Origin of the sequence: Vibrio sp. 2092 (assembly GCF_033339635.1) — a bacterium.
Taxonomy (GTDB): domain Bacteria; phylum Pseudomonadota; class Gammaproteobacteria; order Enterobacterales; family Vibrionaceae; genus Vibrio; species Vibrio alginolyticus.
Genome location: NZ_JAWOUY010000013.1, coordinates 57,672 through 160,627, shown reverse-complemented (window position 1 = coordinate 160,627; position 102,956 = coordinate 57,672). Strand labels below are relative to the sequence as shown.

At 44.1% G+C, this 102,956-nt stretch carries 88 protein-coding genes, 4 tRNA genes, 3 pseudogenes and 1 other annotated feature (1 of these 96 only partly in view); of the genes and pseudogenes, 45 read left to right on the top strand and 50 right to left on the bottom strand.

Annotated features, from left to right (window positions below; genetic code table 11):
* Window positions 1–484 precede the first annotated feature (484 nt).
* Both R7P80_RS20360 and R7P80_RS20355 read left to right on the top strand, forming a co-directional pair.
* The gene (locus R7P80_RS20360) at window positions 485–1,627 is read left to right on the top strand and encodes an SIR2 family protein (protein WP_047725741.1); all 1,143 of its coding nucleotides are present in this window, start codon (window positions 485–487) and stop codon (window positions 1,625–1,627) included.
* A gap of 9 nt (window positions 1,628–1,636) precedes the next feature.
* Window positions 1,637–3,391, top strand: a complete 1,755-nt coding sequence (locus tag R7P80_RS20355; RefSeq protein WP_225491876.1) for an ATP-binding protein — start codon at window positions 1,637–1,639, stop codon at window positions 3,389–3,391.
* A gap of 58 nt (window positions 3,392–3,449) precedes the next feature.
* Here R7P80_RS20355 and R7P80_RS20350 read toward each other — a convergent pair whose 3' ends face one another.
* The 4 genes from R7P80_RS20350 to R7P80_RS20335 form a co-directional block, all read right to left on the bottom strand.
* Window positions 3,450–3,689 carry a hypothetical protein gene (locus R7P80_RS20350; protein ID WP_054868463.1) on the bottom strand — a complete coding sequence of 80 codons (240 nt, stop codon included), beginning with the start codon at window positions 3,687–3,689 and terminating at the stop codon, window positions 3,450–3,452.
* 510 nt (window positions 3,690–4,199) lie between these two features.
* On the bottom strand, window positions 4,200–4,895 hold the full coding sequence (locus tag R7P80_RS20345; RefSeq protein ID WP_024701201.1) for a hypothetical protein: 696 nt from the start codon (window positions 4,893–4,895) through the stop codon (window positions 4,200–4,202).
* On the bottom strand, window positions 4,885–5,577 hold the full coding sequence (locus tag R7P80_RS20340) for a hypothetical protein (RefSeq protein ID WP_225491875.1): 693 nt from the start codon (window positions 5,575–5,577) through the stop codon (window positions 4,885–4,887). Before R7P80_RS20340 ends, R7P80_RS20345 begins: the two co-directional genes overlap by 11 nt.
* A 257-nt stretch (window positions 5,578–5,834) precedes the next feature.
* Window positions 5,835–6,188 carry a hypothetical protein gene (locus R7P80_RS20335; RefSeq protein WP_024701203.1) on the bottom strand — a complete coding sequence of 118 codons (354 nt, stop codon included), beginning with the start codon at window positions 6,186–6,188 and terminating at the stop codon, window positions 5,835–5,837.
* Between the two features lie 266 nt (window positions 6,189–6,454).
* On the opposite strand from R7P80_RS20335, the gene R7P80_RS20330 reads away from it, so the two are divergent.
* Both R7P80_RS20330 and R7P80_RS20325 read left to right on the top strand, forming a co-directional pair.
* Complete coding sequence (locus R7P80_RS20330) at window positions 6,455–7,129, top strand: cold-shock protein (RefSeq protein WP_054868465.1); 675 nt, start codon at window positions 6,455–6,457, stop codon at window positions 7,127–7,129.
* A gap of 309 nt (window positions 7,130–7,438) precedes the next feature.
* Window positions 7,439–9,175, top strand: a complete 1,737-nt coding sequence (locus R7P80_RS20325; protein ID WP_225491874.1) for an LA2681 family HEPN domain-containing protein — start codon at window positions 7,439–7,441, stop codon at window positions 9,173–9,175.
* 119 nt (window positions 9,176–9,294) lie between these two features.
* Here the strand turns inward: R7P80_RS20325 and R7P80_RS20320 are convergent, their stop codons facing one another.
* Genes R7P80_RS20320 through R7P80_RS20300 form a run of 5 tightly spaced genes read right to left on the bottom strand, consistent with a single transcriptional unit; the run spans window position 9,295 to window position 11,982 of the window.
* Window positions 9,295–9,657, bottom strand: a complete 363-nt coding sequence (locus tag R7P80_RS20320; RefSeq protein WP_054867705.1) for a transcriptional regulator — start codon at window positions 9,655–9,657, stop codon at window positions 9,295–9,297.
* Window positions 9,658–9,670: 13 nt separating this feature from the next.
* Complete coding sequence (locus tag R7P80_RS20315) at window positions 9,671–9,868, bottom strand: hypothetical protein (protein WP_054867704.1); 198 nt, start codon at window positions 9,866–9,868, stop codon at window positions 9,671–9,673.
* The gene (locus R7P80_RS20310) at window positions 9,858–10,067 is read right to left on the bottom strand and encodes a hypothetical protein (RefSeq protein WP_047725754.1); all 210 of its coding nucleotides are present in this window, start codon (window positions 10,065–10,067) and stop codon (window positions 9,858–9,860) included. The genes R7P80_RS20315 and R7P80_RS20310 overlap by 11 nt, the downstream gene beginning before the upstream one ends.
* A gap of 60 nt (window positions 10,068–10,127) precedes the next feature.
* Window positions 10,128–11,435, bottom strand: a complete 1,308-nt coding sequence (locus tag R7P80_RS20305; protein ID WP_223976035.1) for a HipA domain-containing protein — start codon at window positions 11,433–11,435, stop codon at window positions 10,128–10,130.
* A gap of 1 nt (window position 11,436) precedes the next feature.
* On the bottom strand, window positions 11,437–11,982 hold the full coding sequence (locus R7P80_RS20300) for a hypothetical protein (protein ID WP_039453146.1): 546 nt from the start codon (window positions 11,980–11,982) through the stop codon (window positions 11,437–11,439).
* Window positions 11,983–12,081: 99 nt separating this feature from the next.
* On the opposite strand from R7P80_RS20300, the gene R7P80_RS20295 reads away from it, so the two are divergent.
* The 7 genes and pseudogenes from R7P80_RS20295 to yfaE all read left to right on the top strand — a co-directional run bounded on the left by R7P80_RS20295 (window position 12,082) and on the right by yfaE (window position 17,813).
* Entirely contained in the window at window positions 12,082–12,291 is a 210-nt protein-coding gene (locus tag R7P80_RS20295; RefSeq protein WP_039453138.1) for a helix-turn-helix domain-containing protein, read from the top strand.
* A 686-nt stretch (window positions 12,292–12,977) separates the two neighbouring features.
* Entirely contained in the window at window positions 12,978–13,820 is an 843-nt protein-coding gene (locus tag R7P80_RS20290) for a hypothetical protein (protein WP_039453133.1), read from the top strand.
* The gene (locus R7P80_RS20285) at window positions 13,798–14,202 is read left to right on the top strand and encodes a hypothetical protein (RefSeq protein WP_039453131.1); all 405 of its coding nucleotides are present in this window, start codon (window positions 13,798–13,800) and stop codon (window positions 14,200–14,202) included. Before R7P80_RS20290 ends, R7P80_RS20285 begins: the two co-directional genes overlap by 23 nt.
* Window positions 14,203–14,726: 524 nt before the next feature.
* Window positions 14,727–15,427: pseudogene (locus R7P80_RS20280) on the top strand (IS3 family transposase); the annotation flags it as partial.
* Between the two features lie 47 nt (window positions 15,428–15,474).
* A pseudogene (locus R7P80_RS20275) lies at window positions 15,475–15,843 on the top strand (transposase); the annotation flags it as partial.
* 555 nt (window positions 15,844–16,398) lie between these two features.
* Window positions 16,399–17,532: a class Ia ribonucleoside-diphosphate reductase subunit beta gene (gene nrdB / locus R7P80_RS20270; RefSeq protein WP_005376818.1), complete on the top strand. Its 1,134-nt coding sequence runs from the start codon at window positions 16,399–16,401 to the stop codon at window positions 17,530–17,532.
* Complete coding sequence (gene yfaE, locus R7P80_RS20265; RefSeq protein WP_005376817.1) at window positions 17,532–17,813, top strand: class I ribonucleotide reductase maintenance protein YfaE; 282 nt, start codon at window positions 17,532–17,534, stop codon at window positions 17,811–17,813. The genes nrdB and yfaE overlap by 1 nt, the downstream gene beginning before the upstream one ends.
* A gap of 96 nt (window positions 17,814–17,909) precedes the next feature.
* Here the strand turns inward: yfaE and R7P80_RS20260 are convergent, their stop codons facing one another.
* Window positions 17,910–19,142 carry a CinA family nicotinamide mononucleotide deamidase-related protein gene (locus R7P80_RS20260; protein WP_005376816.1) on the bottom strand — a complete coding sequence of 411 codons (1,233 nt, stop codon included), beginning with the start codon at window positions 19,140–19,142 and terminating at the stop codon, window positions 17,910–17,912.
* A 191-nt stretch (window positions 19,143–19,333) separates the two neighbouring features.
* On the opposite strand from R7P80_RS20260, the gene R7P80_RS20255 reads away from it, so the two are divergent.
* Both R7P80_RS20255 and R7P80_RS20250 read left to right on the top strand, forming a co-directional pair.
* Window positions 19,334–20,236 carry a DUF3943 domain-containing protein gene (locus R7P80_RS20255; protein WP_225491878.1) on the top strand — a complete coding sequence of 301 codons (903 nt, stop codon included), beginning with the start codon at window positions 19,334–19,336 and terminating at the stop codon, window positions 20,234–20,236.
* 221 nt (window positions 20,237–20,457) lie between these two features.
* Window positions 20,458–20,970 (top strand): glycine cleavage system protein R, encoded by a 513-nt coding sequence (locus tag R7P80_RS20250; protein ID WP_005376814.1) that lies wholly within the window; start codon window positions 20,458–20,460, stop codon window positions 20,968–20,970.
* Between the two features lie 78 nt (window positions 20,971–21,048).
* Here the strand turns inward: R7P80_RS20250 and nspC are convergent, their stop codons facing one another.
* The 10 genes from nspC to uvrY form a co-directional block, all read right to left on the bottom strand.
* Window positions 21,049–22,182 carry a carboxynorspermidine decarboxylase gene (gene nspC, locus R7P80_RS20245; protein WP_017636132.1) on the bottom strand — a complete coding sequence of 378 codons (1,134 nt, stop codon included), beginning with the start codon at window positions 22,180–22,182 and terminating at the stop codon, window positions 21,049–21,051.
* Window positions 22,183–22,285: 103 nt separating this feature from the next.
* A complete protein-coding gene (locus tag R7P80_RS20240; protein ID WP_012841628.1) occupies window positions 22,286–23,530 on the bottom strand; it encodes a carboxynorspermidine synthase in 1,245 nt (414 codons plus the stop codon).
* 18 nt (window positions 23,531–23,548) lie between these two features.
* On the bottom strand, window positions 23,549–26,425 hold the full coding sequence (locus tag R7P80_RS20235) for a pyridoxal phosphate-dependent class III aminotransferase (RefSeq protein WP_225491872.1): 2,877 nt from the start codon (window positions 26,423–26,425) through the stop codon (window positions 23,549–23,551).
* An 896-nt stretch (window positions 26,426–27,321) separates the two neighbouring features.
* Window positions 27,322–27,397, bottom strand: a tRNA-Gly gene (locus tag R7P80_RS20230).
* 13 nt (window positions 27,398–27,410) lie between these two features.
* Window positions 27,411–27,497: transfer RNA gene (locus tag R7P80_RS20225), tRNA-Leu, on the bottom strand.
* A gap of 78 nt (window positions 27,498–27,575) precedes the next feature.
* Window positions 27,576–27,651: transfer RNA gene (locus tag R7P80_RS20220), tRNA-Gly, on the bottom strand.
* Window positions 27,652–27,688: 37 nt separating this feature from the next.
* Window positions 27,689–27,762: transfer RNA gene (locus R7P80_RS20215), tRNA-Cys, on the bottom strand.
* Between the two features lie 462 nt (window positions 27,763–28,224).
* Window positions 28,225–28,782 carry a CDP-diacylglycerol--glycerol-3-phosphate 3-phosphatidyltransferase gene (pgsA, locus tag R7P80_RS20210; protein WP_005394805.1) on the bottom strand — a complete coding sequence of 186 codons (558 nt, stop codon included), beginning with the start codon at window positions 28,780–28,782 and terminating at the stop codon, window positions 28,225–28,227.
* 46 nt (window positions 28,783–28,828) lie between these two features.
* On the bottom strand, window positions 28,829–30,661 hold the full coding sequence (uvrC, locus tag R7P80_RS20205) for an excinuclease ABC subunit UvrC (RefSeq protein ID WP_025767270.1): 1,833 nt from the start codon (window positions 30,659–30,661) through the stop codon (window positions 28,829–28,831).
* Window position 30,662: 1 nt separating this feature from the next.
* Complete coding sequence (gene uvrY, locus R7P80_RS20200) at window positions 30,663–31,307, bottom strand: UvrY/SirA/GacA family response regulator transcription factor (RefSeq protein WP_005386783.1); 645 nt, start codon at window positions 31,305–31,307, stop codon at window positions 30,663–30,665.
* A 427-nt stretch (window positions 31,308–31,734) separates the two neighbouring features.
* Here uvrY and R7P80_RS20195 point away from each other — a divergent pair, with 427 nt between their 5' ends.
* Window positions 31,735–34,098 (top strand): DNA polymerase II, encoded by a 2,364-nt coding sequence (locus R7P80_RS20195; RefSeq protein WP_025767269.1) that lies wholly within the window; start codon window positions 31,735–31,737, stop codon window positions 34,096–34,098.
* Here R7P80_RS20195 and R7P80_RS20190 read toward each other — a convergent pair.
* Window positions 34,095–34,862, bottom strand: coding sequence for a nucleotidyltransferase (locus R7P80_RS20190; RefSeq protein ID WP_025767268.1), 768 nt, complete (start codon window positions 34,860–34,862; stop codon window positions 34,095–34,097). The two genes, R7P80_RS20195 and R7P80_RS20190, sit on opposite strands and share 4 nt — an antisense overlap.
* A 194-nt stretch (window positions 34,863–35,056) precedes the next feature.
* Here R7P80_RS20190 and yeiP point away from each other — a divergent pair, with 194 nt between their 5' ends.
* On the top strand, window positions 35,057–35,623 hold the full coding sequence (yeiP, locus tag R7P80_RS20185; RefSeq protein ID WP_005376801.1) for an elongation factor P-like protein YeiP: 567 nt from the start codon (window positions 35,057–35,059) through the stop codon (window positions 35,621–35,623).
* A 2-nt stretch (window positions 35,624–35,625) separates the two neighbouring features.
* A complete protein-coding gene (locus R7P80_RS20180; RefSeq protein ID WP_005376800.1) occupies window positions 35,626–35,946 on the top strand; it encodes an HI1450 family dsDNA-mimic protein in 321 nt (106 codons plus the stop codon).
* Window positions 35,947–36,134: 188 nt separating this feature from the next.
* Here R7P80_RS20180 and rluB read toward each other — a convergent pair whose 3' ends face one another.
* Window positions 36,135–37,073: a 23S rRNA pseudouridine(2605) synthase RluB gene (gene rluB, locus R7P80_RS20175; protein WP_005376798.1), complete on the bottom strand. Its 939-nt coding sequence runs from the start codon at window positions 37,071–37,073 to the stop codon at window positions 36,135–36,137.
* A gap of 565 nt (window positions 37,074–37,638) precedes the next feature.
* On the opposite strand from rluB, the gene R7P80_RS20170 reads away from it, so the two are divergent.
* Window positions 37,639–38,349, top strand: coding sequence for a calcium-binding protein (locus R7P80_RS20170; protein WP_025767266.1), 711 nt, complete (start codon window positions 37,639–37,641; stop codon window positions 38,347–38,349).
* Window positions 38,350–38,442: 93 nt separating this feature from the next.
* On the opposite strand, the gene R7P80_RS20165 is transcribed toward R7P80_RS20170, so the two are convergent.
* The gene (locus R7P80_RS20165; RefSeq protein WP_005376791.1) at window positions 38,443–39,063 is read right to left on the bottom strand and encodes an L-threonylcarbamoyladenylate synthase; all 621 of its coding nucleotides are present in this window, start codon (window positions 39,061–39,063) and stop codon (window positions 38,443–38,445) included.
* A 59-nt stretch (window positions 39,064–39,122) separates the two neighbouring features.
* Entirely contained in the window at window positions 39,123–39,980 is an 858-nt protein-coding gene (rnm, locus tag R7P80_RS20160; protein ID WP_005386777.1) for an RNase RNM, read from the bottom strand.
* Between the two features lie 95 nt (window positions 39,981–40,075).
* On the opposite strand from rnm, the gene R7P80_RS20155 reads away from it, so the two are divergent.
* The 8 genes from R7P80_RS20155 (at window position 40,076) to R7P80_RS20120 (ending at window position 48,022) form a co-directional block, all read left to right on the top strand.
* Window positions 40,076–40,201: a trp operon leader peptide gene (locus R7P80_RS20155; protein ID WP_005376787.1), complete on the top strand. Its 126-nt coding sequence runs from the start codon at window positions 40,076–40,078 to the stop codon at window positions 40,199–40,201.
* Window positions 40,148–40,251, top strand: a sequence feature (Trp leader region). (Overlaps the previous gene by 54 nt.)
* A 126-nt stretch (window positions 40,252–40,377) precedes the next feature.
* Window positions 40,378–41,943, top strand: a complete 1,566-nt coding sequence (locus R7P80_RS20150; protein WP_025767265.1) for an anthranilate synthase component 1 — start codon at window positions 40,378–40,380, stop codon at window positions 41,941–41,943.
* A 16-nt stretch (window positions 41,944–41,959) separates the two neighbouring features.
* A complete protein-coding gene (locus tag R7P80_RS20145; protein WP_005434961.1) occupies window positions 41,960–42,568 on the top strand; it encodes an aminodeoxychorismate/anthranilate synthase component II in 609 nt (202 codons plus the stop codon).
* Between the two features lie 37 nt (window positions 42,569–42,605).
* Window positions 42,606–43,616, top strand: a complete 1,011-nt coding sequence (trpD, locus tag R7P80_RS20140) for an anthranilate phosphoribosyltransferase (RefSeq protein WP_017635721.1) — start codon at window positions 42,606–42,608, stop codon at window positions 43,614–43,616.
* 13 nt (window positions 43,617–43,629) lie between these two features.
* Window positions 43,630–45,069, top strand: a complete 1,440-nt coding sequence (gene trpCF, locus R7P80_RS20135; protein ID WP_017635720.1) for a bifunctional indole-3-glycerol-phosphate synthase TrpC/phosphoribosylanthranilate isomerase TrpF — start codon at window positions 43,630–43,632, stop codon at window positions 45,067–45,069.
* Window positions 45,070–45,133: 64 nt separating this feature from the next.
* Complete coding sequence (gene trpB / locus R7P80_RS20130; protein WP_005445041.1) at window positions 45,134–46,324, top strand: tryptophan synthase subunit beta; 1,191 nt, start codon at window positions 45,134–45,136, stop codon at window positions 46,322–46,324.
* Complete coding sequence (gene trpA / locus R7P80_RS20125; protein ID WP_225491871.1) at window positions 46,324–47,130, top strand: tryptophan synthase subunit alpha; 807 nt, start codon at window positions 46,324–46,326, stop codon at window positions 47,128–47,130. Before trpB ends, trpA begins: the two co-directional genes overlap by 1 nt.
* Before the next feature lie 196 nt (window positions 47,131–47,326).
* The gene (locus tag R7P80_RS20120; RefSeq protein ID WP_005376777.1) at window positions 47,327–48,022 is read left to right on the top strand and encodes a Crp/Fnr family transcriptional regulator; all 696 of its coding nucleotides are present in this window, start codon (window positions 47,327–47,329) and stop codon (window positions 48,020–48,022) included.
* Window positions 48,023–48,148: 126 nt separating this feature from the next.
* On the opposite strand, the gene R7P80_RS20115 is transcribed toward R7P80_RS20120, so the two are convergent.
* Window positions 48,149–49,690 (bottom strand): long-chain-fatty-acid--CoA ligase, encoded by a 1,542-nt coding sequence (locus R7P80_RS20115; protein WP_054577046.1) that lies wholly within the window; start codon window positions 49,688–49,690, stop codon window positions 48,149–48,151.
* A gap of 543 nt (window positions 49,691–50,233) precedes the next feature.
* Here R7P80_RS20115 and R7P80_RS20110 point away from each other — a divergent pair.
* The 8 genes from R7P80_RS20110 (at window position 50,234) to R7P80_RS20075 (ending at window position 57,912) form a co-directional block, all read left to right on the top strand.
* On the top strand, window positions 50,234–51,493 hold the full coding sequence (locus R7P80_RS20110; RefSeq protein ID WP_005376774.1) for a dicarboxylate/amino acid:cation symporter: 1,260 nt from the start codon (window positions 50,234–50,236) through the stop codon (window positions 51,491–51,493).
* Between the two features lie 156 nt (window positions 51,494–51,649).
* Window positions 51,650–52,834 (top strand): acyl-homoserine-lactone synthase, encoded by a 1,185-nt coding sequence (locus tag R7P80_RS20105; RefSeq protein WP_213915212.1) that lies wholly within the window; start codon window positions 51,650–51,652, stop codon window positions 52,832–52,834.
* Complete coding sequence (locus R7P80_RS20100) at window positions 52,827–55,367, top strand: hybrid sensor histidine kinase/response regulator (protein ID WP_206957904.1); 2,541 nt, start codon at window positions 52,827–52,829, stop codon at window positions 55,365–55,367. Before R7P80_RS20105 ends, R7P80_RS20100 begins: the two co-directional genes overlap by 8 nt.
* A gap of 111 nt (window positions 55,368–55,478) precedes the next feature.
* Complete coding sequence (locus tag R7P80_RS20095) at window positions 55,479–55,721, top strand: hypothetical protein (protein WP_017634694.1); 243 nt, start codon at window positions 55,479–55,481, stop codon at window positions 55,719–55,721.
* A gap of 198 nt (window positions 55,722–55,919) precedes the next feature.
* Complete coding sequence (locus R7P80_RS20090) at window positions 55,920–56,483, top strand: septation protein A (RefSeq protein ID WP_005376769.1); 564 nt, start codon at window positions 55,920–55,922, stop codon at window positions 56,481–56,483.
* A 225-nt stretch (window positions 56,484–56,708) separates the two neighbouring features.
* Complete coding sequence (gene yciA, locus R7P80_RS20085) at window positions 56,709–57,104, top strand: acyl-CoA thioester hydrolase YciA (protein WP_005376768.1); 396 nt, start codon at window positions 56,709–56,711, stop codon at window positions 57,102–57,104.
* A gap of 115 nt (window positions 57,105–57,219) precedes the next feature.
* Window positions 57,220–57,516 (top strand): YciI family protein, encoded by a 297-nt coding sequence (locus R7P80_RS20080; protein WP_017634695.1) that lies wholly within the window; start codon window positions 57,220–57,222, stop codon window positions 57,514–57,516.
* Window positions 57,517–57,519: 3 nt separating this feature from the next.
* Window positions 57,520–57,912, top strand: a complete 393-nt coding sequence (locus R7P80_RS20075; RefSeq protein ID WP_054574761.1) for a GspS/AspS pilotin family protein — start codon at window positions 57,520–57,522, stop codon at window positions 57,910–57,912.
* A 133-nt stretch (window positions 57,913–58,045) separates the two neighbouring features.
* Here the strand turns inward: R7P80_RS20075 and metE are convergent, their stop codons facing one another.
* Window positions 58,046–60,328, bottom strand: coding sequence for a 5-methyltetrahydropteroyltriglutamate--homocysteine S-methyltransferase (gene metE, locus R7P80_RS20070; RefSeq protein ID WP_225491870.1), 2,283 nt, complete (start codon window positions 60,326–60,328; stop codon window positions 58,046–58,048).
* 281 nt (window positions 60,329–60,609) lie between these two features.
* Between metE and metR the strand changes: the two genes are divergently transcribed.
* Window positions 60,610–61,521 (top strand): HTH-type transcriptional regulator MetR, encoded by a 912-nt coding sequence (gene metR, locus R7P80_RS20065; protein ID WP_065274681.1) that lies wholly within the window; start codon window positions 60,610–60,612, stop codon window positions 61,519–61,521.
* Between the two features lie 21 nt (window positions 61,522–61,542).
* Here metR and R7P80_RS20060 read toward each other — a convergent pair whose 3' ends face one another.
* The 3 genes from R7P80_RS20060 to R7P80_RS20050 all read right to left on the bottom strand — a co-directional run bounded on the left by R7P80_RS20060 (window position 61,543) and on the right by R7P80_RS20050 (window position 65,149).
* Window positions 61,543–61,743, bottom strand: coding sequence for a DUF4250 domain-containing protein (locus tag R7P80_RS20060; RefSeq protein WP_005376762.1), 201 nt, complete (start codon window positions 61,741–61,743; stop codon window positions 61,543–61,545).
* Window positions 61,744–61,895: 152 nt separating this feature from the next.
* Window positions 61,896–62,606 (bottom strand): hypothetical protein, encoded by a 711-nt coding sequence (locus R7P80_RS20055; RefSeq protein WP_064354144.1) that lies wholly within the window; start codon window positions 62,604–62,606, stop codon window positions 61,896–61,898.
* Between the two features lie 86 nt (window positions 62,607–62,692).
* The gene (locus R7P80_RS20050; RefSeq protein WP_225491869.1) at window positions 62,693–65,149 is read right to left on the bottom strand and encodes an EAL domain-containing protein; all 2,457 of its coding nucleotides are present in this window, start codon (window positions 65,147–65,149) and stop codon (window positions 62,693–62,695) included.
* 425 nt (window positions 65,150–65,574) lie between these two features.
* Here R7P80_RS20050 and R7P80_RS20045 point away from each other — a divergent pair, with 425 nt between their 5' ends.
* The 4 genes from R7P80_RS20045 to R7P80_RS20030 all read left to right on the top strand — a co-directional run bounded on the left by R7P80_RS20045 (window position 65,575) and on the right by R7P80_RS20030 (window position 73,576).
* A complete protein-coding gene (locus tag R7P80_RS20045; protein ID WP_064368606.1) occupies window positions 65,575–67,908 on the top strand; it encodes a YgiQ family radical SAM protein in 2,334 nt (777 codons plus the stop codon).
* A gap of 262 nt (window positions 67,909–68,170) precedes the next feature.
* Window positions 68,171–71,677: a T6SS effector BTH_I2691 family protein gene (locus R7P80_RS20040; protein WP_206970719.1), complete on the top strand. Its 3,507-nt coding sequence runs from the start codon at window positions 68,171–68,173 to the stop codon at window positions 71,675–71,677.
* Between the two features lie 3 nt (window positions 71,678–71,680).
* A complete protein-coding gene (locus tag R7P80_RS20035) occupies window positions 71,681–72,628 on the top strand; it encodes a hypothetical protein (RefSeq protein WP_138940436.1) in 948 nt (315 codons plus the stop codon).
* Window positions 72,629–72,631: 3 nt separating this feature from the next.
* On the top strand, window positions 72,632–73,576 hold the full coding sequence (locus R7P80_RS20030) for a hypothetical protein (protein WP_206953372.1): 945 nt from the start codon (window positions 72,632–72,634) through the stop codon (window positions 73,574–73,576).
* Between the two features lie 127 nt (window positions 73,577–73,703).
* Here R7P80_RS20030 and R7P80_RS20025 read toward each other — a convergent pair whose 3' ends face one another.
* Genes R7P80_RS20025 through R7P80_RS20015 form a run of 3 tightly spaced genes read right to left on the bottom strand, consistent with a single transcriptional unit; the run spans window position 73,704 to window position 76,580 of the window.
* On the bottom strand, window positions 73,704–74,126 hold the full coding sequence (locus R7P80_RS20025; RefSeq protein WP_132936817.1) for a GtrA family protein: 423 nt from the start codon (window positions 74,124–74,126) through the stop codon (window positions 73,704–73,706).
* A gap of 4 nt (window positions 74,127–74,130) precedes the next feature.
* Window positions 74,131–75,537 carry an ArnT family glycosyltransferase gene (locus R7P80_RS20020; RefSeq protein WP_225491868.1) on the bottom strand — a complete coding sequence of 469 codons (1,407 nt, stop codon included), beginning with the start codon at window positions 75,535–75,537 and terminating at the stop codon, window positions 74,131–74,133.
* A gap of 2 nt (window positions 75,538–75,539) precedes the next feature.
* On the bottom strand, window positions 75,540–76,580 hold the full coding sequence (locus R7P80_RS20015) for a glycosyltransferase family 2 protein (RefSeq protein WP_225491867.1): 1,041 nt from the start codon (window positions 76,578–76,580) through the stop codon (window positions 75,540–75,542).
* Between the two features lie 152 nt (window positions 76,581–76,732).
* Here R7P80_RS20015 and R7P80_RS20010 point away from each other — a divergent pair, with 152 nt between their 5' ends.
* The 3 genes from R7P80_RS20010 (at window position 76,733) to R7P80_RS20000 (ending at window position 79,699) form a co-directional block, all read left to right on the top strand.
* Window positions 76,733–77,410 (top strand): response regulator transcription factor, encoded by a 678-nt coding sequence (locus R7P80_RS20010; protein WP_005389368.1) that lies wholly within the window; start codon window positions 76,733–76,735, stop codon window positions 77,408–77,410.
* Entirely contained in the window at window positions 77,407–78,693 is a 1,287-nt protein-coding gene (locus R7P80_RS20005; RefSeq protein WP_225491866.1) for a sensor histidine kinase, read from the top strand. The genes R7P80_RS20010 and R7P80_RS20005 overlap by 4 nt, the downstream gene beginning before the upstream one ends.
* Before the next feature lie 109 nt (window positions 78,694–78,802).
* The gene (locus R7P80_RS20000) at window positions 78,803–79,699 is read left to right on the top strand and encodes a 1-aminocyclopropane-1-carboxylate deaminase/D-cysteine desulfhydrase (RefSeq protein ID WP_225491877.1); all 897 of its coding nucleotides are present in this window, start codon (window positions 78,803–78,805) and stop codon (window positions 79,697–79,699) included.
* Window positions 79,700–79,738: 39 nt separating this feature from the next.
* On the opposite strand, the gene R7P80_RS19995 is transcribed toward R7P80_RS20000, so the two are convergent.
* Window positions 79,739–80,281 carry a hydrolase gene (locus R7P80_RS19995; protein WP_005457944.1) on the bottom strand — a complete coding sequence of 181 codons (543 nt, stop codon included), beginning with the start codon at window positions 80,279–80,281 and terminating at the stop codon, window positions 79,739–79,741.
* A gap of 150 nt (window positions 80,282–80,431) precedes the next feature.
* Complete coding sequence (locus R7P80_RS19990) at window positions 80,432–81,292, bottom strand: LysR family transcriptional regulator (RefSeq protein ID WP_017634710.1); 861 nt, start codon at window positions 81,290–81,292, stop codon at window positions 80,432–80,434.
* Between the two features lie 99 nt (window positions 81,293–81,391).
* Here R7P80_RS19990 and R7P80_RS19985 point away from each other — a divergent pair, with 99 nt between their 5' ends.
* Complete coding sequence (locus tag R7P80_RS19985) at window positions 81,392–82,456, top strand: HlyD family secretion protein (protein WP_005376744.1); 1,065 nt, start codon at window positions 81,392–81,394, stop codon at window positions 82,454–82,456.
* 9 nt (window positions 82,457–82,465) lie between these two features.
* On the top strand, window positions 82,466–83,485 hold the full coding sequence (locus R7P80_RS19980) for a DUF2955 domain-containing protein (protein WP_025767250.1): 1,020 nt from the start codon (window positions 82,466–82,468) through the stop codon (window positions 83,483–83,485).
* A gap of 1,007 nt (window positions 83,486–84,492) precedes the next feature.
* Here R7P80_RS19980 and R7P80_RS19975 read toward each other — a convergent pair.
* Complete coding sequence (locus R7P80_RS19975; RefSeq protein ID WP_031780992.1) at window positions 84,493–85,521, bottom strand: methionine synthase; 1,029 nt, start codon at window positions 85,519–85,521, stop codon at window positions 84,493–84,495.
* Window positions 85,522–85,551: 30 nt separating this feature from the next.
* Window positions 85,552–86,526, bottom strand: a complete 975-nt coding sequence (locus tag R7P80_RS19970) for a DUF1852 domain-containing protein (RefSeq protein ID WP_025767248.1) — start codon at window positions 86,524–86,526, stop codon at window positions 85,552–85,554.
* Between the two features lie 1,101 nt (window positions 86,527–87,627).
* On the opposite strand from R7P80_RS19970, the gene R7P80_RS19965 reads away from it, so the two are divergent.
* Both R7P80_RS19965 and R7P80_RS19960 read left to right on the top strand, forming a co-directional pair.
* Window positions 87,628–88,545: a leukocidin family pore-forming toxin gene (locus R7P80_RS19965; protein WP_005376731.1), complete on the top strand. Its 918-nt coding sequence runs from the start codon at window positions 87,628–87,630 to the stop codon at window positions 88,543–88,545.
* Between the two features lie 75 nt (window positions 88,546–88,620).
* Window positions 88,621–89,304: a hypothetical protein gene (locus R7P80_RS19960; RefSeq protein WP_064354156.1), complete on the top strand. Its 684-nt coding sequence runs from the start codon at window positions 88,621–88,623 to the stop codon at window positions 89,302–89,304.
* A gap of 65 nt (window positions 89,305–89,369) precedes the next feature.
* Here R7P80_RS19960 and R7P80_RS19955 read toward each other — a convergent pair whose 3' ends face one another.
* From R7P80_RS19955 to R7P80_RS19890, 14 genes and pseudogenes are all read right to left on the bottom strand, one after another.
* Window positions 89,370–90,071, bottom strand: coding sequence for an ABC transporter ATP-binding protein (locus tag R7P80_RS19955; RefSeq protein WP_151514991.1), 702 nt, complete (start codon window positions 90,069–90,071; stop codon window positions 89,370–89,372).
* 22 nt (window positions 90,072–90,093) lie between these two features.
* Window positions 90,094–91,377 (bottom strand): ABC transporter permease, encoded by a 1,284-nt coding sequence (locus R7P80_RS19950; RefSeq protein ID WP_213874788.1) that lies wholly within the window; start codon window positions 91,375–91,377, stop codon window positions 90,094–90,096.
* A 2-nt stretch (window positions 91,378–91,379) separates the two neighbouring features.
* Window positions 91,380–92,594 (bottom strand): ABC transporter permease, encoded by a 1,215-nt coding sequence (locus R7P80_RS19945; protein ID WP_151514993.1) that lies wholly within the window; start codon window positions 92,592–92,594, stop codon window positions 91,380–91,382.
* On the bottom strand, window positions 92,591–93,862 hold the full coding sequence (locus tag R7P80_RS19940; RefSeq protein ID WP_151514994.1) for a TolC family protein: 1,272 nt from the start codon (window positions 93,860–93,862) through the stop codon (window positions 92,591–92,593). Before R7P80_RS19940 ends, R7P80_RS19945 begins: the two co-directional genes overlap by 4 nt.
* Entirely contained in the window at window positions 93,855–94,988 is a 1,134-nt protein-coding gene (locus R7P80_RS19935; RefSeq protein WP_005457947.1) for an efflux RND transporter periplasmic adaptor subunit, read from the bottom strand. The genes R7P80_RS19940 and R7P80_RS19935 overlap by 8 nt, the downstream gene beginning before the upstream one ends.
* A gap of 228 nt (window positions 94,989–95,216) precedes the next feature.
* Window positions 95,217–95,779, bottom strand: a pseudogene (locus tag R7P80_RS19930) (GNAT family N-acetyltransferase).
* Window positions 95,780–95,782: 3 nt separating this feature from the next.
* Window positions 95,783–96,208, bottom strand: coding sequence for a GNAT family N-acetyltransferase (locus R7P80_RS19925; protein ID WP_053349639.1), 426 nt, complete (start codon window positions 96,206–96,208; stop codon window positions 95,783–95,785).
* A 19-nt stretch (window positions 96,209–96,227) separates the two neighbouring features.
* Complete coding sequence (locus R7P80_RS19920) at window positions 96,228–96,983, bottom strand: class I SAM-dependent methyltransferase (protein WP_054866271.1); 756 nt, start codon at window positions 96,981–96,983, stop codon at window positions 96,228–96,230.
* Window positions 96,984–97,008: 25 nt separating this feature from the next.
* Entirely contained in the window at window positions 97,009–97,641 is a 633-nt protein-coding gene (locus R7P80_RS19915) for a class I SAM-dependent DNA methyltransferase (RefSeq protein ID WP_165935363.1), read from the bottom strand.
* Window positions 97,642–97,802: 161 nt separating this feature from the next.
* Window positions 97,803–98,318, bottom strand: coding sequence for a protein disulfide oxidoreductase (locus R7P80_RS19910; protein WP_025767244.1), 516 nt, complete (start codon window positions 98,316–98,318; stop codon window positions 97,803–97,805).
* Window positions 98,315–100,426, bottom strand: a complete 2,112-nt coding sequence (locus R7P80_RS19905) for a protein-disulfide reductase DsbD family protein (protein ID WP_065274696.1) — start codon at window positions 100,424–100,426, stop codon at window positions 98,315–98,317. The genes R7P80_RS19910 and R7P80_RS19905 overlap by 4 nt, the downstream gene beginning before the upstream one ends.
* A 64-nt stretch (window positions 100,427–100,490) precedes the next feature.
* Window positions 100,491–100,889, bottom strand: coding sequence for a hypothetical protein (locus R7P80_RS19900; protein ID WP_005376702.1), 399 nt, complete (start codon window positions 100,887–100,889; stop codon window positions 100,491–100,493).
* 102 nt (window positions 100,890–100,991) lie between these two features.
* Window positions 100,992–101,594, bottom strand: coding sequence for a response regulator transcription factor (locus R7P80_RS19895; RefSeq protein ID WP_047103388.1), 603 nt, complete (start codon window positions 101,592–101,594; stop codon window positions 100,992–100,994).
* Between the two features lie 25 nt (window positions 101,595–101,619).
* A protein-coding gene (locus tag R7P80_RS19890; protein ID WP_225491865.1) for a sensor histidine kinase crosses the window boundary here: on the bottom strand, window positions 101,620–102,956 show its 3' portion. The gene runs 490 nt beyond the window's last position; 1,337 of the gene's 1,827 nt are visible here — the last part of the coding sequence; its start codon lies beyond the right edge, outside the window; it ends in the stop codon at window positions 101,620–101,622.

Here is a 102,956-nt window from a genome sequence, read left to right as displayed (position 1 = left end):
AGGTTCATCTGGTGATACAGATGGTTCACTCGTTAAGCGGTGAACAGCGCTTCATACGACTTCACGTCGCACGCCCCATTCGGTGTTAGTACTGTATAAATCCTAATGTCGGCAAAGCGTAACTTGACTTAGTTTTCGTCATGTCGGTAATCTGTGAAAAGATATGCAACATGCCACTTGAAAACAGGAAACATGATGGAAGCAATAGTAGTTTCTCCGCCTCTACGTGGTAATTGGAATGCATTGAATTGTTCAGGAGGCCAGGAGCCTAACCATGGCAGCAATAAGTAGTGGAGCAGGTCAGCATCTCTATTTTCACATCTGTATTTAGTGTTTGGATTAAGAAAAGTAAACATTTTTCTCAACTAGTATTTTAACGCGAAATACAAGCGCAATAAACAACCCATACTTAACCTAAGTCACTGACTGGGAAAAATCTATTTCGGTATAATGCCTGTAACAACAAGCTCTCAAGAAAGAAACCATGGAACTCATAGAAGAAATAAGCATCAATGATGTCTGGCAACACAACGTCAACCTTCTGATTGGCTCAGGCGCATCCTTCGGGCTTTTCCCTACCCTTGCGACCGAGATGGACGGCGAGTCTATTGAAACGCTTGGGAAATACTTTGAGGACACTGGAAAGAGCGAGCTTAAAACACTGCTTTTCATGCATTACTATAGAAACTGCATTGAGCCAGTAATTATGTTCGACCTCGAATCTATAAAGATTGGCGCTGACATACTAAACGATGCCGATGACAAGAAAAAACTGGCCGTTATCGAGAACTACAAGCAGTTGCTTTTAACGTTAAGAGCGATTGCTTCAAGAAATAAATCGCAACTCAAGGCAAACATTTTTACTACTAACTATGATTCTTGCTTTGCTGAAGCTTATGAAGAGTTACTCTTAGACCATGCCAATCTCGACTTTACGCTAAATGATGGCGCAAAAGGGTTTCGCCGCAAGTTCCTTGAGGCTCGTAACTTCGATACCTTGGAAGTTCGACACAGCGTATTTGGCAAAAACAAGTGCGAGATTCCGCAGGCTAATCTTGTTCATCTACACGGCTCTGCATTTTGGAATCTAGATGATGCAAGAATCTCAGTAAACTACGACGACAATAAACCAAAATACGATGATGATTTCTTCGATGACATTGAGGGTGAACTAGAAGAGCTAGAAGATATTTTAAACGACGAGCACTCAGATAGAGATGACTTCGACTCCATTGATTTTTGCGCAGAGTTCAGCGGCAAAGAAAAGAAGTTCTGGGAGATATACAAGAAACTCCCGATAGTAAACCCTACAAAGTGGAAGTTTCATGAAACCGTATTTGATGAACACTACTATCAAATGCTCAGATTAATGAGCTATGAGCTTGAAAAGCAAGACTCTGTACTTGTTGTTTTTGGGTTTTCGTTTGCGGACGAACACATAACTAACTTAATCAAACGCTCACTCGGAAACAAGTCTCTCACGATGTACATCTGCTGCTTCGACATACCGACAACTGAAGCAATGGAAGAGCTTTTCGGTAGCTTCAATAACGTAAAACTAGTGTCTCGTGACACATTTCTTGATTTCAACTTGTTCAATACCGAAGTTTTCAAGCTTCCAAGCTAGGAGTCTTACATGTCGATTCTAGTTGGCGAAGTGATAGCCGTTCGCGGCGTAAAGGTGTCCATTAAGGTCTTTGAGAGTTCAAATAAAGACACGTTGTTTTACGATGGAACAAATTACAAAGGTGTGTCCATTCGCGAATATGTTCAAATAGAGCGTGGCTTTAAGAAAATCATTTGTATCGTTGAGGGCGAATACCTAGACGAGAAACGAGTTGATGACGAACAGCAGTGCATAAGGACGGTGGACTTAAAGCCCATTGGTTACTTTGAGTCTGGCAGATTCTTTGAGGGCATTAAGCACCTACCTTTAATCAAAGACCCTGTTTATCTGCTTGAAGAAAACAAGCTTTCTGACATCTATGGCAATGTTGGGGGAGATTTTGTGATTGGCAAGCTACTAAAAGAGGAGTTCCCAGTCTCTTTACCTTGGCAAAAGCTGTTTAACACTCACATTGGGATTTTTGGAAACACAGGCAGCGGAAAATCGAACACCTTAACCAATTTGTACACCACGCTGTTTGATAAAAAAATCAAGTTAATCAAAGACAAAAGTCAGTTTGTTATAATCGACTTTAACGGAGAATACACCAACGGTCAGCTAACAAGCGAGCAGCACAAGCGCATCTATACACTCAACACTCGCAAGGCAGAAAACAAGTTTCCACTGGCCAAGTCAGAATTCTGGGATACTGACACCTTGAGCTTATTGTTTCAAGCCACTCAAAATACCCAAAAGCCATTCATCAATCGTATAGTCAAAGGAAAGCAACTCTATGATTCAAAAGCGAACTTTCTAAACTACATCAAAACCACATACGAAAAAGTTTTTACCACAGCAGCACCCCATCCTGAGCTACTTGACCTCATTCGTGGCATAACAAGTACACTAGGGAATGAGAAGATTAAAAACACGTTAAAAACGGTTGCGTTCCACGGAACAAACAAAGTCTTCTACACCATTGGTGGTACTTATTTTAATGCTGACGGTGCTGGTTATAGAAACAGACTCAGGGATGACGTTGACGCTATAACCATACCCAAAGGGTTAAGCAATCTAGACCAGTTCAGCATTCGCTGTCACATACAGTTGATTCGCGACCTCATTAGTGGCTATGTGCAGTTTGACTTCATACAGCCACTATTAAAGAGGATTGAATCTTCTCTAACGAACCTAACCAAGGTCATTCGAGTTACAGACACGCCGCCAGCTAATAAAGCTGTAACGGTGATTTCACTAAGAAAATGCAATCAAGACATAAAAAAGGTCATGCCGCTACTTGTCGCCAAGCATTATTACAATCCTCACAAAACAAGCGTAGCCAACCCACCCGATAAGACCATTCACCTTATTATCGACGAAGCTCATAACATTCTATCTCAGCAGTCGAACAGAGAAAGCGAAAGCTGGAAAGACTATAGACTTGAAACCTTTGAGGAAATCATCAAAGAGGGGCGGAAGTTTGGTATGTTCTTAACGCTATCAAGCCAAAGGCCAGCAGACATTTCACCCACGATTGTGTCTCAGATTCATAACTTCTTCATTCATCGACTTGTTAATGACAGGGATTTGTTTTTGATAGATAACACTATCAGCACCCTTGATAGCATGTCTAGAAGCATGATTCCCAACTTATCGAGAGGAAGTTGTGTCATTACTGGCACTGCATTCGACCTCCCTATGCTGCTTCAGGTTGACGAGCTAGCTAAAGAAAAACAACCTGACAGTGAAGATGTTGACCTAGAGCAGCTATGGTCAGACGATTGATTAGCCACAAAAAAGCACCGCTCAATGCGGTGCTTTTTGTTCTTTAATGTGACATAAGTTATTCAATAGTTTGCTCTTTTGGCTGTTCACGCAGTGTAATCAATAAACTATCGACATAACCATGGGCTACATCACAAACGCAGGCTTTAGGCTTTTGTCGCTCGCTCTCACCTGCTTCTACTTTGGCGTAATAATAAAACGAGCCAAACATGTTATCTAAGTTTAACGCCGTGCTTGTATTTCGGAAAAGTATTTCAGTAGGCTTTGTATGACCAAAATATTTTTCAATGTAGTTCATACGTACAGCTCCAGCGACTAAACATCGTCAACACCAATACTTTCTTTATTAATAACTCCCTTCGCAATAGCCTTTTTGAGAGTTAAGTCTGCTGACCTAGTAGCACTTTCTTTTGTCAGACGTAGCGATTAGCCAGACCTGAGTTAATTCACCGCTCGCTAAACTAGCAAGAGTTGAAAATGATTTTTTCAAAGGACGTGTTGACTCAGACTCGGCAAACACGTCTTTGCCCCATTCGGTGTTAACGTAATTACTCAGTGGCAAATCAGCGGCATTGAAATCACCGTACTTTTGTTCATGTCTACCAACGGAAAGACAGTGACAGAAAACTCCCAAAAGCGAGCAACGGCAACCTCATAGAGAGCTTGAAGTTTACTGTGATAACAACTGCCATAACGACCAATAGTATTGATATAAGCCCCCCCCCCTTACGTTAATGAAAAACAACGGTTCTCGCGGTTGTCTAAGGCTTAAAAATACGGTAATCGGGGCGTAGCTCAAATTCGGAATTCAAACTAACTCTGATTTGATATTGAAAATATTAATAATGGGACTAAGTGAATCTTTGTTTGGTACATCTCCAACATCGCCAAATCCATATCCATAGAAAAAATATGAAATTGTTTGTATTAGTATTCCAGCAATCAACCAAAACATTGCGCTAGTTAATAATGCATGAGCCATCTTTACACAAGTAACAGTGTCATTGGTTAAATCATAGTTTTTCCGCAAAGTACTCAACAATTTTTTCACTAATTGCAGTTGTAATGTTTTGGTGTTGTTATGCGTTATTAACTCTTTCCAGTTTAATAAGTGGAAAGGTGAAACTTTAAGTGCTTTGTGAGACCACATGACGCACCTAACCAATATAGTTAATGCCAACATGAATACTGCAATTGTGAGTAAATCTAATACACTTAAAAGATTAAATTTCACTGGTATTTTTAGTTTGATGACTACTGGAGCCAATGAGAGGAGTATTGTTATTAGTGCGATTGAAACAGCGATATATACACCAGCTTTACTATCTATGGTGGATCGTCTTGCCTGTTCCTGATCATACAATCGTCTAGACTCATCTAAGAGAATACCTGTTGCGTCATTAGTTGATAAACCAGTTATTAGGTCTAAATCTTTTTCAAGTAGTTCTCTTTTTATACTTTGAGAATCTTGCGAAAGCGTTGGCCAAAATAAGTCAAGATTCATAATTGTTCTCACTAATCTTCAGTAGTTCATCAACGATAGATGAAGCTATTGGTAACTTAGTTTGATTCTCAATCCAAGCCCACTGACCATTAGGATTGATCTCAAGAAACCAATAGTCCCCATCTAAGTCACACACCAAATCAATAGCACCGAATCTCAGGTTTAAGTCTTTGACTAAATTGATACATTTCATTTTGAGTTCATCTGGTATATCTATATGTTCGTGCAGCAGATCAATTCGCCCTCCTTGACGCCAATCAACCTTGGTTGCTTCTGATGTTTGTGACCAAATAGCAACAGGAAACACTTTGTTGCCAACTACAGTTACCCGAACATCATATTTTTTAGAGATTTCTTGTTGGTATATAGAGGGAGCAAAGGCTATTGACTCTTCATACTCAGGTGTAAGAGATGGTATCTGGCTAGTAAAAATAACACTTTCATTCTTTCCCTTTAGAAGTGCTTGTCTCAATGGCTTGGCTATGAGGCTTTCATTCGTCGTTCTTTCCATGACAGTAAAAACATCATTGGTAATGATACCTTGTGGTATCTGAAACCCAAGAGCATTAGCAGCAACAAGCTGTCTTGGTTTATCTTCAGCTAAGGCTATGTTAGTAGGAGAGCTTAGCCACTTGTTATCAAGCCTATAATAAATACTCTTTAGAAAAGATAACCATTCCATATTCAAGTATTCTAATTCTGCTTCAGATAATGTGGGATGGATAACTGTTGTAGGACTGGGTCTTCGAAAGTAAGCGGACGTGATCTGGTTACCTTTGATATCCCCAATTCTCCAATCATCTATGGAACTATAGCCAATGGAGCACTTGAACTCATTTAGTGTTTCCGTATTAAGCCTAGTGTATGGAACGTTTCTGAATTTTAGCTCTCTGACAATATAGTCAGTAGTTAGGTCTCGTTTATTGGTTACCAAAAGAATCATGACATACCAAAACTGTAAGAGTTATCGTCGCTTTCTTGCATTACTTCAGTCTTAGTGAGTAATTCATTTAGATGACATAAACTAATATCATTATCATCACGTTCAACTTCGACTTTTGTTTTGGTTTGCATTTCAAGAGCATAGGATTGATCATCACTTTCAACTTGAACGTTTGTTTTGGTGATTAATTCAGGGCAATTTCTATCGACTAGATTGATAATTGGTGTCTTGGATTCGTCATCAACCCACATATGTTCGTCATCGCAGTAGTGCCCACCTAAGGCTGGTATATTGGAATGAACTCTTTCTGTAGCGTAATTAAGAATAAACGGCTTAGGGTCGTTGAGCATATGCATTCCTTTAGAGTATTTTCGAATAGTATATCTATGGCAGTACCACTAGGTTCTTATTGGTAAGTTAGCATGAAAGATGGTGCTCAGGCTATTTCTAAATCACTTTAGTAATGCGCTTGATGGAGCTTTGACTTGAGGACTTACTGTTAGACATTTTCCGAGTCTGCCAGAACCTAATTTAGTAATATAACTAACTCACTTCTATCCATTTATCTATTTTAATATCGACAGTAAATTCATTGTCAATTTAAAGGGTAATTATTATGCAACAACTTAAATTCGGTAAGATCAAAAACTACAAAGACGATCGTGGCTTCGGCTTCATCTTCTCCGAGTGCAAATTCACTCACGATGCAATCATGGGCTCTAAAGAAGTGTTCTTTCACATCAAGCAGGCTAAGCAGTTTGAGTCCGTACTGAGGACGACTACGCCTAAAGAAGACCTATGCTTCTGGTTCACTACAGAGACTACTCGTAAAGGCGAGGCTGCTAAGCAGATGTGGAGCAAGCTATCCGAGGTCCCTCAAGATATTCGCGAAGATAACGCCAAGTTCATTAATCAAATAACGGAGAACATCAAGACCTATGAAACCGCCAGAGCAGAGAAACGTGCTCGTGAGGCTGTTCAGCAAGAGGCTCTTCGTAAAGCTCGGGAGACTCGTGATTCTGAACTGAACGCTCTGATTGTAGCTGCTCGTAGTCAAGGGTTCTCAACTAGCGGAGAGTTGTCAGCATGGATTCGCACTAATAAGCTGTGGACTAAATATCCGACACTAACAGGCGATTTGACGATGCACGATGGCAAGGATTCATGGAACTTTGGGGCAGCCATTGACCCTCAGTACTACAAGCAGGTTTGCCAAGCTTTAGGTCTACATAACGCAGGTTCTAACGCGAGAGCTGGAGCTTTCCGTTCCTATGCAAGTATGAAAAGTTAATGTAAGGAAGAACGCTAGACGATAGTAATAGCACAAACAAATAAGACAGTTGTTATTGTGATGTTAATCGCGTGGTTAAAGCAGTTGAACTGAACAGGCCAGCGCAACCTCTTTGAGCCTAGTGCCCCAACTCATTTATGTCCAATGGCATGCTGGCTGCGATCGCGCTAGCACGCCTATGCCCCAAAACTCGTTAGACTGTTTGCTCTTAACATTTACTATCAACTTAATTTGACCGAATTGACCTAATATCTATAGCATGTGTTTAAGTGTATATTAAGCTGCTCTCTATCCAGTATTGGAGAAGTTATGGAAGAAAACGTACTAATTGATGATGCAGCTATCGGTTTGTTTGAATACAGAGCTGATGAGTTGATTCTTTCAAATAACCGCGATGAACTTATCGGCTTTGTTTCAGCTATCGATAAGCCTTTCTTTTTTTTTGATGATGACTTTATTGAAGCAAGGTATTTCTACACGTTAGCTAACTGCTATTCAACAGTTCACGGATACTATAATACTGAATGGTATTCCGAAGATTTAAGCAAAGCTGTAATTAACTACCGAAAAGCTTTATACATCATAAAATCTAACGCATACCCAAACGCTAATCACATAAACTTGCGTAGCCGTATCGAGACTAACCTAGCAAACTGGCTTAGTTCTCAAGGGCGTAGTCTATGCTGTATTCCTCATTGGGACACCGCAATTGAACTTGATGCTAACCCTGTTGCAATTATCAACAAAGCTGAAAACCAGCTTTTTATTGCTCGACACATCTATGATGAATCTCATGTTTGTTATCACTATTTCAAAGCGTATCAACTGATCTGTTTAGGTTTAGAGTATGTTGACTTACTACATGATGAACAAAAAATTGCTTATGCAGAAGATGGTAAGTTCTTGGATTTTAAAGCTTGGTTTGAATCGAAGTTTAAGTTATCTGATTTTGATGATTATGAGACTTTTAAGGATGAAGCTGAAACACGTAAACAACGCGATTATTTAACATGGTGCGGTGATAATCGTCTATTCCTGAATGACTTAAATGACGTGAGTACAGACGAAATTGTTTATCAAGACGTATTCGCAATGCCTAGCTTCTCACAAACGATTAATACATCATTGGCTATGCATGAAGATCTGATCTATCACGGCAACTTTGATGAAATAAAAAATGACTATTGCTATGCACGTTATTTGATTTTTTCAGCTCAAAACATACCAAGTAATCAAGAGCATTTTTTCAATACAACATATCCACACGTTGATGACTTAGCTCATACAATAACCAATTTAAAAGCACATCATTATAAAAGTGCTTTCAGAACGTTATATTCAATTTTTGATAAAATTGCTTATTTCCTAAATTCATTTTTCGACCTGAATGATGTAGATGCAAGAGTGTACTTTCATAATATCTTTGGCGAATTGAAAAATGGTAAACTGAAACCACACAAGAAGCTTGTTGATAGTCAAAACTACTTTGTGCACGCTCTATTCTATATTCTTAAAGACATTCGAGATTCAAATCAAAAAGGTGTAAACCTCGATACAGCTTCAAAGTGGCTAGATCCTGATGCTGAGGCATTTTCTGAGATTAGAAACGCAATGGAGCATCGTTCTCTCAAGATTGTTGATGAGTTTGGTCATCCTCTCACAAAGCATGACATTGAGTTTCACAAACATCTAGCAGAAGAGCTTAAAGATGAAGCTGAACTCCTCAAATCTAAACTAAAAGACCTTTATATCGATATAGCTAAAGCTAAGAAAGCGGATGATACCGTTTTAAAAACTGAGCTGGAACAACAAAAGAAGCAGCTAGACAGCAAGCTGGAACGTGTTAAAGAGATGATTCATGATAAACAAAAACGTTCTAGTTACTCCCTACTCATCACTGACACAGAGTTTGAATCTCGCCTATTCACACTAATAAAACTAGTTAGAAATTCTATAATGTATCTGTCATTTGCAATCCATCTAGATCAGCTGCAAAAGCCTGATGACGGATCTTTAATGATGCCAATGGATGTTCCGTTGAAGTAAACACTAAGAGGAAATTCCTGATTCTTATCCATTAAAGCCTTTAAAATAGTATTTCTAATGTGAATCCCTAGTTAGCGCAAAAAATTTAACTCACTTCTGTCCAATTGTATGTTAGCAATTCAAAGTAAAAGAGACCTGCCCATAACGATCTCGAACGTTGTAAACAACGCAATTGGTCGAGATTGACCTCTCTTCGTATCTATACAAGCAAAACCTTTAGATGAAAGAGCTTCGAAAGTATCAGTAACATCCTTGATACTGCGCCCACTCTTTTCAGCAAGCTCATCAAGACTGTTTGGCTTTTCGCGAGCAATCAAATTCAGCAGCTCAACATTTTCGTTAGACAACAGTTGTGAAAGCACAGCCAGTGACTCAAACAAAAATTGAGGGTAAGGTTCTTTAGACGTCACTTTTCCTTCTGCAATCCGAATCATGCGCTTACGAGCAAGCTCTTCTGATAGAATGCCGATTTTTGCTTTCATACTATCCTCACTCCTAATAGTCGCCATCTAAATCGACTGAATAATCACCGACGCTCTCATCTAATTCTTCTTTCATTTCATGAGAAGGAACGACTAATTTATCTGTATGCTGCTCGATGTCTTTTTCGAGCAAGGCTAAAAAGCGAGCTACGCCCAGGTTCTCACAAGAAGGTTCTGTTAGCTCATTACTCTTATCTTCCTCACGTTCCATTGTTAGCTGCTTCCGTTTTTATTGACGCGATCACTTTTAACAAATCTGTTGCGATTGCTGGGCATTTGTCGTTCATAAAAACCGTTACTTCATCACCAAATTTCATCGTTACGATTCCATTCTTATCGACACTTAACAGAGCGAAAGACTGCTTCAAATCAAGAGTCGTGTTACTTCCATTGGTCGTGGTTTCAGCCATCTTTCCCTCAATGCTAACGAGTATGTTTACAAAATGGGCAATAATTGTTACCCGAGATGTTTACTTAATTGATCTGTTTAACTTTTCGACGATCTTAGTGGCATGTTGAAATATTGCGTCCTTTACTAGCGAAAATTCCTTTTCAGGAAATCGATTGTCTACAGAGCTAAGTGCGCTACTAAATTGAGCGAGAAAGGCAGAGACGATTTCATGACAGTTCGTATTGCTGATACCGAACTGATTAGCTGTCTGCTCTATATGCCGTAAGCAAATTTTGCTGATATGATATTTGTATCCTCGTGATGCTTTCAGTCCCATTGCTAGCTTTAGCTTACGCTTATTTAAGCCTCTATTACCGATAGCGGGGTAAGCTGATAGCAAATCGTAGAACGGTGTAAGTTGATAGTGTCCGCTAGGAGCAATATGTACGGAAAAGTTCTTGAGATGACCGTCAGTTGCACCAATAAAATACTGAAAAACCATAAACTTAAAAAAGTCATGATTGTTCGCCTTACTTTCCGCAGAGAGACTTAAAGCATCAACAATTTTGGAGACACTTAGGTTGTTCTCCGATTGATATTTTTGATGTTCAGGTACACCAAAAACCTGGCAGAAATCTTCTTGGTGTCTACGAGTCACAACTCCGTCACCAAAACATCGGTCGAACCGTTTTACTGCAAGGGCTTTAGCTCCTGATTCAGTCGTTATTATCTCCATATCGGGCACTTTAAAACCAAGTTCCTTCGCTATTTGAGTACAGATGAATTCATTCTCAACACTGCTGCTCATATCTAGTACTGAGTTGCTTTGCGCAATTGCATCCATTGGGTATTTGATAATGTGGCTACTTAGTGATTTCTCTTGAGGTACATACCATTTACCGTTCAACCTAGTTAGAGTTGTTTTTCGCTGTGTTCCCGAAATACAAGGTCGATAATCCCCAAAAAATGGAAGAAATGACTTACGCTGGGTAACGAGTTCATTTAATTCACTTGCCGAGATCTCTCGATATTTCCATCCTATCTTTGGCGGCTCCCTACTCTGACTAAATGAAATGCCGCCCGTGCAATCATGACCTATCTTGGAGAGTAAATTGAATGCATCGTTGGATTGCACACCTACCGAGTGAGCAAGGCTTAATCGTTCTTCTTTCAAGTCAGGAAGCAGGTTGTGAATAAAATTCAGTGTATTAAATGATGAGCATTGTCCCTTTACGAGCGGCAGGCTCAACGAGATAGGGAAAGCTGAATCATATGCTAACCACTCATCAGAGTATGAAAATGACCAGTAGGTCTTCGACTGTTGGACAAACTGCCCCACGAGCATGTTGTTGTTTGTGGCATGTGCGTAAAGTATAGAATTGTGCAAATTAGCTCCCACTTTCTACTGGGTGGGCTGTATTTTTGTAGAAGGTAATTGCGTTTTCTACTGCAAGCATTTCGGCTTTGAGATCCAATCTACGATTGTCATACTCGGATATATACTCGTCTAAACACAGCCGAAGTTCTGAGTGTTGAGCACACAACTGATTGAAATGCTTCCATGTCCTTTTATGAAGAGAATAGGACTCTGACAGCTCTGACTGTTTATCTTGCAAAATCGTCAAAAGACTTTCTCTTTTGAAAGAAAGGCAGTTGGAGTCCTCACTGTAATTGTCGCAATCCACGACCTCCCAGTCGATATGGTTAAACATAAAACCTTTGGAAAATTCTTCATCACCATGCTTGTCGAAACCGCATGAAAGGACTGCGCCGATCAACGACATTTCCTTCAATTTTTTTTCGACGTATTCATCCGATAAGTATTCTTTTTCATCACTGTCTAATGGAAAGGATTTTAGGTCGTTGGCAGAGAAGTGTTCATTGTAATAAATGGCGAGAAATAGCTCTTTTCTGATTCTTACCTTCGTTTGCATAAAAAATGACCAATTGCGTTGATTTTGAGGATTATAATCCGTGGTCATATAGTCCGCAAGTGTGCATTGTTCAGGAAATTAATTTCATAAATAAAAAACATGAACACGAAACTTGCCGAAGCTGTAGGCCAACGTATTGTACAAATGAGAAGATCCAAAGGTTTACCTCAAGAGAAACTAGCCCTTCTCGCTGAGATAGATAGAAGCTATATGAGCCGCATAGAACGCGGTAAAATCAATATCACGCTTGAAAAGTTGTATCAGATTGCAGACACTTTGGGCTGTGATGTGAAGGAACTTCTGCCTTAATGAGTTAGGTTTGTATGCAGTTCGGACTGAATCGATTGGAGTTTATTTTAGGGATAGGGCTGTTTTTCACAGCTATGTTGCGGAGAGTTCAATGACAACGAAAGATCATGGGGTAATCTCTTTCGATTCTCTTGCCTTTTGGCTACAGCGTATTAACCACTTCCGCTGTTTCAACGTATAACGCACCTTATGCGAATTCACGTATGTTCATCATGCTGATTACCTAGCACTCACCCAATTTTGTGGTTATCAGGAGGATCGTCCTCTCACGATTTAGATCCCGATTGGCGAATGCCAACCTTCGTTACATTGTCGGATCCGCTACTTTATTCAGGCTCTTAGGTTCATCTGGTGATACTGATGGTTCACACATTGAGCGGTGAACAGCGCTTCATACGACCTCACATCGCACGCCCCAAACCGTTTTAGTCATATCGCACTTTTATGTCCTGTTAATCGTTAGTGCTAATTTGCCCTACTAAATGTTATCCAATAAGCGTGAGGTAAGTCGGATAACAATGAAGTTTGATCACATATGACTTTAAAAAATCGAGGTCGATTCTGGTAGGCAAGTTAAGAAGCCAACATGTTTAGTCTAGCTAATGGTGAGGTCAAACATTTGTTGGCACTTAAATATGATGTAAAATTCATAACCATATGAACAATAATGATTAACGGACTAGGCAATGGAAGCAACGGTTTTAGAGTTTCACCTTGAATACAACTCTAACAGGAAGAATCCTGCGGAAGTATTTCACGCTATGGGGGATTTCATTTCAGCGTATCAGGAGATGGGGCAAATTATTGCTCAGGCTGTTGATTCAGAGATGATTTTTGATGTTGAGTTGCAAGAGGTTACTCATGGTTGCATTCTCGCTAAGTTGTTATTAAAGGTTGAGGAGTGGACAAGGCCTGACTCCCTTTTCAGGGAGTTGACTGGTGAGATGTCTCAAAAAGAGCAGGTTCAACACGTCACTAATAATGAAAGAGATAGACTGAAGAATGAGATGGCTATAAGAGGTCGTTCAAGTCGCCTTGATCCTTACATTAGTGATTTAGATGTTGCTTTAGTTGCTGAGAAGTGGTCTGAGGGCAATAAAAAGCTGTTACCTGATGAGTATCTTAAAGTTTGCAATGAAGGTGCTAAGTTAGCTGAGGTAATCCCTTTTGATCCTAACTTTAGATTCACTGGTAATGTCAAAAAGATGTTCTCTAGTGACCGAGGTCACTTTGACGGTGAAGAAATCGTTGAAGTTTTTAAACCTTGTAAAAAGGCTACTTCTAAGTGGGAAGTAATTAGCACTAGGACTCATAAGAGATACAGCGCAGAAATTACACACAAAGAGTGGTTGGATGAATATCTGAACTCTGAGGTTCGTCTGGGGGGAAGTGACTATCTGCGAGTTCACGCAGAGTATGACGTTGTCGTTGAGAAAGGTGAAGAACGTATCAAAAATGCAAAGATAAAAGAGATCAAAGAAGTCATTACTTATCGTGGAACTCAGAATGAAATACCAACATCAGAATGAGTTTAAGGCGGTAGCTACATCTTATCTGTTCATTATCACCCCATTCATCTTGCTTGTCTTGGTTAAGGTCTTGACGGGGAAGTATGATGACTTGTTGCTTACAGGCGATTGGTCTATTGCTAGTGCGATGATTTATTCAAGTTCAATTATCAATGTTCGAAGTGCTACTAGAAAGTATCATGGCGAGCTAAACGAAGTTGGTCTTGATTGGTTTATGACGGTTACCAGTGTGATGTCAGCAATTAGCGTTACGATTTATGTTGTTGCTTTAATGCAACCTAGTAAATGGGTCGGCGTGTTGCAGATAACTCTATTCGTTGCTGCTTCATTTGCCCACATGAAATACGGGAGGTTAGCTTATCGCCTTAGAGGTGAGAGTTAAGAGACTTTCCATTCCTGAGTTAATTAATGGTTTGCCAATGCAGAAAAGTGGCAGCCCCATTCCAAGTTAATGTTAATACTCAGTGCAGCTCACGATACTGAGTTTTGACGTACATAAAGTAATGAATAGATAAAAGGCCTATCAGGGCTTCCTTATTTGGTTCACTGGCACTATCTATCTCGCTCTGTGAGTTTAAAAGGTGTATTCTGACTTAGTACCATATAATTTGGCAAGTTTTTGATATTATTGTAAATATAAGGTGTGGCGATGAATCAATTGTTCTCTACTCTGACTACATCGAGTTACGATTGGAGTATAGATTTTAAAACAAAGAAGGATTTTATAGCGGTAGCTAACGAAATAGGTTACACCTTCACTTCTTCTAAAACGACTAATGAAGTATCGGACTTTATAAAGAGAAAAGTAGTATCGTTATTAAGTTCAAACGAATGTCCTTACGAATGATCCGTCCCAGCAGTTTTGGACACCGAGTTAAGTGAGTACAATCACTAACGAGGTGAACAATGACAACTAAGAAAACTAGAATTAAACATTCCCCTGAATTTAAGGCAGAAGCCCTGAAGCTAGCAGAGAAAGTGGGAGTAGCTGCGACAGCAAGACAGCTTTCTTTACATGAATCTCAAATCTACGGGTGGCGGAAGAACTCGAAGAAAGACACCAATACTAGTCAGCGAGAGCAAGAGCTAGCCGCAGAGGTTGCCAAGCTAAAAAGGCAATTGGCTGAGCAAGCAGAAGAGCTAGAAATTGTAAAAAAGGCCGCCACCTACTTCGCGAAAAATCTAAAGTAAATTGCTATGAATTTATGCTCGAACACCTGCTGAGCTTCAGTATTGTGCGTATGGCTAAGGTGTTCGGGGTATCCCGAAGTGGGTTTTATTACTGGGTTAAGCATCGCCATAAGGCCATCCAACACGAGGCAATTCGCCAAAAGCTTGATACAAAGGTCAAAGAAGCTTTCGACAACAGCAAAGGCCGAGATGGCTCAAGGCGTATCCAATAAGAACTGTCTGAGAGCGGTGATAACTACAATGTTAAAACCATTGCTGCCAGTATGAAACGTCAAGATTTAACGCCGAAAGCTACACGCAAGTTTAAGTGCACTACGGACAGCAAGCATCAAATGCCTGTTGCTCCAAACTTGTTGGCTCAGAACTTTAGCGCATCGGCTCCGAATGAAAAATGGGCTGGAGACATCACCTATATCATCAACCTACGATCTGATCAGCTAAGTTCATTCAAATACTTAGACCAATGGCCAAGCCTCACTACAAAACAACCAATTGGAAACACTATCACCAGGCTTTAATCAATTGCAGTTCACTGACATTTTAGATTGATGAAGAAGCTATCCAGTTATGGAAGCAAATCAGACAAGGTAGCGTGGGAGGCCTCGTTTGTTTAGTGATTACGACTGCTCTTATGATTAAATGAGTATTTTCAATGCAGTCGAGAGGTCTGCAAGGGTTCATAAAGTCTATTTTCAAGCTCGCACAACTGCCGTTGTCATGCCCTCATTACTCATGTATTAGTAAGCGAGCCAAAACAGTTAACGTCGCATTCAAAACAAAGACTAAAGGAACAGTCCTGCATCTAGTCATTGATGCTACGACGCTAGGTATTCCTGAAGCGATAGTTATTGCCTAAGAATTCGTCATATTAGGCTCGTTTTTAACTGAACTCGAATTAGTAAATAAAGCATCGAATAGCACAAATGTTTCAAACATTGAGTCACTCCAACACTTTTAACGGGATAGCTCCATGTTACGAGGAGATACACTCCTTTTACGCACAACACTTTTTATCTTCAAATATGTAACATTTTTTCCTGAGAACTGGCAAATATGCAAGTTTGTTCTTACCGACATTCGAGTAACATACTTGGGAGAGATAACATCTGATTTTAGTCAATTTATGTTTATATTATGGGTAAGGTTCATGTTACAATAACAACATTATACATTACCTTGCTGCTATAGGGTTGTAAGAGGTGGGCTAGATAGGTTTAATTATGTACCGCACATGGGCTGAATGATATGATACCGACCCACCCACTCGATGTTACATTCAAAACTCGCGGCATAACAAGATTTAATCTTCCCGTACCTAGCGAACCCGTAAAGACAGACTATCGATAACCTCCCCCTTACGGGGAGGTTTAAAAGGAATTGAGGCATTATGGCTTACAGTACTTTTAACCAAAAAAAGAATGACCAATTGAAGGAACCAATGTTCCTAGGTCAATCAGTAAACGTTGCACGTTACGACCAACAAAAGTTTGAGATTTTCGAAAAACTTATCGAGAAGCAACTTTCTTTCTTCTGGCGTCCAGAAGAAGTAGACGTATCTAGCGACCGTATCGATTACAACAAACTGCCAGATCACGAGAAGCACATCTTCATCTCTAACTTGAAGTACCAAACGCTTCTTGACTCTATCCAAGGCCGCAGCCCTAACGTGGCACTGCTGCCGCTTGTGTCTCTGCCAGAACTAGAGACTTGGATTGAGACTTGGTCTTTCTCTGAAACGATTCACTCTCGTTCTTACACACACATTATTCGTAACATCGTGAACGACCCTGCGGTGGTGTTTGATGATATCGTTGAGAACGAGCACATTCTGAAGCGTGCAAAAGACATCGCGCACTACTACGACGATTTGATTCAAGCGACGAATGATTACCATCGCTACGGTGAAGGTGAGCATGTCCTTAACGGTGAAACGGTTAAGGTTAGTCTGTACGATCTTAAGAAGAAGCTGTACATCTGTTTGATGTCTGTTAACGCATTAGAAGCTATTCGTTTTTACGTCAGTTTCGCATGTTCTTTCGCTTTCGCAGAACGCGAACTAATGGAAGGTAACGCGAAAATCATCAAGCTGATCGCTCGTGACGAAGCACTTCACTTAAACGGCACGCAGCACATGATCAACCTGCTACGTAACGGTCAAGATGACTTCACTTTCATGCAAATCGCAGAAGAGGCAAAACAGGACTGTTTTGACCTATTCAAAGAAGCGGCTGAGCAAGAAAAAGAGTGGGCAGAGTATCTATTCAAAGATGGCTCTATGATCGGTCTAAACAAAGACATCCTAAGCCAATACGTTGAATACATCACAAATATTCGTATGCAAGCGGTAGGTCTACCAGCAGCGTATCCAGAAGCAACAACTAACCCAATTCCATGGATTAACGCTTGGTTGTCTTCAGATAACGTTCAAGTTGCGCCTCAAGAAGCAGAAATCTCTTCTTACCTTGTGGGTCAAATTGACAATGAAGTTCGCGCAGATGACTTCGAAGGATTCGAGCTGTAATGGCAACACTCAAAATCAACAAACTGATCAGCATTGAATCCAACCCTTCCAATACGATTTTGGAAACAATGGAGCAAGCTGGCCTATTACCAGAATACAACTGCCGTGATGGGCACTGCGGCGCCTGTCGCTGCAAATTGGAGTCTGGTGAAGTGGAGTATGTTGGTTTTGCCATGGCTTACACACAAAGTGATGAAATATTACCTTGTATCTGTAAAGCAAAATCAGATTTGTCACTTAGCGGCGTTAACTACGCGATGAAAGAAAAGCAGCGCGCATAACGTTGACTCGACGGTATAAAATGCAAAAGCCAAGGCAATCACCTTGGCTTTTTTGTCTCTGTGTTTTGTCTCTCAGACTACTGTAGAGAGCTTTGGTTATAAAGCACTGCTCGGGAGGTGCATCTCTTTAACTTTCTCCAAAAATGCATAATGCGCAAACATCGGTTTACGTTCTAGGTAGCGACGCAACAAGTCTAGTGCTGCCGTGCTGATCACTTTAACTTGATCACTGCGCTGATACTTTTTCGAGAGTTTATATAATGCTCCCCACTCGCCTGACGGTGTCGATAAAGCGACGGAAAAAACACCCTCTTCAATATGGCCAGTAACGAGTGATAAATCCGTCCCACACTTCTCTCGCGTAGCACCAGCCAGAGCAAACGTTTCCGCTAATGGATCTCCGCTGTTGGCCATCGCTTGAGTCAGGCTCGGTAGTATCCAACCATGCCCTAGTTGCTTTTCAGCGTTTTCATCACCGTTTAGCCAGTACGTTAAGTATCCTCCGCTACTTTTTTCGGAGGTCGACACTGTTAGTCCTTTATCGACCAACAACTGGCCGACATTTTCAACCATAGGTAAGTCAATACTAACGGTATTACTCTCAAGGTGTTTATTAATTATCTGTACGAGTTTCAAACGCTGTTCAAGCTGATCTGAAGGACCAAAAAGTTTCACTTCAATAAAAGGCAAGTAAGAGCGATACCCTAGCTCATAGCCTTGAGGAAGTTTTAGCTGATCTAGCTTATCTGAAATACCGGATTCAGACAGACCAAACGTGTAGATTCGACTACAACATGAACCTTGAACATCGGGAAACACTCTTCTCAGATCGGGAAGAATTTGCGTCTCTGCCATGAGCTTAAATTCACTTGGTACACCCGGTGTGAAATAAAAAATGGCATCATTAATCAGCATTTTGAAACCGCAAGCAGTGCCTATCGGGTTGTCCAATATCTCTGCCGTTTCTGGCAGCATTGCTTGCTTTAAATTACTGTCCGGCATAGGGATGCCACGTCGAGCATACAAACTTTCTAGATGCTGCAACCACTCTTTGAATAGCACCAGTTTACAATCGGCGGCTCTCGCGGCGGCGGCAGCACTCATGTCATCCGTTGTAGGGCCTAAACCACCATTAACAATAACCACATCGTTGTTAAAGCTGAGCATTAAAAACTCTTCAACCAAACTCGATAGGCTATCACCAACCGTTGAGCGCTTTGTTAAGCCAAATCCATGTTGATAAAACAGGCTAGACAACCATGCCGCATTAGTATCAACAATATCACCGTGGAGGACTTCCTCACCAGTACTAAGCATTGCTATTTTCACAACTGACTCCTGAACGTAAGCACAATCCTATTTTCGTTATAGCGCTTATTTTTCTTTTTATTTGGACAAATCTCGCCGAGGTTTGTTGGGACTAAATAAGGGTCAAGTGTTTAAATGATTGATGTTTTGAGGGATAATTACGAGCCCGGACATACACCATTAACTCGGAGACCTTTGTGTCAAAATCATCCATGTTCAAGAAGACTCTAACAGGCCTTTGCTTGGCTTCGTCAGCGCTTGCGCACGCAAGTCGCTATGACCTAAGCCGTCATACAGAGTTTTCTTACACACCTGATTGCTTGTCAGGTTACTGCGAAACGACGACTCTGTACACCTTCGAGGCTCAAAATCGCGGTGTTATGTATGAACAGAATAACGATGATTCGCTAAACCTTGACGCAGGGCTTCAGCCTAAACATCTCATCATCCCTCAAGATAAAGACTGGGATTATCTGATGGGTCAAACCTACACCATTCTAGGTCTCAGTATCGCGACCGTAGGCATGATGACTTTTCTTCCAGAAAGTATCACCAAATGGGACGAAGAAGACCGAGACATGAGTAAGTTGGGGCAAAAGTGGAAAGATAATGTCTCTGACGGCCCCGTTTGGGATCGCGATGAACATGTCCTCAACTACATCATGCACCCATATTTTGGCGGCGTTTACTACACGGCAGCACGTCACGCTGGCTATAATGAATTTCAGTCGTTTTTGTACTCCGCAACTATGTCGACGTTCTTTTGGGAGTATGGCGTAGAGGCATTCGCAGAAGTACCGTCTTGGCAGGATATTTTTATCACACCATTCTTTGGTGCTGTTGTCGGTGAAATGATGTTAACGGCTGAGCAAGACATTATTGCCAACGGCGGCGAAGTTATGGGCTCTGAAACCGCAGGTGATGTTTCGCTCTTCTTCTTAAACCCTGTTGGACATATTCATTATTGGGTAACTGATGCATGGGGCGGTAGTGCAGAACTACAATTCAATTCATCACCTTGGTTTGGAAACCAAGATGTTGCAAAATTCGCCATGGACGCAGGCGCAAACTACGACAGTCAATTTTATGGTGTCGAGTTAAAAGTAACGTTCTAATCCTAAGTTGATACTCGGTAAAAGCAGCCTTACGATGGCTGCTTTTTTTGTGCTCTGAACATTATTTTAATTATTTGCATCACGAATTAGTGTTAAAAATTGACTTTCATCAAACCTTACCCGCCCTTAGCACCTACACTAAATAAAAGGATTTATTCCAATAACTTAAGTAGCACGTTTATTCGTACTGCGTCCAAACCTTGATTCCAGGAGGGGACATTATGAACACCGTATTTATTGTTAATTTTGTCGGACAAGCGTCACCCGCCACGATTAAAGAGCTCGCTGCAATCACACACGAAAACGGCGGGAAATGGCTGATCAGCAAAGTAAACTTTATCGAAGACCAAGTTGCAGGTGTCATCAAAGTAGAGCTTCCAAGAGAAAATGCCGACATCGTTAAACAGGCGTTCTCTTCTTGTCAGACTCTTGTTGTTAGGTTCGTCGACTCTGAGCCTCATTCATATCGTGAAGACACTATCTTCCAACTTCGTTTAGATGCCAACGATAGAGCGGGTATTGTGAATGAAATTACTCACGTTCTCGATAATCAAGGTATCTCAATTTTAGATATGGATTGTCAGCGTGTATTCATTGCAGGAGGCGGAGGGGTAAGCTCTAGCTTATTCAGCGCTAAAATGGCGATAAAACTGCCTAGCGAGCTAGAAATTGAAGACATAGCCAATGAGTTAGAGTCTCTGAGTGAAGACACTCGTGTGATTGTGGAGAGTTAATCACGTACTGTTATCGTTTCCCCAAATAAAAAGAGCAGCGATTAAGCTGCTCTTTTGGTGCTTATGGCGCTATACGTCTTATTTCACTGACCACTGAGACAGTGAACGTTTGAAATCAGAGTAGTCAAATTCATTCAGTTTTTGAATGTCACCATTCGAGCGTTCACAGTAGACCGACGGCATACGTAGACCGTTAAACCAGTTCAGTTTCACCATGGTGTAACCGGCACTATCTAGAATATGCAGACGCTGTCCTATCTCTAGAGGCTGTTCGAAGTTCGCCACGCAGAACTGGTCACCAGCCAAACAAGAGCACGAGCCGATCACATACTCATGTTCACCATTTTCAGATGCTTCAAGAATTGACGCTGGCTCATTGTAGATCAACGTATCTAAGCGGTGAGCTTCTGTGGCTGAATCGACAATCGCCGTCTTCTTTACGTTCTCTACAATATCAACCACTGTTACAACGAGATCAGTTGTCTTAGTAATTATCGCTTCACCCGGCTCTAAATACATTTGTACGCCGTGTTTCTCTGAGAACGCTTTAAGTGCTAACCCCAACTTCTCGATATCGTACCCCGGCCATGTGAAGAACACGCCGCCGCCCATGCTTACCCAGTCCAGCTTATCTAGGTACTCGCCAAACTGATCTGAAATAGCATCGAGTAAGCCGATAAACGCATCCACGTCTTTGTTCTCACAGTTCATGTGGAACATTACGCCATCAATACCATCAAAAATTTCCGGTTTGATGTGATCAGCCTGAACCCCAAGACGAGAGAATTGACGCGCTGGGTTTGCTAAGTCTTGCCCTGCATAGCTCACACCTGGGTTTAGGCGCAAGCCAATCGATGCTTTACCTTCGACAATATGACGATAAGCCGCTAGCTGTGACTGAGAGTTAAAGATCATCTTGTCAGAGATGTCCGCCACATCGCGAACGTCATCTTCGCTGTAACCCACGCTGTATGCGTGTGTCTCACCACCAAACGTTTCGTAGCCAAGCTTCACTTCAAACGGGCCAGAACTTGTTGTTCCGTCTAGGTAAGGCTTGATGATGTCGAATACACCCCATGTTGAGAAGCACTTCAGTGCTAATACAAGCTTCACACCAGAGATGTCTTTTAGCTGTTTTGCTTTCTCTAGGTTCTCAATCAGCTTGTCTTCATTAATCATGAAGTATGGCGTTTTTAGTTCGTTTTGTTGCATTTTGATACCTTACGTCCCTTCGCCTTAGCAAAGGCACTATAAAATCGAACAAAGCCGACGCAAGTGCATCGGCTTAAACGTACAAATAAGAGTCGCTAAATTCTTACTTCAATTTATGGATAACAGGTTGTCCTGGCTCCAGTTCTTGAACATGCCAATCTAGACCAATAGATGGCATGGTTTCTAGGAATGGGTCTGGATCTAGTTGTTCCATGTTGAACACGCCTTTGTCTGCCCACTTGCCACGGAAGAACTGCAAAGCAGCAGTGATCGCAGGTACGCCAGTGGTGTATGAGATAGCTTGGTGTTCAACATCTTCGTATGCGACTTCGTGATCAGCGTTGTTGTAAATAAATACACTGCGCTCTTTACCATCTTTCTTACCTTGAACCCAAGTACCGATACACGTTAGGCCAGTGTAGCCTGGCGCGAGTGATGTTGGATCTGGTAGTAGTGCTTTTAGCACGTGCAAAGGTTGAACAACCGTACCGTCGTGAAGCGTTAGTGGATCTGGGCTGAGTAGACCGATGTCGCGCATCACATTGAAGTAGTTTAGGTAACGGTCACCAAAGCCCATCCAGAATTCGATGCGTTTCGCCGGGATGAACTCTTGCATAGATCGAACTTCGTCGTGCGCCATTGAGTACACTTTGTGTGAACCACAATTCGGGAATTCAAACTCAAGCATACGTGAGTGACAAGGTACTTGTTTCCACTCGCCGTTTTCCCAGTAGAACGAATCGCCTTGAATCTCAAGCATGTTCGTTTCTGGATCAAAGTTAGTTGCGAACTTCTTACCGTGGTCGCCTGCGTTTACATCCATTACGTCGATAGTATCGATTTCATCGAACAGATGCTTCACTGCGTATGCGGCAAACACCGATACTACGCCCGGATCGAAACCAGCACCAAGAATACCTGTAATGCCCGCTTCTTCAAACTTCTCACGGTAACCCCACTGCCAATCGTAAGCTTGAGGTACTTGTTGGCCTTCAGAGCACAAATCAACCGCAACAGATGTATCAAGGTATGACACTTTAGCTTGGTAACATGCTTCCATAATAGACATGTTCACCCAAGGAGGACCTGCGTTGATCACTAAGTCAGGTTGTACTTCTTTAATTAAAGCAACTAAAGAATCTACGTCGTCCGCGTTTACCGCTCGCGCTTCTAATTTCTTAGTTGAATCTTTCAGATTGTTTTTCTTCTGAATCGATTCGATGATTTTCTCACACTTACCTACGGTACGTGATGCGATTGTGATATCACCCAGAACGTCGTTGTTTTGTGCTGCTTTATGTGCAACTACCCAGCCAACGCCGCCTGCACCAATCTGTAGAATTGCCATAGTTTTCCGTTACCTTTGTTAAACTAGCTCTGCCGCTAGCGTATTGATTTTTGAGAGCAAAGATTCAAAGTCCGCCGTCGTCAGACACGGGTTCAAAATCGTAAATTTCAATGCAGTTTTATCGTCGACAATGGTTTCACCCAATACCGCGATACCGCGTGTTAACGCTTCTAAGCGCAACGTTTTGTTCAGTTCATCAAGATCCGCTGATTCATGTGTCGCGCGGAACAGAACCGTAGATAGTGATGGTTCAGCCAACAACTCAAAGTGTTTGTTATCTCGAATCATGTCCGCCACTTCAAGCGTCTGTTCAAGCAAATGATCATACATATCGCCTAGGGCTTTTGGCCCTACGCTTTGCATCGTCATAAACACTTTGAGCGCATCAAAACGCTTAGTTGTCGCAATAGACTTATCCACCAAGTTCGGTAGTTCGTCGTGTTCGCGGTTCAAATAGTCTGCATGGTGAAGCAGGAATTTAAAGTTAGACTTGTCATTTACCAATAGCGCACCACAACTGATGGTTTGGTAAAACAGCTTATGGAAGTCTACGCTGATGGAATGTGCACGCTCACAACCTTTCAGACGCGCTTTTTGGCTACTTAGAATCAGAGCTCCACCGTATGCACCGTCGACGTGCATCCACATGTCATGTTTCGCTGCGATATCGGCGATAAAGTCTAAGTCATCAATAGCACCGTGGTCCGTTGTACCCGCTGTACCAACAATGGCAAATGGGATCAAACCTTCTGCTTTGGCCTGATTGAGAACTTCGTCTAATTTAGTGACATCCATCGTTCCATCGGCATTAGCATCGACGGTCATGACCGCTTTTTCACCCAATCCCATCCAAGACGCTGATTTTTGAACCGTGAAGTGGGATTTTTTCGAACATACAATACGTAGCTTGTCTGCGTATTCAGGAAGGCCAAGCTTTTGAATTGAGTGTGCACTGAGTTTGTCAACAATCCAATCTCGCGCAAGCATCAAACCCATTTGGTTACTTTGCGTGCCGCCGCTCGTGAAGATACCGTCCGCTTTTTCACCTAACTCATATTTATCGCATAGCCAGTTCGCAACTTTCTGTTCAACATAAGTCGCTGATGAAGCTTGATCCCATGAGTCCATCGACTGGTTCAAAGCCGCAATCATTGCCTCTGCCGCAATCGCTGGCATCAAAGGTGGAGTATGCAGGTGAGCAATACAATCTGGATGTTGAGTAAAAATTGCGTTTTTCGCGACCAGCTCAGCAGCATCGTCGATAACGGTTTTAAGAGGCGCATTTCCGTTATCAAGATCAACGTCGTGAATCGCTGCTTCCAATGCTTTTGGATCCATACCTGAATACGGTGCAGTCACTTGTTCAAACACTGACTTCATTGCCGTAGTAGTGTGATTCATCACCGAAGCAAATTCATTGCTGCCCATCTCTCCAGTGTGGATGAAATGCTTCTTCCATTCATCTTGTGGCTGAGTTTCGATGTGACTACCGCCAGCGGCTAAAATCGCGTCTTCAAATACACGTAAAGCAAAGTCGATTTGCTCAAACGAGATGATAAGAGGAGGAAGGAAACGAATTACTGCGCCTTCGCGTCCACCTTTTTCAACGATCAAGCCACGCTCGAGTGCTGAGCGTTGAATAGAAAGTGTGAGTTCACTATCCGCTTGAGGTTCACCAAATTTATTGAGCTCACCGTCTGGATTTTTAACCTCCACGCCTAGCATCAAACCTTTGCCACGAACCTCTGCGATACAGTTTACACGCTTTTGAATACTCTCAAGGCCGTAACGCAGGTACTGACCCGCAATATTGGCATGCTCAACAAGGTTATCACGCTGGATAATTTCTAATGCTTTCGCACCAGAGACCATAGCTAGCTGGTTACCACGAAATGTACCTGTGTGCTCGCCCGGCTTCCATGTATCATGTTGCTTGTTGATAACCAATAGCGACATTGGTAAACCACCACCAATTGCTTTTGATAAACACAGAATATCTGGAACAATGCCCGACTCTTCGAACGCGAAATTGTAGCCAGTTTTACCAACACCACACTGGATCTCATCGAAGATCAGTAAGATACCGTGTTCATCACAAATACGACGTAACTCTCGTAGCCAGAATGCTGGCGCAGGAACAACACCACCCTCACCTTGCACTGGCTCCACGATAATCGCGGCAGGCTTCATAATGCCTGACTCATCATCGTTTAAAAGACGATCGATATAACGAATACTTGCTTTCGCACCTTCATCACCGCCAAGCCCAAAAGGACAACGCAGGTTGTATGGGAAAGGCATAAAGTGCACATCCGACATCAAACCAGTTCGACGAGCTTTCGTGCCTAAGTTACCCATCATCCCCATCGTACCATTAGTCATACCATGGTATGCGCCACGGAAGGCAAACATAGTGTTGCGACCGGTAGTCTGTTTCGCGAGCTTGATAGCAGCTTCAACCGCATCAGCTCCAGACGGGCCACAAAATTGGATAACGCTGTTCTCGCTTAACTCTTGAGGAAGAAAAGACTTAACGGATTGAATAAACGTCGTTTTTGCTGATGTTGCAATATCTAGCGTCTGATATGGCAGTCCTGAATCTAATTGTTCTTTCAGCGCTTGGTTTATTTCAGGATGGTTATACCCCAAAGCTAGAGTGCCAGCCCCCGCAAGGCAGTCTAGAAAGATCTGTCCACGCGTATCTTCAACCAAGCACCCAAAGGCTTGTTTAATTGCGATCGGCAAACGACGTGGATAAGAACGTACTTCAGATTCATGCTCAGCCTGATCAATCAATACTTGATCTGGCGTTAAGTCATACGTTCCCTCAACGATAGGAACCTGGGACGAAAAAATGTTTGCGATATTGCTATCGACTTCAAAGGCAGTGCTCATACTACATAATCCCTTGAATTATAATAATTCTGTATCCTGTATTAAAATCATTAGAATGAAATTACAGGAGGTGTGAATACCCCTCCGCATTTGTCAGTGCATAAATGACAAATACAGATCATCCGCCACGATACTCGCGACTTTATATGTAAAAGGGATTAATCAAGGTTCTGTAATGCACCCGTTTTGTAAAACAGGACATTTCGGCAGTATGAAGCTGATTAGTGTGTGTTTATTCAAAGGTTTCAATGTTGGGTTTCCCATTAATATGCCGCGTTTACAGCATTAGTATCCCGTCTATCGACAAAAGGCTTTGCCGATACCTACCCTACGCAGTGTCACAATCAGCTTGAATGGTCACTACGCGTATCCCCCAGAGATCAAACGTTGTTAATTACGCTCCGAGATTGCGCGCGAATTTATCACAAAATAAAATCTTCTGGCAACGATTTTTCATATTAGTAACAGTGATGTAAATCACAACAAAACATACCCCATTGCAACTCACATGTTCATATTCATGAGCTATGCTTTTCTGCTTCTCTCAAACAGCTGTTATTTAAACAAATATTCTTGAGATATCATCACCTCATCCAACAGAGGTTTAAGGTTGTGCTGCTTAATCGTAAAACATTCCTTTCTATATCCGGAACATTTAAAAAGATAGCATTCTCGTCACAGCTTTGCCTGGAGCAAGAGTGGTTATTCTCCACAAGTGATGGTTTAAACATAGACTAGTAGGAATGGCTAAGATGCATTGCAATGGCAGAATGAACAATCACTTGAGTCAATGAGACAAAGGGTTCGTTACTTAACGAAGTCTGTGACAGAAAAGAAGTTTGAGATTTTCAAAAAATACGAAAAAGGCCTAACATTTTCATGTTAGGCCTTAAATCTGGAGCGACACACGAGGTTCGAACTCGTGACCTCAACCTTGGCAAGGTTGCGCTCTACCAACTGAGCTAGTGTCGCATTTAATATGAGATGGTGCCCCGGGCCGGACTTGAACCGGCACAACGCGAACGTCGAGGGATTTTAAATCCCTTGTGTCTACCAATTCCACCACCAGGGCACACAAATATTCTTTGTGATGCCTTTACAGAAAAGTAAAACACCATCTGATACCGCTAAATGCCATATCAATAAAATTTGGAGCGACACACGAGGTTCGAACTCGTGACCTCAACCTTGGCAAGGTTGCGCTCTACCAACTGAGCTAGTGTCGCATTTATTCTCGAAAGCCATTCACTCTCAAAAGAATAATGGAGGCGCCTCCCGGAGTCGAACCGAGGTCCACGGATTTGCAATCCGCTGCATAGCCACTCTGCCAAGGCGCCTCATTTGTGAATAAAGCTAAGCTTTTTCACCACCCTTTCGAGCCGTGCTCTCTTGGGTACGGGATGCATTCTACGGATTCGAGCGATCGAGTCAACACTATTTTTATTTTTTTAAATCGTTTGACTAGAATTTGTGCGAAAGGCGATGGATTGCTTAGTTTTAATACTAAAAATCGCTTAAATACACTTGTTTATCATAAAACTTTGGCTACGCCTTACACTGCTGGCCGTGCGTTGCGTGCATTGAAGTATTAATAATCAGAAGACTCGCCTCTCTAAGACTCTCCAAGGACAAAAACAAGACTTAGATCACAAATAGAACTCTATCGAAGCAAAAGCCCCAGATACAAATTGCAAACATGGCCGTTAGCAAGCATTGAAAAGCGAGAGAAGCCAAAAAATGCTGTAGATTGTCTTAGTACAAAAAAGCAGGCTATTAAGCCTGCTTTCTAACATCAGAATTTAATGGTGCTCTTCATTCAACAGATCGTCTTTCGCAGCAGCCAAATATTGAATCATTGACCAATATGTCAAGAAAGTTGCCACATACAAGGCCGCAAAGCCTAGCCAAACCATCCATTCATCGTAACGCCATATCAACACCCATAAGGCGAACATTTGCGAAACAGTTTTTACTTTGCCAACCCAAGATACCGCAACACTCGCTCGCTTACCGATTTCAGCCATCCATTCTCGCAATGCTGAGATAATGATTTCTCGCGCAATCATCGTTACCGCAGGAATGGTCACCCAAATTGAATGATAATGTTCCGTGATTAGAATCAATGCCGTTGCCACTAGCACTTTATCAGCGACAGGATCAATAAACGCGCCAAAACGAGAAGTTTGGCCAAGTTTACGGGCCAACATGCCGTCAAGCCAGTCGGTAAAACCCGCTACCCAAAACACCATTGCTGCTGCAAACGGTGCCCATGAATAAGGTAGATAAAAGACCACCACAAAAACAGGGATTAGGAACAGTCTAAGAAGAGACAGAATGTTCGGGATATTCAAACGCATTTTATTATTCTCTTACACATTGCGGCTTAATGTTGCGCGATTTTCCTTATTGTTTCAATGCTTGGAAAATAATTTCTGCTAAAGAGTGACTTATTCCCGGTACTTTGGCGATTTCTTCGACACTTGCACGTTTAAGTTCTTGTAACCCACCCATGTACTTGAGTAACGCCTGACGTCGTTTAGGGCCGATTCCCTCAATCCCTTCGAGTGCACTCGTACGTCTGGTTTTACCTCGCTTAGCACGGTGCCCCGCTATAGCATGGTTATGGCTTTCATCACGAATATGTTGGATAAGATGCAGCGCAGGAGCATCGCTTGGTAAATGAAACTCGTCCCCATCGACTGTAATCAGCGTTTCTAAACCTGGTTTGCGAGTAACGCCTTTTGCAATACCAATCATGATAGGACGCTTTGGCCAATCCCCCCAGTACTGCGAAATGATGTCATGCGCACGATTTAACTGACCTTTACCGCCATCGATAAAGATGATGTCGGGAATTTTCTCTACGTCCAATTGCTTCGAATAACGGCGCTCCAACGCTTGTCCCATTGCTGCGTAATCATCACCACCGGTAATCCCAGTAATGTTGTAGCGACGATACTCTTGCTTAACGGGGCCTTCGTTGTTGAACACAACACATGACGCAATCGTGCTTTCCCCCATCGTATGGGAGATATCAAAACATTCCATTCGAGCTATAGACTCCAACTTCAATGTTTCGCGAAGCGCATGAAAACGCTGATTAATCGTCATTTTGTGATTGATTTTGGTGGTAATCGCCGTTAGTGCATTCGTGTTCGAAAGCTTGAGATACCTTGCTCGAGAGCCAGTTGGCGACGTATGAAAATGAACCTTACGGCCTGCCACTTCACTTAACGCTTTCTGTATTGGCGCAATATCTTCTGCCAACTCTTGATTCAAAATAATACGAGAAGGAATTGTACGTGCTTCGTTATGGCTCAAATAGTATTGAGTCAGAAAACTATCGAACACTTCCTGCTGGCTTGTATTTTGTGGGATTTTCGGAAAATGGCTACGGCTACCAAGCACTTTGCCTTGGCGTATCATCAGGATATGGATACACGCGATACCATTCTCCTGAGCAAACCCGAGTACATCCATATCATCCATGCTGTCTTCTGAGACGTACTGCTGCTCTTGAACACGCCTAATCGCTTGGATTTGATCGCGAAATTTGGCGGCATCTTCAAAGCGCAATTGCTGACTGGCAACTTCCATTTTCTCGATCAGTTGTTTGAGTACTTGCTGGTCTTTGCCTTGCAAAAACATGCGCACAAAGCCAACCAACTCTGCATATTCTTCATCAGAAATGATGGTATCAACGCATGGTCCTGCACAACGACCAATTTGGTACATCAAGCATGGGCGCGTTCGGTTGGAATAGACAGTGTCTTCACACTGTCGCACAGGAAATATCTTTTGCAGCAAATGCAATGTTTCTCTTACTGCACCAGAATCTGGGTAGGGGCCAAAATATTCACCTTTGCGCTTCTTGGCGCCACGGTGGATAGAAAGCCGTGGGTGCTTATGACCGCTAATAAAGATATAAGGGTAAGACTTATCATCTCGCAGCAACACATTGTATTTCGGCAAATACTGCTTGATGTAGTTATGCTCTAAGATCAACGCTTCTGTCTCAGTGTGAGTCACCGTGACGTCTATTTTGGCGATATTACTGACAAGCGCGCGAGTTTTCTCACTGTCTACTTTTTTTCGAAAGTAGCTTGAAAGGCGCTTTTTAAGGTCTTTGGCTTTACCTACGTAGATTACAACAGCTTCGGCGTTGTACATTCTGTAAACGCCGGGCTGATGAGTTACTGTCTTGAGAAAGGAAGCCGAATCGAAAGGAGGATTCACGCTAAAGGGTCTCGGTGTCCAGCATTCCGTGGCGAATCGCTAAGTGAGTTAACTCAACGTCACCATTAATGTCCAATTTACTAAAGAGTCGGTAGCGATAGCTGTTGACTGTCTTTGGACTTAAATTAAGTTGCTCAGAAATATCCGTTACCTTTTGGCCTTTGGTGATCATAAGCATGATCTGCAATTCACGTTCGGATAAGTCTTTAAAAGGGTTCTCAGAGGCTGGAGAAAATTGACTCAATGCCATCTGCTGCGCAATCTCTGGTGAGATGTAACGCTGACCACTATTAACTACACGAATCGCATTCACCATTTCGTCAGGGCCAGCACCTTTGGTTAAATAACCAGACGCACCTGCCTGCATCACCTTGGTTGGAAACGGGTTTTCTGTATGAACGGTAAGTACGATGATTTTCACATCAGGATTCACGCGAAGAATTTTTTTAGTGGCTTCCAAGCCACCAATTCCTGGCATGTTCATGTCCATTAAAACGACGTCAGCATGATTACTGCGACACCATTTTACTGCATCTTCACCGCTGTCAGCTTCTCCTGCTACGTTCATTCCACGGACGTCTTCAATAATACGTCGTATCCCTGTGCGAACCAGCTCGTGATCATCTACAAGGAAAACATTTATCAAACTTGTATCTCCACACTTTGTATTGGTTCTGCACCCACATAACCATTATTTGTTAAATGTGGATATCAGTATGACTGCCTATATACTAACGTAATCGACAAAAAATTGCTTTCTATGAATATGTGCTGAAACGCAAACTTTAGCAAGAACTTATTCATAAACCACTCTATTATTTTAGAGCGTGATGAGCAGAACCGAAATCTAAGAAAAGACAATTAACAACATTAAGTACAATAAATCAAGTAACTAGGTTTCATATTGCCCAGAGAAACACGCTATAACTTAAAATGACACTGTCCCTCTTGCACCAAAGACTAACTTGTAATCACTAATTCCAGCAAAAATTTGAGACGCTTTCTTTACTGGTTATTTTCACAGTTCTTAGTGTTAAACTAACGTTCTTCAAGTTTTCTAAGGTTTCTCACATTTGAATATTCAACAAGGCTTCCTGCTAACTCGACAGGCACGAGACATCAAAGGTCAAACTCAAATCGAGCTGTGGCTTTCGACAGAAGCAGGTCCTACTCAGTTACTTATTAATGGTGAGAAGCCAGTATTTTTCATCGCTCAGAAACACTCAGAGCAAGCAAAGACACTCGCACGAGAAAAAAACATATTCGTCGACATCCGCCTTTTGGATCTCAAAACGTTTGAACATACGCCTCTTGCTGCCTGCTATACCAATGTAACCAGAGACGCTCTCGCACTCAAAGACACATTCGCTCAAAAAGATATCACTACGTATGAAAGTGATATTCGCCTCGCCGATCGCTACCTAATGGAGCGTTTTATCAAAGGCAGTATCGAGTTTACAGGCAATGTGACTCGCACCAATGGCTACCAACGCGTCCAGAGCGCAAAATGCCGTGCGGGGCAATATGAGCCGAAGTTAAACGTTGTCTCGTTAGATCTAGAATGCTCTGAGAAAGGCATTCTTTACTCAATCGGATTAGACAGCGTCATGGATTCCCGCGTTATCATGATCGGAGAACCAGAACCTTCGGAGACACCGATACAATGGGTCCAGGATGAAAAGGCGCTTCTAGAAGCACTCATCGATTGGTTTAAAAAATTCGACCCCGATGTCATTGTCGGTTGGAATGTCATTGATTTTGACTTTCGTCTGCTACACAAACGAGCAGAATGGCACAACATGAAGCTAATGCTTGGCAGAGCAGACCAAGCCAGCTTTTTTAGAAGTTCATCTCAAAGCCAACAAGGGTTTATCTCCATTCCCGGGCGAGTTGTGATGGATGGTATCGATACGCTAAAAACGGCGACTTACCACTTTCGGTCTTGGTCATTAGAGTCTGTATCTCAAGAACTCTTGGGGGAAGGTAAAGAAATCCACAACGTGCATGACCGCATGGATGAGATCAATCGTATGTACCGCTCCGACAAACCATCGCTGGCTAAATATAATTTACAAGACTGCGTGTTAGTGAATAAGATTTTCAATCACACTCACCTGCTTGACTTTGCAATAGAGCGCTCTCGTCTCACTGGTGTCGAACTGGATCGTGTCGGCGGTTCGGTTGCAGCATTCACAAACCTATACATGCCTCAGATACACCGAGCAGGCTACGTTGCTCCGAACCTACACCCTGAAAATTGGATTGCCAGCCCCGGAGGTTACGTGATGGATTCCATCCCTAACCTATATGATTCTGTTTTAGTATTGGATTTTAAGAGTCTATATCCATCGATTATTCGCTCTTTCTTGATTGATCCTATGGGTTTGGTTGAGGGGCTATTACTCGATATTGGAAAAGAAGATAATGAGGCTGTTCCTGGCTTTCGCGGTGGGCAGTTCCATCGTACGAAACACTTTTTACCAGAAATGATTGAAAAGCTTTGGGCAGCACGTGATGTTGCAAAGAAGAACAATGAAAAAGCTTTTTCTCAGGCAATCAAAATCATCATGAACTCCTTTTATGGCGTACTGGGCTCATCGGGATGTCGTTTCTTTGATACTCGGTTAGCTTCTAGTATTACCATGCGCGGACATGAAATCATGAAGCAAACTAAGGTGCTGATTGAGGAGCAAGGATATCAAGTGATTTACGGCGATACGGATTCCACATTCGTGTCGTTGAATCGACCATACAGTCAAGTAGAAGCTGACGCTGTTGGAAATCAATTAGTTGATTACATCAACTCTTGGTGGAAAGAACACCTGCGTTCTGAGTACAACCTAACATCTATGTTGGAAATCGAGTATGAAACCCATTATCGCAGATTCCTTATGCCAACGATTCGTGGCGCAGAAACTGGCTCGAAAAAGCGCTATGCGGGTTTAATCGGTGAAGGAGAGCAAGAAAGGATTGTATTTAAAGGGTTAGAAAGTGCCCGTACTGACTGGACCTCGTTAGCACAGAAATTTCAAAATACACTCTATAGCATGATTTTCCATGGTGAAGATCCAAGCGACTATGTCCGAGAGATGGTTGAGAAAACTAACAACGGTGAATTTGATGAACAGTTGGTGTATCAAAAGCGACTGCGCAGAAAACTGCATGAGTATCAGAAGAACGTCCCGCCACAAGTGCGTGCAGCTCGTTTAGCGGATGAGATAAATGCCAAGCTTGGCCGCCCATTACAGTATCAAAACAAAGGACGAATTGAATACATTATTACCGTGAACGGTCCTGAACCTTATGAGTACCTCAATAGCCCGATTGATTATCAACATTACATTGATAAACAACTCAAACCCGTTGCAGATGCGATTCTCCCTTTCATTGGGACGGATTTTGACAGGCTTTCAGCGCCACAAATGGGGTTGTTTTAGCCGATACGAAACTCTGTTTTCTGGTACTGTTTGACTAACCAATCACCAAACGCATCAATTAGCCCGATAACAGAACGCTTGGGAATACCCCGGCCAGAAAGTAAAATTTCTAGCCGCTCGATCTCAAGCTGCTTTTCAGGATGATAAGTTAAGAATACCTTGCCACATTGTATAGGGTCATCAAACCAACGTTTATCTCGATACATCACCAAAGAGTATGACGCTCTTAGTAACTTTTTAGCAATCACTCGCTGGGCGGCCACCTGCTCTTCTATCGTCTTCGCTTGTACGATTTTTTTGCGATACACCGTAATCCAATCTTCCACATCCATATTCCAGTGCTTAGCAATTTCCCAACTTGGGACGTAATCACCGAAGCAGTCTGCTAGATCATCACCATAAACACAGACACAGCAATGCTTAAGCATAAAGCCCCAAGTAAAAATACTATCTAAATTAGCCACTTCGCTCACTAAGGCTGTACGGACCGATACACCATTAACGTGAGGGTAACTCTGCTGCGCACGCCACTTAATTGTGTTGAGCAAAGTCGCGCGATTGTGCTCAAAGGATGATTGAGTAACGACAACCAGGTCTAAGTTCGACCTCTCAACGATCGCTGTTTTGCGAGCAACACTACCGTATACATAAACGCTGTGTAAGTTTTGCCCCAGTCCACCTTTGAGACAAGCGGTGACTTCCCTAATTAAAGGCGCAAACTCTGGTTGAAATGGTTGTTTAGGATCGATAACAGGCAGAGACATGACTTAAAACGTGTTCTCAGATGGTTCAAGAAGTTGGGCTATATGTTCTCTTAGCCAACTCACCGAATCAAGTCCATTCAGGTGTTTAGTCATGGGAGTAACAACAAATTTCTGCAATGAATTTTAATGCTAGGCGGCTAACTTAGCGCTATAATCACCGAGTTTTGCTTAATAAGTATGAATAGGAATATACAATGCCAAAGGCAAGTGAAATCAAAAAAGGCTTCGCAATCGAGTCTAATGGTAAAACTCTTCTAGTTAAAGACATCGAAGTAACGACTCCTGGCGGTCGTGGCGGCGCTAAAATCTACAAAATGCGTTGTACAGATCTAAACACGGGCGCACGTGTAGATGAGCGTTACAAGTCTGATGACGTTGTTGAAACGGTAGAAATGAACAAACGTGCAGTTGTGTACTCATACGCTGACGGCGATGAGCACATCTTCATGGATAACGAAGACTACTCACAATACACATTCAAGCACAATGAAGTTGAAGACGACATGCTGTTCATCAACGAAGATACACAAGGTATCCACATTATCCTTGTTAACGGTGCTGCAGTGGGTATTGAACTACCATCTTCTGTTGAGCTAGTGATTGAAGAAACTGACCCTTCAATCAAAGGTGCTTCTGCATCTGCTCGTACTAAACCAGCACGCTTCGCTTCAGGTCTTGTCATCCAGGTTCCTGAGTACATTGCAACTGGTGACCGTGTTATCATTAACACAGCTGAACGTAAATACATGAGCCGAGCATAAGCATGTCTGATTTGATTTCTTACGACGACGTCATCGACGCAGCGTACGACATTTTCCTTGAGATGGCTCCAGATAACCTAGAGCCAGCTGACGTGATTCTGTTTACTGCGCAATTTGAAGATCGTGGTGCCGCAGAACTTGTTGAAACCGGTGATGACTGGGTTGAACATGTTGGCTTCGAGATCGACAAAGAAGTATATGCAGAGGTTCGTATCGGCCTAGTAAATGAGGAAAATGACGTTCTTGATGACGTATTTGCTCGTATGCTAATCAGCCGAGACCCTGAACATAAGTTCTGCCATATGCTTTGGAAACGCGATTAACGTTTCTTCATCATGAACAAAGATACCAGCCTAGTGCTGGTATTTTTTTTATCTGTTGTTTTCGTCTAGCTGAGATATATGTTTATACAAAGCACCCTGCTCTATATAGGCTTTAGATCCTTTTGTTATGTAACAGATAAGAAAAAGGCTTGCTGAATTGGCAAGCCTTTCTGATGTTTTGCTATCGATTAACGATGCTTGTTGCGTGCGCCTTGGTCACCAGCAGTCTTCTTCGGCTTACGACGAGAAGGGTTGTTGCTGCGACCTTTTGGCGTGTTAACACGCTCTTCATGGCGCTTAACTGCGCGACGAATTTTTTGGCTGCGTGCACGCTCTCGTTTGCGTGACGTATTGTCTTTGTTCAGATCAAGCATGGTTTCTTTCTCTGGACGAAGCTCTACAAGCTCACGCAAGTAGTTTACTTCTTTCAGGTCAAGCTCCATCCAACCGCCACGAGGCAGTTTCTTGTCTAAGAAGATGTCGCCGTAACGAACACGTTTCAGACGGCTAACGGTACACTCTTGCGATTCCCATAGTCGACGAACTTCGCGGTTACGACCTTCGTTGATAACAACGTAAAACGTGTGGTTCATGCCTTCACCACCCGCGTAAACAACATCTTCAAAGCGAGCTAAACCGTCTTCCAGTTCAACACCTTTTACTAGATTACGAACTTTCTGTTCAGTTACTTCACCGAACACACGTACTAGGTATTCACGTTCAACTTGGCGGCTTGGGTGCATTAAGCGGTTCGCCAGTTCACCATCCGTTGTGAAAAGTAGAAGACCAGAAGTGTTCGCATCCAGACGACCAACTGAAATCCAACGAGAGCCACGAATTTTTGGCAGACGATCAAAAACAGTACGACGACCTTCTGGATCGTGACGAGTACACAGTTCACCCTCAGGTTTGTAGTACGCAAGTACACGACAAATCACTTCTTCTTGAATCTTTGCAGAGACAATGTGACCATCGATACGAACTACGCTGCTCTCGTCTTCAAGTCTTTCACCAAGCTTAGCGACTACACCGTTCACGCTAACGCGACCAGATTTAATTAACGATTCAATCTCACGACGAGAACCGTGACCAGCACGTGCTAATACTTTTTGTAACTTTTCGCTCATTTATCTACCTATGTGTCGTCTTCACAGACGTCTAGACCAGGATTGGTCTGCATTTTGCTATTTACCCATTTCAGTGGGATTTTTCGGTCGGACATTATACGTAACTTTCTTAGTTAATGTAAGCTAAATCGGCGCCATTCTCCACACCAAAATTCACTTCAAAAATGACCGAAATATTTGTCCTATTCTGCAACTTTTTTACTACTTAAAGCAGGCATTGCTCAACGAGAATCCCACTAATATCGGTCTTCCTGAACCACTTTAACCACGCGGTACCTGATAAAATTGTCAGGGTTACAACAATAACCACTTGGGGTGTGTTTACTGTTCGTATTGCTAGAAAGCAACGAAGAATAAGCCGTCCCTGTTTGCTGCTAAGTAATACCAATCACCGCAGACAATGAGCGCTCATAGCAAAACAAGGTCGTGGGTAACAAGACAAAAATTGTCTTTAAGTCATTAGTTCACATCAAAAATAACACTAATGCTATCGTGTACTCTGACTCACTAGGTTCGCTCTGCACTCTCGGCGATTGGCATAAATCAGACAAAAAGGAATAGAACAATGTCTATGCTAAATCTCGACCTAAATTGGATTTTTGGGACATCTCAAGATGACGATATGACAGGCACAAAAGGCTCTGAAACAACCGATATTTTCTTCGGCTTCTGTGGTGATGATAAGTTTGTAGGATACGGAGGTAATGATATTGTCTTCGGTGGCTGGGGAGATGATACCTTGCTTGGTGGCCGAGGTAACGACTTTGTTTCTGGCGGCTTTGGAAACGATTTCCTATCCGGCGGATTAGGAAACGACAAACTCTTTGGTGGCTGTGGCGACGACACAATTTTTGATTATTCAGGCAACAACTACTTGAGTGGTGGCTGGGGTAACGACACGCTCGTTGTTGGTGATGGTGAATCAGTACTGAGCGGTGGCTGTGGAGACGACACCTTCGTGCTTACAAACCGCCTGGCTATTGGTGTACCTGATCAGCCAGTATCTTCCAACGATATTGATGTTAAAGCCGACATTGTCGATTTTAATATTTTCCATGACAAACTTGTCTTTGATATGGGCCGAGACACTGATAACGATGGCATTCGAGATACGTTCTTGGATTCAGCGGATGATCTGACTTTATCTTACAATGAGTGTGGCTGGGCAGTATTCTCAAGTGATGAATACAATGTTGAAGTGACACTAAACGGTGTGAGCTCTGCATACATCAACTATGCAGAACAAAATGCTATCGACATTTTCGATTTCGCTTAACCTCAATCAGTTAAGTTCAATGAGATATTCGATATGATAACAAAAATAGGAGGCGCGATGCCTCCTATTTTGTTTGACGGTGGTGTGCGTCTACTATTCGAATGGTGCAGGGTCACCAGATCCCAAACGAACTACAACAGGTTCACCTTCGCTAAAGTCAATTACAGTCGTAGGTTGTTCACCTAGGTAACCGCCATTAAGAATCACATCAACCGCATGTTCTAGTTTATCTCGAATATCCTCTGGATCAGATTCTGTTACGTCACTGCCAGGTAGAATCAACGACGTAGACATCATCGGCTCACCTAATGCTTCCAACAAGTCCAAGGCAATTTGATTGTCTGGAACACGGATACCGATGGTCTTACGTTTTGCATTCATCAAACGACGCGGCACCTCTTTTGTGCCTTTGAAGATGAAGGTGTAAGGACCTGGTGTGTTATTTTTCAGCAGTCGGAATGCAGAGTTATCCACTCGCGCATAGAGAGAAAGCTCCGACAAATCACGACACAGTAAAGTAAAGTTATGCTTATCATCCAGACGACGAATCTGACAGATTCGTTCCAGTGCTTGTTTGTTCTCCAACTGACAGCCAAGTGCGTACCCTGAATCAGTAGGGTAAACCACAACGCCGCCGTTACGAATGATTGCTACTGCTTGATTAATCAAGCGAGCCTGTGGGTTTTCTGGGTGAACGTAAAAAAACTGGCTCATTGTAATTCCTCATTATCGAGCCTCTCGGCTCTATATTTTTATGGGTTCTCGACTTCGTATTACTGAGTATTATTCAACGAAGGATCTATTCCCCAATCTTTCCAAACTGGTTCGACGCCAGCAGGCAACCATAGGTTCCTTCCTAGCTCCATCCACGGTGATGGGTAGTGAAAATCACTGCCTTGAGAGGCTAATAGTTTGTATTGTATAGCATAATCAGCCAAGTTGCGCCTTTCTTGTTGCGCTTGCTGTGGCTGTGCAACTTCCATCGCATCACCACCTGCTTCGACAAACGCTGCTAGAAGACGCTTAATCCACTTCGCTGTCAACTTATATCTACCAGGATGCGCTAATACCGCCATTCCACCAGCCGCATGGATAGCATCAACCGCATCCTTCATCGAACACCAATTCGGTGGTACATAACCTGGGTTATTACGCGTTAGGTATTTTTTAAACACCATTTGCATGGTTTTTGCGTAACCATTATCTACCAACCATTTCGCGAAATGCGCTCTTGTCACTGGAGCATCACCGGCGATTTGCCTTACCTCTTCAAGCACACCTACTCGAGTTGCTTTTTGTAGTCGCTCTGCAATTAACTCAGATCGTGTTATGCGATGCTGCTTCTGTTGTTCTATGAGGGCAGATAATTGTTCATTTTCCGGATCGATATTCAGGCCGACAATATGAATATCTTTGTTTTGCCAGACGGTCGATATCTCAATGCCATTGATGATTTTTATCGGCAAATTATTATCTTGAACGTATTGCTTAGCTAACGCCAAACCGTCAACCGTATCGTGATCAGTGATCGCCAAAACCTCGATATCAAAACTCAGCGCCCTTTCCACTAAATCTTTAGGTTCTAACCGACCGTCCGATGCAGTGGTGTGACTATGTAAATCAATTCTCATATTTTTATCGTTTTAATGCCGTTTTGGGGTTGACTTTTTACTCTCGCACTAGTTAACTAGTACACAAATACAAAGTACGTAATTTAAGGTTCACCATGTTACAAGAATTTAACCAAAACCAAAAAGCGAAAGTTGCGGTTTGTCTTAATAAGGCAAACTCATCAGATCTTGCTTGGTGGCGCACTTGGACTAGTTCTTGGTGGGCAAACGTATACTTCTAGTTTATAGAACCAAACGTTGTAAAGCCCGCTACTTAAGCGGGCTTTTTTGTTTTGTTGCTCATTTCACATTCAACTGCCTAAACATTAATCGAATATAGCCAACTCTAGATTGGGAGAACGTTTGCTTTATGCGACTATGTACGGCAGGAAGATTTAAACAGCTACAAGGAGGTCTTGTGAACAAGGCCATTGAAATTAAGAAACTTGGACAGCTTGAAGTGCTAACGGCTTCCGTCCCTTATACTCAAGACCCGACTCGCTTGTTCCACACACTATGTGAGAACAAAACTGACAGCCTATTGCTGGAATCTGCTGAGATCGATTCAAAGCAAAATTTAAAATCCCTGCTGATCGTAGATTCAGCGGTTCGCATTGTTTGCTTCGGCCATACCGTTAGCATGCACGCCTTGACTAATAACGGTAAAAACCTACTGTCTCACCTAAACCAGAACATCCGTGGTGACGTTGAGAGCAAGTTCGATGGCGAAACGCTAACTTTGGAGTTTAACCAGCCATGCGACACGTTAGATGAAGACTCTCGTCTACGTGAAGCCTCTTCTTTCGATGCGCTGCGTTTGGTTCAGCATAGTTTTGATATTTCACAGCAAGACAAACACGCGATTTTCCTTGGTGGTCTGTTTGCCTACGACTTAGTCGCAAACTTCGAGCCGCTTGGTAATGCCGAAGCAACAAATCAGTGTCCAGATTACGTTTTCTACGTCGCGGAAACACTACTTGTTGTCGACCATCAAACGGAATCTTGCCAGCTTCAAGCGACGTTGTTTGTTGATGGTTCAGAGAAAACAGCGTTAGAGACTCGTATTGCAGAAATTAGCGCCCAGTGTGCAGCGCCAAAACTGTTGCCGAGTGCAGAGCAAATAACAGATGTAACGGTAGAACCTAGCGTGTCTGATGCAGACTTCTGCCAAACCGTTCGCGACTTAAAAGAGTTCGTAGTGAAAGGCGATGTATTCCAAGTTGTACCGTCTCGTAGATTCACTCTACCTTGTCCTTCTCCACTGGCTGCTTATAAAGAACTGAAACAAAGTAACCCAAGCCCTTACATGTTCTACATGCAAGATGAGCTGTTCACTCTGTTTGGCGCATCACCAGAAAGCGCGCTTAAGTATGAAACCGATACCAACCAAATTGAAATCTACCCAATCGCAGGCACTCGTCGCCGCGGTAAGCGCCCTAACGGCGAGATTGATTTCGACCTAGACAGCCGCATCGAACTTGAACTGCGCACCGACATGAAAGAAAACGCAGAACACATGATGTTGGTTGACTTGGCACGTAACGACGTCGCTCGTATTGCTCAAGCTGGTACTCGCCACGTAGCAGACCTTCTAAAAGTCGACCGCTACAGCCACGTAATGCACTTGGTGTCTCGTGTGGTTGGTCAACTGCGTGAAGACCTAGACGCGCTGCACGCATACCAAGCATGTATGAACATGGGTACGCTCACCGGCGCACCTAAGATTCGTGCCATGCAGTTGATTCGCGATGTAGAAGGCGCACGACGCGGTAGCTACGGCGGCGCTGTTGGCTACCTCACTGGTGAAGGCACACTCGACACCTGTATCGTGATCCGCTCAGCGTACGTTGAGAACGGCATTGCTCAAGTTCAAGCTGGTGCTGGCGTGGTGTTCGACTCTGATCCGCAAGCGGAAGCAGACGAAACGCGCGGCAAAGCACAAGCGGTAATCTCTGCTATCCAAGCAGCGCATAAGTCACAATAAGGAATAGGGTTCAGAGATGGCTAATATCATTTTTATCGATAACTTTGACTCGTTCACCTACAACCTTGTGGATCAGTTCCGCTCGTTAGGTCACTCGGTCAAGATTTACCGAAACAACATCCCAGCAGAAACCATTGAACAAGCGGTAAATGAGCTTGAAAACCCAGTGGTTCTGCTATCACCAGGTCCTGGTGCACCGTCAGAGGCAGGCTCAATGCCAGAGCTTATCCAACGTATGAAAGGCAAAGTGCCGATGATCGGAATTTGTCTTGGCCACCAAGCGATTGTTGAAGCATACGGCGGCACCGTTGCTGGCGCGGGTGAAATCATTCACGGTAAGGTCTCTATGATGGAGCACCAAAACCATGCGATTTACCAAAACCTACCATCACCACTTGCAATTGCACGTTACCATTCGCTGGTTGCGACCAAGGTTCCTGAGAGCCTAACCATCACAGCAGAAGTGGATGACTTGGTAATGTCTGTTGTACATGAAGAAGATAAAGTTTGCGGGTTCCAATTCCACCCGGAATCTATTATGACGACCTACGGAGCAACACTGTTGGCCAATGCCATTGAATGGGCACTTGAAGAACAAACTTCAGCGAACCCACTCACTGCTTAAAAAGCACTTGGCACATAAGAAATTTATGAGAGGAAATATGGAAGCAATCATCAACCCTATTATTACCAAACTGTACGAGCAAGAATCGCTTACTCAGGAAGAGAGCCAACAGCTATTCGACATCATTATCCGTGGTGAACTAGATCCAATTTTGATGGCGTCAGCGCTGACTGCACTAAAAATCAAAGGCGAAACGCCAGACGAAATTGCAGGCGCGGCAAAAGCACTGCTGGCAAACGCAAACCCATTCCCTCGTCCAGATTATGATTTCGCGGATATCGTAGGTACTGGCGGCGACGGTCACAACACCATCAACATTTCAACCACTGCGGCGTTTGTTGCTGCAGCATGTGGTCTAAAAGTAGCGAAACACGGTAACCGCAGCGTTTCAAGCAAATCGGGGTCTTCTGACCTTCTTGATTCATTTGGTATCAACCTAGCTATGAGCGCAGAAGATACGCGCAAAGCGGTAGACGATATCGGTGTTGCTTTCCTATTTGCACCTCAATACCACGGTGGTGTGCGCCATGCGATGCCAGTGCGTCAAACCATGAAAACACGCACCATCTTTAACATTCTTGGCCCACTGATTAACCCTGCTCGTCCTAACATCGAATTGATGGGCGTTTACAGTGAAGAACTGGTTCGTCCTATCGCAGAAACCATGCTACAAATGGGTATGAAGCGCGCCGCTGTAGTACACGGCAGTGGTTTGGACGAAGTAGCAATTCACGGTGAAACAACCGTTGCCGAAATCAAAGACGGTAAGATCACAGAATACAAATTAACGCCTGCAGACTTCGGTCTAGAAGCGCACCCACTAGAAGCAATCAAAGGTGGCGATCCTGAAGAAAACAAAGCGATCATTACCAATATTCTGACGGGTAAAGGGACAGACGCACAATTGGGCGCAGTGGCAGTAAACGTTGCTCTGCTAATGCGTCTATTCGGCCACGAAGATTTAAAAGCCAACACGCAACAAGCGATTGAGGCAATGAATTCAGGCAAGGCGTACCAATTGGTACAACAACTTGCCGCACACGCTTAAGGAATTGAAGAAGATGACTGACTTCAACACTCAGCAAGCTGACAACCTGTCTGAACACGTTTCTAAGAAAGAAGCAGAAATGGCAGAAGTACTGGCGAAAATTGTCCGCGACAAATATCAGTGGGTAGCAGACCGTAAGATGTCTCAACCGCTAAGCACATTTCAGTCTGATTTGCTGCCATCGGACCGCAGCTTCTACGATGCTCTGAGTGGCGAAAAGACGGCATTCATCACAGAATGTAAGAAGGCATCTCCTTCTAAAGGTTTGATTCGTGATCACTTCGACTTGGATTACATTGCGTCGGTTTACAACAACCACGCAGATGCAATTTCAGTCCTAACAGACGAAAAGTACTTCCAAGGTAACTTTGACTTTCTTCCTCAAGTGCGCGGTCAAGTCAAACAACCGGTTCTGTGCAAAGACTTCATGGTAGATACCTACCAAGTTTACCTAGCACGTCATTACAGTGCTGATGCCGTGCTACTGATGCTTTCTGTCCTTAATGACGAAGAGTACAAAGCGCTAGAGGAAGCGGCGCACAGCCTGAACATGGGTATCTTGACCGAAGTCAGCAACGAAGAAGAGCTTCATCGTGCAGTTAAGCTAGGCGCACGCGTTATCGGCATTAATAACCGTAACCTTCGCGACCTAAGTACTGATTTGAATCGTACTAAAGAACTGGCACCGACAATTCGCGAACTGGCTCCTAACGCAACAGTAATCTCAGAATCTGGCATTTATACGCATCAACAAGTTCGTGATTTAGCGGAATACGCAGACGGCTTCTTGATTGGTAGTTCACTGATGGCAGAAGACAACTTGGAACTTGCTGTACGTAAAGTGACCTTAGGCGAAAACAAAGTGTGTGGCTTAACGCATCCAGATGACGCAGCAAAAGCATATCAAGCTGGCGCGGTATTTGGTGGCCTGATTTTTGTCGAGAAGTCGAAGCGTGCGGTTGACCTTGAAGGTGCTCGCCTAACCATGAGCGGTGCTCCACTGAACTACGTGGGCGTTTTCCAAAATCACGATATCGATTTTGTTGCTTCTGTCGTGACCTCTTTGGGTTTAAAAGCGGTGCAACTGCACGGTCAAGAAGACCAAGCTTACGTAAACCAACTCAAAGCCGAACTGCCAGCAACGGTAGAAATTTGGAAAGCTTACGGCGTGACTGATGCCAAGCCAGAACTGCTAGCAGACAACATTGATCGCCATTTATTAGATGCGCAAGTTGGCACTCAAACTGGCGGAACTGGTCAAGTGTTCGACTGGTCACTGATCGGCGACCCAAGTCAAATTATGCTAGCGGGCGGACTGTCGCCAGAAAATGCTCAACAAGCAGCGACACTAGGTTGCTTGGGATTAGATTTAAACTCTGGTGTAGAAAGCGCACCAGGCAAAAAAGATTCACAGAAGTTGCTCGCGGCCTTCACCGCTATTCGCAGCTACTAAAGCTGGATATCAGCTAAAAAATTTAAAGCTATTCGTAGCGAAAAATACGAGAAGGAATATAACGATGGCAAAACTGAATGCCTACTTTGGCGAATACGGCGGTCAGTACGTTCCGCAAATTCTAGTTCCAGCACTGGAGCAACTAGAGCAAGCGTTTATCGACGCGCAAGAAGATCCAGAATTCCGCAGCGAATTCATGACGCTTCTTCAAGAGTATGCGGGCCGCCCAACGGCTTTAACTCTAACTCGTAACCTAACCAAAGGTACGAAAACCAAACTGTACCTAAAACGTGAAGACCTACTTCACGGTGGTGCCCACAAGACTAACCAAGTGTTGGGTCAAGCGCTACTTGCGAAACGCATGGGCAAAAACGAAATCATCGCTGAAACTGGCGCAGGTCAACACGGTGTTGCAACCGCACTAGCATGTGCACTGCTTGGCCTTAAGTGTCGCGTGTACATGGGTGCAAAAGACGTTGAGCGTCAAAGCCCGAACGTATTCCGTATGAAGCTAATGGGCGCAGAAGTTATTCCTGTCCACTCGGGTTCAGCAACACTTAAAGACGCATGTAACGAAGCGCTGCGTGACTGGTCTGCAACTTATGAAGATGCACACTACCTATTAGGTACAGCGGCAGGTCCTCACCCATTCCCAACCATCGTGCGTGACTTCCAACGCATGATTGGTGAAGAAACGAAGAATCAGATTTTGGCACGTGAAGGTCGTCTTCCTGATGCGGTTATCGCATGTGTGGGCGGTGGTTCAAACGCGATTGGCATGTTTGCTGACTTCATCGAAGAAGAAAGCGTTCGCCTAATTGGTGTTGAGCCAGCAGGTAAAGGTATCGATACTGACCAGCACGGTGCACCACTTAAACATGGTAAAACGGGTATTTTCTTTGGTATGAAAGCGCCATTGATGCAAGATCCAAACGGTCAGGTTGAAGAGTCATACTCTGTCTCTGCTGGTCTTGATTTCCCTTCAGTTGGTCCACAGCACGCACATCTAAACGCAATTGGCCGTGCTGAATATGACAACGTGACGGATGATGAAGCACTAGAAGCATTCCAAGAAATTGCGCGTCACGAAGGTATCATCCCTGCTCTAGAATCTTCTCACGCACTGGCTCATGCACTGCGTATGGCTCGTGAGAATCCAGAAAAAGAGCAATTATTGGTCGTTAACCTATCAGGTCGTGGTGACAAAGACATCTTCACCGTACACGCCATCTTAGAAGAAAAAGGAGCAATCTAATGAGCCGTTATGAAAAGATGTTTGAGCGCCTAAACGAAAAGAACCAAGGCGCATTTGTACCGTTCGTAACGGTTTGCGATCCAAACGCCGAGCAGTCTTACAAAATCATGGAAACACTGGCCGAGTCTGGCGCAGATGCCCTTGAACTCGGTATTCCATTTTCAGATCCTCTTGCGGATGGCCCGACTATCCAAGGTGCGAACATTCGTGCTCTAGATTCAGGCGCAACACCGGATATCTGCTTCGAACAAATTGGTAAGATCCGAGCTAAGTACCCAGAGCTACCTATTGGCCTTCTGATGTACGCGAACCTTGTTTACTCTCGTGGTATCGAGAACTTCTATGAGCGTTGTGCAAAAGCAGGCATCGATTCTGTTTTGATTGCAGATGTGCCAACTAATGAAAGTGCCGAATTTGTTGCTGCTGCAGAAAAGTTTGGTATTCACCCAATCTTCATCGCACCACCAACCGCAAGTGATGAAACACTGAAGCAAGTATCAGAGTTAGGTGGCGGCTACACTTACCTACTCTCTCGTGCAGGTGTTACTGGCGCAGAAACCAAAGCAAACATGCCTGTAGGTCATATGCTGGATAGACTGAACCAATTTGATGCACCACCAGCGCTACTTGGTTTTGGCATCTCTGAGCCAGCACAGGTGAAACAAGCACTAGAATCTGGCGCCGCTGGTGCAATTTCTGGTTCAGCCGTGGTCAAAATCATTGAAGCGAACGTTGAGCAGCCACAAATTATGCTCGACAAGCTAGGTGAATTCGTTTCTGCAATGAAAGCTGCCACTCAAAAATAATTTCAGTTTGATATGACACAACAACGCCCGCTTAACATTATGTTTAGTGGGCGTTTTCTTACTATCGCGTTTATACCACGTCATTTTTTGTTCAACGCCCGCACTTTCCAAATCTATCTCAAGCAGAGCACTCAAAGAGTGTTAAGCTTGGGTAACTTAACTAACTCAATAAAGCAATGTGCAGTAAGGTTGCTACATGGAAGAAGTCAAAACACTGCTAGCCAAATGTCCTGTACTATCAGGGCTGCCAGATAAAGGGCTTAGTGAAGCAGCGCAAATGACTAAGGTTCGCTGCTTCGACGAAAAAGCACTGATTTGCAATAAAGGTGCGCTTCAATCTTCTCTTATGGTCATAGCTCAAGGTGCAGTGAGAGTGAACTCAATTAGTTCAAAAGGCAAAGAAGTCACACTGATGATTTTCGAAGCTGGTGGCTGGTTTGGAGACAATGTTTTTTCTCCCGGCATGCCTCGTATTTTTGGTGCGACCGCGCATTCGGACGTGACTGTAATGGAGCTTCCTGGAGATAAATTTCGCCAATTACTCGCCAAATACCCTCAAAGTTACCCCACTATACTCGACTTACTTAGCCGCCGCTTGTGGTCTGCTATTTCTGTTATCGAAGATGACGCGATTAGAGGAATTGAAGAACGAGTCGCCAAAAGGTTGCTGCTACTTGCTGAATACCAACTTAATCAAGCGATCGATACTCGACCATGCGTTGTCAGGGTAACAAGAGAACATATCGCTAACATGATGGGGCTAACTCGTCAGAGCGTACACAAGATACTAAAACGATTAGAAAGTATTGGGATGCTAGAGCTAAACTATGGCTCAGTAACCATTACCAATCCGAAACGCTTAGAAGAATACTTTAAAGAACTCGAGCAATAGATCCATTCAACAAACGGTAAGTATTGTCTAACGATAGCTAAAAAACTTATGCATCTAATTGGTCAAGAGCACAACACCATTTGCGCTTAGGCAAGTGGCGCTGTGACACAAAGACCATTGAATTGACTAAGCTATATTCAATTCAGATTTCAACTCACGTTTCAAAATCTTTCCTGTCGCACTCATCGGGAGGTGTTCACGAATTTCGACATAACGAGGATATTTAAACGAGGCTAATTGCTCTTTACCCCACTTTTGTAATGAATCGGCGTCAATGTATTCTTTTGGTTTAAGTACAACGTAGGCTTTTATCTCTTCGCCATACTCTTCATTTGGAATCCCTATCACCGCGACCATTGAAACGGCAGGATGAGTCATGAAAACTTCTTCAATTTCTCTGGGATAAACATTAAATCCACCTCGAATGATCAGATCTTTCATTCTATCGACAATAAATAAATTACCTGAACTGTCAAAGCGGCCCACATCACCAGTATGGAACCAACCATTTTGTAGCGCAGATTCAGTAACTTCTGGGCGGTCAAGATATCCCTTCATAACATTATGACCACGCACAACAATCTCACCTTCTTCGCCTATCGGTAGTGCATTGCCTTCAATGTCGATAACTCTTACTTCGACGCCTTGAACCGGTTGACCTACCGAGCCTGGTATTCGCTCCTGATCTAAATGATTAAAACATGCAATAGGACTTGTCTCCGACAACCCGTATCCTTCTAAGATCGGCACATTAAATGTTTCTTCAAAGGTTCGAAAGATTTCGGTTGGTAATGGCGCACCACCGCTTACTGCAACACGCAATGACGAGGTATCAAATTGATGCTGCACATGAAGCAGACCGATGTACATCGTTGGCACACCAGCAAATATCGTCACCCTATGTTTTTCCACCAGCTCAAGAACATGTTTAGGCTCAAACCTAGGCACTAACACCAATGTTGCCCCGCCCAAAACACTAGCATTTAAGTGGACGGTTTGACCAAATGTATGAAATAAAGGCAAAGTTACTAAGTGAATATCATCGGCCTGGCTGCCCATAATGTTTTGTGCCACCAGAGCGTTCATTATGATGTTCTGCTGAGTCAGTTCAGCGCCTTTTGGTAAGCCTGTCGTCCCTGATGTATACAAAATCACACATGTATCATCCGCATTACGCGGTATATAATCCGGCAACGGTTGGACATCGGCTATAAACGCATTGAGAGTTATTACACCATTCCAATAGCTTTCATCTTGAGATTGAGTCAATACGACTATGCCTTCGCATGTATCGACTTGTTCAAAGGCTTTGACACCCTCTTTTGCCATTGGCAGTTCTTTCGTCCCTTCAAAGCAGAAATAAAACTTCGCTTTTGAATCTTCTAAGTGATACTTAATTTCTCGCGCTTTCAAAAGCACATTTAATGGGACTGCAACCGCGCCAGCTTTTTGTATTGCATAATAAACAAACGCGAAAAAAGGAATGTTTGGGCATGAAATCGCAACGCGGTCACCTGGCTTTACGCCTTTATTGATTAAAGACGCTGCGATCTTGCCGGCGATCGCATCAAACTGCGCATAATTTATCTTTTCAGTGCCACATATCAACGCCGTTTTATCTGGTTTACTCGCAGCATTTCTTTGTAACGCAGCAGCAAGATTCATCATAGTCTCTTCACCTCTTACTTGTCTTTCTCGTCTAATCAGCTCAGGAGCATTAACTAAGCAAGTTATCCTTAACACTGGATCGTCAGCATTTGATTCTCACCAGTCATTACCATTTAACATTATGTTTACAACGCAATCAGGACTAAGAATGTAAAGCAATTAACATTTCAGAAGGCAAATTAATAAAAGTGTGAGCTTGAAAGAGATGAATTGTTATAAATATCACCCCAAGTCACTAAAAACTCTGACTGCAATAGCAAATACAAAAGCGGTTAAAATTAACAAAAAGAAAACAAATAAAGAAAAATAAACTTGAACAATCCCAAGCGTAACCCTTATAAGAAAAATCAATAGCAAACGTTTGCTATTGAACAAAACTTTATCGTTCGTCAATAAAATATCGATTAACCCATCAATAATACCTTGCTGCATATTGCCAATTGTAAACGATAAGTGTAAAAAGCAAGGCGAGATAATTATCCGTAAATCCATTTATGGTTAGTGGGTAATTTTAGGATTTTACATTTTATTAGCACAGAGGTTATGGAAGTGTTAAAAGAAAAGAGTTTGCTAAACAACATTGGCGTACAAGTCGTAATCGCCATGATCGTGGGCACAGCCGTTGGTGCCATGATGGGTCATGATGCGACAGTGTTCGCTCCTTTAGGTGCTATCTTTATCAACTTAATCAAAATGTTGGTTATTCCTTTGGTCGCTGTAGCCTTGATTTCTGGCGCCGCTGGTCTTGGGAACAGCCAGTCAGCAGGTAAAGTTGGCATCGTCACTCTAGGTTATTTTGGTTTAACATCCGCCCTAGCCGTTGCGCTTGCACTATTTATGGGTGAAGTATTCCAACCAGGCATGGGTATCGACGTCTCTGGCGTTGAAGGCATGTTCTCAGCAGAATACGCTTCAAAAGGTGAACTACCTACTTTCTGGGCAACCATCACTGGTATGATCCCAACCAACGTTTTCCAATCACTAAATGAAGCAAACATCCTACAGATCCTCGTTTTCTGTATGTTCTTTGGTATTGCGATTTCTAAGCAAGCAAAAGAGCGTCGTGAACCAATCATCAATGGTGTTAACTGCATCGTTGACGCAATGGTTTGGATGATCAACAAAGTAATGATCATTGCACCTATCGGTGTATTTGGTCTGATGGCAGAAGCCGTCGGTACGTTCGGTTTTGGTGCGCTAATGGTGGTGTTTAAACTGTTCGTTGTTTACGTTGCCGCCATCCTAATCTTCGGTTTCGTTGTTTACCCAGCAATGGTGCATGTTTTCACGAAGACATCTGCGAAGAAATTCCTGTCTTCAATGAAGAAACCGCAAGCAGTTGCGCTTTCAACAGCGTCTTCTATGGCAACACTGCCTGTTACAATGGACACCTGTGAAAAAGAGCTGGGCGTAAAAAATTCAACTGCATCATTTGTTCTGCCTCTAGGCGCAACGATCAACATGTCAGGTAATGCGATTTACTATGGCTTGGTTGCTATCTTCTTTGCTCAACTGTTCAATATCGATCTAGGCATGGGCGCTTACATTGCAATTATCGTAACGTCTACATTGGGTGCGGTTGGTCAAGCGGGTGTTCCTGGCCCTTCTTTCCTAGTGGTTGCCGTGCTTCTTGCCGCTGGCATTCCAATTGAAGGTCTACCGCTGCTATTCGCTCTTGACCGTATTTTCGATATGATTCGTACAGCACTGAACATCACAGGTGATGCTGCATGTGCAGTTATCGTTGATGCGCTAATTGAAGAAGAAACGGCAGAAGCTGAGCTAAAAAAGCAAGAAGCCTAACCCTTTCTTGAATAGACCAAAAACCGCTCATAATGAGCGGTTTTTTTGTCTTTTCTTGCATTACGTAACTATACAAATAGAAACCGATGGCATAAATTTTTCAAAATGATATAAACCATTACAAAATATAACAAAACGTTAGAGCTAGGTTATATCATGAGTCTTGAGCAATCTTTGGAATATCTCACCAAAATAAATTTGCCGATCGAATCAAAGCAGCAGGCCCTGGTTGACTCAGTTATTCTTACCCTAACGAAACAAAAACGAGATGCTCTTTTTCAACAGGTTGCTCTGTATCGAATAAAACTGCTTAAATCTCTCTTTCCTAAACACACATCAAAAAGTCTTTCTGCACTATTTGAGTTAATGGATTATCGAGATTTAGTGCAACAGTATCCGACAGGTTTCTCCAAAGAGATTCGTTTACTTGAACAACTTGCCGCAGATTGTTACCCGCATTGGATGGTTTTCTGGTGTCAATGCGAGATCGAAGCAATCAAGCAAAAATATCCTTCAAACGAAGCTGCGATTCCTACTCCGCTTCCGTTTGACGACCACAGCTATACTAGCGTGTTAATTGAAGATATCGCAGATTGCGATCTTGAGGTAATGCTGCCAAATCATGCAGCGTTAATGCCGATTTCCGAAGCGATCACACTGAGTAATCTTGAGCTTTTCGTCCAAACTGAACAATGGTTTGAAATCTTGCCTCTTTTATCACTCTCGCAAAAAGGGCAGCACTTTGCCCTCTTGCTCAAATCGTCATCTTCACCAATCATGGTCTCCTCCGCTTTAGTGCAAAGCTGGCATCAACGAAATAACTGGCTCAGTTACTCACCACAGTTTAGTAACGAACAATGGCAGTTTTGCTTTCCTAATCATGGGTACAGTGTTCTCAATCAACTGGGTATTTTGGAGTGTCGTGCTCTAACTCATGAGCACACTCTTGTTGGGTTTGATGCTCAGTTTCAATCTCGTGTAAAGAACAGTGAAGCGGTTTGCGAAGTACTGCGTCTTACGGTGGGAGGCAACATTCAACAAAAGCTGTATTTTTTGTATCTGGCGCAAAAAACTATGATGAGCGAGCTCTATAAAGCAGGCTATAAGCTCGGCTTTACCATTATTGAGCAAGTATTTATGTTAAATTTCTATCAATCTATTGATTTAAGTGCCTACTTTCACTCAGGATACCGCGACATTAACGGTGACGGTACCAAGACATACCGCGGTTTCTGGAATTTAGGTATGATGGTTGAAGCATTTCAAGACATACAATTTCGCGACTACAAACATTGCGTACGAACAAAAAGAATGGATAAAAAGGTGAATGAGCATGCTTGATGTTCATTTGCACGGTCTCTTTTACCCAAAAGCAATGGCATTGTACGCGACTGTACTAATAGTATTCGCTTGGCTACTGTATTACTGCTATCGCCTAAAACAGAAGAGTGAATCAATCTTAGGCTCGCATCACGCGCCTTACATCGCTTATTCCAGCTGTATCATTGTTTGGATAAGCAGCAACGCCTATTTCCATACCGATTTATTGCCAGAATTAGGCTCTGTTGGTGGCATTTTTATGGCTAAGTTAGCGAACTTAGCGTCTTTTTTCGCCTTTGCGTTTGCATTCTATTTTTCTTGCCAGTTAACCGCAGATGTTAAAAAAACAGCGGTCAAAGTCTGGCAAAAAGTCGTCTTTGTCGCACTAGCAACGTATTCACTGTACATCAACTTAGTGCCGAATCTTACTGTCGAAAATGTCACCATTAGTGGTCCAAGCCAGTTCGTCATTGAATTTGGCCCACATACCTCATATTTTTTCATTAGTTTGCTAGCTTTCGTGGTACTAACGCTGCTTAACTTGATTGCCATGCGCGCTAACAGCAGCAAGCTCACGCTAGCAAAAAGCAACTATATGATCGCTGGCATTTTGGTATTCATGTTATCTACGGCAGTGATACACCTTGGAATGACGTATTTCCTTGGCGACTTCTCCCTAACTTGGTTACCACCAGCACTTTCAATCAGCGAAATGTTGTTTGTGGGCTATGCCCTACTTACCTCTCGCTTCTACAGCGCTAAATATCTCACGTACTTAACGGTAAGCGCGCTCTTAGTCTGCGCCATTTTTGTTCTGCCGCTAGGGGCGATATTTATTCCTATCTCTGAAGATAACCAATGGCTTGTTGCGGTACCTTTATGCGCGCTTATCGGTATCACTTGGCACTTGCTTTTTAAGCGAGTCAGTCGTTTCGCTTCGTATTTTATTTATGGGAAACGACACACTCCCGTTCAGCAAATCCTTGGGTTAGAGGAAGAGTTTAAACGCTCAATAGATGATGCTATGCGTCAGTTGGCATCGTTACTTAACATACCAAACAACAAGCTACAGCTAGTCACTAGCAATTACACAGAAACGTTTTACGAAGAGTACCTGCCGTCAAGCAAGTCAGTTCTCGTGCTAGATGAGTTGTCTGAAGAAATTGATTATGCCTCCTCTTCTAAAGGGTCGATGAGAAAGCTCTACGAGCGCATGCGCTCAAGCAATACTGCGCTCGTTATGCCTCTCTTCGGTCGTGGAAAGTCTGTTACTCACTTACTAATTTCTTCACATAAAATAGATAATAAGCTGTTTTCTAATGAAGAAATCTCAGCTCTGCAAACGTTATTAGTTCGCATCCAGAGCACCATTGAAGCCGATAGAAAGGTACGCCAAAGCCGTGCGCTGGCTAACTCCATTGCACATGAAATGCGTAACCCTCTCGCTCAAGTACAATTACAATTTGAAGCTTTAAAACAGCATATAGAGTCAAACGCCTCACTGGATACGCTAAAAAGAGAAATTGATAAAGGTGAAGCCGCTATACAACGCGGTAGACAACTTATCGATATTATTTTACGAGAAGTTAGCGACAGTTCACCAGAGCATGAGCCTTTAGCTCTCACTTCCATACATAAAGCCATCGACCAAGCAGTAAGCCGTTATGGTTTTGAAAACGATCAAATAATAGAGAGAATTAACCTGCCACAGGCACACGATTTTGTCGCGAAGTTAAATGAGACCCTGTTTAACTTTGTCATTTTCAATTTGATTCGTAACGCTATCTACTATTTTGATTCTTATCCCGACAGTCAAATTGAGATTCGTACCCAGACGGGGGCTTACGAAAACATTCTGATCTTCCGAGATAGTGGGCCAGGTATAGATAGCAGTATCTTACACAAGATATTTGATGACTTTTTCTCGTATCAAAAAAGCGGAGGCAGTGGCTTAGGTTTGGGCTATTGCCAACGTGTTATGCGCTCCTTCGGAGGACGAATAGAGTGCCAGTCTGAATTGAACGAGTTCACAGAATTCTACTTGTATTTCCCAGTCGTACCAAACGCACCAAAACCAGAGACATTAAGAGCACCGGACTTTGATAGCTGGAAAGCAACTGCATCACATTCTGAAAATCATTCAGCTCAACACGTACAAGTATGTAAAGATGCACCAACAGTGCTCATTGTAGATGACAAAGAGGTGCAACGCACCTTGGTACAGATGTATTTAAAAAGATTGGGAGTCAACAGCTTACAAGCAAATAATGGAGCCTCTGCGGTAGAACTATTCCACTCTCACAAGATTGATCTCGTTCTTATGGATGTCCAAATGCCGGTAATGAATGGATTTGACGCCAGCCAACGGATTAAGCAAATCACATCCTCCGTTCCAATCATTGCCTTATCTGGTGAGTCTGGAGCTAGAGAGTTGGAGCTAATTTCGACACTCATGGATGACAGGCTCGAAAAGCCCACCACGTTAAATGCACTTCAAGTCGTCATCCAAAGATGGTTACAGAACGAGAATTTTGCACCTTCCAACACTTTTTAATTTGCAAATATAGAATTGGCACTAGATGTGCATTATTGGAGTAAATCGAATTATCCAGAAGGTCAAGCAGGCTGCAAATGAGTAGCGTATGAGCTTGATAAGGAGATCGCCATGTTACTTCATCGACATACATACTACGGCTTGATTCATCATGGAATCAAAACACTGTTACTTGATCGCTTAGGCCACTATACAGAAGAAGAGTATCATCAATATCTGACCCTGATGACTGGTAAATCCACTTGCTTCACGATGTCTCTCGAAGAGCTAGAAGCAACGGTCGATAACTTACTGCGGGAAGGCTATTTAGAAGATGTAAAAACGCTTATTTCCCAATATCAACGTGTGGCTTAAGGTTTAAAACTCTCAACTCTATTGCCGCTTCACGCGGCAATTTTTATTCCTTCCATTTGCTGTTTCGACGTGGAAGAAGCTTGCGGGCTGTACGATATACTAAGCGTTACTATTCTTACCTTAACTTCCTCAGTATTCACATCTTGTCAGATTCCGTTAGACTGTCTTCAATTCAACAATTAGGTAGATTTTGCCATCATGAAGCAGATCCTAGACTTTATACCACTCATCGTTTTCTTCGCTTTATACAAGCTGTACGACATCTACGTGGCGACAGGTGCACTGATCGTAGCAACAGCCATTCAGCTTGTCGTCACCTATGCGCTGTATAAGAAAGTCGAAAAGATGCAGCTAATAACATTTGTTATCGTCACTATCTTCGGCGGCATGACCCTTTTCTTCCACGACGACAATTTTATAAAGTGGAAAGTCACCATCATTTACGCGATTCTGGCGATTGGCTTAGCAGTGAGCCACGCATTGGGAAAATCAGCCATCAAAGGTATGCTAGGCAAGGAAATTACGTTACCTGACGCTGTTTGGGCAAAGATTAACTGGGCTTGGGTTGGCTTCTTCTCATTCTTCGCTGGCCTAAACATTTATATTGCTTACGAATTGCCGTTGGATGTTTGGGTTAACTTCAAAGTATTTGGAATGTTGATCGCGACATTTGCTTACATGATTGCGACTGGTTTTTACATTTATAAACACATGCCAAAAGAACAAAAAAATAACTCATCCGATGTGTCCACTGATGATTAAAAACTCAGTTTTGCTATAATCCGCGACTTCACAGCGACCTTAGGGTCGCTGTTTTGCTCCATGTATCAGTAAACCGCTCAAACAACGTACCGTTTTCAGACCATTCTTGCTGCTGTAAACCAACTTTCTCTGGTCCGGTATCTGCGGTTTTTTAAGGACCTTTGGTTCTAGGTATTTACTATGTTGGCGCTTAGTTTGAGCGCCTTTAAGATTTAGGATGTCACAATGAGTCAAGAAATTAGCTCTCCGAAAGGTCAAATGCTGCTTCGTACCCTTGCAATGCCTGCAGATACAAACGCCAATGGCGATATTTTTGGCGGTTGGATAATGTCTCAGCTCGACTTAGCAGGCGCGATTCTGGCAAAAGAGATCTCTTGTGGTCGCGTTGTCACCGTTTCGGTATCAAGCATTACGTTCAAAAAACCTGTTGGTGTGGGCGATGTCGTATGCTGCTACGGCGAATGCACTAAGATCGGCCGCACATCCATGAGTGTCGATTTGGAAGTATGGGTCAAACCCGTCAAAGCTCACGGTGTTGGCGAACGCTTCATGGTTTGTGATGCGACCTTCAACTACGTAGCCATTGACAGTGAAGGTAAACCACGTCCGGTTCAGAATTAGTCAACCTACAACGCTAACAGTTAGAAAGGACCTCACATTTTCTGTTGTTCACTTGTGAGAGACACAAAAAAGGCGTTAAATTAACACTTTACCCTACCAATTAAGGAACTATGCTATGTGGTATGTCATCTTTTCACAGGACGTTGAGAACTCGTTGGAAAAACGCATGAGCGTTCGCCCACAACACTTGGGTCGCTTACAAAAGCTACAAGACGAAGGTCGCCTTCTTACAGCTGGTCCGATGCCTGCGATAGATTCTGACAATCCTGGTGAAGCTGGATTTACGGGCTCAACTGTCATCGCTGAATTCGCCTCTCTAGAGGATGCTAAAGCGTGGGCAGAAGCCGATCCTTATGTAGCGGCTGGTGTTTACGATCATGTAATCGTGAAACCGTTCAAAAAAGTGTTTTAATTTATGAAAAAATTACTGTGTCTTTTCTTGGTATTTGGTGCTCTGGCTGGCTGTTCATCAACCGATGATAATCAGCGCCAACTTGAGCTTATGGCATCAAACCGAGCAGGAGTCTTGTCTGCGGGCCTCCCTTTAGAGTACGGTCCACTGCAAATAATGCGTGTCTCATCCAACAAAAATGTTGTAGAGATGATGATGATTTATAACGATAGCGCACTCGGTGCAAAGCCGTTAAATCAAGTACTGAATACCAGTATCTATACCTACTGCAGCAACCCAGAAGTTCGCAAGCAAATTGATATGGGCTTGATGTATCGTATTAAGGTACGTAATTCTCGCGGTCAGTTGATGGCAGATGAGTTGGTTTCCGCACAGACTTGTACTCAGGTGAAGTAGCTACAGTAATTTTTGTTGCTTTCGGCATGAGACGATGATTCGCTATTATTGGATAATCTGAAAACGAAAGTTAACAATTAAGAATAGAAAAACGGAGACCACAGTCTCCGTTTTTATTTGCTGTAACGATGTGTTACGCCAGCTCAGCACGGAGCTTCTTCGCCGCTGAAACCAGATTTGCCAATGCGGCTTCTGTCTCCTTCCAGTTTCGTGTTTTCAGACCACAATCTGGGTTTACCCACAAACGTTGAGCCGGAATTTTTTCTGCCGCTTTCTTGATTAAACCTTCAATCCATTCTTCCGTAGGAATGTTTGGTGAGTGAATGTCATAAACACCAGGGCCAATTTCGTTCGGGTAATTGAACTCTTCAAATGCTTTCAGCAGCTCCATATTTGAGCGAGATGTTTCAATGGTAATGACGTCCGCATCGAGTGCCGCAACCGAATCAATGATTTCATTGAACTCGCTGTAACACATATGAGTGTGAATCTGAGTTTCTGGTTTTGCACTTGCCGCAGAGACCTTAAAGGCATTTACGGCCCATTCTAAGTACGCTTTGTGATCGCGTTTTTTGAGTGGTAAACCTTCTCGAATGGCTGGCTCATCAATTTGAATGATATTGATGCCTGCATCTTGCAGGTCAGACACCTCATCACGCAGTGCCAAAGCAAGTTGCTGCGCAATTTCTTGACGTGTGATGTCTTCACGTGGGAACGTCCAACACAAAATCGTAACTGGTCCAGTCAACATGCCTTTCATCTGTTTGCTGGTTAGCGACTGGGCGTACGTCGACCATTCAACCGTGATCGGTTTTTCACGTTCAATGTCAGCAACTACAATGGCAGGTTTCACACAGCGAGAGCCATAACTCTGTACCCAACCAAATTTGGTCGTTTGAAAACCCGCCAAGTTCTCAGCGAAGTATTCCACCATGTCGTTACGCTCTGCTTCACCATGAACAAGCACATCTAGGTCGAGCGCCTCTTGACGTTTTACTGCGTCAGCAATATGTCCTTTAAGTGCTTGGATATATTCAGACTCAGATAATTGACCTGTACGATAAGCACTGCGCTGAACACGAATTTCACCCGTTTGAGGGAAAGAACCGATTGTCGTGGTTGGCAACAGAGGCAAGCCCAATACTTCAGCTTGATGCGCAGCACGCTCCGCGTAAGGTGCGCTGCGCTCGGCAAGTGACGCTGTAATGTTGTTTAAACGCGCTTGAACTTGTGGCTTATTCACATGCGTTGCCGTTTTACGTGCTTTGATTGGCTGGCTGTAGGTATCACAAGCGAGAATCGCATCTTGATCACCATCGAGTGCGCGGCCAAGCAAGGCGACTTCTGTTACTTTTTGTTTTGCGAACGCAAACCAGCTTTTCACTTCCTCACTGAGTTCTGTTTCCTGTTCCAGATCAACCGGGCTATGTAGCAAAGAGCATGAGCTCGCAACCCAAAGGTTGTCGCCCAGTTTTTCTTTTACTGGCTGTAGACGTTCAAGTTGGGCACTTAAATCCGAACGCCACACGTTACGACCGTTGACCACGCCAGCAGACAGCACCCACCCCTCCGGTAGTTTGGCAACCACGTCGTCAAGCTGCTGAGGCGCGGCAGATAAATCGATATGTAAACCATCCACTGGTAGCTTTACAATTTTGTCTAGCGTATCGCTTATAGAGTCAAAGTACGTCGTTAGCAGCACTTTTACATCGCTTCGAATCACTTGGTACGCTAGCTTGAACGCATCAGCCCATTTGCTTTCTAGCTCCAGAGACAAAATTGGCTCATCAATCTGAACCCACTCAACACCTTGACTTGCTAGCTTTGCCAAAATAGCTTGGTAAGCAGTAAGTAAGCGTGGTAGCAGGGTTAAGCGGTCAAACCCTTCTTCGACCTCTTTGCCCAAGTAAAGGTAACTGACTGGACCAAGCAAAACAGGCTTCACTTGGTGGCCAGCTTGAAGCGCTTCGTTGACTTCTTCAAACAGTTGCGGCCAGCTCACTTCAAACGTATCGTCCTTGCTGAACTCAGGGACAATGTAATGGTAGTTTGTGTTGAACCATTTGGTCATATCCGATGCCGCATCGCCCGCACAGCTGCAACCCGCCTGAGATTGACCGCGACCCACTTTAAACAACGTATCCAGGTTAGGGAAACCATCAGCGTGACGCTTTGGCACATGACCTAATAGCAACGTGGTCGTCAGTACATGATCGTACCAAGCGAAGTCGCCAGCGGTGGCAAAACTCAGACCAGCATCCGTTTGTGTTTGCCAGTTTTTGGCGCGTAGATCTGCCCCAACCTTTTTAAGCTCAGCTTGATCAATTTCTCCTCGCCAGTATTTCTCCTGAGCGAATTTTAATTCTCTTTTTTCACCAATGCGTGGATAACCTAATATGTGAGTCGTTGTCGCCATGTCCCTATTCCTTTCTCAATTTTGTTCAATTTGTTTGGATCAGAGCATCTCTCGGTAAAGAATAAGATGTCTGGATGGCTAAACTATCGCTCTCATCTGATATTAGAACAACGTCCATTTATTCAACTTGTTTATTAAAAAAATTCATCATGAAGCGACATGATTCGCAAATAAAAACAACAAATAGACGTCTAGACGTTTACATATCCATTTTTTGTCGTTAAGTTATTTACACGATTGCTATTCTGTTCATAGCGAGCAACAAAGGATGAAAGGAATTCATGATAGAGCTAAAACATTTGCGGACACTCACTTCGCTTCGAGACACTGGCTCTCTAACGGCGACAGCGACCGCTTTGCATCTCACTCAGTCGGCACTGTCTCATCAGATCAAAGATTTGGAGGCGCGAATTGGAGGGCAACTGTTCCTGAGAAAGACTCGTCCGGTGAAGTTCACTTCAGAGGGAGAAATCCTATTGCGTCTTGCAGAAGATATCCTTCCGAAACTCGCAAGAGCAGAAAATGATTTAGCGAGCTTGAAAGAGGACGTCAATGGCCGATTACATATGGCCATTGAATGTCACTCTTGCTTCCAATGGCTAATGCCTGCACTTAGGGAGTACCAACTTGCTTGGCCTAGCGTAACATTGGACTTTTCCTCTGGTTTTGGCTTTGAACCACTCCCAGCTCTATTGGCAGGCGAACTCGATCTCGTTATTACTTCCGATATCCAACCTCGATCTGAAGTCCACTACGAGCCTCTATTCGACTTTGAAATGCGTTTAATTACCGCAACCAACCACCCATTGGCGGAAAAAGACATTATTGATCCGCAAGATCTCGCAGATCAAACCATGCTCTCTTATCCGGTTCAAAAACAAAGGCTAGACGTCGTAAAACACTTTCTTCAGCCAGCAGGAATAGAACCTGCGAAATGGAAGCAAGCCGACAACACTCTCATGTTAGTTCAGATGGTCTCTGCTGGATTAGGGGTGGCGGCACTACCCAATTGGGCGATTTCTGAATTTTCTCGCCAAGGTCTTATTACCAGTAAACCTTTCGGCCAAGGCTTATGGCGTCGCTTGTTTGCTGCAACGCGTCACTCAGAGAAAGAAAAGCGTTACTTACAAGCTTTTTTCGCAACCGCGAGGCTACAATGTAAAAGCCACCTTGACGGAATCAAGGTGGCTTAAAAGATTTGGGTTATGAAAGGCTTAGCGTTGATATGCTTTAAATTGGTTAGTCAATGGATCGTACTGATAACCGAGCATATCAAGCTTGCCGACTACAGACTCTACATCCATCTCATACACTGATACTAACTCGTCAAAACTGTCGCACTCTAAACGTAGCTTTTCGTTGACGATACCTAGCAAAATAGTGCTGTCCAGATTACCTACATTGCTTAAATCCATCGCGACTCTCCTCTTCGACAAGGTATATAAACAAGCGTAGTAGTAATCACGCGAATTTAAAGTGAGTGAGATCTAAAACGTGATCACCTTATACCCAAGCATCAAGAAAGCACTTGGATATAAGCCGTCTAACTTTGTCTTTAGAGTAGAGGTCAAGCCGCGAGAGAGAATAAACCTTGCAGGCTCGTCATCGACGCGAGTGCTAGCAACAAAGCTACGCTCAGTTGCACCTTTTCTGGTTTCTTATGCGTAAAAATATGCCAACACCACACGATAATTGAAGAAATTAGCATAGCTAAAGACAGCAAGATTGGCTGTGTTGCAGCGTTCAGTGCAGCTTCATTTAACTGGTAAGAAGCAAACAACGTTGCGATGACTAATAGCATTCCAGACACAATGCCAGTAACTGGTAAAATGCGGTGAAATGCCTGTAATCTGCTGCGAGCTATCGTAAGTAGCAATTGAGAAAATGACGCCCCAAGGAAAAATATCATTAGCGCCATCGCTATCGATGCTGGCCAGCTTGATTGCTCAAATACCTGAATACTTACATACGCAAAGGCCAAACCATTCGCTAAATGCATCGCCCATAGTGGCCCTTTTTCACGCGTTTTCTTGGTTTGAACCTGAGAATAGAAGTAGAAAATAGCAAACACGATCATAAATGCTTCAATGCGAAGTGACGCAACAGCGAGCCACAATACAGCTACTGCTGGCAACATTTTATGAAGACGTCCTCGCTGACCAGGACAAATATCGCCCTTGATTAGAAGCAAAGTCAGTAGCGCTTGTGCGCCAAATAGCATCGGAGGGAAAGTAACCAGCAATTGTTGAATCATGTTGAATGCACGCTCAAAAGTCATTTTGGGGGGCGATAATATCAAATCAACTATCGCCAAACCACCGAAAGTCGGCCCCCAAATGAGCTAAAACGGTAAGACAATTTTATTCACAGAGAAGCAAGATACTTCAACGCGTCTTCCTGCGTTAAAACTCCACGGTACTCTTCTTTGGTATTACACAATACCCAAGGGAAACGAATGCCGGTTTTAACCAACTCTCGAATAACAGAGACAGGTAAATCCTCATCAACCAACACAAATTCGGTGCTCATTATCTGATTAACAGGACGTTTCCAAATTCGGCTTTCTCGTTCAGTTTCTCGCTCTGTGCCCATCGAAGGTGTTAGGTGTAAATTCACCGTCTCTTTCGTAATTAACCCAACACAACGATTTTCATTGAGAACAACTAAAGGCGAGCTTGGATTCAAATTCATGTACTCCACTGCCAAGGAGAGCGGTTCTCCAGGGTCCATAGACCTGACTTGTTCATGGCTCAAAGATTGCAACACATCACTTTGCTTAGGCTCAATCGCGATGTCAGAGAACAGATGCTCATAACTGTCCGCTTTATCCATCAAATCGACAGGCACGGCAGCAGAAAATAGAAAGCCCTGCATGTAATCGACACCGATTTCTGCCAATACTTGAAGTTCTTGCTTAGATTCCACGCCTTCAGCAACCACTTTTACATTCATTTGCTGTGCAAGCTCGGTGACCATTTTCACAATGTTATAGCTGGTGCTCCCTTTATGAATGTTCTTGATGAATTTTCGGTCTATTTTCAGTAAATCAAACTGCCCTTTTTCTAGATAAGAAAAAGAAGAATACCCAGTACCGAAGTCATCAATCGCGATCTCAATGCCCTCTTTCCGCACTTCCTCTAGAGCTCGAGTATGCTCCTCATCTTGTTCAAAATACGCGGTTTCTGTTAGCTCGATAGTTACTCGCTTAGGGTCTACACCACTGGCTTTAATCAAATCATGCGACCGCTGAAGGATCTGAAGAGAATCCAATTTCGTATTGAGGGAGCGATTGATGGTCACGCCCACTTCCTCGCCATAAATTTCTTGTAAGCGCGGAAAGTGCTTCAACGCAGCTTGGCAGACCACATCATCAAGTGCCGCTATGAGTTCTAGATCTTCAATAATAGCGATCATCTTTTGCGTACAATACGCATCATTTTCATCATAGAAGCGTGCGAGAGCCTCGAACTTAACCACTCTTCCGGTTTGAACGTCGATAATCGGTTGAAAGTAAACGTCCACTAGCCCACTCTCTATTTGCGCCTCCAAAAACGCCTCGAGATGTTGGCGCTTCACTAATTCAGAGTGAAGTTCACTGTCGTAAAAGTTGAAATAGCTGCCTTCACCGGAAATAGAGGACAACATCGCTTGCGCTGCATGTGCTAGCGCTTGTCTTGGTCGGTTCGTATCATAGCCAAGGATTGACACACCAGTTTGGCCTTTAACGATAGTGGCATGCATTTTTGTGCCCATTTCATTTCTAAGCTCATTAAAAAACCCTTTCATGGCAATTTGGATCAAACGAACCGGGCTCAACCATTGACAATGAGGGGTCTGCAAGCATACGACAAACACATCCCGAGATAACTGCTCCGCAATACTGGTGTAGCGACTTCGCATAATAAAATCTGCAAAACCTAATTGCTGTTCAAGCAAGTATCTCTCCGAAAACTTGGGTCTGAGTGTCATAACAATGTTGAGTTCTTTATTTCTGCTTTCATTCGCTAAGTTCGCTAATTGGAGTTCAAATTCTTTCCTCGTTGGTAAAAAGGCAGCCCAATCATGCTGTTGTTCACAACGATTTTTCATCCACAACAACGAAGCAGAAATATCCGTAGAAAATCCGAGATAGAGAATTCGTCCAGAATGAAACGTAAGTCGGTAAATACAAAGATGATGAGCTTGGTTGCTACCGTTTGCTGTTTTGCTCAGCAAGTTACCACACCAACATCCTTCATCATTAATTTGCTGCCACAGCTGATCATAAAACGCTTGGCTATGGTGAGAGGTACTGAAAATATGAGTTTTAAGCCCAACCAGATCTCGGTTTTGATAGCCCATTTGTAACTCAAAGGCACGGTTACAACCTAAGATGCGCGTATCTTCATCGGCAACTAAAACGCCTACATTTGGCAAATCAAAAATCGTTTCGAGAATTTTCGCTAACTCCTCGCAACCAGTGATTGTTAATTGCGGAATGATAGTGCCTTGGATAATGCGCTTATTGAGCCTTTCAAAACTAATAGTAACGTGCACTAAGTTAACGTTTTTTAGCATCATGCAACAAGAAAACCGCCCCCGTCCGCCAAAGAGTTCCACTTCTAGAATTCGTTGTTTTAGCGTTTCTTGTTGCCCCATCAGCATATGATCAAACAAGTTATTTAGGCTGGTTACTGGCGTACTTATCCCAAATGCCTTTGCCATTCCTTGCTGATCACATTCGAACTCGCGAGTATCAATATCGTAAGACCACTCTATAACAGGAGTTAGACTGGAAGTCGTTTGCATTTTTGGATGCACTGTTGTCGTAGATTCACTCATACCCTAGCCCCTTTTTTTGTAATTAGCCCAAGGCTCAAAATTCACAGTCAATTCGCGACATTCCAGTTGGGACCTGCCGATCCTCTTTATAGATGGATTGTGTCAACGATAAGCCTATCGACTTAGAACTATTTCCAGAGCAGCTCAGCCTTTTGCATTTAATATGCACTAATTTGATTATAGGCTTTACCCCATATAAGCACACCATTGCTTATGCTTTGTATTAAGATTGCGACATTTTTCATGAACCGATCTATAACCATGAGGCTTTCAAGGTGAAATTAGACAGAAAATCGCCGATAGAGCATTGATATTTTTACAAACCAAATAAAACTCGATGAACTAAGCTTGAATAGATGAGTTTGTTATAGATACCTGATAATCAAATCGCTATAATTCGCGCTCCCTGGAACAGAGAGCAAAATATGACCAATAACATCACTCCTATTCATGAGTACAAAAAATACTGGGCAGAGTGTTTTGGTACGGCACCTTTCTTGCCGACCAGTCGCAAAGAAATGGATGCCCTAGGATGGGATAGCTGTGACATTATCATTGTAACCGGTGACGCTTATGTGGATCACCCAAGCTTTGGTATGGCTATCATTGGCCGCCTGCTAGAAGCACAAGGTTTCCGTGTCGGTATCATTGCTCAACCAGAATGGCAAAATAAAGATGCGTTCATGCAACTTGGTAAGCCAAATCTGTTCTTCGGGATCACTGCGGGTAACATGGACTCCATGATCAACCGTTACACCGCGGATAAAAAGCTTCGTCACGATGACGCGTACACACCGAATAACGAAGGTGGTAAACGCCCAGACCGAGCAACGTTGGTTTACTCTCAACGTTGTCGTGAGGCATACAAAGAAGTACCTATTGTTTTAGGTGGTATCGAAGCTAGCCTACGCCGTGTGGCACACTACGATTACTGGTCAGATAAAGTTCGCCGTTCTGTACTGTTTGATGCAAAAGCAGACATCCTACTTTTTGGTAACGCAGAGCGCGCACTTGTCGAAGTAGCACATCGCATCGCAAACGGCGAAGACATCAGCACCATGACCAATATTCGTGGTACTGCCGTGAACTTGCCAGCGGCGCCAGAAGGCTACACGGTTATTGATTCTTCTCGCATTGAAAAACCTCGTAAAGAAGCGTTCGTACCAAAGAACCCATACGAAGTAGAAACTCAGTGTGAAACTAAAAAAGACGAGCCAGTTGCACAACCAATCACAATTCGCCCATCACGCCACGATGCTGCGACGACTGCGGTCCGTTTACCTTCGTTTGAAAAGCTAAGAAACGATCGCATTCTTTATGCGCATGCAAGCCGTGTACTGCATTTAGAAACGAACCCGTACTCTGGTCGAGCGTTACTTCAAAGCCATGGTGATCGTGAACTTTGGGTAAACCAAGCTCCAATTCCATTGACGACCGAAGAGATGGACTTTGTGTTTGGCCTGCCTTACGCGCGTGTTCCTCATCCTATGTACGGCAAAGCAAAAATTCCTGCGTACGACATGATCAAGACGTCTGTGAACATCATGCGTGGTTGCTTTGGTGGCTGTTCTTTCTGTTCGATTACCGAGCATGAAGGTCGAATCATTCAAAACCGTTCGAAAGAGTCTATCATCAACGAGATTGAAGAAATTCGCGACAAAGTTCCGGGCTTTACCGGCACAATTTCCGATCTTGGTGGCCCGACTGCAAACATGTACCGCCTGGGCTGTAAAGATCCAAAAGCGGAAGCGAACTGTCGTCGTCCTTCTTGTGTATTCCCGGGCATCTGTAACAAGCTAAACACAGACCACAAACACACGATCGATTTATACCGCGAAGCGCGTAAAGTTGAAGGCGTGAAGAAAGTGATGGTTGCATCTGGCGTACGTTACGACCTTGCGATTGAATCACCAGAATACGTGAAAGAGCTCGTGACTCACCACGTAGGCGGTTACTTAAAGATTGCACCGGAACATACTGAGAAAGGTCCTCTTGATCTGATGATGAAGCCAGGCATGGGTACGTACGATCGCTTTAAAGAGATGTTCGAGAAATACAGTGCAGAAGCAGGCAAGAAGCAGTACTTAATCCCTTATTTTATCTCTGCGCACCCAGGCACAGAAGACGAAGACATGCTGAACCTTGCTCTGTGGCTGAAAAAGAACAACTTCGAATGTGACCAAGTACAAAACTTCTACCCTTCGCCAATGTGTAACGCAACGTCGATGTACTACTCAGAGACAAACCCTCTGAAACGCGTGAAGTACAAAAAACGTGAAGATGTACCTGTAGCAAAAGGTGAACGTCAACGTCGCCTGCATAAAGCGCTGTTGCGTTATCACGATCCAGCAAACTGGCCAATGATCCGTGAAGCCCTAGTCAGTATGGGTAAAAAACATTTGATCGGTGACAAACAAGGCTGTCTCGTTCCTGCAGAAGACATTGAAGCACAAACACCAGCGCAACGTCGTAAATCTGGTCGTCACGGGGCAAACCGCTTTGCAACCAAACATACCAAAAACCAACCAGGCTTCGGTGGTCATTTGAACAAACGTTCTGAAGGCGGTTCAAAAGATGGTAAACCATCTGGCAACCGTAACGGTTCGGGTAAAGCTACAGGTGGTCAACGCCCTGCAAGCAACGGCCAACGTCCTAGCGGCAACGGTGCAAACCGCCCTGCAGGTAGCAAGCCGCAAGGCCAAGGTCGCCCACAAGGACAAGGCAAACCAGCTGGTCAACGTAAACCAAAGCGTCGCTAACTCTTTAGCACTTAAATACTAGAAAGGGCTCCAGAGGTAACTCTGGAGCCCTTTTGTTTTGTCGGCTCATTGAGGCATCACTCACAACTCAAACTTTGATTCAATCAATACAAAAAATGGTAAACACCAACCAACTTATTGGAAAAACAAACAATTATTTGATTGACGCAAAACCATAAAAATCTAACTCATTGATTTTTAATCACTTTATTTTGGTGCGATATTTGCGTAACAGAGTAAAACTCTTAAACATGGGCTAACGATGAATAATCCACTTCCCCCAAAAACTTCTATGTTCTGGTATGACAACAGCTATACCTATGAGGAGGCCGTTCAGGCATTTGAAAGCGATGGTACACTGAAATCGCTGAATATCGTTCCAACCACGGAATCCGATGATCTTGCTGGCTCCCCCCCAGAGCGCAGTATGTTTTGGGAGGGAGAAACAAAAAAAATCGATCCGCCACCGCCGTCTGAACCAGAACCTCTCAATTTAAAAACTGAGAAAGAAGCAACGGAAGCATCACCTGCGCACTTTATCCCAGTCCGCTATGCCATCGATCAGCTAGAAACAGAAGAGACACAACCTTTTGGTTTGCCTGAAGAATGGAAAGGCCAAGGCCCAGCCAAACTCAATACCGTTGGTTACACCCTGCGTCAACTGCGCGACGGTTGGCTGTATGTCTATGATGCAATCAACAAAAGCTTAGACGAATACGAAATCAAAGGAACGCAATTCACGCTCTATAAGTTGGGAGAATCAGAAAGCCCAAAATCAGAGCAGCGTGGGACACCACAAGATGCAAAACCCTTCCTTACTTACATCAACGGAAGCGTACTATCGATTTGCTTCTCTGAGCACCGGTGGACATGGCACACGTTCATGCGCGTACTTAACAATCCGAGTAATCATATCGATCGCATGCAAACCATTGTTCTGTCCTCAAACGAGAATCAGCACAACATTGCACCAATAGATAAGTTAACCCAAGTCGCTGATATTGAATCTTCTGCCGTCGATGATGGTCGCTTTGCGGATTCTGGCATCGCCACCAAAGCAGATGAAGATGGTTCTGTCTTTAAACCTGTCGCAGTCAAAAGCGATTTAACCTCTGCGATTCCAGAAGAAGAATCAGGCTACTTCGTCGCGATAAAAGATTACGCCGCAGACATTCAAGATATGTCACTGCATTTTGTTGGTGCCGCAAGCCCTTACCGCCTTTTCACTGACCAGTTTTCAAACCAGTGGAACTTGATGCAGACCGCCATGCAACTGTGTATGTTTGGTGCAAGTGACGAGATAGACATGCCAGCTAGCGTTAAGCGTAACGGCGAAGAGCTGTCGTTTTATACCGACATGGCTGACTATTATGACTCTTCTCACCAACTTGATTTGGCAGAGCAGAACAAAAGCTCAGTTCAGTCCGGCTATCCTGCTAAATTTTCCGCTGGAGCGATTGAATCACACCAACATACCCAAAGTGACATTGCTAAAGCGATACAGGACAAATATCGAATTTCTGCGAGCCGTTTTGGTAAATACGAACAATGGATAGCGACTGAACGCTGGCGTCAGCAGCTCAACTGGAAGCAAATGCTGAGCGAGATGCAAGAGCTGTCAGAACAAAAAGAAACCATGCTAGCCCAAGTGGTTTCGGTCAAACGCGACTTTATCGCAGTAATGGAGTCCTTAACACCTCATCATCTTGAGAGAACCTTCGACCTATACAGCGAAGACACGCAGTACAGCTTGTATCAACTGCACAAGCAAGCGGTTGAGTCATTTACTTTGGTGATGCAAGAAGAAGACCGCCAATGGGCAGAAAGCCAATGGGAGAAACCAACCAGTTTACTAGCTCTCTATGCCTCTGGGTTTAGTCGTAGTTTATTTAAAGTGATGGAGAAGAATATTACTGAGGCGCAGAATGAACAGTCGATCGTCTCAGACAATCCTGAACCTGATAATCAGTTGATGGACCAGATATCTGATACCAGCAACCGCGTGAATATGTACTCTAAGATCATGGACTTTGTTTCCAACCCAAACACTGCGGAAACAGCCTTTCTCAAAGATATCGCCAAAGGTTTCCAAGAGCTGGATATTATTTTTAAATCTGCAATAGGTGCGCTTGCAAAAGGCGTTGTAGAGTTTGGTGTTAGCATGACCTCACAAGTATCAATTTCGCTGATGCCTGTTTTCGCTAAACCTCTGAACCGTCATAGCTATTATTTATTTGCCGTTATTGCAGAACATATGGCACACAATATGCCCGTAACAATAAAAGAAGGTTACGCTCACGATTTTAAAAAATGGAAAACACGCGTAAGTGATTATCTGATTAAGCTCGAAAAAAACGATGCAATCATTGCTGACTTCCAGAAAAATAACCGCAAAGCTGACTCTAAATACACAACAGCTTTAAAAAATAAAAAGACTATTAAGAAGGCTCTCGCTGTAGCTACATTGGAGTACCCGCAGTACATTGAGTTACCTGATGATCTACCTCAAAGAACCATCGAGCTTAGAACGCGGATCGTGATGAATAAGCTCAATGATTTGAATAAACTGTTCGAGAATGCCGGTGGTCTAGGCTTTCTGGCATTAGTATTTAACTGCATCGCGCTTGGTGATGCCATGAGCAGTATCCAAGACACTGGATTAATGTCCTCAGATGAATTTTTGGATATCCAACAAAAGCTTTTTTATACAGTCAACGCTTGGACGGGTATTCGCACCGGTAAACTTTGGGACAACGTAAGAGTAGATAAAACGCTACGAGCACGTTCTTTATCTGCCCTAAAAGAAATGGCGAAACGTGATACCACAATACCTATTTCTTCTTTGAGTGATCTTAAAATTTTCAACAAATGGCTTGCGGTAACAGGAATAATAGGTGCTTTAGCTTCAGGGATAGAAGCTTACCGGTCGTTACAACAACTTGATAGTTTGAATGGCACTGCAAAAATTGCGGGATACTTCAACTTTTCTTCTTTAGTTGGACTTACAGCAGTAGGGACCTTTCAAGCTGTAGGAGGAATAACTGGCGTATGGTCAGCAAACGTTCTTTTCGGTGGGCCAATCATGTTTGTCATTATGGGGCTAACTGCAATTTACCTTTTGAGCAACTATGTAATGAGCAAGTTCAAACAAGACGATTTTCAAAAATGGTTAGATAAATTACCGTGGGGATATAATTCCGCCAGAGCACAATGGAGTCAGTCTCCAGATCTGTTAGAACGAGAAAAACACAACTCTTCATTAGTACAAAAGGCACTATTTGATTTACAAACCATCATAGATAAACCATCAATCTACCAAGTGCCAATGATGCGGGTTGTTCCCAATTCATCAACGCAATACCCATCAGCAATGCAGGAGCTGTTTGGTATTGAGTTGCATATCCAAGTTCCTACCAAAATAGCAAGAGATGGAATTAAACTTCGGACAAATACTTCTGTAACTAAGGGAGAATTGATATCAGGAACTTGGTACACCGGAGTAGATCTAGAAACCTTGAATAGCCCGATGAACTCCGCAAACTCTCAAAGCGTGTATAAATTGAGTTTACCTATGAAAGACTCAGCTGACTATCTAGCATTTGAGATAGAATACATCCTCGATGATGAAAACGAATTAAGCCGTAAGTACTGGTTCCAAAATAATGCAAAACAGCGTGCAACTTATACGGCGATTTCAGACAATACTAAACAAGCAACGATCAGAAGTTCATTAACTTCAGATACTAGTGAACTTAGCTTACAGGAGTAACCCTTGGCTTATTTACCTTTTTACATCACGCCAGACGAGTTTTCGGCTTATCAAGAAGAACAAGAGCAACAAATTCTAAAAGGGAAAGAGCTCACAACCTGGCACAAGCACGATATTGAAGAGCCTTTTCGATACTTATACTTATCAATTGCTATAGCCGCAGTCAGCCCGTTATTTTTCCTGACCTACTTTCTCCACGATAGTAGTCAGATGCTCTTGACCTACATATTATCAGGCTTAACGATAATCATGTCCGGTGTTTCTTATCTTACATTTGGTTTAGACAATCGTTATGACTACACCATATCCGAGCAAGGCATGGTCTTGAGAAAGAGACGTGATCTCCCTACTTGGGTGAACTCAGCAGCGCAAGTGATGGGTTGGTTTGGAGCAGTAGTCTGCGTATTTATGGTAATCGCAGTAGGACCAATGGCTCTAGTCGGTGCTGGTGGATTTATTTTAGTTTCATTTCGCATGCTGAAGCGCCAACCTGAAGAAGAAACTGAAGTACGAGTGGGGCTTCGCAAAGATTCATTGTTTGCTCAATACAACAAACAGCGAAAACTCATTGTGATTTATCACAAATTTGACGACTGCTATTTCTTTGACATTGAGCATAAAGAAGTCAGTCGAAACCAAACTCGTGGTCGAAGTTATATATTTTGCAAAACTGAATCAGAAGTGAATTACTTGTTGAAGTTGTTAGTTAACAAGTGGAACATCGAATGCTCTGAAGAAAACAATATTAAACAGCTTTTCAATACAGACCTAATGTACGAAAAACTTCAAGATGTTCCAGTAAGAGGAACTAAATATCTACTAAGCGAAGTAGATAGCCTGAGAAATAAGAATGCCACATTACCCGAACTAAAATACTTGCGTGGTGACTTATGGCTAAGCGAAGCGGAAATCGACCAGCGCAAAGCAGAACTGAATACAACCAAGGAGTAACCCTTGGCATATTCACCATTTTACGTCACCCCAGAAGAATTAGCAGTTTATCAAGAAGCGCAAGAGCAAGAAATACTCGCAGGCGATAATGTCAGAACATGGCACAAGTATGATGTAGAGGAACCATTTCGCTATTACTTTAAACTTTTTGCGCTTCCCTTTGTGATCGCCCCATTCCTATTAACTTTGTTTATACACACGAGTGACACGGTTGGCGTAACTATTTTTTCTTTTATTTTATCGGTGATGGTGTCTGGTGCCTTTTACCTTACGATTGGCCTCGACTATCGCTATGACTATATTTTTTCTGACAAAGGCTTTGTGATGAAGAAACGTCGCAACATGCCTAAGTGGGTGAATACCGCCACGCAAGCCGTTGGCTGGATAGGTGCAGTGGTATGTGTGGTGATGGTAGCGATGGTTGGCCCGATGGCGTTAGTAGGTGCAGGTGCTTTTATATTAGTCTCCTTTAAAATGCTTAAACGCCAACCAGATGAACCAACAGAAGTGAGAATCGGAGAGCGTGAGGATTGGCTGTTTGCGGACTACAATAAAAAAAGGAAAGTGATCCAGTTCTATTTTAAGCATGACATATGCAGATATCGAGATACTGCTCATAAGACTATCTTTCGCTCACAAGATAGATCAGATTGTTATGTTTTCTTTAAAACTGAAGCGGATTTAGAATCCATGGTCACACAACTGTCAGAGGTCTACAAACTGGATTGTAAAGAGGTCGATGATCATAAAAAGCTGTTTGAAGCAAAGCCAGAATCAAGGCTCTTTAGTATTCCAGTTTGTAGTAGAGAATATCAAACCGAAGAGGTATTTGATTTAAGGGCGTCAAATGCCCCACTTCCTGAGCGTGAATACCTTTACAACGGCAAGTGGCAAACGGAATCTGAAATCGAACAATCAAAATCTGAACTAACGGCAGCCAAGGTATAAACCTTGGCTTATTTACCTTTTTACATCCCCCATGAAAAGCTTTAGGTTTACTCTGATGTACAAAAAGAAAAATTGGTTCAAATAACGAATTTTTAACTCGAGGATAGGAGAGTAAGCCCGAACCTTTCTATCCTCTACTAAACACCCATTTTGCACTGAGTAAATAGTTACTCACCATGCCTGCCAATATGCCTAAGATCAAAGCCAAATAGACCATCACTCCTTGCGTTCCAAGCGCGAGCGTTACGCCTTTGAACACAATAAAATTCGGCAAAGCACTGATACAGGCACTCGCCATAAATTTTTGCCATTGAGCGAAAGGGTTGGGTTTTTCTGCTTGAGAGAAAGTCAGCCAGCGATTGCCAAGCCAAGTCGTGGTTGCTGCAAACAAAAATGCTATCCCACGAGCCAGCATCAACTCCAGACCAAACCAATGGAACAACACAGAAAAGATAAGAGTGTCGACCATAAAGCCGACACCACCTACCAGAGCAAACCTTGTTAACGAAGCAAACCTTTCTAAAGAAGCAAATCTTGGTAATTTGCACATTCCGTTACCCAACCACACAGGTGTAGAGTGAGCGTTTCGGTTTTGCTGTGAACTCGTTGGTACAACTCAACGCATTTTCATGAATCATGCTATCCACTTGCTGCGATTTACCAATCAGGTGGAATTTCTTCAGATTGTTTAAGTCATTCTTATCTTCAAGCTTTTTCGCCTGACCATGACTATAGAACTGGCCTGAGAACGGGCGCTTACCAATGTAGAAGACTGGAGCGTTGTCATTAATTTGCGCGAAGATGATGCGGTCGCTGCGGCTATCTGCTTTGCCCATATTCAAAACCAACATCGCAATCATAAGCAGCGCTGGCAACACCGCTGCCGTTCCGGTCAGCCATTTGAAATCGTGTTTATCCACCAGCATCGCAATCAAGATACCCAATGCAGGCACACCCGGTAGCACGTAAGCAGGCAAAATATTCCCAGCCATGGTGAACAAGATCATTGGGGAAATCAGCCAACACATCAGGAAGCTAAATAAACCTTGATGATCAGTTTCAATGGCTTTGAGCACCTTACGACGTTTCCACGCCAAGATAGGCAATACAATTGACCAAGGCGCAGCCGATTGCAGCCAGAATACCCAGATCATCCCACGTGGTTGATCATGAGCAGAGCCATACAGGTCCCCTTCCCAACCGCTGACAACAAAACGCTTAAAGTGCTCGCCAACAATGAAGTAATCAATAAATCCAGGCGTCGCCATTTCAGCCATGATGTACCACGGTAGAGCAATCGCCAGCATGAGCGCCAACCCCGACACAATTGGAAAACGCTGCCACAAGGCTTTGAAGGCACCAAAGAAACCATGCTGAATCACGAGCCAAGGAAATACTGCGATGCCCATGATCACGATCGCCACTGGACCTTTTGCTAACAGCCCGCAAGCCAAGCCAAAGAAACCGAGGTAACCCCACAATCGGCTGTGTTTGTCTTTACCAAGCCAGCAATAGTAAAAACCGACCATCGCCATGGTCATTGCCAACGTCAGTGCCATGTCTGTCATCACCGCGCCCGCCGCGATTGAAAAGATGCCACACGTCGCCAATACCAACGCTGCGATGACAGCATTAAAGCCTGCGCGATGCGCCATGAAAGCAACAAAAACAATTGTCGCAACCCCCGCCAACCAATGAGGTGCGCGCACTGCAAATTCATTCAATCCAAACAGCTCAATGCCATAAGCACTCATCCAAGTGAACAGGGGGGGCTTCCCCCAAAAAGGCACGCCGTAATCAAACTGTGGGGTAAGCCAATTGCCGGTTTCCACCATTAAGCGCGCCATTTCGCCGTAGCGGGCTTCTGTGGTGTCCATCAAAGGGTAAGCGGCAAGTGAAATAAGACGGAGTAAAAGAGCAAACGCCAACAACAACCACAGATGGGTTTTATTAATACTCATGATTACGCGGTTTCTCCCAGTTTAAACTTCATGGTTTGGATGGATTGATGTTTTGCAGGCTGCTCGTAAACAGACTGAACAAGATAAAGAGGACGTTGCTTGGTCTCGACAAAAATGCGGCCAATGTATTCACCCAAAAGGCCAATCGACAGCAGTTGCACACCGCCCAATGCAAGTTGGACGACCATCATGGATGGGTAACCAGTGACAGGCTCACCAAATACAACAGTTTTCATCACAATGAATGCGCCATAGATAAAGGCACTGAACGCCACTAACGCACCAGCAAGTGTCGCTAAGCGCAAGGGGCGAATGGAAAACGAGGTAATACCGTCCATTGCAAGGCCAATCAGCTTGAGGTAGTTCCATTTGGTTTCACCACAGAAACGAGCGTCGCGCTCAAACTGAACCGTCACTTGCTTGAAACCCGGCCAAGAGAAAATGCCTTTCATGTATCGGTTACGCTCTGGCAACGCATTGATGTGTTTAACCACTTTTGCGCTCAGTAGACGGAAATCGCCAACGTTCTCAGGCACATCCAATTTCGTCATGCTGTTAAGCACTTTGTAAAAGCAAGCGGCCGAGAAGCGTTTGAACCAAGTTTCGCCGTGGCGTTCGCTGCGCTGCATGTTCACTATGTCATACCCTTCACGCCATTTTGATACCATTTGCGGGATCAACTCCGGCGGGTCTTGCAAGTCAGCATCAATCACGATCACCGCTTCACCTTGACAGTGTTCCAGACCCGCACTCATGGCGGACTCTTTGCCAAAGTTACGGCTTAATGCAATACAACGAACATCGCTAGAAGATTGAGAAAAGTTTTGCGCGATCATTAGGCTGTCATCTTTGCTACCGTCGTCGACATAGACGATTTCGCAATGTTCAGGCATTTCATCCAAAACGGCGGCTAAACGACGATGAAATTCTAGCAAGACTTCTTGCTCGTTAAAGAATGGCACCACAACAGACAAAACTGTTTTAGGCTCAGTGTGTTGGCTCACCTTTGAAAAGGTTGCAGCGTGAATGTTGAAGGTTGACATGCTACTCTTCCACTAAATCCGATGAATAAATCCAGTCTACAAACATCAACGTGAAAGAGATGTTATTGACATCTTTTTCACGTCCTTAGTGAATAATGTTCGGTTAATACGAAATGTTATTTTCGAACACCTGCCCACTTGGAGAGAAATACATGAAACGCGTACTTTTAGTCGAAGATAATCGAGAAATCGCAGGCATGCTGTTCGATTATTTTGAGTGTGCAGGTATGGAACTCGATTATGCAGACAACGGCGAGCTCGGCTTGAAGCTGGCGATGGAAAACACCTTCGATATCATCTTGCTCGACCTCATGCTGCCACGCATGGATGGCCTGACCATGTGTAATAAACTTCGCGACGCGGGCAACAACACACCAGTGCTTATGCTGACTGCACTTGATAGCCGTGACGATATGCTCAAAGGCTTCCAACACGGTGCGGATGACTATCTGACCAAACCTTTCGACTTGGATATTCTAGAAGCGCGTATGATGGCGCTGATCCGACGTTACCGTGGTACTGTCGCGTCGAGTAAGTTGGAATACGGCGAAGTCTCTATCGACCAAAAAACGCGTAAAGCTTACCGCCAAGATAAACTGCTGGCGCTAAACCCCACCACTTACACCATTCTGGAAATGCTTGTGAAAAGCGCGCCAGACGTAGTAACACGTGAAGAAATCGCCTTCCAACTTTGGCAAGAGAACGAGCCGAACAACGACGTTCTGCGCAGCCACATTTACCAACTTCGCAACCAACTTGATAAGCCATTTGAACAGCATGTGCTTATCACCGTACCGAAAGTTGGCTTCCGCTTGGAGACTGGTGCATGATCAATCGCTTACTTGCTAGCACGCAAAGCACACAAAGTATGACAGGGCGACTCGCTCTGTTTTTCTCTTTTGTGTCGGTCGTGATTGGCATCTTCTGCTTTTTGTTGATTACCGGCTCCCTGCTTTGGTCTGAAGACCGCGTGGGCGAGCGTCGTATTATGGTCGACAAAAAAGAAGCGATTGAACATTTCCAGTCCCACCCAGAGCAAGGAAGTATTCAGCTTGATCTGCTCACCACCGCTTACAACGACATCTCACTGGTTGCCGAGCGCTACCAAAAATACCTGATTGGTCAAAAGCACTTTCTCGATGAAGTAGAAGACGGTGAATACTCGCGCATGGTTTACATGAGCACTTACACCTACAAAGGTGTTGAACATCCTGTGATTCTGGTTTCCTTGATTGATGAAATCGAGATCACCTCAGAGGAATTCATTCTCGTCGTCGCTATGGTGCTGTCCATTGTCGCCGTGCTGGTGTTCCTATTTGGTAGCCTGCTGCTGCGTTTGTCACAGCGCTTAATTGAACCCGTCAATGCGCTTAAAACCCAACTCGATCATCACCAAGGCGATGCCACGCAAACTTTTAGTGTGCCTGAAGGCTCTGCCAAAGAGTTCCAAACTCTTGCGGATGAGTTGAATGAGTACCGCCATAAAATCAATCAAGTAATTAAGCGTGAGCAAGCCTTTGCACGATACGCAAGCCATGAACTGCGTACGCCGTTAACCGTAATGAAAGGCTCAAGCAGCCTACTGGCGAGAAGTGCGAACACGGATTTTCAGACACGCCAAGTGAACCGAATTCAAGATGCAACGCAGCAGATGTCGACCATGGTGGATGCCCTACTCGGCTTAGTTCGTTACGAGCGTAATACAGATGATTCACCAGTACGCAGCATCACCGAAGAAGAACTCAACCAAATCATCTTCCAAAGCCAAGCTCAGGCGGATGAGAAAGCACTCAGCTTTGATGTACAGATCGACGGCAACCCAAGAACGCGCGCAACCAATGCCGTGTTGACCATTATTCTTGGCAACCTGATTCGCAACGGCATCGCCGCGACACCATCGGGATCAATTCATATCAATATGGATGAGAACACCATCTCGGTGCGTGATGAAGGCGAAGGCTTTTCGACCATTCCACATTCTGATGGGCACGGATTAGGTTTGATGATTGTGGATGATTTGTGCCAACGCTATGGCTGGCAATTTAAGATTGGTACACATCCAGAAGGTGGTTGTGAGGCGGTGATTGACCTCGCAACAGAACATCAGGAATAACCGAAATGGAAGTCCTGAAACCCAGACTTTTTATCTGGGTTTAATGGCGTTACACTACGCGCCCTTTATAAATGGCAAAGGTGACACGGTTTATTCCGTCAGCATCGACATGAAACTCTCAGAAAGTCCTATCACCCAACATAGCTTTAATGGGCGCAAATTTTTCCTTAAACGTGACGACATGCTCCACTCCCACTTTTCTGGGAACAAAGCACGTAAGTTTATGACGTTAATGGAAGAGCAAAATCCCGACATCACCACGTTAATAAGCTTTGGCTCCGCTCAATCTAATGCCATGTACTCGCTAGCGGCTCTCGCCCAGATTAAAGGTTGGGCATTTGAGTTTTATGTTCATCACATTCCATCTTGGCTAAAAAGCTCCCCCATCGGAAACTATCGCGGCGCTCTCGATTTAGGTATGAAAATCACCGCCATGCAAGACATCGGTAGCGAACTCCACCCTAGTGAATACGTCCACCAGGTACAAAGATTAGATGAGTCGACATTGCTTATTCCAGAGGGTGGACGTTCCCACCTCGCTGAAGCTGGCATCAAACAGTTAGCACGAGAAATTCTTGATTGGACGCGATTGAGAGGTAAAGAACAGTTTACCGTCGCCCTGCCATCAGGCACTGGCACGACCGCTTTATATCTTCATAAACATTTAAGCCCACACGGCATAGAAGTGCTAACTTGCCCTTGCGTAGGCGATGCAGATTACTTAACTGAGCAGTTCAACCAGCTCGGTGAAAACAGCCACCCAACCATTTTAACCGTGCGCAACAAACACCATTTTGGTCGCTTGTACGAAGAAGATTACATCACATGGAAAGCACTCTTTGAGCAAACCGACCTCGAATTTGACCTGTTATACGACCCGTATATGTGGCAATGCCTCACCCCTTGGTTGGAAGAGAACACAGATAAAACGGTGATTTATATTCACCAAGGCGGGTTACTTGGCAACGAGTCGATGTTGCCAAGATATCAACGAGAATTTGAATAGCGTGTTCAAATAAAGTTGTTGCTGATTACAGTGATTCCACTATTTGATGAGCGCCAGAATTTCTTTGAATTCAGGTGCTCGGCAATCTTCGACCATTTCATACAAGCACATTTCTAACCCAGTGAGCACCACACCGTTAGCGGTTAACTTCGCAAGAGCGAGCGCTTTATTGGCAGCGGTTCGGGAAGAGACACAATCCGTGACTAATTCAACGCGATAACCGGACTGGCGCAGAGAAACCGCGGTTTGATAGACGCAAATGTGGGATTCAATACCGCAAACCAACCAGGTATCAACTTTCGCGTTCTCCACCGCGACCTTAAACGTCGCCTCTTTGCAACCATCAAACGTGTACTTGGTAATAGGTAAATGCGTGCTTTCAAGCACTTCACGAATCGGCTCCGCGGTTGGGCCCAACCTTTCTGGATTCTGTTCTAGCCACAGAATAGGCAAATCTAGTGCTTTGGCGCCCTTTACCAGTTTCGTGATATTTTCAATCAGTGCGTCGCTTTCATGCATTAATGTAGCGAGTTTGCCCTGAACATCCACCACAATCAGGCCCGTGTTTCCTTTCGATAACATTTCCATCTCCTATCTTGTGCGACCACAAACCATACTCAACAAGTTGAGCAAAAGTTAATGTATCAGAACCCTTTCATGTTAGAGCAATAAAACCTAGAAAGATGACCTTCGCTCACACATTTGCCCTTAGGTAAGAGTGGTTTGAACTGACTATTTAAATTTCTCTCGAATTAGTTCAATCAAGGCTTTGACTTTATTGGGCAGAAATAAGGCCGAGGGATAAATCAGAGTAAGATGCTGCTTCGGATGCGCGAATTGAGGCAGCACCTCGACCAACAAACCGTCTCTCAGTGCAGGCTTGGAATGAATTTGAGGAATAAACGCGATGCCGTTTCCTGCTATCGCCATCGAGCGCAGCAAGTTGAGATCGTCCGATCGCAACGCGACATGCAAATCTGAATCGAGCAAATCGGCATTGTAACGATTAGTTAAAAGGCGATGCTGCTTAAGATCTTCCACCGTTTTTACTGGCGGATGCGATTCTAGATAGGCTTTTGACGCAACAAAGTGACTACGATAAGGCAAAAGACTGAACTGCACATAGCTGTCATCGGTGACTTTGACCACGCTCGGAAGAAGCTGTAAATCAAACGATTGACGCTTGAGATCGACACTCTCTTGATGGTTTTCAATCTCGACCGAAATCTCCGGATACCGCGTTGTGTACTCGGTGATGATCGCGTTAAACGCGGCAGAGCTCATCAATGCGGAAGGAATGGCTAAACGCACCTTGCCCGTCAGCTCTTGTTGATATTCGTGCATGGCATTTAAACCTTGCTGAATATGGTCAATAGGCTGCCCCACCAACTCAAACAAGCGTTTCCCGTGCTCCGTCAACTCAATGCTGCGTGTTGTGCGAATCAAAAGCTGTACCCCGAGCGATTTCTCTAATTCTTGCAGACGACGACTCACTTTTGAGCGTTGTAGTTGATTCGCCTCTGCCGCTGCACTTATACCGCCGTGAACCACCGTCTGAGTGAATAGGTAAATATCATCAAAATTAACGTTCATTGTCCTATTTTTAGGTCATTTATGTTCGTATTATCATTCTACTGAATTGTGAGTGACTTCTCTATAATCCGCTATCCAACATGTTTAACGGAACTTGTAATGACGGCTGACCAAAAATTCAAACACTGGATGCGAACTTTGATTGTCCTGTTCATCGTACTATTTTTGTACATTATCATTGCTGACCGCCACGCCCCCTTAACGACCGAAGGACGAGTGCAAGGATACGTTGTCCAAGTCGCACCCGAGGTATCTGGTAAAGTGACCGACGTTCTCATCGAGAATAACCAGTCCGTTCAAAAAGGCGATGTGTTGTTTACGATTGATGATCGTAAATACAAGATAGCGCTTGAACAGGCGGAGCTGTCTCTGCAATCCGCTTATGAAAAAGAAGCAACGCTGTATTCTCAACGCGAAGCCGCTCTTGCCAATATTGCCCGCGCACAAGCGACATTTGATAATGCACACCGCGAGTACAACCGCTTACTGACACTATCGAAGCAGAAAGTCATCTCTCAATCGACACTCGATAATGCCTTTGCCCAAAATCAGGTATCACGTGCAGCGCTTAAAGCGGAACGACAAAACTTAAAAGTCATTGAGGCGCAATTAGGCGATCAAAAAGGTCAAAGCACCGCCGTTCGAATTGCCAAAAACGGCATCGAAAAGGCGCAACTTGATTTGGCAAATACCGCGGTACTCGCTCCCAGTGATGGTGTCGTGACCAACCTGCAACTAGAAGTTGGCACGATGGCAAACACCAACATGCCATTGCTGACGTTTGTACCAACAGGATCACTCTGGGTAGCCGCTGATTTTCGTGAAAAGTCCGTCGCGAACGTAGACAAGACTTTCCACGCCTTGGTCACATTTGATGCCAACCCAGGTTCGGTGTACGACTTTGATTTAGCTAGCCGCGATTACGGTGTAGCAGCCGCACAACAAACGCCTAATGGCGCACTGACCAAAGTGGAAGTGAACAACCGCTGGGTACGTGATGCGCAGCGTACACGAGTGAACCTAACCAGCAGCGAAGAGTTACCACCAGCACTGTTTGTCGGCTCTCGCGCTACCATTGTTTTGTACCCAGACAACAGCATTTTCTGGCAGTTGATGGCGCAAGCACAGATTCACCTCGCAAGCTGGTTCCACTTCATTTACTAGGCGGCGACAATGAAAACCTTACGAATTTGGTTCGGCTGCTCTTTAGGGCTCGCGCTAAGCATGATCTTCGGTTGGTCTTACGGATTTTTTGCCATCATGATGCCGCTGTTTATATTGGGCAGAATGGACAACTTTAATATTTCGGCTTTATTGATCGTGTTTTTCTCTGCGGTGTGGACAACCATACAAGCCACATTTTTGCTGGAATACTTGCAGTTTCATCCAACATTAATGACCGTTGCCGTCGGAATCATGATGCTGTTCAAGTGCATTGCAATGATGAACCAGAAAACCTATTTGTTTGGTTACATGGGGCTGTTGGTGGGTTCAATTGTGTTGAATTTTGCCAGCTATAACTTCATGGATATTGAAGAGTTCAACGTCAACATGTGGGTGATGGCGTTCAGCAATATTTTTGTTTGCGCATTCGCGTATTGGTTGTTCCCGGAGCCAAAATCCCCCGCCGAGCACATTGAGATGTCGACCCCAGTAAAAAGCGATATTGACTACATCAGCCAAGTTGCTATGGGTTGGGTAGTGGCGATGGCGGCATTTATCGTATTCCAAGTAGCGGACTTATATGACTCGCTGTCCGCACAAGCTTCCATTTTGATCATCCTAACCCCAATGACTTTAGCGGGCTCGCTCGCCATGGCAAAAATTCGCATCATCGGCACCGCACTAGGCTGCATCGCAGGGATGGCTGTTCAGCTGATATTGGGCAGTTGGTATGGGCATGGGCTACTCTTTTGGCTCGCCTTTACCATTGCAATGGGGCCATTCTGCTTGTGGCTCACCAAAGGGCAAATTAAAGCGGCTATCGCGTTTTCTGCCATGTCTGCCCTATCGGTTCCGCTGACGACCTCATTGGTGCCAGAACAAAAAGACGCGTTCTTTTCGATCTTGTACCGTTTCAGCTCGATTTTCGTCGCGGTTCTGCTCACCGCGATGGTGATGTGGGTGGTGCATCACTGGATTCGTGTGATGTTGCTAAAGCATCCTGAGATTAAGAGCGTGGAGTTGAATTAAATCTGGCCGAGGCTGGAAACGGGAAATGTATGCCGATCACTTTACTGTGAGCGGCATTTTTATTTAAAACGGTCACCCTGAACATTGAGGAACGAGCGTGGTTCAGGATCGACTCACCGAGTGCTGTGAAGTTCTGAGGTTATCGCCATTTTCCAGTGAGTTGTTAGTAGATTCCTAGTCTCGTCTAGACTCGCTGGAATGACCCAAATTTGAATACAAGCCAAATAGTTGGGTAGGTGAGTAACGTATCTCTTAACATCCGTCATCCTGAACAGCGAAGGACGAACGTGATTCAGGATCTACCCACCGAGTGCTTTGAAGTGCGAAAGTTATCGCTATTTCCTAGCGTGCTGTAATCAGATTCCTAGTCTCGTCTAGACTCGCTGGAATGACCCTACCTTAGAGCTGCTCTAATACCTGAGGGATGGCGAGCAATGTATCTTCCAACATCCGTCATCCTGAACAGCGAGGGACGAGCGTGATTCAGGATCTACCCACCGAGAGCTTTGAAGTGCGAAAGTTATCGCTATTTCCTAGCGAGCTGTAATCCGATTCCTATTCTCGTCTAGACTCGCTGGAATGACCCTCTCTTGGAGCAGATCCAATACCTAGGGTTGTGGCGAGCAATGTATCTTCCAACATCCGTCATCCTGAACAACGAGGGACGAGCGTGATTCAGGATCTACCCACCGAGTGCTTTGAAGTGCGAAAGTTATCGCTATTTCCTAGCGAGCAGTAACCCGATTCCTAGTCTCGTTTTAACTCGCCGGAAAGACCCTATCTTGAAGCTGCTCCAATACCTAGGGTTGTGGCGAGCAATATATCTTCCAACATCCGTCATCCTGAACAGCGAGGGACGAGCGTGATTCAGGATCTACCCACCAAGAGCTTTGAAGTGCGAAAGTTATCGCTATTTCCTAGCGAGCTGTAATCCGATTCCTATTTTCATTTAAACTCGCTAGATTGACCCTAATTTTAGTTCATGGTGCGGAGCCTAAGTATTAATATCAACCCACCAACTCTTTACGAATGATCTCCGCACCCGCACTTAACGCATTGAGCTTAGCGGTCGATACTTCACGAGACAAAGGTGCCATACCGCAGTTGGTACATGGGTAAAGCTTGTCGGCATCAACGTACTTCAACGCCTCTCGCAATGTGTTCGCTACTTCTTCTGGCGTTTCAATTTCGTTAGTAGCGACGTCAATCGCACCAACCATCACCTTCTTACCGCGAATCAACTCAAGCAACTCAATAGGCACTCGCGAGTTATGACACTCAAGCGAGATAATATCGATATTTGACTGCTGCAATTTAGGGAATACTTCTTCGTATTGTCGCCATTCAGTGCCTAGCGTTTGCTTCCAATCTGTGTTCGCTTTGATGCCGTAGCCATAGCAGATATGCACCGCAGTTTCACATTTCAGCCCTTCAATCGCACGCTCTAAACATGCAATGCCCCACTCGTTCACATCATCGAAGAACACATTGAACGCAGGTTCATCGAATTGAATAATGTCGACACCCGCCGCTTCAAGCTCTTTCGCTTCTTGGTTGAGGATCTTCGCAAATTCCCAAGCCAGCTTTTCACGGCTACCGTAATGATCATCATAAAGCGTATCGATCATCGTCATAGGGCCTGGCAGTGCCCACTTGATAGGTTGCTTAGTTTGCTGACGCAAGAACTTTGCATCTTCAACAAACACGGGCTTTGTGCGGCTTACTGGGCCAACCACCGTCGGAACACTTGCTTCATAGCGGTTGCGAATGGTCACCGTTTTACGGTTTTCAAAATCTACGCCGCTTAAATGCTCAATAAAGGTCGTCACAAAATGTTGCCGAGTTTGCTCTCCATCACTGACGATATCAACGCCTGCCAGCTCTTGTTCTTGCAAAGCGACACGTAGCGCATCGCGTTTGCCATCAATCAGTTCTTCACCTTGCAGTTTCCACGGCGACCAAAGTTTTTCTGGTTCCGCTAGCCAAGAAGGTTTCGGTAAGCTCCCAGCCGTTGAAGTCGGTAATAGTGTTTTCATCGTCATTCCTTTCTAGATTCTCGTTATCGATTACGCGTAGCTTGCAGACCATTGTTCAAGCACAGATTGATAAGGTTTGATGAAATGCTCCTCGGCAAATTTCCCTTGTTCAACTGCCAGTTGGCTGCGCTCTTCTCGGTCGTAAACGATTTGAGTTAGCGAGTGGTCTAGGTTTTTTAGGTTTGGCTGGTAGCAATTACCGGCAACCGCGTTGGCATTGTAAATCTCAGGTCGGTAAATCTTCTGGAATGTCTCCATCGTGCTAATCGTACTGATAAGCTCTAGGTTTGAATAATCGTTCAACAAGTCACCGAAGAAGTAGAATGCCAATGGTGCAACACTGTTTGGCGGCATAAAGTAGCGCACCTGTAAGCCCATCTTTTTGAAGTACTGCTCCGTCAACGAAGATTCGTTCGGCTGATATTCAAAGCCCAAAACAGGATGTTGGTTTTCAGTACGTCGGTATACTTTGTTGTCCGATACGCTCAGACAAATCACTGGCAGCTTTTTGAAATGCTGTTTGTAAGACTCAGAATTAACGAAAGCTTTGAACAGTTTGCCATGCAAATCACCGAAGTTCGCTGGGATGCTGAACTGTGGCTGGTTTTTGTTGTGGTCCAACAGCAAAACGCTAAAGTCGTAATCACGCACGTATGAAGAGAAGTTGTTGCCCACAATGCCTTCGATACGCTCGTTAGTGTTGTGGTCAACAATGTTAGTTTTGAGCACTTCAATCGATGGGAAGGCTTCTCCACTACCTTGGATATCCATATCAACGGAGATGATTTCAAGTTCAACGGAGTAGCGGTCACCTTGCGCGTTATCCCAATATGCCAACGCATTAAAACGATTGTCGATCATTCGGAGTGCATTGCGCAGATTCTCTCGGCGGTAGTTTCCGCGAGCCAGATTAGCAAAGTTGGTAGTGATTCGCGTGTTGTCTGATGGTTGGTAATTCTCATCAAAGCGAATGCTTTTGATAGCAAATGTGAAATCGTTATTCATCGTGAGTTGGTATCCTATTTCCTTAGATAAAGCAGACTTTTCCTAACTCTGTGCATGGGGACATTTTTTGTTTTTTGGTTTTCCCAATCGTTAGGTTGCACAACACTTACGACGAACGGTTCGTACAAAAAACGACCGTCGCAGTGCCTAACACCAGAGCAGTCCTTTTTTTATACTTGCTTCACGAGTTGAGTAATATTGGTATTGTTTCACATTGAACATGAAGGAAATTCATAGTGGCAGTTCCAACCCTGAGAGAGCTATCGTAGATACTGTTTTTTATTGACACCAATACACGTAACTTGGCGAGCATATTGCCAATATGTGTAATTAAGAAACGGATAAGAGATTAGCAGTACGTAAACCAGTTTAAGCCGAGAAAACGCATTGTATGAACAAGGCACCAACTGGAATATAGGACAGCGTAACTTAAATAGCACTTTTCACACTCCATCGTTTATTCAAGCATTCGTTTAATTAGAAGTACGTTACATTTTACATTCTCGAAACATGATTATTTAATAATCTTATTTATTTCTTTTTCTATCTTTACCATCTTAAACGTAAAGTTTAATTTCCTACTATAAAAGCACATATAACTTTATACATGAACATGGCAACTTCATTGACGGACTTTATCACTAAACTATTATATTAAGCTCTAAAAAAAATAAGAACAAAAAAACATAAACCACTGTTTTAATTTGAATTAAACCCATAAAACCGAGATAACCACATAACGATACTTTACTTAATTTGGTATAACAAAAACCCTAAAAATAACATGGCTAACATTTATAAAATTCACTTTTATCAATAGAAAATCTCAACACAACATTAGAAAATTAAAATTAAGCAATAACTTAAAAAGACAAGACTTAATAACCAAATTCTTATTTATTATAGTTGAGTGGTGAATTTAAAAACTATGAGACATTAATCCCACGAATCTATCCTTTTTCTTTTTTTAATAAAAAACAAGATGCACTATTTCACCGCTCATTTATTGAGCTTGAATTTATAACCTGTCCATAATTATAAAGTGCCCATCAAGATGGTTTAAAACAAAAGTCTTTATGGGCTGACTAATAGGAAAAAATAATGGAAAAACAGCATCTTTCCGCGAGTATTATCGCACTCGCTTTACTTGGTTCTTTAGCACCAGCACATGCTGAAGATACATTGAAATCTTACACTTCGACATTGCTTCAGCTTGATGATGGTGATGCACGCTCGAAAAAAATCCGCTTAATTTATTCTTTAGAAAATGTCTGGAACCAATCTTTGCTACCAAATGGCGCTAAAGAAGCCAAGTTGATCCTAAATGGCGGTTCTGGCTTCGACATGACTAATGTTCCAAACAAAGAACAAATCTATGGTTTTGCTACTGGGGGAGATTACCGTTACACCGTTCCAACGGCTTTTAAGCTGGCACTGAGCTATTTAAATGGCGCCCCTTTACGCCACATGAGCCATGCTCCAGAAAACACCATTGCAACGGCATCTGTCAGTGAGTCGCTAGATTTTAACCTTGGATTCAGTGCTTCTACTTCTCCAAATATTAGTGGGGGAATCTCCTGGAGCAACCGTGTAACGTACGACCAGCCAGAGTTTCAAACGGTTGCCGATTTTAACCAAGCTAACGAAAGCATTAATTGGTTAATTGAAAACAAGACTATCCGCCATAATACGCCAGCTAAAGACTGGTTATTGTATCGTTGGACCAGTTGTGACATGGGTAATTTGATTGATTACAATGAGTTACCTGTCGTTATGCGTTCAGATTTTAAACCACAAGTCGGCGTCGTATATAGAAAAAATGACATTCAAGATGGCCTAGATACATCAGAGGTCAAGCTGGTTGCTGGTTGGCGAAAAACCAATTACTACTTTGGTCGCGACTGGTGTAGCTGGTATACCACTCCAGAAAATACCTGGAAGAAAAATCGTGATAGCAGTCAATGGACAGAGACTAGCCGAGCCGTAACTATCTCTTGGAATGACGATCTCTACCACTAACTTATTAGCCTGCGGCCACGGAATAAATAAGTGGCCGCTATATTTACTAATGAAATAAACGGTAAGACATGACACATGACAAGTAACAAAAAACTCTTGACTGGATCGGCGCTAGCACTTGGTGCAGTACTCGCCATATTTCTAATTAATTCAAATAACAAGAATGCCCAGACCGAACCTGTTGCAAGCCTTGATGAGCAAATCAAGACAGAAGACGCTGCGACAATAAGTGTAACGCCTCCTGAGAGCGATGCTGCTCAAGAGGTTGTTACCGCTCCAACACCACTAAGTCGCAATGATGATACTTCCGACGTCATTCCAGCTACACCTTGGATATCTGCCCCATTAAATGAACTGAGCAATGAACTGTACGATTTTATTGAAGCTGAACAGGTAAGTTACATCAGTACGACCGACTATCCATTCGACGAGAAAAAGCAAAAACAATTGCGAACATTAGCTAAGCAAGGGGGTCCTATCTTGTTTGACAATACGGAGTCATCCTATTTGGATAGCTACGGTGTCAGCGAAACCAAAGTCGTATCAGAGTATTTTGGTACGGCGTCTGAAGGTGATGTCATCATCGCTACCGGAGTACAGAATGCAGATGGCAGCATTCATTATCTAGTTTTGCCTTTGAAGAGCAAAGATCTCAACGATAACAGTAAATTGATTGAGGACACTAAGCTCGCAATCACTCTACTTAAAGAACAAAAGCATGACTTGATAAAAGAGAGACAAAGCGAACATCGCGAATAAAAGTAAAGGGAGATAGCCTCTGTATCGCTATTTCCCTTAAAACTCAGTTCTCAATTAAGAAAAGCTCATCTCTCCCTACTTACCGGCGCTCTATCCGAAATCACCTTGCCATCTTTGATCGTGATGATGCGTTTGGTGCGTTCTGCGAGGGCGTTATCGTGCGTCACGATGATCAATGTTCTGCCTTCGGCGTGGAGTTGGTTGAACAGAGCTTCGATCTCAGCACCAGATTTTGAATCGAGCGCGCCGGTTGGCTCGTCAGCTAGGATGATTTGAGGGTCGTTGACCAAGGCTCTTGCAATCGCAACTCTCTGCTTTTGACCACCAGAAAGCTGGTTTGGTTTATGGTCTAAACGATCCCCTAGCCCGACTTGCTCTAGCAATTTAGCTGCGCGCTGGCGACGTTCTTTGGCTTTGATGCCAGAGTAAACCAACGGCAGTGCCACGTTATCGAGCGCCGTCGCGTATTCCAATAAGTTAAAGCTTTGGAAGACAAATCCAATCTTTTGGTTACGAATGCCAGCCAGCTCATTCGCACTTAAACTTGCGACGTTTTGTCCGCCAAGTTGGTACTCGCCATCGGTGGGTTTATCCAAACAGCCGAGCATGTTCATTAGCGTTGATTTACCCGAACCGGACGGGCCAAGAATCGAAAGAAACTCGCCTTGATTAATGGTTAAGTCAACGCCGTCTAACGCGCGAACTTCCGCCTCCCCGCTTGAGTAGTATTTACAGATGTTGGTCAGCTCAACAAGCGGCTTCGACATGTTCTCTCCAGAGTTATTGTTGTTATTCACTTTGTAGCGCCTCCAACGGGCTGACTTTTGCGGCTCGGTTTGCAGGTAACCATGCCGAGGCCACACCAATGATCATTAAGGTGAGGATGACAATCGCGACAACGACCCACGACAACTCAGGGACAGGTTTACCCAGTTGTTCATAAAAGGCATTGCCCTCTAAAGGAATGGAACTGATGGCAGACACCAGCGCGTACGTCACGCCTAAGCCAAGCGCGCCCCCCATCATCATTGTCAATAAAGACTGCACTAAATAGTGCATGCGAATGGCCGTTGGGGTTGCACCGACTGCCATGCGCACGCCGATATCACGCGTAGATCGCTTTACGGTGGCATACATCACATTGGCAATGCCAACGCCAGCAACAGCTAACGTCACGAAGCCGATAATGCCAAGAAAACTCTGCAAACCTATCAGAAACTGCTGCATACTCTTTTGTTTAAGGAACATATCATCGACTTGGATGACCTGTTCATCACTGACACTTGCCCCGTGCTTACGGGCAATCACTTGCCTGATCGTCTTTGCTAAGGCTTCTCGGTCTACATCGGCTTGTGGTTGCACATTGATGCCACCAATTTCACCGTTGACATGAAATCGCTTCCACGTCGCTAACGGCACAAAGCTGGAATAGTTGATAAGATCCCCCTGTTCTATTTGGGCGCTGTTTTTCTCCAATACGCCCACAACGGTGAACTCCTCATTGCCGATTTTTACCTTTTGCCCCACAGGGTTGACTTGCAATGTGACTGTCGCAAACCAACTAAAGTCCTCATTCGGGTTGAATAAGTCGGCTGCCAGTTCATAACCCAGTACAACGACTTTGCGCGTCTCTTTTTGATCGAGTGGGTTTAACCATCGCCCCCCCGCCATCGGCACCAAATTGGTCATGGATTGAAACTCGCTCGTGACCGCTAACGGCTCTTGCCACGAGCTTCTGTCACCAACGGTGATGCGCTCTTTCCACTTCGCCGTTGGCGCAACGCTTTTTACATCGGGTAACGCTCGAACAACCTCTGAATCGTCCATTTTTAGTGTCAGAAACTTACCTTGGTGAAAAGCACCGTGGTCGACGGTGGCCATCCCTCCGGTCAAATAAATCAAGTTGCCATTACCATTTTGTGCGGTTTTCAATACGCCTTGACGAATACCCTCACCTACCGCCAACATAGCAGCGATACAAAGGGTCGCCCACGCTACTGCCAGAATGGTCAAACCCAATCTCAGCTTTTCTGCGGCCATTTCTTGGAAAATTTGTCTCATCGGTAACAACATGACTAAGCCCTCGCACTCAAAGCAATGACTGGCGTGAGACGCGATGCTCGCCTTGCTGGGAAATACGACGCCATCAATGCCAAGATAAGCGTCACAAGTAAAGACCAAGCAATGGAATCTGGCGTGATCACAGGTAAACCAATCCATTCCGGTAATGCCATGCTGCTTAGGACAGACACCACGGCATACGAAAACATCAGACCTAATGCCGTGCCCACAGCTACCAAAATAAGCCCTTCAAGAATAAACTGACTGAGTATGGATTTTTGAGTCGCCCCGATCGCCAAACGCACACCGATTTCACGCGTGCGCTCCGTAACAGATAAAAACATGATGTTGGCAACGCCAAGCGCACCGACCGCCATGGTCATCGCGCCGCTCGCTCCGAGAAAAATCTGAATGCCACGTAAAATTCCACTGATGACCGCCGCACCTTCACTAAAATCGGGTAATTCGACCGCATCTTTATCACTTGGGTCAAAATGAAGCTGCTTGGCGAAAAAGTTCACGATATTTGGTCGAAACGACGGTGCATCCATCCCATCTCTCGGCTTCATCAATACCATCCAAGGTTTCGCATCCCACAAATCGCGGTACGTTGTTTGAGGAATGAAAACCGTGCGGCTATCGCCGAATGAAATGCCAATGTCCTCACCAACGGTTATCCCTATCACCACAAACGGAATGCCGTTGACTTTGAGCCTATCCCCGATTTGGATTCCGCCCATTTGCGCAATTTGATCGCCTAACACTGCCACGCGAGTGTGGTTTTTCATATCACTTGGTGACAGGTTTCTCGAACCGGATTGCAGCTTGCGTTGCATTAAAGGAAAGTAAGACGTATCAATACCGCTGACCGTACTCGATAAGTTCTGTCCTTTGAGATTGGTGATATTCGCATCCCATTTGGCGTAAACGCTCGACGCCTGTTGCACGAAGCCCGACTGTTTGATCATGTCGACTTTTTCTTGTGGAATATCAATTTGTCGTCTTGAAGGTAACCCTTGCCACGGTTTACTGGTACTCGACGGAAACACCACTTGCACATTGTTGATCATAAAGGAAAACGACTGGGTCTGATGGCGATAAAAGCCTTCGCCAAGTGCGATTAACACCACCACAGAGATCACGCCCCAAGCAATCGCGATAATGGCCAGCACGCTCTTCATGCGGTGCGCCATCAACGTTTGCCAAGTTTGTTGCAATAGACTGCTCATGAATGAAAAGCTCGAGAGATCAACGCCATGGTATCGTCATCGAGTTTCCCTGCGGTTTGCAGTAAGCCGATTCTCTTACGCCAGTAGCTGTACAAGTTGGTTTGCAGACTGTTTTTCGCCTCAAACAAGCTGTTGTGTGCACTGATAACTTCCGACACTTCAAGCAGGCCAGCGTCGTAAAGTTTCTCTTTGCTTTGCAACACTCTGGCGCGCGACTCAACCAGCTCGTTCGCTATCAAAACTTGATTCCAGTTGATATCGACCTGAGTAAACTGCTGAATAACTCGTTTATGAATATCAATTTCCACTCTACGCATATCTTGTTTGGCGCTTAAAATGTTCAACGATGCTTCGTCCACTTTCGCTCGCACTGCACCATTGAGGTCAATCGGCAAACTCAAACTAATCCCAGCGTTAAACTCGCCGTTTGAACGATTGTCACCATCGCTGTAGCCCACACTGCCTTTGACGGTCGGGTAGTATCCACCTTTAGCTGAATCTTTCGCGAACTCGCTCGCTTTCACCATCTGCGCCGCCACCAACAGCTCTGGACTGCTGTCTTTCGCCAGTTTTAGCCATTGCTCCTGAGAGTCCACCAGCATCGGCGGCTGAATCAAAGAATCCGTTCGAATTTGGTCGACACTCTCCGGCATTTGATTGATTAACGCCGCAAGCTCTGCTTTTTTCACTTCGAGATCGGCTTTTGCATTGAGGATACTTGCTTGCTCAGAGACTTGATTCGCTCGCATCTCTTCAACATCAACCGACTTCACTTTGCCTGCTCGATAGCGTTTCTCAATGATGTTGAGAAGTTCCTTCCCCTCCTCCAGCTTGGACTGCGCCAATTTGAGGTCGCCCTGTGCGCTTGCCACATCTAGGTAAGCGGTGAGCAACTTCTGCGCAAGCTCGTTATGCGATTGAGATAGCTCTAACTGTGCTTTGAGATAATTGGCATTCGCTTGATCCAGTTCCGACCACAAACTGCTATCCCAAATAGTTTGAGATAAGGTCGCGCCGTAACTGTTGGAATGGCTTGAGGACTCATTCCAATCCGCTGACGCACTGGCACTTAAACCCGGCAATAACGCACTGCGGCTACTCTGTACGCCAACCTCGCCAAGCTGGACACCGATTTTCGCTTTTTCGTAATTTGGATCGTTCTGCTTTGCTTGTTGCCAAGCTTGTTCAATAGAAATTGCGTAGGTCGGCAAACTGAGCGTGGCAGCCAACAATGCAAAGGCGATTGTTGATCGTTGCAGCTTAACCATGCGCCGCTCCCATCATGCTGTTGTCGATAACCTCTTCATCAAGCTCCACGCCGTCAAGCACTTCGACATTGATGCCATCTGACAGACCGAGTTTCACAGGTTGTTTATGAAACCCTTGTTCTGAGCTGTCGGGGATCAGAACATTCGGTGCGTCACCATCAAATTGCAGAGCGCGCTCCGGTAGAGTGAGCACGTTTTCAGACTTCTTCAGAATGATTTGAGCCGTCGATGAAAAACCAGAACGAAGCAACACATCTTGTGGGATCTTGAGTTCTCCCACTTCAACCTCAAAACCGTTATCAAAACTTTTTGCCGAAGCATTGCCCTCTGGTGAGTTAAGGTTCTCAGATTGAATCGCCACTTTGGTTAGCACACCAGAAATCGCCACATCAGGATAAGGCGCAACCGTCAACATAACGGGCATTCCCGGAGACAACTGCGCAGCATCATGCTCACTGACGCTACCTTTAAAAATCAGACTGTTCATGTCGGCCAATGACATCATTTCAGTCGCGGCTTGGCTTGATTGAGTCGAGATGATCGGCTCTCCGACCTCAACTTTCTGGTTGAGTACCGTGCCATCAATTGGCGCGTAGATCGTCGACGTTAAACGTGCATCGCCGATAGACGCCTCACCACTGCGGATGAGTTCGAGATTCTGGCGCTTTTGCAATACGTCCGCTTGCGCAGATTTGACTGCCGAGCGCGCACTTACGTATTCGTCGTAGTTACTTGGAATAATGTCCTGCTTGACCAAGCTTTCTAAGTTGGACAGTTTTTGTTTGGCGGATTCCAGATCGGCTTCGCTACGCATGAGCTCTGCCGATGCATCCGTTAATGCTTGGGGTGTTGGGTTTGGACGCACTTTGATCAGCGGCTGGCCTTGCTTCACCTTTTCACCAACTTTCGCGTACACTTCACCGACGATACCGTCGATTTGTGACTTGATAGACACAGAGTGTGCAGGGACAATTTTACCAACAGCCACAGCTTGTTTTTCAATCGTGCCTTTTTCCACAATCAATGTAGGCAGCAATTCTGGTTGAGCAGCAGATTGGAGATAGAAATACGTACCACCGCCGAGCAGCGCAATGCTCACAGCGGAGACAAGCCAACGTTTCGTCATTATTTATTCCAACAATTATTGGGTAGTCTAATGACTACTCCTAAAACACAAAGTTGAAGGAATAATATCCTGCTTTAATAGCGGTTTGGTTGTCACAGTTGGTATGGTTTTGTCAGTCACCTCTGACAATCAAAGACTAAAAAAATCTCGAGGAATCATTCAGCAAAGACGCTGTCTACGATGGCGACTAACATGCTCTGTAACCGCTCGTTTCAACCGCTATCAATTTCATTCTGAACAATGTGCAAAATGGCGCTGTTCGATATCCTCCAATCGCATATCCATACAGTCTTGCGCCTCACGTCCTAGAGCAGGAAAAACTGCATGCGCTTTTAAAATGCTTTGGCTGATAAAGCCGCATTTCTCCAACACACGGATACTCGCGTGGTTGCCAATATGCGGGGCGGTGCGAATGCGCGTTATACCCAAGCTTTGCAGGTAGACAACGCCAAGTTTGCAGGCTTGGGTTGCATAGCCTTTTCCCCGATAGCGAGCAGAAATACCAAAATGGATTTCACTGCTGTCTTGCTCAGGTATCAGCACCAGACAACCAATAGGAGTTTGAGAAGTGAGTTCTTCAATAGCGAAGACTAATAGATTGGGAGACTTTTGATCATATTGAGCACGCCATCTTTCTCGCTAGCTTCAAGGGTTTGATTAACATTTTGGTGGACTTGGCGATTGAGGAAGCGGCATGCTTGCTCATCGCCTAAATAGTTTTCAAACAGGGGAGCAGCGTCTGTTGTTTTGAGGTATCTGATTGCCACTTGTTGAGATTCAACTCTCATCATGATTTAGCTCTGATAAACATTCGGTTTCCAGATTTGCATGAAGTTTTCTACTGGAGCAATAGGAGTGAACCCAAACTGTTCGTACAACCCATGAGCATCGCGGGTTGCAAGCATCATACGGCGTAAGCCTTGTAGTTCTGGATGAGCAACAATTTCTGATATCAACAACTTACTGATGCCTTTACCACGGTGTACCTCCACAACAAACACATCGGCAAGGTACGCAAACGTGGTACGATCGGTAATTAACCGAGCAAAAGCAACGAGTTGATTTTCATCATCCAAAACCGCGAAACAGAACGAATGGCGCAATGACTTCTCAAAGCGTTCTCTTGGAATACCCTTTCCCCAATAACTGTTTGAAATGAACTGGTAGATAACGTCTAAATCCATGTCATCTAACGACATAGTAATTCGAAATCCTTGCATTGTATCCCTCAACATTGATTTATATTTTCTCAGCCACACAGACAAGCGAGTTGGCATTCGCCTCAAATACTTGCGCTGACCAAGATTGGTACTTCTCTATGATTCTGAATCCCGCTTGTTCAAGGAAACCCTCTATGTCTTCTAGCGGACGATATTTTAAATCAATGCTGGAATGCTCAATCGTTCCACTTTCAAAATGGCGCTCTTTGTTCAAATACATGATGGACGTTTGCAAGTCATACTCGGCCTTCATACCGAAATAATTCACTTCACCATAAGTTGGAGAAACATAGGTTTGCCACAGCGCCATCTCATGATCCAATTCTAGATTTTCTGGCGTTGGTAACCGCGTATCGAAAACAAATCGCCCACCTTTTTCGAGGTGTCTTGATATTGAGCTCAGTGCACCTGCTAGCATCTCGTCACTTAAAAAGGCTTGGAATGCATTCCCTGTCATTATGGCTAGGTCAAACTTCTTACCTAACGAAAACTGGGTTGCGTCGAGATGAAGAAAACGCAAGTTACTCCTGCTTTTGGCTTTGTCCTTTGCGTGTTTGAGCATCCCTTCAGAAATATCAATGCCAATGGCTTCGTTGAGTTGCTCAGAGACTGGAATCGTGACAATACCGGAACCACAACAAACATCCAATACACTTCGAGCATTGGTTTCTTCGATTAACCTTGTGATGAAAGCAATGTCGTGATGGTAATGCTGGTCGTATTGAGCATCGTATTCAATTCCAGACCCGAACTCGGTTAAATCTTGTGTTTTCAAAAACAATCCTTGTTTGTTACTTATTTCAGCGGTGTGACTTTTTCTGCTCTAGCATCAAGTATCGACACACATAACCAACACCAGATACGTAACCAATCACATTTTCTAGGGAAACCACTTCCAACCCAGCTTGCTGACAGAGTTGCTCAACTTCACTTTCGGTATATGCCTTATGCACGACCGATCCACTATAAGTATTTCGAGGCAAATCTTGCCCATCCGGATCGTGGTATTGAAAGCTGATAAAACATCGTCCATTCGCAGTTAGCTTATGCGAAATGCACTCCAGAAGTTGTTGAGGCTTTGCTAGAAACTCAGTAAAACCAAGTGCGGTGATAAGGTCGAAGGTTTGCTCAAACAAAGGGGAAAATGGCTCATCGAGATTATGAACCGCGACACTTTGATAGAGGCTAGTTTGGCGCGCTTTATCAACCATTTTGGACGAGATGTCTAAGCCATGGATGGCGAGTTCTGGATAGTGACTTTTTACGACATGGCCGATACTGCCAGTCGCACAGGCTAGGTCGAGAACCGAGCCTTGCTCGATGGGAAAGGTTTTTAACTTCTCAGAAATCCAACGTGGACCGACGTAGTGACTGCCATCCACCAACTTTTGATAGCGATCCGACACATCATCATACATTTTTGCTACGTTCATCGTTTCCTCCTTGATAACCAGAACGATGCTCGAATGTAACACGCAATAAGCATCTAGACACTTATTGGTTAACTAGTCCTTTATGGAATGTGACCGACTGGTTGTTTAGGACAACAAAAAAATCCGATACTCTATATTTTGAATATCGGATTTTTATTGCGTTATCGAGCTAACCAAATTCTCGTTAATATTCCTATCGGAGTAGTAACGCCAGTTGTGACGGAGGAAATTTCACCATTTCTTAAAACATAAATGGTTGGGGTCACGCTAATTTTCCATTCGCGCATAATATCGCTTGAAGGATCGTTTATGTTTTCGAAACGATATTCTTTTGCCCTCATAAACTGCGCCACACGCTCATTCGGTCCCGACGATCCAGAAACGCCAACTACGGTGTAGTCATCACTCAGCCAACTCACGCTTGGGCTTACAAATTTACAAGCGGGACACCAAGTCGCCCAAAAATAAACAACGACAGGTTGTTCATAACTTTGCGCGATTGCATCGAAGTGTTCGCCATCGCTCAAGACTGAGCTCAATGGTGGTGACTCCTGTTTAGGAATATCTTTAGTGCGATACCAATCCATCGCGATGGAAATGACGGTGACAATGAGCACCATCTGTACGATTTGAACGAGCCAATATCGGAATGTTCTACGCCGCTTTGTCGAACTCATTGAATAGCTCCCCCACTCGCTTGCTTCACCGCACTTAAAACAACATCATCAGTCAGAATCACAGGTAACGGGATACCTTGCGGCGCTGCCGGGCCATAGACGATGTTAAACGGCACACCGTAACGCCCATGAGCTCGTAAAAAGTCAGTTACCGAGCCGTCCGGATGTGTCCAATCCCCTTTTAACGTCGCTACATTAGGGCTTTGCAGCAATGAGTAGACAGGATCTTGCCAGATCACACCGATCTTGTTCGCTTTACACGTGACACACCAATCCGCAGTGACATCCACAAACACCACTCGCCCATTATTGACGTGATCTTCAATCGCCGAGTTAGAAAGCTTCTGCCACGCTAAGTCCTCAGGAAGCGGTGTCGCCCATTGGTCGGCAGTGACACTACCAAGTAACAGGCCACCAGCTATCAACACTAATGACGCAGTTCCGGATACAGCAAGCGCTTTCTCACCATACACTTTCTTAACTCTTGCCATCATTACAACAAAAGCAACCACAGCGATGAGTGCAATCCATAACATAGGTACATGATTTGCCATTAATGAAAGTAGCCAAACGCTGGTTGCCAGCATCATTATGCCAAACGCTATTTTAACGACATTCATCCACGAGCCAGGCTTTGGTAGTTTCAGCGCGATATTTGGAAACACAGCGACTAAGAGCCAAGGCAGTGCCATACCCAATGCTAATGCTGTAAAGGTTGCAAATAACGTTAATACGTCGGCACCCAAGGCAAACGCCACGGCCGTTCCTAGAAAAGGCGCGGAGCAAGGCGTCGCAAGCAATGTGGCAAACATACCTTGAACATAGTGACCAACTAGGGAGTTATCACCTTTCGAGGCCAGCCATGTATTGGTACCCGATGATAGACGGACTTCAAACAGCCCCAGCATATTGGCCCCAAACAAAGTGGTGACCAACACCATCAAACCTAAGAACCAAGGGCTTTGAAATTGCACGCCCCAGCCAATGGCATTACCTGTTAGCTTAAGCACCAAAATAAAACCAGCGAGAATCCAGAACGACGTTAATATACCAAGTGACGAGGCAACAAACTGAGCGCGAATTTGACGACGCTCGATACCTTGAGCGGCAACAATACTACTTAGCTTCATCCCCAAAACCGGAAGAACGCAAGGCATAATGTTAAGAATTAAACCGCCGAGCAACGCGAATAGAAAAACACTCGTTAGAGACGTGCTCGGCAACGGTTCAACTATTGCCTCAGCAGTTGCTTGAGTGGTTTCTTCTGCTAGTAAATTGGTGTCTTTGATGGTCACAAACAGCGACTGACCATCTAACTCCACATCGCCCAGCCAAGTATCAACGATATAGCTCGCGGTGACGATGTTTCCTTCTTGATGCATTCCTTCAAGCTTGAAGCTATAGTCTCGCGTTGCTTCATCGACACCATCCACCAGCACTTGTGGTTGTTGCCAACCCTGACTGTTCTGTAGCTTGATTTGTAGTTTCGATTGGTTCGCATCCCAACTCGCCTGAGTAACATCAATAAACGGCGATGGCTGCGGCACGTTACTCACTGCTTGAGCGTAACTGAACATCACGCCTTCATCGACTGTTAGATCAGAAGGCAAGAACGTCAATTGAATTTGATAGTCGGTCAGCACACAAATCGTCGTACAAGAAGAAAGTGTCAGTACCGCATCAATCGTGACAGGTCTGGACATGTCTTCGACGTGCAGCGTCATGGGGAACAAAGTATCGCCTTTATACCCAAGAGTCTCGATACCTAATAGTTCGAATTTTTGTGGGTGCGGCCATTGCCAATCCACTTTGGATAAATTTTGTGAATTTTGCCAATCAATAGATGGTGCTACGCCGCCCTCACCAGGTGAACGCCAGTAAGTTTTCCAGTCTCCGGTTAACTTGACATCCAAATAACCTGTAAGTGTTTTGGCTTGCGGATCTTGTTGACCAGTGAGCACAAAGCGCGTTTGCACTGGAGGATGTTGTGGGTTGGTTAGCCAACCTGTATCAGTAGTTTGAGCTGAAATACTCAGAGAGAGCAAACTCAAAGCAAGCGTCATAAAAAACATGAACGCAAACTGAGTCAGTTTAGTAATTTGATTCATAGTGATTCCTAGTTAAAAGACAAAGGTGCTAAATAACTGACGCTAGTGGTCAGAAAGCACGCTTTTATTCTCGGAACACACAGAAAGTCAGATGGACTCGATACTTACGGCCTATCGGTTCCGTCCAATGTTGCGCACCAATATAGGCACTGCACAACCAAATTGCCGAAGCAAAAAGACCGACAAACAGAACAACAATAAATACATCGAGTTGATGTTGAGAAAACTGAATTAACTTTTCAGACAATTCGCACTTGCTAGTTTCTTTAGTATCAATCGACTTGACGCTCGAACGCTCATCAGCAAGTGAAACCGCGGGCGATTCCGTCTCATATTTCATAGAGCATGACGATGCAAAGCCTGAATTTTGCATCAGACACACAACGACCACCCAGCCAATAATCGCCAGTAGCCATTTTGCCCGCTTATGTGGCGTGTGATGTCGTTTAGTCAACAAACTCATAAGAATTCAGATAAAGTAAGAACGAAGAAGATAATACGCGAGTCGTCATAAAGCTCAAGTTGTATCCTCTAAATAACCTTAAGAGGCTTCACTCGGTAAGCTTTAATCTAGCTTGCCATAAATATATGCCAACTCTGCGACGGTTTTTGCCGAGAACTTCTTCAATAGATTAGCTCGGTGTACTTCAACCGTTCGCATTGCTATGCAAAGTTCGTCAGCAATACGAATGTTGCGCTTTCCTTCAATAATCAAACGTAAAATGTCTTTTTCTCTAGGTGTGAGCGATTCATAAGCCGATTTAGCTGCTGCCATATCGAGGTTTGTGGCAGACTGCGCCTGTCCCTGCAAAATGGCTCGTGCCAGTTCATCGCCTTTGACTGGTTTTTGGAAGAAATTGACCGCCCCAGCTTGCAATGCATCGACCGCCATCGGAACATCACCATGCCCTGTCAGATAAATAACGGCTAACGGGCTGTTGGCTTTATTTAAAATTTGGTGCACTTGCTGACCACGAAGGTTGGGCATTCGGCTATCAAGGATCACGCATCCGGCCTGATGAATGTCCACTTTATCGAGAAAAGATTGCCCATCAGCAAAAGTCGTCACGTTGAAGTCATGCTCTTCCAGCATAAAAGCGAGCGAGTCACGCACCGATTCATCATCATCGACTACAAAAACAGGTAGCTGCTTTTCACCGCTGCTCATTGAATGCTCCTATGCCTAGTTCAGATTAGTTTTGATATGGAAACACAAGCTCAACCAAACAACCATGTGGTGCTGTCGAGCTGATGACAAACTCGCCACCATGCATTTCCATCACATCGCGACAAATGGCTAACCCCAGCCCAAGCCCTTCTTCTTTGCTACTCACAAACGCTTGAGTCGGATTCTCTTGCTGCAACCCTGTACCATTGTCTAACACTCGAATGGAAAGTTGATTGACTTGGTAGTCACTATGCAGGGCAATTTTACCTTGATAACCTGACGAGTGATATTTCTCTTGGAACAAAGTACACGCATCAATCGCGTTACTGATCACATTAACTAAAACCTGTTGAACGCCCACAGCGTCGACAAGTACCGGACGGACGTTCCCTTCTATACTGGTCACAATCGAAATATTTTGCTTCTTCATTCGAAAATGGAGCAACTCAATCGTGTCATCAATGAGTACTTGAGGATCGCACGGCGCTTTGTCGACACTACGCTTGCGGATCAACGTTCTTAAGCGCTGAATAATTGCATCGGCTCGTTCAACTTGGCCCTGTATTTTCTCAAGCACTGGGACAATATCTTCATGAGGGCGCTTTTTGGCCAAGCGAAGTAAACCGCCTTCACTATAGTTGCGAATGGCTGCCAGTGGCTGATTGAGTTCATGGGCAAGACTAGTGCCGATTTCTCCGACAATCGCGACCCTTTGTGAATGTTCTAACTGTTCACTTTTCTCTTTTAATCGCAACGATGTCTGCTCCAACGCTTGCTTACTCTTGCTAAATCGATACTCAAGCCAAAAGTGGTACGCGTTCAACACAATCACAAACATGAACAGCGCCCATGCCCATTCTTGATGACTACGCAGCCAGCGTAGAGCCTCACTCCACCAAGGTTGTTGCAACGGATGGAGATCCAACGCCTGATAAAGTTTGTCGATGCTCAGCAAGCTGACGGGGGACGTCCAACCTGACGCGCCTGCCGCAATAACCGCAGGGTGTTCAGGTGGCATCGCTAACAATACTTGCGCAATCTGTTTGGCGATCTGAGCTGAGCCGCGCTCTGTTTTGGCAAATGACCAGTTAGGATAAAGCGGTGTGGAAACAGCGCATAACGAGCGCTCGTTCGGCTGTTGATTTAAAACTCGATAATTACTCGGTTGTAAAAGCCCTTCACTTAGCATCTGTTCCAATAAACAAGCAGGGACAACGGCCGCTTCCACATTGCCATCACGTAATTGATACAGGTTGGCATCAATAGGAAAACCAAGATAGCGGACATCAGAAAAGAAATCGTTTGGATTAAGCCCCATTTTGACTATTTGATAGCGCATCGTTAGATAACCACCAAACGCTT

Bases quoted from the DNA above. Each gene is read 5' to 3' on its own strand.
- R7P80_RS19970 (WP_025767248.1), bottom strand. From the start codon at position 86,526: ATGAATAACGATTTCACATTTGCTATCAAAAGCATTCGCTTTGATGAG.
- R7P80_RS20355 (WP_225491876.1), top strand. From the start codon at position 1,637: ATGTCGATTCTAGTTGGCGAAGTGATAGCCGTTCGCGGCGTAAAGGTG.
- R7P80_RS19955 (WP_151514991.1), bottom strand. From the start codon at position 90,071: ATGTCGAAGCCGCTTGTTGAGCTGACCAACATCTGTAAATACTACTCA.
- R7P80_RS20155 (WP_005376787.1), top strand. From the start codon at position 40,076: ATGTTACAAGAATTTAACCAAAACCAAAAAGCGAAAGTTGCGGTTTGT.
- R7P80_RS20015 (WP_225491867.1), bottom strand. From the start codon at position 76,580: ATGTCAACCTTCAACATTCACGCTGCAACCTTTTCAAAGGTGAGCCAA.
- R7P80_RS20040 (WP_206970719.1), top strand. From the start codon at position 68,171: ATGAATAATCCACTTCCCCCAAAAACTTCTATGTTCTGGTATGACAAC.
- R7P80_RS20315 (WP_054867704.1), bottom strand. From the start codon at position 9,868: ATGGAACGTGAGGAAGATAAGAGTAATGAGCTAACAGAACCTTCTTGT.
- yciA (WP_005376768.1), top strand. From the start codon at position 56,709: ATGAGTCAAGAAATTAGCTCTCCGAAAGGTCAAATGCTGCTTCGTACC.
- R7P80_RS19980 (WP_025767250.1), top strand. From the start codon at position 82,466: ATGAAAACCTTACGAATTTGGTTCGGCTGCTCTTTAGGGCTCGCGCTA.
- trpCF (WP_017635720.1), top strand. From the start codon at position 43,630: ATGACTGACTTCAACACTCAGCAAGCTGACAACCTGTCTGAACACGTT.
- R7P80_RS20320 (WP_054867705.1), bottom strand. From the start codon at position 9,657: ATGAAAGCAAAAATCGGCATTCTATCAGAAGAGCTTGCTCGTAAGCGC.
- R7P80_RS20335 (WP_024701203.1), bottom strand. From the start codon at position 6,188: ATGCTCAACGACCCTAAGCCGTTTATTCTTAATTACGCTACAGAAAGA.
- R7P80_RS20345 (WP_024701201.1), bottom strand. From the start codon at position 4,895: ATGAATCTTGACTTATTTTGGCCAACGCTTTCGCAAGATTCTCAAAGT.
- pgsA (WP_005394805.1), bottom strand. From the start codon at position 28,782: ATGCGTTTGAATATCCCGAACATTCTGTCTCTTCTTAGACTGTTCCTA.
- R7P80_RS20290 (WP_039453133.1), top strand. From the start codon at position 12,978: ATGGAAGCAACGGTTTTAGAGTTTCACCTTGAATACAACTCTAACAGG.
- R7P80_RS20105 (WP_213915212.1), top strand. From the start codon at position 51,650: ATGAGTCTTGAGCAATCTTTGGAATATCTCACCAAAATAAATTTGCCG.
- R7P80_RS20045 (WP_064368606.1), top strand. From the start codon at position 65,575: ATGACCAATAACATCACTCCTATTCATGAGTACAAAAAATACTGGGCA.
- rnm (WP_005386777.1), bottom strand. From the start codon at position 39,980: ATGAGAATTGATTTACATAGTCACACCACTGCATCGGACGGTCGGTTA.
- metE (WP_225491870.1), bottom strand. From the start codon at position 60,328: ATGGCGACAACGACTCACATATTAGGTTATCCACGCATTGGTGAAAAA.
- R7P80_RS20170 (WP_025767266.1), top strand. From the start codon at position 37,639: ATGTCTATGCTAAATCTCGACCTAAATTGGATTTTTGGGACATCTCAA.
- R7P80_RS19910 (WP_025767244.1), bottom strand. From the start codon at position 98,318: ATGAGTTCGACAAAGCGGCGTAGAACATTCCGATATTGGCTCGTTCAA.
- R7P80_RS20145 (WP_005434961.1), top strand. From the start codon at position 41,960: ATGGCTAATATCATTTTTATCGATAACTTTGACTCGTTCACCTACAAC.
- R7P80_RS20120 (WP_005376777.1), top strand. From the start codon at position 47,327: ATGGAAGAAGTCAAAACACTGCTAGCCAAATGTCCTGTACTATCAGGG.
- R7P80_RS20060 (WP_005376762.1), bottom strand. From the start codon at position 61,743: ATGGATTTAAGCAATGTAGGTAATCTGGACAGCACTATTTTGCTAGGT.
- R7P80_RS20020 (WP_225491868.1), bottom strand. From the start codon at position 75,537: ATGAGTATTAATAAAACCCATCTGTGGTTGTTGTTGGCGTTTGCTCTT.
- R7P80_RS19960 (WP_064354156.1), top strand. From the start codon at position 88,621: ATGACAAGTAACAAAAAACTCTTGACTGGATCGGCGCTAGCACTTGGT.
- R7P80_RS20190 (WP_025767268.1), bottom strand. From the start codon at position 34,862: ATGTCTCTGCCTGTTATCGATCCTAAACAACCATTTCAACCAGAGTTT.
- R7P80_RS20080 (WP_017634695.1), top strand. From the start codon at position 57,220: ATGTGGTATGTCATCTTTTCACAGGACGTTGAGAACTCGTTGGAAAAA.
- R7P80_RS20360 (WP_047725741.1), top strand. From the start codon at position 485: ATGGAACTCATAGAAGAAATAAGCATCAATGATGTCTGGCAACACAAC.
- R7P80_RS19995 (WP_005457944.1), bottom strand. From the start codon at position 80,281: ATGTTATCGAAAGGAAACACGGGCCTGATTGTGGTGGATGTTCAGGGC.
- trpD (WP_017635721.1), top strand. From the start codon at position 42,606: ATGGAAGCAATCATCAACCCTATTATTACCAAACTGTACGAGCAAGAA.
- R7P80_RS20075 (WP_054574761.1), top strand. From the start codon at position 57,520: ATGAAAAAATTACTGTGTCTTTTCTTGGTATTTGGTGCTCTGGCTGGC.
- R7P80_RS20295 (WP_039453138.1), top strand. From the start codon at position 12,082: ATGAACACGAAACTTGCCGAAGCTGTAGGCCAACGTATTGTACAAATG.
- R7P80_RS20340 (WP_225491875.1), bottom strand. From the start codon at position 5,577: ATGGAATGGTTATCTTTTCTAAAGAGTATTTATTATAGGCTTGATAAC.
- metR (WP_065274681.1), top strand. From the start codon at position 60,610: ATGATAGAGCTAAAACATTTGCGGACACTCACTTCGCTTCGAGACACT.
- R7P80_RS20115 (WP_054577046.1), bottom strand. From the start codon at position 49,690: ATGATGAATCTTGCTGCTGCGTTACAAAGAAATGCTGCGAGTAAACCA.
- rluB (WP_005376798.1), bottom strand. From the start codon at position 37,073: ATGAGCGAAAAGTTACAAAAAGTATTAGCACGTGCTGGTCACGGTTCT.
- R7P80_RS20000 (WP_225491877.1), top strand. From the start codon at position 78,803: ATGAAACTCTCAGAAAGTCCTATCACCCAACATAGCTTTAATGGGCGC.
- R7P80_RS20240 (WP_012841628.1), bottom strand. From the start codon at position 23,530: ATGGCAATTCTACAGATTGGTGCAGGCGGCGTTGGCTGGGTAGTTGCA.
- R7P80_RS20300 (WP_039453146.1), bottom strand. From the start codon at position 11,982: ATGCAAACGAAGGTAAGAATCAGAAAAGAGCTATTTCTCGCCATTTAT.
- nspC (WP_017636132.1), bottom strand. From the start codon at position 22,182: ATGCAACAAAACGAACTAAAAACGCCATACTTCATGATTAATGAAGAC.
- trpA (WP_225491871.1), top strand. From the start codon at position 46,324: ATGAGCCGTTATGAAAAGATGTTTGAGCGCCTAAACGAAAAGAACCAA.
- R7P80_RS20285 (WP_039453131.1), top strand. From the start codon at position 13,798: ATGAAATACCAACATCAGAATGAGTTTAAGGCGGTAGCTACATCTTAT.
- R7P80_RS19965 (WP_005376731.1), top strand. From the start codon at position 87,628: ATGGAAAAACAGCATCTTTCCGCGAGTATTATCGCACTCGCTTTACTT.
- R7P80_RS20165 (WP_005376791.1), bottom strand. From the start codon at position 39,063: ATGAGCCAGTTTTTTTACGTTCACCCAGAAAACCCACAGGCTCGCTTG.
- R7P80_RS19950 (WP_213874788.1), bottom strand. From the start codon at position 91,377: ATGTTGTTACCGATGAGACAAATTTTCCAAGAAATGGCCGCAGAAAAG.
- R7P80_RS20180 (WP_005376800.1), top strand. From the start codon at position 35,626: ATGTCTGATTTGATTTCTTACGACGACGTCATCGACGCAGCGTACGAC.
- R7P80_RS20110 (WP_005376774.1), top strand. From the start codon at position 50,234: ATGGAAGTGTTAAAAGAAAAGAGTTTGCTAAACAACATTGGCGTACAA.
- R7P80_RS19900 (WP_005376702.1), bottom strand. From the start codon at position 100,889: ATGAGTTTGTTGACTAAACGACATCACACGCCACATAAGCGGGCAAAA.
- R7P80_RS19990 (WP_017634710.1), bottom strand. From the start codon at position 81,292: ATGAACGTTAATTTTGATGATATTTACCTATTCACTCAGACGGTGGTT.
- R7P80_RS19915 (WP_165935363.1), bottom strand. From the start codon at position 97,641: ATGAACGTAGCAAAAATGTATGATGATGTGTCGGATCGCTATCAAAAG.
- R7P80_RS20050 (WP_225491869.1), bottom strand. From the start codon at position 65,149: ATGAGTGAATCTACGACAACAGTGCATCCAAAAATGCAAACGACTTCC.
- R7P80_RS20090 (WP_005376769.1), top strand. From the start codon at position 55,920: ATGAAGCAGATCCTAGACTTTATACCACTCATCGTTTTCTTCGCTTTA.
- R7P80_RS20310 (WP_047725754.1), bottom strand. From the start codon at position 10,067: ATGGCTGAAACCACGACCAATGGAAGTAACACGACTCTTGATTTGAAG.
- R7P80_RS20250 (WP_005376814.1), top strand. From the start codon at position 20,458: ATGAACACCGTATTTATTGTTAATTTTGTCGGACAAGCGTCACCCGCC.
- R7P80_RS20095 (WP_017634694.1), top strand. From the start codon at position 55,479: ATGTTACTTCATCGACATACATACTACGGCTTGATTCATCATGGAATC.
- R7P80_RS20255 (WP_225491878.1), top strand. From the start codon at position 19,334: ATGTTCAAGAAGACTCTAACAGGCCTTTGCTTGGCTTCGTCAGCGCTT.
- R7P80_RS20010 (WP_005389368.1), top strand. From the start codon at position 76,733: ATGAAACGCGTACTTTTAGTCGAAGATAATCGAGAAATCGCAGGCATG.
- R7P80_RS19905 (WP_065274696.1), bottom strand. From the start codon at position 100,426: ATGAATCAAATTACTAAACTGACTCAGTTTGCGTTCATGTTTTTTATG.
- R7P80_RS19895 (WP_047103388.1), bottom strand. From the start codon at position 101,594: ATGAGCAGCGGTGAAAAGCAGCTACCTGTTTTTGTAGTCGATGATGAT.
- R7P80_RS19945 (WP_151514993.1), bottom strand. From the start codon at position 92,594: ATGAGCAGTCTATTGCAACAAACTTGGCAAACGTTGATGGCGCACCGC.
- R7P80_RS20055 (WP_064354144.1), bottom strand. From the start codon at position 62,606: ATGACTTTTGAGCGTGCATTCAACATGATTCAACAATTGCTGGTTACT.
- R7P80_RS20350 (WP_054868463.1), bottom strand. From the start codon at position 3,689: ATGAACTACATTGAAAAATATTTTGGTCATACAAAGCCTACTGAAATA.
- R7P80_RS20325 (WP_225491874.1), top strand. From the start codon at position 7,439: ATGGAAGAAAACGTACTAATTGATGATGCAGCTATCGGTTTGTTTGAA.
- R7P80_RS19985 (WP_005376744.1), top strand. From the start codon at position 81,392: ATGACGGCTGACCAAAAATTCAAACACTGGATGCGAACTTTGATTGTC.
- R7P80_RS20005 (WP_225491866.1), top strand. From the start codon at position 77,407: ATGATCAATCGCTTACTTGCTAGCACGCAAAGCACACAAAGTATGACA.
- R7P80_RS20330 (WP_054868465.1), top strand. From the start codon at position 6,455: ATGCAACAACTTAAATTCGGTAAGATCAAAAACTACAAAGACGATCGT.
- R7P80_RS19925 (WP_053349639.1), bottom strand. From the start codon at position 96,208: ATGCAAGGATTTCGAATTACTATGTCGTTAGATGACATGGATTTAGAC.
- R7P80_RS19940 (WP_151514994.1), bottom strand. From the start codon at position 93,862: ATGGTTAAGCTGCAACGATCAACAATCGCCTTTGCATTGTTGGCTGCC.
- R7P80_RS19975 (WP_031780992.1), bottom strand. From the start codon at position 85,521: ATGAAAACACTATTACCGACTTCAACGGCTGGGAGCTTACCGAAACCT.
- R7P80_RS19935 (WP_005457947.1), bottom strand. From the start codon at position 94,988: ATGACGAAACGTTGGCTTGTCTCCGCTGTGAGCATTGCGCTGCTCGGC.
- R7P80_RS20100 (WP_206957904.1), top strand. From the start codon at position 52,827: ATGCTTGATGTTCATTTGCACGGTCTCTTTTACCCAAAAGCAATGGCA.
- nrdB (WP_005376818.1), top strand. From the start codon at position 16,399: ATGGCTTACAGTACTTTTAACCAAAAAAAGAATGACCAATTGAAGGAA.
- R7P80_RS20235 (WP_225491872.1), bottom strand. From the start codon at position 26,425: ATGAGCACTGCCTTTGAAGTCGATAGCAATATCGCAAACATTTTTTCG.
- trpB (WP_005445041.1), top strand. From the start codon at position 45,134: ATGGCAAAACTGAATGCCTACTTTGGCGAATACGGCGGTCAGTACGTT.
- R7P80_RS20025 (WP_132936817.1), bottom strand. From the start codon at position 74,126: ATGTGCAAATTACCAAGATTTGCTTCTTTAGAAAGGTTTGCTTCGTTA.
- yfaE (WP_005376817.1), top strand. From the start codon at position 17,532: ATGGCAACACTCAAAATCAACAAACTGATCAGCATTGAATCCAACCCT.
- yeiP (WP_005376801.1), top strand. From the start codon at position 35,057: ATGCCAAAGGCAAGTGAAATCAAAAAAGGCTTCGCAATCGAGTCTAAT.